Source organism: Enterococcus sp. DIV0901a (genome assembly GCF_051711525.1).
GTDB lineage: Bacteria > Bacillota > Bacilli > Lactobacillales > Enterococcaceae > Enterococcus_B > Enterococcus_B faecium.
The window spans coordinates 1950514-2065856 of record NZ_JBIOMW010000001.1; the positions used below are offsets into that span (position 1 = coordinate 1950514).

General features: G+C 37.7%; 101 protein-coding genes, 4 tRNA genes, 3 rRNA genes, 5 pseudogenes and 2 other annotated features. Of the genes and pseudogenes, 24 read left to right on the top strand and 89 right to left on the bottom strand.

Translation table 11 applies throughout. The features are described from left to right. Positions 1-43: 43 nt before the first annotated feature. The 3 genes from rpmA to rplU are packed head-to-tail and all read right to left on the bottom strand — an operon-like array spanning position 44 to position 1029. Positions 44-337: a 50S ribosomal protein L27 gene (gene rpmA / locus IGL70_RS09395; RefSeq protein WP_002289452.1), complete on the bottom strand. Its 294-nt coding sequence runs from the start codon at positions 335-337 to the stop codon at positions 44-46. A 12-nt stretch (positions 338-349) separates the two neighbouring features. Then, positions 350-694 (bottom strand): ribosomal-processing cysteine protease Prp, encoded by a 345-nt coding sequence (locus tag IGL70_RS09400; RefSeq protein ID WP_002289451.1) that lies wholly within the window; start codon positions 692-694, stop codon positions 350-352. 26 nt (positions 695-720) lie between these two features. Continuing rightward, complete coding sequence (rplU, locus tag IGL70_RS09405) at positions 721-1029, bottom strand: 50S ribosomal protein L21 (RefSeq protein ID WP_002289450.1); 309 nt, start codon at positions 1027-1029, stop codon at positions 721-723. A gap of 19 nt (positions 1030-1048) precedes the next feature. Beyond that, positions 1049-1125: a sequence feature (ribosomal protein L21 leader region), on the bottom strand. A gap of 185 nt (positions 1126-1310) precedes the next feature. Between rplU and IGL70_RS09410 the strand changes: the two genes are divergently transcribed. Further along, the gene (locus tag IGL70_RS09410) at positions 1311-1952 is read left to right on the top strand and encodes a uracil-DNA glycosylase (protein WP_002289449.1); all 642 of its coding nucleotides are present in this window, start codon (positions 1311-1313) and stop codon (positions 1950-1952) included. Between the two features lie 61 nt (positions 1953-2013). On the opposite strand, the gene IGL70_RS09415 is transcribed toward IGL70_RS09410, so the two are convergent. The 5 genes from IGL70_RS09415 to IGL70_RS09435 all read right to left on the bottom strand — a co-directional run bounded on the left by IGL70_RS09415 (position 2014) and on the right by IGL70_RS09435 (position 5997). Beyond that, a complete protein-coding gene (locus tag IGL70_RS09415) occupies positions 2014-3645 on the bottom strand; it encodes a SulP family inorganic anion transporter (RefSeq protein WP_104873651.1) in 1632 nt (543 codons plus the stop codon). A 122-nt stretch (positions 3646-3767) separates the two neighbouring features. Continuing rightward, positions 3768-4127, bottom strand: a complete 360-nt coding sequence (locus IGL70_RS09420) for a DUF1304 domain-containing protein (protein ID WP_002323271.1) — start codon at positions 4125-4127, stop codon at positions 3768-3770. 158 nt (positions 4128-4285) lie between these two features. Continuing rightward, positions 4286-4359, bottom strand: a tRNA-Arg gene (locus IGL70_RS09425). Positions 4360-4667: 308 nt separating this feature from the next. After that, on the bottom strand, positions 4668-5351 hold the full coding sequence (locus tag IGL70_RS09430) for an O-methyltransferase (protein WP_002288107.1): 684 nt from the start codon (positions 5349-5351) through the stop codon (positions 4668-4670). 127 nt (positions 5352-5478) lie between these two features. After that, positions 5479-5997 carry a signal peptidase I gene (locus tag IGL70_RS09435; protein ID WP_002299609.1) on the bottom strand — a complete coding sequence of 173 codons (519 nt, stop codon included), beginning with the start codon at positions 5995-5997 and terminating at the stop codon, positions 5479-5481. Between the two features lie 211 nt (positions 5998-6208). Here IGL70_RS09435 and IGL70_RS09440 point away from each other — a divergent pair, with 211 nt between their 5' ends. Next, positions 6209-8053: a hypothetical protein gene (locus IGL70_RS09440; RefSeq protein WP_104873652.1), complete on the top strand. Its 1845-nt coding sequence runs from the start codon at positions 6209-6211 to the stop codon at positions 8051-8053. A 44-nt stretch (positions 8054-8097) separates the two neighbouring features. Here IGL70_RS09440 and IGL70_RS09445 read toward each other — a convergent pair whose 3' ends face one another. From IGL70_RS09445 to IGL70_RS09495, 11 genes are all read right to left on the bottom strand, one after another. Beyond that, complete coding sequence (locus IGL70_RS09445) at positions 8098-9102, bottom strand: lipoate--protein ligase (protein ID WP_104873653.1); 1005 nt, start codon at positions 9100-9102, stop codon at positions 8098-8100. A 10-nt stretch (positions 9103-9112) separates the two neighbouring features. Next, a complete protein-coding gene (locus IGL70_RS09450; RefSeq protein ID WP_104873654.1) occupies positions 9113-9850 on the bottom strand; it encodes an MBL fold metallo-hydrolase in 738 nt (245 codons plus the stop codon). A 69-nt stretch (positions 9851-9919) separates the two neighbouring features. After that, positions 9920-10723 carry a DUF975 family protein gene (locus IGL70_RS09455; RefSeq protein WP_002288098.1) on the bottom strand — a complete coding sequence of 268 codons (804 nt, stop codon included), beginning with the start codon at positions 10721-10723 and terminating at the stop codon, positions 9920-9922. Continuing rightward, positions 10723-11805, bottom strand: a complete 1083-nt coding sequence (locus IGL70_RS09460; RefSeq protein ID WP_002288096.1) for a M42 family metallopeptidase — start codon at positions 11803-11805, stop codon at positions 10723-10725. Before IGL70_RS09460 ends, IGL70_RS09455 begins: the two co-directional genes overlap by 1 nt. 140 nt (positions 11806-11945) lie before the next feature. After that, on the bottom strand, positions 11946-13214 hold the full coding sequence (gene dltD / locus IGL70_RS09465; RefSeq protein WP_002288094.1) for a D-alanyl-lipoteichoic acid biosynthesis protein DltD: 1269 nt from the start codon (positions 13212-13214) through the stop codon (positions 11946-11948). A gap of 2 nt (positions 13215-13216) precedes the next feature. Further along, the gene (dltC, locus tag IGL70_RS09470; RefSeq protein WP_002288092.1) at positions 13217-13450 is read right to left on the bottom strand and encodes a D-alanine--poly(phosphoribitol) ligase subunit DltC; all 234 of its coding nucleotides are present in this window, start codon (positions 13448-13450) and stop codon (positions 13217-13219) included. A 44-nt stretch (positions 13451-13494) separates the two neighbouring features. Continuing rightward, on the bottom strand, positions 13495-14700 hold the full coding sequence (dltB, locus tag IGL70_RS09475) for a D-alanyl-lipoteichoic acid biosynthesis protein DltB (RefSeq protein ID WP_104873655.1): 1206 nt from the start codon (positions 14698-14700) through the stop codon (positions 13495-13497). Beyond that, positions 14697-16211 carry a D-alanine--poly(phosphoribitol) ligase subunit DltA gene (gene dltA, locus IGL70_RS09480; RefSeq protein ID WP_002294033.1) on the bottom strand — a complete coding sequence of 505 codons (1515 nt, stop codon included), beginning with the start codon at positions 16209-16211 and terminating at the stop codon, positions 14697-14699. The genes dltB and dltA overlap by 4 nt, the downstream gene beginning before the upstream one ends. 10 nt (positions 16212-16221) lie before the next feature. Further along, complete coding sequence (locus IGL70_RS09485; RefSeq protein ID WP_002288113.1) at positions 16222-16371, bottom strand: teichoic acid D-Ala incorporation-associated protein DltX; 150 nt, start codon at positions 16369-16371, stop codon at positions 16222-16224. 280 nt (positions 16372-16651) lie between these two features. Beyond that, on the bottom strand, positions 16652-18694 hold the full coding sequence (locus IGL70_RS09490) for an ABC transporter permease (RefSeq protein ID WP_104873656.1): 2043 nt from the start codon (positions 18692-18694) through the stop codon (positions 16652-16654). Then, a complete protein-coding gene (locus IGL70_RS09495) occupies positions 18684-19451 on the bottom strand; it encodes an ABC transporter ATP-binding protein (protein WP_002304285.1) in 768 nt (255 codons plus the stop codon). Before IGL70_RS09495 ends, IGL70_RS09490 begins: the two co-directional genes overlap by 11 nt. Before the next feature lie 325 nt (positions 19452-19776). On the opposite strand from IGL70_RS09495, the gene nrdD reads away from it, so the two are divergent. Together nrdD and nrdG are read left to right on the top strand one after the other, a co-directional pair. Beyond that, on the top strand, positions 19777-21966 hold the full coding sequence (nrdD, locus tag IGL70_RS09500) for an anaerobic ribonucleoside-triphosphate reductase (RefSeq protein ID WP_002288083.1): 2190 nt from the start codon (positions 19777-19779) through the stop codon (positions 21964-21966). 314 nt (positions 21967-22280) lie between these two features. Then, entirely contained in the window at positions 22281-22883 is a 603-nt protein-coding gene (gene nrdG, locus IGL70_RS09505) for an anaerobic ribonucleoside-triphosphate reductase activating protein (RefSeq protein ID WP_002288081.1), read from the top strand. Between the two features lie 53 nt (positions 22884-22936). Here nrdG and dinB read toward each other — a convergent pair whose 3' ends face one another. From dinB to dnaX, 10 genes are all read right to left on the bottom strand, one after another. After that, a complete protein-coding gene (gene dinB, locus IGL70_RS09510) occupies positions 22937-24058 on the bottom strand; it encodes a DNA polymerase IV (RefSeq protein WP_002294035.1) in 1122 nt (373 codons plus the stop codon). 108 nt (positions 24059-24166) lie between these two features. Beyond that, positions 24167-25039, bottom strand: a complete 873-nt coding sequence (gene rsmI, locus IGL70_RS09515) for a 16S rRNA (cytidine(1402)-2'-O)-methyltransferase (protein WP_002318291.1) — start codon at positions 25037-25039, stop codon at positions 24167-24169. Positions 25040-25107: 68 nt separating this feature from the next. Then, entirely contained in the window at positions 25108-25455 is a 348-nt protein-coding gene (locus IGL70_RS09520) for a DNA replication initiation control protein YabA (protein WP_002288076.1), read from the bottom strand. Beyond that, positions 25448-26272, bottom strand: a complete 825-nt coding sequence (locus IGL70_RS09525) for a PSP1 domain-containing protein (RefSeq protein ID WP_002298875.1) — start codon at positions 26270-26272, stop codon at positions 25448-25450. Before IGL70_RS09525 ends, IGL70_RS09520 begins: the two co-directional genes overlap by 8 nt. A 35-nt stretch (positions 26273-26307) precedes the next feature. Next, on the bottom strand, positions 26308-27246 hold the full coding sequence (gene holB, locus IGL70_RS09530) for a DNA polymerase III subunit delta' (RefSeq protein ID WP_002288071.1): 939 nt from the start codon (positions 27244-27246) through the stop codon (positions 26308-26310). A 13-nt stretch (positions 27247-27259) separates the two neighbouring features. Next, entirely contained in the window at positions 27260-27589 is a 330-nt protein-coding gene (locus IGL70_RS09535; RefSeq protein ID WP_002292340.1) for a cyclic-di-AMP receptor, read from the bottom strand. 14 nt (positions 27590-27603) lie between these two features. After that, on the bottom strand, positions 27604-28248 hold the full coding sequence (gene tmk, locus IGL70_RS09540; RefSeq protein ID WP_002294039.1) for a dTMP kinase: 645 nt from the start codon (positions 28246-28248) through the stop codon (positions 27604-27606). A 63-nt stretch (positions 28249-28311) separates the two neighbouring features. Next, complete coding sequence (recR, locus tag IGL70_RS09545; protein WP_002296223.1) at positions 28312-28908, bottom strand: recombination mediator RecR; 597 nt, start codon at positions 28906-28908, stop codon at positions 28312-28314. 24 nt (positions 28909-28932) lie between these two features. Further along, on the bottom strand, positions 28933-29247 hold the full coding sequence (locus tag IGL70_RS09550; protein ID WP_002292337.1) for a YbaB/EbfC family nucleoid-associated protein: 315 nt from the start codon (positions 29245-29247) through the stop codon (positions 28933-28935). Between the two features lie 19 nt (positions 29248-29266). Further along, the gene (gene dnaX, locus IGL70_RS09555) at positions 29267-31012 is read right to left on the bottom strand and encodes a DNA polymerase III subunit gamma/tau (RefSeq protein ID WP_104873657.1); all 1746 of its coding nucleotides are present in this window, start codon (positions 31010-31012) and stop codon (positions 29267-29269) included. A gap of 214 nt (positions 31013-31226) precedes the next feature. Here dnaX and IGL70_RS09560 point away from each other — a divergent pair, with 214 nt between their 5' ends. From IGL70_RS09560 to IGL70_RS09575, 4 genes are all read left to right on the top strand, one after another. Further along, positions 31227-32474 carry an SPFH domain-containing protein gene (locus tag IGL70_RS09560; RefSeq protein WP_002294044.1) on the top strand — a complete coding sequence of 416 codons (1248 nt, stop codon included), beginning with the start codon at positions 31227-31229 and terminating at the stop codon, positions 32472-32474. A 24-nt stretch (positions 32475-32498) separates the two neighbouring features. Next, positions 32499-33683, top strand: a complete 1185-nt coding sequence (locus IGL70_RS09565) for a hypothetical protein (protein WP_002298878.1) — start codon at positions 32499-32501, stop codon at positions 33681-33683. Next, a complete protein-coding gene (locus tag IGL70_RS09570; protein ID WP_104856138.1) occupies positions 33680-34477 on the top strand; it encodes a TPM domain-containing protein in 798 nt (265 codons plus the stop codon). The genes IGL70_RS09565 and IGL70_RS09570 overlap by 4 nt, the downstream gene beginning before the upstream one ends. A 199-nt stretch (positions 34478-34676) precedes the next feature. Next, positions 34677-35993, top strand: a complete 1317-nt coding sequence (locus IGL70_RS09575) for an ISL3 family transposase (RefSeq protein WP_104770650.1) — start codon at positions 34677-34679, stop codon at positions 35991-35993. Positions 35994-36444: 451 nt separating this feature from the next. Here the strand turns inward: IGL70_RS09575 and IGL70_RS09580 are convergent, their stop codons facing one another. Continuing rightward, entirely contained in the window at positions 36445-37101 is a 657-nt protein-coding gene (locus tag IGL70_RS09580; RefSeq protein WP_002289231.1) for a Crp/Fnr family transcriptional regulator, read from the bottom strand. A gap of 192 nt (positions 37102-37293) precedes the next feature. Here IGL70_RS09580 and IGL70_RS09585 point away from each other — a divergent pair, with 192 nt between their 5' ends. After that, on the top strand, positions 37294-37572 hold the full coding sequence (locus IGL70_RS09585; RefSeq protein WP_002289230.1) for a hypothetical protein: 279 nt from the start codon (positions 37294-37296) through the stop codon (positions 37570-37572). A gap of 18 nt (positions 37573-37590) precedes the next feature. After that, a complete protein-coding gene (locus IGL70_RS09590; RefSeq protein WP_002294047.1) occupies positions 37591-38799 on the top strand; it encodes an MFS transporter in 1209 nt (402 codons plus the stop codon). A gap of 147 nt (positions 38800-38946) precedes the next feature. Here the strand turns inward: IGL70_RS09590 and IGL70_RS09595 are convergent, their stop codons facing one another. The 12 genes from IGL70_RS09595 to IGL70_RS09650 form a co-directional block, all read right to left on the bottom strand. Next, positions 38947-39312 carry a DUF2512 family protein gene (locus IGL70_RS09595; RefSeq protein ID WP_002289228.1) on the bottom strand — a complete coding sequence of 122 codons (366 nt, stop codon included), beginning with the start codon at positions 39310-39312 and terminating at the stop codon, positions 38947-38949. A gap of 146 nt (positions 39313-39458) precedes the next feature. Continuing rightward, on the bottom strand, positions 39459-40232 hold the full coding sequence (locus IGL70_RS09600) for a DeoR/GlpR family DNA-binding transcription regulator (protein WP_104873899.1): 774 nt from the start codon (positions 40230-40232) through the stop codon (positions 39459-39461). Between the two features lie 173 nt (positions 40233-40405). Beyond that, positions 40406-41266: a ketose-bisphosphate aldolase gene (locus IGL70_RS09605; RefSeq protein WP_002289226.1), complete on the bottom strand. Its 861-nt coding sequence runs from the start codon at positions 41264-41266 to the stop codon at positions 40406-40408. After that, positions 41266-42684, bottom strand: coding sequence for a PTS fructose transporter subunit IIC (locus IGL70_RS09610; protein WP_016628023.1), 1419 nt, complete (start codon positions 42682-42684; stop codon positions 41266-41268). The genes IGL70_RS09605 and IGL70_RS09610 overlap by 1 nt, the downstream gene beginning before the upstream one ends. 56 nt (positions 42685-42740) lie before the next feature. Beyond that, entirely contained in the window at positions 42741-43190 is a 450-nt protein-coding gene (locus tag IGL70_RS09615; protein WP_002296225.1) for a PTS sugar transporter subunit IIA, read from the bottom strand. A 447-nt stretch (positions 43191-43637) separates the two neighbouring features. Then, complete coding sequence (locus IGL70_RS09620; RefSeq protein WP_002290330.1) at positions 43638-43901, bottom strand: type B 50S ribosomal protein L31; 264 nt, start codon at positions 43899-43901, stop codon at positions 43638-43640. Between the two features lie 98 nt (positions 43902-43999). Then, positions 44000-45295 carry a transcription termination factor Rho gene (gene rho, locus IGL70_RS09625; RefSeq protein ID WP_002290332.1) on the bottom strand — a complete coding sequence of 432 codons (1296 nt, stop codon included), beginning with the start codon at positions 45293-45295 and terminating at the stop codon, positions 44000-44002. Continuing rightward, entirely contained in the window at positions 45292-46563 is a 1272-nt protein-coding gene (locus tag IGL70_RS09630) for a UDP-N-acetylglucosamine 1-carboxyvinyltransferase (RefSeq protein ID WP_002299679.1), read from the bottom strand. Before IGL70_RS09630 ends, rho begins: the two co-directional genes overlap by 4 nt. Before the next feature lie 152 nt (positions 46564-46715). Next, entirely contained in the window at positions 46716-47378 is a 663-nt protein-coding gene (ddcY, locus tag IGL70_RS09635; RefSeq protein ID WP_002301484.1) for a D-alanyl-D-alanine carboxypeptidase DdcY, read from the bottom strand. A 103-nt stretch (positions 47379-47481) separates the two neighbouring features. Next, positions 47482-48597, bottom strand: coding sequence for a sensor histidine kinase (locus IGL70_RS09640; RefSeq protein WP_002299677.1), 1116 nt, complete (start codon positions 48595-48597; stop codon positions 47482-47484). After that, a complete protein-coding gene (gene vanR / locus IGL70_RS09645; protein WP_002325445.1) occupies positions 48590-49291 on the bottom strand; it encodes a VanR-ABDEGLN family response regulator transcription factor in 702 nt (233 codons plus the stop codon). Before vanR ends, IGL70_RS09640 begins: the two co-directional genes overlap by 8 nt. 468 nt (positions 49292-49759) lie before the next feature. Beyond that, entirely contained in the window at positions 49760-50629 is an 870-nt protein-coding gene (locus IGL70_RS09650) for a class II fructose-bisphosphate aldolase (RefSeq protein WP_002294057.1), read from the bottom strand. Positions 50630-50731: 102 nt separating this feature from the next. Between IGL70_RS09650 and IGL70_RS09655 the strand changes: the two genes are divergently transcribed. Next, positions 50732-50944, top strand: a complete 213-nt coding sequence (locus IGL70_RS09655) for a hypothetical protein (protein WP_002294058.1) — start codon at positions 50732-50734, stop codon at positions 50942-50944. Here the strand turns inward: IGL70_RS09655 and IGL70_RS09660 are convergent. The 8 genes from IGL70_RS09660 to IGL70_RS09695 all read right to left on the bottom strand — a co-directional run bounded on the left by IGL70_RS09660 (position 50921) and on the right by IGL70_RS09695 (position 59220). Continuing rightward, positions 50921-52531: a CTP synthase gene (locus IGL70_RS09660; RefSeq protein WP_002286999.1), complete on the bottom strand. Its 1611-nt coding sequence runs from the start codon at positions 52529-52531 to the stop codon at positions 50921-50923. The genes IGL70_RS09655 and IGL70_RS09660 overlap by 24 nt on opposite strands. A gap of 221 nt (positions 52532-52752) precedes the next feature. Beyond that, the gene (locus tag IGL70_RS09665) at positions 52753-52998 is read right to left on the bottom strand and encodes a hypothetical protein (RefSeq protein ID WP_002326505.1); all 246 of its coding nucleotides are present in this window, start codon (positions 52996-52998) and stop codon (positions 52753-52755) included. Positions 52999-53723: 725 nt separating this feature from the next. Further along, positions 53724-55064: a type I glutamate--ammonia ligase gene (gene glnA, locus IGL70_RS09670; protein ID WP_002287001.1), complete on the bottom strand. Its 1341-nt coding sequence runs from the start codon at positions 55062-55064 to the stop codon at positions 53724-53726. 27 nt (positions 55065-55091) lie between these two features. Beyond that, a complete protein-coding gene (locus tag IGL70_RS09675; RefSeq protein WP_002299672.1) occupies positions 55092-55484 on the bottom strand; it encodes a MerR family transcriptional regulator in 393 nt (130 codons plus the stop codon). 228 nt (positions 55485-55712) lie between these two features. Next, positions 55713-56942 (bottom strand): GTPase HflX, encoded by a 1230-nt coding sequence (gene hflX / locus IGL70_RS09680; RefSeq protein ID WP_002289406.1) that lies wholly within the window; start codon positions 56940-56942, stop codon positions 55713-55715. Position 56943: 1 nt separating this feature from the next. Next, positions 56944-57861 (bottom strand): tRNA (adenosine(37)-N6)-dimethylallyltransferase MiaA, encoded by a 918-nt coding sequence (gene miaA, locus IGL70_RS09685; protein WP_002289405.1) that lies wholly within the window; start codon positions 57859-57861, stop codon positions 56944-56946. Between the two features lie 3 nt (positions 57862-57864). After that, positions 57865-58602 (bottom strand): glycerophosphodiester phosphodiesterase, encoded by a 738-nt coding sequence (locus IGL70_RS09690; RefSeq protein WP_002289404.1) that lies wholly within the window; start codon positions 58600-58602, stop codon positions 57865-57867. 90 nt (positions 58603-58692) lie between these two features. Continuing rightward, the gene (locus tag IGL70_RS09695; protein ID WP_002289403.1) at positions 58693-59220 is read right to left on the bottom strand and encodes a hypothetical protein; all 528 of its coding nucleotides are present in this window, start codon (positions 59218-59220) and stop codon (positions 58693-58695) included. A 179-nt stretch (positions 59221-59399) separates the two neighbouring features. Between IGL70_RS09695 and clpP the strand changes: the two genes are divergently transcribed. Then, complete coding sequence (gene clpP, locus IGL70_RS09700; protein ID WP_002289402.1) at positions 59400-59993, top strand: ATP-dependent Clp endopeptidase proteolytic subunit ClpP; 594 nt, start codon at positions 59400-59402, stop codon at positions 59991-59993. Between the two features lie 103 nt (positions 59994-60096). Here clpP and IGL70_RS09705 read toward each other — a convergent pair whose 3' ends face one another. The 4 genes from IGL70_RS09705 to efrA form a co-directional block, all read right to left on the bottom strand. Further along, complete coding sequence (locus IGL70_RS09705; RefSeq protein WP_002289401.1) at positions 60097-60582, bottom strand: gamma carbonic anhydrase family protein; 486 nt, start codon at positions 60580-60582, stop codon at positions 60097-60099. A 152-nt stretch (positions 60583-60734) separates the two neighbouring features. Further along, positions 60735-60932: a hypothetical protein gene (locus IGL70_RS09710; RefSeq protein ID WP_002296291.1), complete on the bottom strand. Its 198-nt coding sequence runs from the start codon at positions 60930-60932 to the stop codon at positions 60735-60737. A gap of 94 nt (positions 60933-61026) precedes the next feature. Then, positions 61027-62787, bottom strand: coding sequence for a multidrug efflux ABC transporter subunit EfrB (gene efrB, locus IGL70_RS09715; protein WP_104874020.1), 1761 nt, complete (start codon positions 62785-62787; stop codon positions 61027-61029). Further along, a complete protein-coding gene (gene efrA, locus IGL70_RS09720) occupies positions 62784-64514 on the bottom strand; it encodes a multidrug efflux ABC transporter subunit EfrA (protein WP_002299664.1) in 1731 nt (576 codons plus the stop codon). Before efrA ends, efrB begins: the two co-directional genes overlap by 4 nt. Before the next feature lie 392 nt (positions 64515-64906). Between efrA and IGL70_RS09725 the strand changes: the two genes are divergently transcribed. Both IGL70_RS09725 and rnjA read left to right on the top strand, forming a co-directional pair. Further along, positions 64907-65119: a DNA-directed RNA polymerase subunit epsilon gene (locus IGL70_RS09725; protein WP_002287947.1), complete on the top strand. Its 213-nt coding sequence runs from the start codon at positions 64907-64909 to the stop codon at positions 65117-65119. Between the two features lies 1 nt (position 65120). Continuing rightward, positions 65121-66800 carry a ribonuclease J1 gene (gene rnjA, locus IGL70_RS09730; RefSeq protein WP_002287948.1) on the top strand — a complete coding sequence of 560 codons (1680 nt, stop codon included), beginning with the start codon at positions 65121-65123 and terminating at the stop codon, positions 66798-66800. A gap of 253 nt (positions 66801-67053) precedes the next feature. Here rnjA and IGL70_RS09735 read toward each other — a convergent pair whose 3' ends face one another. The 12 genes from IGL70_RS09735 to IGL70_RS09790 form a co-directional block, all read right to left on the bottom strand. After that, entirely contained in the window at positions 67054-67254 is a 201-nt protein-coding gene (locus tag IGL70_RS09735; protein ID WP_002294067.1) for a cold-shock protein, read from the bottom strand. Between the two features lie 149 nt (positions 67255-67403). Continuing rightward, positions 67404-68096 carry a RadC family protein gene (radC, locus tag IGL70_RS09740; RefSeq protein ID WP_002294069.1) on the bottom strand — a complete coding sequence of 231 codons (693 nt, stop codon included), beginning with the start codon at positions 68094-68096 and terminating at the stop codon, positions 67404-67406. A 54-nt stretch (positions 68097-68150) separates the two neighbouring features. Next, on the bottom strand, positions 68151-68804 hold the full coding sequence (locus IGL70_RS09745; RefSeq protein ID WP_002287951.1) for an HAD family hydrolase: 654 nt from the start codon (positions 68802-68804) through the stop codon (positions 68151-68153). Further along, positions 68794-70107: a bifunctional folylpolyglutamate synthase/dihydrofolate synthase gene (locus tag IGL70_RS09750; protein WP_104874027.1), complete on the bottom strand. Its 1314-nt coding sequence runs from the start codon at positions 70105-70107 to the stop codon at positions 68794-68796. The genes IGL70_RS09745 and IGL70_RS09750 overlap by 11 nt, the downstream gene beginning before the upstream one ends. Positions 70108-70416: 309 nt before the next feature. Next, entirely contained in the window at positions 70417-73062 is a 2646-nt protein-coding gene (locus IGL70_RS09755; RefSeq protein ID WP_104874026.1) for a valine--tRNA ligase, read from the bottom strand. A 47-nt stretch (positions 73063-73109) separates the two neighbouring features. Next, positions 73110-73326, bottom strand: a binding site (T-box leader). Positions 73327-73454: 128 nt separating this feature from the next. After that, complete coding sequence (locus IGL70_RS09760; RefSeq protein ID WP_002287954.1) at positions 73455-74102, bottom strand: redox-sensing transcriptional repressor Rex; 648 nt, start codon at positions 74100-74102, stop codon at positions 73455-73457. A 572-nt stretch (positions 74103-74674) separates the two neighbouring features. Beyond that, positions 74675-75886, bottom strand: a complete 1212-nt coding sequence (thiI, locus tag IGL70_RS09765; RefSeq protein ID WP_002287955.1) for a tRNA uracil 4-sulfurtransferase ThiI — start codon at positions 75884-75886, stop codon at positions 74675-74677. A 15-nt stretch (positions 75887-75901) separates the two neighbouring features. Next, positions 75902-77044, bottom strand: a complete 1143-nt coding sequence (locus IGL70_RS09770; protein ID WP_002294077.1) for a cysteine desulfurase family protein — start codon at positions 77042-77044, stop codon at positions 75902-75904. 164 nt (positions 77045-77208) lie between these two features. After that, entirely contained in the window at positions 77209-78930 is a 1722-nt protein-coding gene (locus IGL70_RS09775) for a septation ring formation regulator EzrA (protein WP_002287957.1), read from the bottom strand. Between the two features lie 198 nt (positions 78931-79128). Continuing rightward, the gene (locus IGL70_RS09780; protein ID WP_002287958.1) at positions 79129-79689 is read right to left on the bottom strand and encodes a haloacid dehalogenase; all 561 of its coding nucleotides are present in this window, start codon (positions 79687-79689) and stop codon (positions 79129-79131) included. A gap of 25 nt (positions 79690-79714) precedes the next feature. After that, positions 79715-80554, bottom strand: a complete 840-nt coding sequence (locus IGL70_RS09785; protein ID WP_002294078.1) for a Cof-type HAD-IIB family hydrolase — start codon at positions 80552-80554, stop codon at positions 79715-79717. Between the two features lie 33 nt (positions 80555-80587). Further along, positions 80588-81421 carry a DUF72 domain-containing protein gene (locus IGL70_RS09790; RefSeq protein WP_104874055.1) on the bottom strand — a complete coding sequence of 278 codons (834 nt, stop codon included), beginning with the start codon at positions 81419-81421 and terminating at the stop codon, positions 80588-80590. Positions 81422-81652: 231 nt separating this feature from the next. Between IGL70_RS09790 and IGL70_RS09795 the strand changes: the two genes are divergently transcribed. After that, complete coding sequence (locus IGL70_RS09795) at positions 81653-82621, top strand: asparaginase (protein WP_104874054.1); 969 nt, start codon at positions 81653-81655, stop codon at positions 82619-82621. Between the two features lie 154 nt (positions 82622-82775). Here IGL70_RS09795 and IGL70_RS09800 read toward each other — a convergent pair whose 3' ends face one another. Together IGL70_RS09800 and IGL70_RS09805 are read right to left on the bottom strand one after the other, a co-directional pair. Further along, on the bottom strand, positions 82776-83513 hold the full coding sequence (locus IGL70_RS09800) for an acyl-ACP thioesterase domain-containing protein (protein WP_104874058.1): 738 nt from the start codon (positions 83511-83513) through the stop codon (positions 82776-82778). Between the two features lie 15 nt (positions 83514-83528). Further along, positions 83529-84362 carry a fructosamine kinase family protein gene (locus IGL70_RS09805; RefSeq protein ID WP_104874059.1) on the bottom strand — a complete coding sequence of 278 codons (834 nt, stop codon included), beginning with the start codon at positions 84360-84362 and terminating at the stop codon, positions 83529-83531. Positions 84363-84509: 147 nt separating this feature from the next. On the opposite strand from IGL70_RS09805, the gene IGL70_RS09810 reads away from it, so the two are divergent. Beyond that, positions 84510-85469 carry an IS30 family transposase gene (locus tag IGL70_RS09810; RefSeq protein WP_113809460.1) on the top strand — a complete coding sequence of 320 codons (960 nt, stop codon included), beginning with the start codon at positions 84510-84512 and terminating at the stop codon, positions 85467-85469. A 159-nt stretch (positions 85470-85628) separates the two neighbouring features. On the opposite strand, the gene IGL70_RS09815 is transcribed toward IGL70_RS09810, so the two are convergent. Continuing rightward, positions 85629-86957, bottom strand: a complete 1329-nt coding sequence (locus IGL70_RS09815) for a C1 family peptidase (RefSeq protein ID WP_002294080.1) — start codon at positions 86955-86957, stop codon at positions 85629-85631. A 294-nt stretch (positions 86958-87251) separates the two neighbouring features. Here IGL70_RS09815 and IGL70_RS09820 point away from each other — a divergent pair, with 294 nt between their 5' ends. Beyond that, a complete protein-coding gene (locus IGL70_RS09820; RefSeq protein WP_002296289.1) occupies positions 87252-87416 on the top strand; it encodes a hypothetical protein in 165 nt (54 codons plus the stop codon). Positions 87417-87553: 137 nt separating this feature from the next. Here the strand turns inward: IGL70_RS09820 and IGL70_RS09825 are convergent. Further along, positions 87554-87627, bottom strand: a tRNA-Asn gene (locus tag IGL70_RS09825). A 213-nt stretch (positions 87628-87840) separates the two neighbouring features. On the opposite strand from IGL70_RS09825, the gene IGL70_RS09830 reads away from it, so the two are divergent. Both IGL70_RS09830 and IGL70_RS09835 read left to right on the top strand, forming a co-directional pair. After that, positions 87841-87913: transfer RNA gene (locus IGL70_RS09830), tRNA-Thr, on the top strand. Between the two features lie 133 nt (positions 87914-88046). Continuing rightward, positions 88047-88676, top strand: coding sequence for an alpha/beta fold hydrolase (locus IGL70_RS09835; RefSeq protein ID WP_002287965.1), 630 nt, complete (start codon positions 88047-88049; stop codon positions 88674-88676). Positions 88677-88789: 113 nt separating this feature from the next. Here IGL70_RS09835 and IGL70_RS09840 read toward each other — a convergent pair whose 3' ends face one another. The 5 genes and pseudogenes from IGL70_RS09840 to IGL70_RS09860 form a co-directional block, all read right to left on the bottom strand. After that, positions 88790-89164 carry an iron-sulfur cluster biosynthesis family protein gene (locus IGL70_RS09840; RefSeq protein ID WP_002287966.1) on the bottom strand — a complete coding sequence of 125 codons (375 nt, stop codon included), beginning with the start codon at positions 89162-89164 and terminating at the stop codon, positions 88790-88792. A 312-nt stretch (positions 89165-89476) separates the two neighbouring features. Next, positions 89477-90904, bottom strand: a complete 1428-nt coding sequence (locus tag IGL70_RS09845; protein WP_002294086.1) for a family 1 glycosylhydrolase — start codon at positions 90902-90904, stop codon at positions 89477-89479. Between the two features lie 11 nt (positions 90905-90915). After that, complete coding sequence (locus IGL70_RS09850; RefSeq protein ID WP_002294087.1) at positions 90916-92772, bottom strand: PTS beta-glucoside transporter subunit IIBCA; 1857 nt, start codon at positions 92770-92772, stop codon at positions 90916-90918. Then, positions 92765-93610: a PRD domain-containing protein gene (locus tag IGL70_RS09855; protein ID WP_002294088.1), complete on the bottom strand. Its 846-nt coding sequence runs from the start codon at positions 93608-93610 to the stop codon at positions 92765-92767. Before IGL70_RS09855 ends, IGL70_RS09850 begins: the two co-directional genes overlap by 8 nt. Before the next feature lie 290 nt (positions 93611-93900). Next, positions 93901-94639 (bottom strand): annotated as a pseudogene (locus IGL70_RS09860) (type VI secretion protein ImpB); the annotation flags it as partial. 285 nt (positions 94640-94924) lie between these two features. Between IGL70_RS09860 and IGL70_RS09865 the strand changes: the two are divergent. From IGL70_RS09865 to IGL70_RS09880, 4 genes are all read left to right on the top strand, one after another. Beyond that, on the top strand, positions 94925-95101 hold the full coding sequence (locus tag IGL70_RS09865; RefSeq protein WP_002298841.1) for a bacteriocin: 177 nt from the start codon (positions 94925-94927) through the stop codon (positions 95099-95101). An 18-nt stretch (positions 95102-95119) separates the two neighbouring features. Next, positions 95120-95287, top strand: a complete 168-nt coding sequence (locus tag IGL70_RS09870) for a class IIb bacteriocin, lactobin A/cerein 7B family (RefSeq protein ID WP_002295575.1) — start codon at positions 95120-95122, stop codon at positions 95285-95287. A 114-nt stretch (positions 95288-95401) separates the two neighbouring features. Next, the gene (locus IGL70_RS09875; protein WP_002331254.1) at positions 95402-95623 is read left to right on the top strand and encodes a hypothetical protein; all 222 of its coding nucleotides are present in this window, start codon (positions 95402-95404) and stop codon (positions 95621-95623) included. Positions 95624-96207: 584 nt separating this feature from the next. Beyond that, positions 96208-96423 (top strand): bacteriocin, encoded by a 216-nt coding sequence (locus tag IGL70_RS09880; protein ID WP_002295295.1) that lies wholly within the window; start codon positions 96208-96210, stop codon positions 96421-96423. A gap of 3401 nt (positions 96424-99824) precedes the next feature. On the opposite strand, the gene IGL70_RS09885 is transcribed toward IGL70_RS09880, so the two are convergent. From IGL70_RS09885 to IGL70_RS09930, 10 genes and pseudogenes are all read right to left on the bottom strand, one after another. Further along, on the bottom strand, positions 99825-100064 hold the full coding sequence (locus IGL70_RS09885; protein WP_010728517.1) for a hypothetical protein: 240 nt from the start codon (positions 100062-100064) through the stop codon (positions 99825-99827). Continuing rightward, positions 100061-100540, bottom strand: a pseudogene (locus IGL70_RS09890) (SIS domain-containing protein); the annotation flags it as partial. The pseudogene IGL70_RS09890 and the gene IGL70_RS09885, both read right to left, overlap by 4 nt. A gap of 52 nt (positions 100541-100592) precedes the next feature. Then, positions 100593-101765 carry an IS256-like element IS1542 family transposase gene (locus IGL70_RS09895; RefSeq protein ID WP_104807992.1) on the bottom strand — a complete coding sequence of 391 codons (1173 nt, stop codon included), beginning with the start codon at positions 101763-101765 and terminating at the stop codon, positions 100593-100595. Between the two features lie 101 nt (positions 101766-101866). Then, positions 101867-102190 (bottom strand): annotated as a pseudogene (locus IGL70_RS09900) (MurR/RpiR family transcriptional regulator); the annotation flags it as partial. A gap of 17 nt (positions 102191-102207) precedes the next feature. Further along, complete coding sequence (gene aguA / locus IGL70_RS09905) at positions 102208-103293, bottom strand: agmatine deiminase (RefSeq protein WP_002323437.1); 1086 nt, start codon at positions 103291-103293, stop codon at positions 102208-102210. Between the two features lie 159 nt (positions 103294-103452). After that, positions 103453-104442, bottom strand: coding sequence for a carbamate kinase (arcC, locus tag IGL70_RS09910; protein WP_002295307.1), 990 nt, complete (start codon positions 104440-104442; stop codon positions 103453-103455). Further along, the gene (gene aguA, locus IGL70_RS09915; RefSeq protein ID WP_104874024.1) at positions 104439-105545 is read right to left on the bottom strand and encodes an agmatine deiminase; all 1107 of its coding nucleotides are present in this window, start codon (positions 105543-105545) and stop codon (positions 104439-104441) included. The genes arcC and aguA (IGL70_RS09915) overlap by 4 nt, the downstream gene beginning before the upstream one ends. Beyond that, complete coding sequence (locus IGL70_RS09920) at positions 105532-106920, bottom strand: APC family permease (RefSeq protein WP_002301313.1); 1389 nt, start codon at positions 106918-106920, stop codon at positions 105532-105534. The genes aguA (IGL70_RS09915) and IGL70_RS09920 overlap by 14 nt, the downstream gene beginning before the upstream one ends. A 111-nt stretch (positions 106921-107031) precedes the next feature. Next, positions 107032-108066 carry a putrescine carbamoyltransferase gene (ptcA, locus tag IGL70_RS09925; protein WP_002295311.1) on the bottom strand — a complete coding sequence of 345 codons (1035 nt, stop codon included), beginning with the start codon at positions 108064-108066 and terminating at the stop codon, positions 107032-107034. 767 nt (positions 108067-108833) lie between these two features. Further along, positions 108834-109064: pseudogene (locus IGL70_RS09930) on the bottom strand (ABC transporter permease); the annotation flags it as partial. Between the two features lie 300 nt (positions 109065-109364). On the opposite strand from IGL70_RS09930, the pseudogene IGL70_RS09935 reads away from it, so the two are divergent. Further along, positions 109365-109466: pseudogene (locus tag IGL70_RS09935) on the top strand (hypothetical protein); the annotation flags it as partial. 129 nt (positions 109467-109595) lie between these two features. Here IGL70_RS09935 and IGL70_RS09940 read toward each other — a convergent pair. From IGL70_RS09940 to IGL70_RS09955, 4 genes are all read right to left on the bottom strand, one after another. Then, positions 109596-109669, bottom strand: a tRNA-Asn gene (locus IGL70_RS09940). A 9-nt stretch (positions 109670-109678) separates the two neighbouring features. Beyond that, positions 109679-109794 (bottom strand): 5S ribosomal RNA (gene rrf, locus IGL70_RS09945). A 94-nt stretch (positions 109795-109888) separates the two neighbouring features. After that, positions 109889-112803, bottom strand: a 23S ribosomal RNA gene (locus IGL70_RS09950). Positions 112804-113147: 344 nt separating this feature from the next. Continuing rightward, a 16S ribosomal RNA gene (locus tag IGL70_RS09955) occupies positions 113148-114708 on the bottom strand. Together the 16S, 23S and 5S rRNA genes with 1 tRNA gene alongside form the textbook arrangement of a ribosomal RNA operon. Positions 114709-115343 lie beyond the last annotated feature (635 nt).

A 115343-nucleotide genomic window follows, 5' to 3' on the forward strand; every position in this document is an offset into this window, starting at 1 on the left:
GTGACAAAAGTCTTGTCACAACCTCTTTAATCATAAGATTCAATTAAGCTTCTTGAGCTACTGGATAAACAGACACTTGTTTTTTGTTACGGCCTTTACGTTCGAAACGTACTACGCCATCAACTTTTGCAAATAAAGTGTCGTCTCCACCGATACCCACGTTTACACCTGGATAGATTTTTGTACCGCGTTGACGGTAAAGAATTGATCCACCTGTAACTGTTTGTCCATCAGCACGTTTAGCACCTAGACGTTTTGATTCTGAGTCACGGCCGTTAGATGTAGAACCGCCACCTTTTTTGTGGGCAAATAATTGTAGATTCATAGATAACAACATGGTCTGCACCTCCTATTTATCATTAATTGTTTTAATTTGGATATATTCTGAGTTTTCAGCTTCTATCGATTGTAATCCTAATAAAAGATTTTCTAATAGAATCTCAGCAATATTGTTTTGTTCTTGTGTCATTCCTGAAGTGACTTCGGTATAAAGATAACCGCCTTCTTCTTCATTCATTTCAACAATCGGCTCAAAACCGGCTAATGAGGCAATCCCGTTGACAGTGCTGATCGCTAACGCAGAAACACCCGCACAAACGATATCACTTCCATAAGGACCAGCATCAGCATGCCCGGTCAAAGTGAATGAAACGATCTGACCTGCGTCATTTCGCTTAAATGTTCCTTTGATCATATATAGGCCTTCTTTCTCAAACGCTATTAAGCGTTGATCGCGTCGATAACCACTTTTGTATATGGTTGACGATGACCTTGTTTACGGTGTGAATGTTTTTTAGGTTTGTATTTGAAAGTAACGACTTTCTTTTGTTTGCCGTGTTTTTCAACAGTACCTTCAACAGTTGCACCTGCAACAGTTGGAGCGCCTACTTTTGTAGATTCGCCGCCTACTAAGATAACTTCGTCAAAAACAACTTTTTCTCCTGCTTCAACGTCAAGTTTTTCAACATAGATTGCTTGTCCCACTTCAACTTTTACTTGTTTACCACCAGTTTTAATAATTGCGTACATGCTATAAAGCACCTCCTTCTGATATACTTAGACTCGCCATCCGAAGTGACAGCATATGCTGTGCTTATTACTTGTTCTGAGCGGTTGTAGCTGTGGAGTCCACAATTACAACAGTACTAGCTTACCAGAACAGCAACCGTTAGTCAACTAAATTTAAAATCAAAAAGTAAAACAAAAATTCAAGCAATACTTCTGCTTTTCTATCCTCACAGTTCTACCAAATAAAATAGTCGCATTGTGTTTCTTTTATTCTTATAATAAAAGAAAAAGGAGGAGCATAAATGGAATACCCAAAAGAACTGATACAAGAAGCTTCTTTAAGAATGAACGGCCGTCCTGTAGAAGGATTTATCGCTGGGCAAGGACCTCTTCATCCTAAACTGATGCTCGTGGGAGAAGCCCCAGGGAAAACAGAGATTGATACGCATGTTCCTTTTAGCGGTCAAGCTGGAAAAGAATTGATGCAGGCACTTTCTTCAACTGGCTTAACACGAGAAGAGGTGTATATCACCAGTGCTGTAAGGAGCCGCCCGTATCGCGTGACTCATCGGATCAATAAACGGACACAACAGTCAGAAACTGTTTATCCAAATCGGACACCTACTCGTTCCGAAGTATTTGCGCATGCACCAATATTGGATTACGAACTGATGAAGGTCCAGCCAAAATTAATTGCGACACTTGGAAACATTGGTCTTCAACGTTTACTTGGCAAAGAATATACGGTTACCAAAAATCATGGTCAACTCTATACAGGGCCTGTCTTACAATTAACAGAACAAAAGGATGCCTACGAATGGTCAGAAAAAAACTATCGAATTCTTCCACTTTTTCATCCAGCAGCTATTTTCTACAATCGCTCCCTTGTACCTGTTATCCATCAAGACTGGCAAGTACTAGCTTCACTTTTACAGCAATATTAAAAAGAACAGACAAGACCATAAAATCTTCAGTTTACAGTCTTGTCTGTTCTTTTTCATTGTTTTAATGGCTAATTGCAGTATATTTCGCATGTAAAGCTGTCAACGCATGAGCAACTGTTTGATGTTGATGCGTGAATGTATGTTCCCACAAGTGAGAAAGTTGTTTTTCTACTTCTGGCTGCAAGGAAGTATAGATAATCGTTTGTCCTCTTTGCTCTGCTTTTTCTTGAAATTCATCAAAAACTGCACGTGCCGTCAAATCAATACTTGGTACGCCTCGCATGGAGAAAATGACACCATCGTGATGATTTAGTTCTTCCAATTTATTTTTGAGTTTTTCTGAAGACATAAAAAACAGTGGACCACTAATATACACTACTGTCCAGTTATTCAGCTTTTCCGTTTCTGGCAGCCCCATTCTTTGCCAATCGATCGTTTCTAATGAAATCGTGATAGCAGCGCTTTTGACAACAAAAAATACACAGCCGCCGATCACCCCGATCACGATAGCAATACTTAAATCAAAGATAACTGTACAAATCATCGTAAGGATAAACAATAGAACTGCTGACCAATATTTATTAGTAAATAGCTCCTTGATCGTTTCCCATTCATTCATACGCCAAGCCGTCACAATCAAAACACCTGCAAGTGCTGGCATTGGAATCTGTGACATCACTGGCGCAAAAACAAGCATGGAGAGCAGTAAGACAACTGCATGTATCATACCAGCTAATCTAGTTTGTGCACCAGATTTGATGGCCACGCTTGTACGGGCGATGGCCGCAGTAGCAGGAATCCCGCCAAAGAAAGGAAGCAACAGATTTCCAATTCCTTGCGCCATTAATTCTTGATTGCTATCTAAGGGCTTATTTGCCATTCGGCCAGCCGAAGCACCACATAGCAAGCTTTCAATCATTCCTAATAAAGCAATGCTAATAGCTGGAACTGCCACTTGTTGCAAGGCAGAAAAGCTAAAATCTCCCATATTCAAACGATTACTACTGATCAATGTTTGTGGAATCTTACCCACAGTTGCTACTGGTAAATGGAACAATAGCATAACTGCTGTTGCCAAAATGATAGCCAGCAGCGAACTAGGCATTCGTTTCGCCCATTTTTTTGGATAGATAAACATCCCTAAAATGACTAGCCCTCCCATGATCAAAGAGGCTGTGTTTATCGGAAATCCTATCGTTTGATAACTACTTAGTTTTTCAATAACGTTTGTACCTTCCGAGTGAACACCAAATAAATTATCGATCTGACCTAATGCAATAATGATAGCAATACCTGAAGTAAACCCCGTAATTACGGGTGCTGGGATAAAAGAAGTCATTGTTCCTAATCGGAAAAGTCCTGCTGCAAGTAAAAATAGACCCGCTAAAAAAGTAGCAAGCAATACACCTTGCATTCCCTTTGTTGCCGCAATAGACATCAAGATAGCTGCCATCGCACCTGTCGGACCTGATATTTGATAAAAACCGCCTGATAAACCGCCAATAACGATACCGGCAATGATAGCCGTAATCAAACCTGCGGCCGCATCAGCTCCGCTTGATACCCCAAAAGCCAAGGCTAAAGGCAATGCTACAGCAGCTACTGTGATCCCAGCCAAAAGATCTTTCTGAAATCTTGAAAGATCATAACCTGAAAATTCTTTTTTTAGTGAGGAAACATAATTTTTGAACACCTATCTAACTCCTTTTTCATGAAATTTTCTAAAATACCATTCATTAGAATATCATATTTCATGAGATAAAGTAATATTTTTCACAAAGTTTCCTGTTAGATAAATTCTTATTTTTTCTATATTTATAAGAAAATAGAAAGCAATGCCAACAGAGCTAGCCCACCTTGTTTGAGTAAAATCCAACGATCGCTAGTCAAACTGCCATATAATGCAACAAAAAAAATAGATATTAATAGCATACTTGTGATTTCTTTAGATGCGGAAGAAAGATAAGCTCCATAAAGTAGTCCCACTCCTAATAGTCCATTGTACACTCCTTGGTTCTTAAACAATGTTTGAACAGATTTTCTGCTTAACTCTTCTTTACTCATTTTAAAAACCCTACTTGTCGTGTCAGAATCAGTTCTCACCGTTTCGATATACATGATATAAAAAAATTCAATTGCAACTAGAGTCACTAAAATTTTCGATAGTATCGTCATATCTTCTTCCTCTTTTCTGATGAATTTTATTTTTTTGCTCCTTATAATTGTACTCGATAAGGATGTTTTTTTATTTTATTTGCCTTTGAAAACAAACAATATTGGCACAAAAAACAAAGAAAAACCGTTAGAAACCTCAGTTTCTAACGGTTTTTTAGCGTCACAGGAGGGATTCGAACCCCCGACCGTCCGCTTAGAAGGCGGATGCTCTATCCAGCTGAGCTACTATGACAAGAATCAGCGGAACATCAATAATTATAGATAATTAAATTGCTTCTGTCAATACGAAATAGTTATTTAATTAGCAAATAATGAATTATTTTGGCCCAACTACTAAATCAATCTTTTAAAACGAGACATTCTCCTTCAGCTGTTCTAAGGTTATCAATGGAAAACAGGAGCTACATTGACTTCATGCTACTCCTGTTTATTTAGATTTCCTGTATCCTTTAATTGACTTACAAATATAGAAACTTTTACATCAAGTTCGAATTGAGCCCTCGATTCAATCGATTATCTACAGGCTGCCATAATCATGTATCACAACTCGATTGTTTCTGATTCCTTTGTCATTAAGATCACACCATCACCTAATGGCAAGATTGTCGATGTCAAATCGGGATGATCCATCACAACACGAAGAAATTCATTTAATTTACGATGGATAGCTCGTTTGCCACGGGGAATCTCTTCATCTGGGAGCAAGATCGTTCCTCCTTGGAAGATGTCATCTACCATCAAAACGCCACCTTTTCTTAACAAACGTAAGCATTCAGGTAAAAATTCAATATATTTTGATTTTGCACTATCCATAAAAATAAAGTCATACGGACCAGACAACTCCGGCAAGATATCTGCTGCTTGACCTTCAAGCAAAGTCACTTTATCTGTCAGTCCTAGACGTTCATAGTTTTTTTTAGCTTTCTCGATCATGACATCGAAACGATCAATTGTCGTAACATGAGCGTTTTCTCCGATTGTCGTGGCCATGACACTTGATGAAAAACCGATAGCTGCTCCGATCTCCAAGATTCGTTCAGGCTGAAGCTGTCCAAGTAAAAATTTCAAAAATACAACTGTTTCATGGGGAATAACTGGTACTTCTGCTACATGAGCTTCTTCTTCCAGTTTGCCTAGCTCACCCGGTAATTTTTTTTGCTGGGTACGCATAAAATCCAATAGTTCTTCTTTGACTACAGGACGATGCATCATTTCATTGCGCATACTACTCCTCCTCTTCACACATTATACGAACAACTGACTAAATCTACAAGCTGCATGAGTGTTTTCTCGTGTTTCATGTTCAGAAGAGTCGTTGGATCTCTGGAATACATTTATGTTTTTAACATTCTTACAAAAATTTCTGTGTTCGTCTCCGCTTCTTTTTCAACTCTACAAAGGTATTCCATGCTGTGATTCCTGTTAGGCAAAAAGCAATCGTAAAGAATAACCCCTGAATCCATGCAAATGCCGTTTTTGAAAGGACTAGTCCAATATATGGAATCTGAAAGATGGGACTACCGATAATATTTCTCTTTTTTACTACTCCAGGCTCAATATAAGTCTTTGTATCAGCTTTTGTATAAAAATCTTCGTGGTTGTTTTCAACGGCTATTACGCGACGCGTCGAGATTTTTTTTCCTGAATTTTCATAATATGTAATAATATCTCCGACTAAAATCTCATTTGTATTTTTCGGTCGTACATATATCAGATTTCCTTGTGCATAATATGGACTCATTTCTTTGTCCTCAATAATATAAGGAGTCAAACCAAAAATTCGGGGAACCAAGACGACGAGAAGAATAAGAATTAAAAATATAATCAACGTTATAGAACTTATAAAAGTTATTTTTTTGTAATCAGGCATCGTTTTCAACTTCTTTCTTTATTCAATCCTTCTTAATCATATAATAACGATAAATTTTTTTCAAATTATAGCTGTAAAAATGTTTCCCTTTAATAATTACATGTTTCTAATTCTATTTCCTCATCTTTATCTCATTTTTTATTATAAATAATTGACGTTAGTTTAAAAAACGTTTACCCTAACATTACAAGTTTTAGAAAGGAATACCTTTATGGCTTTTTTTAATAACATATATAATAAAAAAGAATCTTTTTATTTACGTATAAAGTGGAGCATAATCATTATATTATCATTGTTATTTTTAACAGGAATTGCTTATTTCTTTTATTTTATTTTTTCTCCTGCGGACAGCAATCAAATGAAAGAAATAAAAGATTCGTGGGTTTTCTATACAAAAGATGATCCTGATTTTAAGTTTGACAGCAAGTACACTCGTACGATTCCTACCGTGGATAAAGACGAAACATTCATTATGGAAACGACACTTGAAAAACCGTTGGACGAAGCAAATTTACTAATCAAAGGAAACCATCAATGGATTACTGTATATCTAGGCGAAAAGATTTTATACCAACGGAAAGATTATCAGGAAGAAAGCAATCCCGGACTCTCATTGGCTGTGATAGATTTACCAGCAAATTATATCGGAAAAAAATTGACTCTTACAGTCTCATCTCCTTATCAGAACTATGCTGGACTGCCACCGAAAGTTTATCTAGGAACAACTGGACCATTGATTAGTTTTATTTATTCACAATCAGTGCCGCAAGTATTGACGATGATAATCGCTGTTTTTATCGCTATAGGGACCTTTTTCTATACGATCTACTTGATGTATAAACAAAAACGTCTTGAATACTCACTTATTCTCTTAAGTTGCTTTGCTTTGGCATTAGGATTTGAAGCTGTATCAGAAGATATTTTAAGTGGTATTCTTTTTGAACCATTCGTTCATTCTTTTTTATCTCATTTATTTATTATCTTAACGTCAGCTTTCATCATCTGCTACTATTGGAGCCGAATGTTTTACTATAAAAAATGGTACGGAATTTTTTGTACGTTCCAACTTTTGATTTTTATCGGCGTTCTGCTTTATGCAACTTTTACTCCTGCAGAACTTCCTGAATTAATGCCGATTGCTAATATTGCTAGTGTTATAAGCACTTTAGTCACTTCACTTGCATGCATTGGCGAAGCATATAAGAATAACCGTTTTTATGTAGCTTGTACACCTTGGATCGTCTTGGTAGCCATTATCCATTGCTTGATTTACATCCAAACGGCATTAGGTATCTATCAAACAACGATCAATTGGTCTACGATTTTATATATTATCATTCTAATCGTTATTATCAGCTACAATCTAATCGATCACATCTTAAATACCGACAAAGATCGGAGACAAGTAGATTTCTTAAAAATCAAAAATGATTTGTTGGAGCAACATTATGAGCAGCTTCGACAGCATATCCAAGAAGTAAATACACTTCGCCTGGAATTTGTCCAAGAGATGGAGAATCTGCAAGATTTAATGCATACGGACCAAACAAAAGCTAAAAACTATGTGGAAAAGATATTAGAAGAAGCAAAAAATTTCGAAATGCTGTGTTCTTTTTGCAACCACCAGGTGACAAATCTTATCTTAGCGCGTTACCAGAAGTTAGCTGCCAAACGGAATATTCAGATAACCTTCCAAGCAGATCTTCCCGAAGAACTTCCTATCAACGATGACGATCTGGCTCAACTTTTGATCCACGCTTTAGAGCATTCCTTTAGAGAAACTCATGCCATCGAAAATCCACTGTATCGAAAAATTTATTTGTCGATACACGAACAAGAGGAACATTTCGTCATTTGTTGCGAACATAGTGCACATTACGATACAAATCTATTTAGTCGAGGCATCACAGAAGAATTAGATGATCAGGAACGTTTTGACTTAATGATGATGAAAGACGTAGCGGATCGTTACACAGGAACACTAACGCAGGAAAAAGATACTTTCATTGATCGGATCACTGTTCAACTCTCTCGAAATTACCCGAATCCTCTATAAAAAATAGCGGAATCCATATATGTGGATTCCGCTATTTTTTATTTTCAATAAAGTAAGGTAAGCAATTCTTCTGGTTCTATCGCACCAAAATATTTCTTCACATCAATTTGGCTGACTATTTTTGATAGAGATGCTTTATCATATTTCTGTCCAACCAATTTTTTTTCCACGTCAGTGATATCTCCTAGTCCGAAGAAATCGCCAAAGATTTTTGCTTCTTTGATCATTCCTTCTGAGACATTCAAATGGACTTCAATCGAACCGATAGAAAAACGTTTTTGGCGAGAGAAATTGAAATCTGGAGACTTCCCGTAATTCCAATCCCAATTTCGATAATATTCCTCAGAGATTCGATTGATTTTTTTCCAATCTTCATCAGTCAATTCGTACGTTTTTACTTCTTCTACTGACTCTACGCCGAAAATTTTCAACAAGATTTCTTGACGAAATTCTTCTGTTGTCATTTTTTGCTTTTCTTCTGGAAGAAATGGTTTGATATTCGTTACACGAGAACGGATCGATTTGATTCCTTTTGATTCGATTTTGTCTTTTTTTACTTTTAATGCATTGACTACTTCATTGATATCAGAGTCGAACATAATTGTTCCATGAGCAAACATCCGACCGTTGGTAGCATACATCGCGTTGCCAGAAAATTTCATGCCATCAATGACTAGATCATTTCGGCCTTTCAATTCCGCCCCAGCAACACCCAATTCATGAAGTGCTTGGATGATTGGCTGTGTTACTTTCGCAAAGTCACGGAATGAATCCCCATCATCAGGCATGATAAAACTAAAGTTCAGGTTTCCAAAATCATGGTAGACAGCTCCGCCTCCACTTAAGCGACGGACAACATGAATGCCATTTTCTTCCACATAATCTCGATTGATTTCTTCAAGCGTATTTTGGTTTCTGCCGATGATGATTGAAGGTTCATTGATATAAAAGAGCAAAATAGGTTCATCTAAAGGCATTTCTTGCAGCAAATATTGTTCAATTGCTAAATTGATTCTTGGGTCGTGGTTTTCATTTGGTACAAAAATCATGTTCTTCCTCCTAAATGTTAAACACTTTGTCAACTGCAGCAAGTTCTACATCAATTCCTTTGCCTGCTGCCTTTTGCGCTTCATTTTTCAATTGTTCTAAATCACCAAACTGAGGTAGATGTGTAAGTACAAGTTTCTTTACGTTAGCTGATTTCGCAAGTTCTCCAGCTTCTTTTGAAGTGAAATGGGCATGATGTTCATTTCCTTCAAAAAGATAGGTATCTGCTAGAAACAAATCAGCATCTTTCGCAAAATCAGCGAAACTTTCCAAATAACCTGAATCACCTGTAAATACGAATACTTTCCCCGTTGCTTCTTCTACGATACGCATGGCGTAACATACTACTGGATGGATTGTTTCCATAAAAGTAATCAGAAAAGGTCCAATTTTTAATTCTTCAGCTTCAAAATAAGGATGTCCTTTTGAGACATTTTCCATCGTCAATTCTTCAAAGTGAATGGAATCTTTTGTGTGTCCATAAATTGAAAGCAATGTCTCCGGATTTCTCTTAGGATGAAGTTGCCAGTAATACTGTAATACACCAAGGTCAGCAATATGATCATGATGATAATGGCTAAGGATCACAGCATCTAGATCAAGTGGATCAAGGTGTTCTTGTAATTTGATCAGCGTAGCACTACCTGCATCGATCAACAAATTGAACCCGTCAGATTGAAGCAAATAACCTGTTGTCCCTTGATTTTTATAAGGATACGCTCCTAAGCATCCTAAAACAGTTAATTTCATCGTACATTCCCCCTCAAAGATTTATCCTACCACAAAAGTTATTTTTTTGATGAATAAACTGCTTACATGCTAAGTAAAATAGGCGTCTGGACCTCCTTTTTCAATCCGTGCTTGTTCATAAAATTCTGCAACTGACACATTCACATAAACAATGACCCACAAAAGACCGATGAACAAAGCGATTGCTCCTAGCAAATACCAGCCGATAAAAGACAGCTGCAACAAAATATACGTACCAATTCTATCTTTCAATAAAAACCAGCCATATTTCAAACATTGAATAACCGACAAATCAGGATAGTCGAACTTTGTCCATGCAGCAAATTGGAATAAACCGCCAACAATACTCATGATGAGTGCTGAAACAAAAATCATCCCTATCATCGATAAAACAAAGCTGATATCAAGAAAATCTTCTGGCATGACACCCGTAGGTACCGCATTTGAACTGAAAAGCAGCTGCATATAAGTACTCACTCCGCTGATTAAAAACATGGGCAGAAAGATTAAACTGTTGAGTAGCCAGTTGATGACTGAATTGATCAAATTGATGCCAAGTATCGAACCAAAATACTTTCTTTGGAAAACTGAAAATAAAAGGTTACTTTTTGGTCTGCCACCCCGTACAACTACTAGCGCAATGTAAAACAATGCATAGTTGAATGCGAATAAAAGTAAATTATCGACTAGAAAACTCAATAAGTGCTGCTGCATGCTTTCTTCCGGAAAAGGACTGAAACCGTCAAAAAAGTTCTGGATGACGCTCGTAAATATTATAGATAAGAAAACAAGCCAAGTATTGATTCCCCATTGATTTTCCAAAGAAACTCGTGCTTTTTTCCGATATTCAGAAATAGGTATTCTATTATTCATTATTCATAACTCCGAATTTTTTCAACTGTTTCACTATCAAGCCGTTTCACTAATTCTGTGACTAGTTTCACTGTATTCAAATAATCATCTTCATGAATCACTGATGTATGGGAATGCAGATAACGAACAGGAACGGTAATGGCTACAGACGGAACACCATCTCTTGTCAAATGCATTTGTCCTGCATCAGTTCCTCCGCCAGAAATCACTGTATATTGGAATGGAATATCCATTTCCTCTGCTACATCAATAACAAAATTCAATAATTTTTTATGCGGGATCATAGATGCATCAAAAATCAAAATCTGTGGGCCTTTTCCTAAAATCGAATCTGCTTCTTTTGGTGTCATTCCTGGAGTGTCTCCTGCTGTACCAGTATCTAAAGCAAAAGCAATATCGGGATTTACAAGATGTGTACTTGTTCGAGCACCTCGCAAGCCTACTTCTTCTTGCACATCGCTTCCTGCGAATAAAACATTTGGGTGTGCTTCTTTAGATAGATTCTCTAATACTCGCAGAGAAACAGCTGTCCCAATACGATTATCCCATGCTTTTGCCAGTAAATATTTGCTGCCATTCATTCGTTTGTATTCAATATATGGAGTGACCATATCTCCAGGACGTATGCCCCACTCTTTGGCTTCTTCTTGGCTTGATGCGCCAATATCAATGAACATATCCTTTATTTCATAAGGTTTATTTCTTACTTGAGGTGTTAAAACATGTGGTGGTTTGGAACCAATCACACCGTGGACGATTTTCCCTTCACGTGTTTTGATTTCAACTTGCTGAGCAAGCATGACTTGCCCCCACCAACCTCCAAGAGTTTGGAATTCCAAGAATCCTTTTTCGGTTATTTTTGTTACCATAAAACCAACTTCGTCCATATGTCCAGAAATAAAGACCTTGGGGCCTCCGCCAGCACCATGTTTGGCAATCACACTGCCTAAACCGTCATAAAAAATATCATCAGCGAATGGTTTGGCATATTCTCTGAATACTTCTCTTACCTCTTCTTCATTTCCAGGTACTCCTTTTGCAGAAGTTAAATCAATAAGTAGCTGTTCTTCTTTTGTATCCAAATGTTTTCCCCCATTTCTATATTCATATTGTGATTATACCATTGCTTATGATTTTTGTTCAGGCAAACTTGGTATTTTTATCTTTTATTCAGAATATTCAAAAATAAAGAAAACAAGCGAGCAACACTCGCCTGTTTTCTTTATTTTAATTGTAGTTTATCTGGTATTTGATGTTGCCAAGATTTGCTAAAAAAAGCATCGTCAAGATGATACTTACTAGCAGTAATATGATTTTCTTCTAAAAACGGTCTGATCTGTTGATCTGCAGCCAACCAGCCTTTCCAGCCTAGATGGATCGTGTCTTCCATAAAATAGTTGGTACCCGCTTGATTGACAAAATCAGCTATTCGATTGAATCCTTGGCTATTTAATTGAAATTTGATCTTTTTGGCAAATCCTTGTAACATTTCTTGAGATAGTCCGGTATAATCGCTCCATTTCTCGTTAACCGGTGGGATGATGAACAATACTTCGTTATGGTTTTTTGCTAATTGATCCAAGACCAGCTGAAAATCAGAAAATTCTGGCGAAAAACGATAATCCCAATTTTTTTGTGACTGTTTGAGCTCTGGCTCGTGGGCTCGGATACGATGCGTATAAAAATCGTTTTTCAACCCGAATGGATTATTCGTCGTTTCTCGTTCTCCAATTTGATTTGCTAAAATGGATAATTCTGTTTCTTGGTATTGTTTTGGTAATCGTTTTGACTCATGATCGATTTTTTGCTGTCGATCTTTCAACCCAATATTGCTGAATACTTCATCCTCTCTCTTCAGCATGTTCCATTGGCTGCGCAGCTGATTCAAAGATTCAGGTAAAGGTAGCTTCCCTTTTTTGATCGTTTGCAGAATCGCCGTCAACGTATCATTCTCTTTTACTTTTGAGAAAGTTAATAATCTTCTAGCTAAATAGCGATCAGCAGGCGTTACTTTCTTCATTGAAAACAACCAGTCGTATGTTTGAAGTTCAGAATAATACGTATTAAAGTAATCAGTTTTTACACCATTTTTAACGAACCACTGAGGAGAAATAATAAAGACGACTTTCTTGTTTTTCATAGCATCTCCTGCAGAACGCATCATCATATATTGGCTTAACGATTGTGTCCCGGGTGCTCCCAGCAAAAATGGACGATAGTTTCGCTGGTATTTTTCTGCCAGAACAGACGGATGAAATGGACTGATTCTGCTTAATTCACTTGAGCCAAAAAAAGGAATATATTGTTTTTCAGATAATGCATAATTTTTTATCGCATCTCCTTTCAACACGTTTACTGACATGGAAGAAGAGGCACGTCTAATCGTTTCTGGATTAGAGATATCTACTTGATAGGAGGAGGTAAAAAACACAAACAGTAAGCCAACAGCTAAAACAACCGGGCCGAAAATAGCAAAAAGTTTCTTTTTCATACTCAACCCTTCAATGCAGTTGCTTGTTGAATGATTTTATTCGGTGTGCTCCAATCCTCTCGCTCGAATTCAGATACAGGGACTTGGATATCCAGCTCTCCGTCTAGCTCGACTAATAATTGAACAGATGCTAAAGAATCAAGCAACCCTTCATCAAATAGATCAATATCACGATTTTTTCTTACTTCATCTGTTCCTGTTATTTCTTCTAAGATTGATAAAATTTGTTCTTCCATTTTCCTTTTCTCCTTTGTTATATAAATTAATATGTCACTATTCGTTAGCTAAAAAAAAGTTTATCTAAAAATCCTGAAAAAATCAGGAAGCTAAAACATACCGCTTGAAATGTCAAAAATACGGCTACGCCATGCGTAAATTTGTTAGAAGGCAACTGCTCTTTATGCTTCTTCTTAAATCGGATCCATGCATCTGTCAGACAGATCAGACAAGCATGATACAGTCCATATACGATGTAGTACCACGTCAATCCATGCCATACACCCATTAGAAGAAACAAAGCAAAATAACCGATATTTGACATTACGATCTTGCTTTTAAAAATTTTTTTCTTCATCATGAAGAACATCAATCGCATATATACATAATCACGGAACCAAAAGGACAGCGTCATATGCCAACGATTCCAGAATTCTTTGATATTCCATGATAAAAAAGGTTTATTGAAATTGATTGGTGTCTGATACCCCATCATGTAGCTTGTACCGACTGCAAATAAGCTATAGCCAGCAAAATCAAAAAACAAATACATACTGTACACGTACATATAACCTACTAATGCCCATGAAATACCACCATGCTGTAAGGCAATGCGTCCCACTACAGGAAGCAGTACTTGACCAAAATAATAACCGATAATGAATTTATATAAAAAACCGACAAAAATATTTTGGACGCCTTTTCCCAAAAGATCAACATATTTATCACGAACAGGCGGATGGAGCTGATCTTTTTCAAATCTCCTATAGCGATCGATTGGTCCAGAAGAGATTGTTGGAAAGAACAGCAGAAACTGGATATAACGAAATGGCTTATATGTTTTGATCATGCCATCTCTTATTTCCATGATCATTTGTACAGATTTAAAGGTTAAATAAGAGATTCCTAAAAAACCAAGTAACGATGCTTTTCCATGTTCAAAAAAAGGAGTCACTTTCGTTAAAAACAGTGGAATTATCGCTAAAATAACGGCGGCAAAAAACCATCCTGTCTGATTTTTCCTTTGCCGATAAACAAAATAGCCCCATACAAGTATCGTCTGCCACAAAACATACCCAATCAGCGCCGCTCCCTGTTGCCAATAATTACCTCCAAAGCTGACAAATAAAAAGAAAAGTGTCACTGCTGATTGATAAACTGGTAATCTTTTTTCCCATATCAATAAAGATAGAACGATCGGTACAAGCGCAATGGCTAAAAGAAAAAAATAAAACGGCTCTGCATAAGGGATCATATGAGGTAACATCATTCAGGATTCACCTCAGCTGTTAATTTTTTTCGATCGATTTTTCCATTAACTGTCTGAGGCAGCAGATCGACATAATGGAACTTCTGAGGAATCATATAATCCATCACAACTTCTAGTAATTGTTCTTTGATAGATTTAGTCAACTGAAAATCCGGCTGTTTCGTTTTGTTTTCTAATACGACAAAAGCAACCAGCTGCTGTACTTTTGTTCCTTGGTATTTTGGTACGACGACAGCTTGTTTGATTCGGTTGTCTTGGAGCAGATAATGTTCGATATCCCCGAGTTCAATCCGGTATCCATGTAATTTGACCTGCTGATCCATACGTCCTTCATAAAATAAAAGCCCATCTTCATCTAGTCTACCTGCATCCCCTGTATGGTAACTTGCTAAGTCATTTTGACAAAAGAACGCAGCAGCTGTCTTTTCGGGATTGTTCAGGTAACCTTTTGATACGCTTGGTCCTGCAATAATGATTTCACCCGTTTCTCCTTTTGAAACAGGTTTACCTTCTTGGACAATAGAAACTTTCGTGTCTTTTTTTACGTAGCCAATCGGTAGTCGGTCATAACTATCTAGTACATGCTGGTCAATCTGAATACTTGAAATAGCTACAGTTGCTTCTGTTGGACCGTAAGTATTATATATCCGTGCATTTGGGAATCGATCAAGTAGACTTTCTGCAGTTTTTTTCGTCAATTCTTCTCCGCAAAATAAAAACATGTCCAATTCCGGCACATTTTCTCCATTGAATGTAGGTTCCATCAAGCAAATATCCATAAATGATGGAGTAGAAACCCACACATTCAACTTCAAGGCTGGCAATGTCGCGAATAATTGACGAAAGTCTTGAACAACTGCTTTATTTAACGGCTTCAGCATTCCGCCAGAAACTAATGCAGGATAAATAGAAAATACCGATAAATCAAAAGAAAATGGCGCTTGGGCTAAGAAATGCATACCAGGCTTGATCCCAAAGTCTTCCATCGTCCATTGAACAAAGCTGACTAGATTATCATGACTGATTTGTACGCCTTTTGGTTCTCCAGTAGTACCAGAAGTAAAAATAATATAAAAATTTTCTGTACCTTTTACGCTATTTCTGGGATAAAATCCTACTGGTATCTTCTTGATTTCTTGAAATTCTTTTTTTGTTATGACAGGAACCGAAGGAATATCTTCTATCCAGTCCCCGATACTGATGACCATAGATGGTTTAGCCACCCGAAAGATCGATAGGATACGCTCCTTGGGTGTATGCTCTTCAATCGGCAAATAGGCATGGCCAGATTTGACAACCCCTAGAAATGAGACAATCATTTCAAACTCCAAATTGCCAAAAACGACAATTGGTCCATCGCCTTCTACCTTTTTTTCTAAATAATAAGCAAGTGCGTCTGATGCTTGTTTCAATTCACCAAAAGTATGCGTCTCATCCGCCTGATAAGCAACTCGATCAGGTTCATTTATTCCCCAATCATCGATTGCTTCAATAATCGTTTTGATTTCCATACTCTTCCTCCTAAAATTCGTTATAGATAAAAGTTCCTCCTTGAATATTTTTATAGTGATACAGATAAATCAGGAACAGCAGTACTGCACTATAAAAAATTGTTCGAATGATGAATTTTCCCCAATAATTCAATTTTGGATTAGAACGCCATTTGTTCATTGGATTCCCTCCTCATATAACCTCACACAAAGTGTAACTAATTTTGACAAAAAGAAACATGTGTCTAGCTTACAGAAACCGTTTTTTTACTAACAGTTTTGTCACATAGCTTTTATAAAAATAGCACATCAAATCACTGCTTTTTTCTTTATAATTTCTCGTACTTTTAAAAAATATAAAAAATAAAGAGGTTGTGACAAAAATCGTGTCACAACCTCTTATTCCAAATAAATGGTATTCAAAATTTAGTTCTATTTATTATCTTGTCTTATTCCGTATATCATTCATCGATAATCCGACAATATAACTGACTCGTAATGACATAAAGCAAAAGATAGATAAGGATCAATAAGCCACTCACAAGATAAGCCAACCAGTAATCGGCAGTTTTTATATACTGAGTGAAGACATTGATTGCAAATACTGCGTGAGTGATCCCTAATATCATGGGTGGAAAGAAGGTAAGTGCGTTTTGCTCGAAGATCATCCGTCTGATCCTTCTTTGTGGAATCCCCAGCTTAGTCAATAGGTGATAATTTTCTTTTTCTTCCTCTGCTTCTGCTAATTGCCGGACTGTCAAAATACTACCAGTAGCAATAATCACGATCATCCCGACAAATAGTGTGACAAAAATATTGATACCGATTCGCCGATTAACTGCACGCAATTTCGAATAGCTGGAAGAGAAATTCAAACGAGAGCTTTCTTGGCTAAATTGTGCTTCCTTCATTTGGTCATCCGGAAGTTTCTTTGTGCTAATTTCTCCTTGTAGACTTCCATTTACGATATCATAAGAATAATAAACAGCATTGAGCCACTTTATCGACAGGTCATTGCTCAGTCGTTCATCTATTTTTTCATTATTTCCACCTGATACATCTACATTGACTACTTGATAATCCACACCTTTTGCTTTTTCAAAAACGGTATCATCTACAATCAGTACAGGACTTAGATATACCATTGTTTCGTCACCTAATACACTTGGAAGCATTTGTTGAATCTTCAATTCTTGATTATCTGGCAGTCCAATACTAGATCCATATAATGAAATATTCCGAAAAAGAGTTTGCATTTGATCAAGCAAAACAGTATGACCAGGTGATTTCAAAGAAATGTTCGGCAAATCTGGATTAACTTTTCTGAAGGCTTGATATTGTGTTTCCGTGATCAGATTAGCAGTTTGAAACATAGGTTCTTCGAGATTTTGACTATAGATACTCCCAATGACTTTATAATGCAAGGTGATTTCTTTAGTTATCTTCTGCCCTTCCTCTGCTAGAATCGGCTTGATTTTTTTCTCTGTCTCAACATCAAACTGATAGTCCATCGGGGAGGAAACTTTCTCCTGGTAGGATAAAATAGTAGAGATACTAGCCGTGCCGCCAATTGTCATTAAAGAAATTCCGAGAATGACTGTAATCAGAGAATTTGTACGCCAACTTTTGAGCAAATGAACTTGCGTGTTACCCATTATCAAAAAATTGATACCATAGTAATAAATCTTCCATTTACTCAATATGATCAAAAATAACCGAAATGTATAACAGAAAAACAAATAAGTACCGACCACACAAACGAAAAAAATTAAAAAAGGAAAAAAGAAAACTAATGTATCAAGATAATGATAACTGATCATCCATGAAGTGATTTCCCTAAAATGACTAGCTCCAAAATATCCGCTCGTTAAAAGTAGTAACCCGATGACTGCGAGTAATCGGTGCCTTGTCCTGAAGCGCATTGTTGAACTATCTGCTTGTTCTTTTTCTCCAAAACTTCGAATCATTGGATAGCGCCATATTTTCCATATTGAATATACAGATACTGCTAAAAGGATGATGAAAAAAGCAAATAAAGTATCTACTACTGATGGAATGGAGATAAAAAATGGACTAGTAAGATCCATATCCATCATTCGAACCAAAATCATTGAAAAGAGTTTGGAAAAAATAATACCGAGTAATATCCCAGAAATACAGGCGAACAATCCAATTATCATGATTTCTAACACATATATACCTGATATCTGCAGTTTATTCATACCAAAAAGCTGATAGATGCCTATTTCCTTTTGCCTTCTATTCAAGAAAAATCGGTTGGCACTGAATACGAAAAAAAGCAAAACAACAGTAATGATAAATCCGCCAAAACTCAATCCACCATCTATCGAAGTATCTTGACTTGCTCTTCTGACTAAAGATTGATCGTAGGTCATTGCGCTGAAGGAATAATAGATCATTACGGATAAAGTCAAACTGAAAAAATAAACAAGATAGCCTCGTGACTGCCGAAAAAAACTTTTAACGGCTAGTTTATACAGCATTCATTTTTCCTCCTCCGCCAATCGTCGCCTGCATGTCTATTACTTTCTCAAAGAACTCTCTTCTTGTCCCTCTTCTGACAACTTCAGAAAAAATCACACCATCTTTAATAAATAAAATTCTATCGCAGTAGCTTGCTGTATATGGATCATGGGTGACTAACAGTATCGTTGCTTTTTCTTTTTGATTCATGGTCTTCAAGTAGTTCAACAATTCTGTAGCCGACTTCGAGTCCAAAGAGCCAGTTGGTTCATCTGCAAAAATCACTTGTGGCTGAACAACAAGTGCTCTAGCAGCTGCAATTCGTTGTCTCTGTCCGACAGAAAGTTCATCGGGATACCGTTTGAGCAGTTCTTCTATATTCAACAATTGAGCTACATGTCTTACTCTCTTTTCCATTTCCTCTTTAGTCATCCGTTCAACTGCTAGGGGCAATAGGATATTGTCTTTTGCATTTAGGGTATCGATCAAATTGAACTCTTGAAAAATGAATCCTAGTTTTTTTCGACGAAAGTCACTGAGCTCACTATTTTTCATTTTTGTGATTTCTTTTCCTTGGATCGAGACACTGCCCATCGTAGGCAAATTGATCGTGGACAAGATATTCATCAGCGTTGTCTTTCCTGCACCACTTGGGCCCATAATCCCAACAAACTCGCCTTCTTCTACTGTAAATGAGATATTATCTAAGGCTTTGACGGGAGAAAGTTTGCTGCCGTAGCTTTTACTTAGATGTTTCACTTCGATCATCTTTTCCAATTCTTCTCCTCCTCTTTCATTTTTCATTTCTATTTATTTGCATAGTAGCATATCTACGAATAATTTGCTCTTATGTTTTTGTCACTTTTACTTGGACTGAATAAAAAATTTTATTCAATTATTTTATTCAGCAAAATTAAATATGCAAAAAACAAATCCACCAGCTACAAGTTTTCACCTTTTTTCACAATAAAATATACACTACATATAGTATAGAAATCCAATTATACAGCACATTGAATACTATATATAGCCGATATTTAGTTGCTCCTTCCCAGATTTTGTTTTATGATAGACAAGAACAATTTAGCAGGAGTTGAAGATAATGAAAGTAAATTATGAAGAAAAAACTGTCGTTACTCAGCAGCCAGAGACATCCCAGATGAAAGTCATCAAACGCGATGGCCGCCATGTTGATTTCGATGAACAAAAGATCAATGAAGCACTGATCAAAGCAGAAAAGAAAATTCACGGCTCATTATCACCACTTACTTATGAAAAAATTCAAATGATTGCAGACTTGGTTGTCCAAGAAATCAAAAGCCGGTTTGCTGAAAATGTCAAAATCTATGAGATTCAAAACATCGTGGAACATATATTACTAGAAAAAAACGAATATGAATTAGCAGAAGAGTACATCAATTATCGTACCAAACGAGATTTTGCTCGCAGTAAAGCAACAGATATCAACTTTTCGATTGAAAAGCTAATCAACAAGGACCAAACTGTCGTGAACGAAAACGCAAATAAAGACAGTAATGTTTTCAATACACAGCGAGATCTGACAGCCGGGATCGTTGGAAAATCAATCGGACTGAAAATGTTGCCACCACATATAGCAAATGCGCATCAAAAAGGCGATATCCATTACCATGATTTGGATTATCATCCTTATACACCGATGACGAATTGCTGCTTGATTGATTTCAAAGGCATGCTGAACAATGGGTTCAAAATCGGCAATGCCGAAGTCGAATCGCCAAAATCTATCCAGACCGCCACAGCACAAATCTCACAGATTATTGCCAATGTAGCGTCAAGTCAATATGGTGGCTGTTCTGCCGACCGAACAGATGAATTGCTTGCTCCTTTTGCAGAATTGAACTATAAAAAACATCTAAAAGATGCGGAAGAATGGATCGATTCGCCAGAACGCCAAAAAGAATATGCAAAAGCAAAGACCAAAAAAGATATCTTCGATGCTATGCAAAGTTTGGAATATGAAATCAATACCTTATTTACTTCAAATGGACAAACTCCTTTCACTTCATTAGGATTTGGACTAGGAGAAAACTGGTTTGAAAGAGAAATTCAAAAAGCAATTTTACAGATTCGAATCAATGGATTAGGGAGTGAAAAGCGGACAGCTATCTTCCCTAAACTGATCTTCACTTTGAAAAAAGGTGTGAACTTAAACCCTGAAGATCCTAATTACGACATCAAACAACTAGCATTGGAATGTGCAACGAAAAGAATGTATCCTGATATTCTGAATTACGATAAAATCGTTGAATTAACTGGAAGTTTCAAAGTACCTATGGGCTGTCGTTCATTCTTGCAAGGGTGGAAAGACGAAAATGGTCAAGAAGTAAATGTCGGACGAATGAATTTAGGTGTTGTTACATTGAATTTGCCAAGAATCGCGATCGAATCAAAAGGAGATCAGAATAAATTCTGGCAGTTACTGTCTGACCGCTTAGAAATCATGAAAGATGCTCTTCTCTATCGTGTAGAACGTTGTAAAGAAGCCATTCCTGCAAATGCACCAATTTTATATATGTATGGTGCTTTCGGGAAACGTCTTTCACGTACCGATTCTGTCAATGAATTATTCAAAAACCGTCGAGCTACTGTATCGTTAGGCTACATTGGATTATATGAAGTTGCTTCAGCTTTCTTCGGTGGCGAATGGGAAACAAACCCAGAAGCAAAAGCTTTCACACTTGATATCGTCAAAGAATTAAAAGCTAATGCAGATGCATGGGGGGATGAATATGGTTATCATTTCAGTGTCTATTCAACTCCAAGTGAAAGTCTAACTGACCGTTTCTGCCGTTTGGATACAGAAAAATTCGGCATCATCGAAAATATCACAGATAAAGAATATTATACAAACAGTTTCCACTATGATGTGCGTAAAAACCCAACGCCATTTGAAAAATTGGAATTTGAGAAGGATTATCCAAAATATTGTTCAGGTGGATTCATCCACTACTGTGAATACCCTATGCTCCAACAAAATCCGAAAGCTTTAGAAGCTGTATGGGATTTTGCATATGACAAAATCGGGTATCTTGGTACGAATACGCCAATCGATCATTGCTATCAATGTGGTTTCGAAGGTGATTTCAAACCGACAGAACGAGGATTCGAATGTCCAGAATGTGGAAATCATGATCCAAAAACATGTGATGTAGTCAAACGTACTTGTGGCTATTTAGGAAATCCGCAAGCTCGTCCGATGGTACATGGCCGCCATAAAGAAATTTCCTCACGTGTGAAACACATGAAATGAGGTTGTGAAAAAGCTGTCCTGCATCAAGTAATAAGAACAGCTAAACAAAAATAGCTCCTCATATTTTTCGTTTAGTTGGGCTTATTACTGCAGATGCAAGCTTTTGAACACCGTTTATTCAGAATAAGAGGCTATGACAAGTCTTTTTTCACCACCCTCTTTCGATGGCTTTGTATCTTTGAACGCCCTCTATCAAAATAAGAACAAGCTTTCTTGAACAATGGATTTAGGTCAGTTTGTTCTTATTTATGTGGTCGAGTAGATTTTATCTTCAATAGCTATATCTTTGAACCTTAAATGAAAGAAGTTTTTTTATGAGAAATCCAAAACCAAAAGAATGGTTAGCAAAAGACTACAGCCAAAACTATATTGCTGACTACAAACCGTTTAATTTTGTCGATGGTGAAGGTGTCCGCAACAGTCTTTACGTTAGTGGCTGCTTATTTGCCTGCGAAGGCTGCTTCAACAAAGCTGCACAAAATTTCCGATATGGCAAACCATTCACACCTGAATTAGAAGAACAAATCATCGCTGACTTGCGCAACGATTACGTGCAAGGTTTAACTTTACTTGGTGGCGAACCTTTTTTGAATACAGATGTTTGTCTGCAAGTCGTACGACGTATCCGAAAAGAGTTCGGTACGACAAAAGATATCTGGTCATGGACAGGCTATACCTTTGATGAATTGCTACAAGATTCAGAAGATAAATTAGAACTCCTTTCGCAAATCGATATCCTTGTTGACGGACGCTTTGAATTAAGCAAACGTGACCTAAAACTACAATTTCGCGGAAGTAGCAACCAGCGGATCATTGACGTCCAAAAATCTTTAGAATCCAATCAAGTTGTGATTTGGGAAAAATGTACGGATGCAACAGAAACCTATGAACAAATCAAAAAGCAAGACTTAATATAAAAACAGCTTTGGGAGAGAAAACGGATTTCCGGTTTCAACTCTCAAAGCTGTTTTTATATTTCTTGATTTTCCCATAATGGAAGGACGATGTTTTCATAAGTCATCGGGTCCAGATTCGTCAAAGTAATCCCTAACAATCGGATCCCTTTTTCTACTCCCAAGATTTCCTCCCATATAAGGCTTGCTTGATAAAAGAGTGCTTCTTTTTTATAGATATATTCTGGCAATGTCACTCTTTTGGTCACAGTAGAATAGTCCGTGTACCTGACCTTCAAAACTACTGTTTTCCCATGTTTTTGGACTCTTCTCAGTGCTTCTTCTACTTTTTCAGCTAGTTGGCGCAACTGAGTCAGCACTGCTTCTTCCGTTTGCAACGGCTGCCCATAAGTATGCTCTTTTCCCACAGATTTTCGCTCTCTTGTAACGTTTACTGGAGAATCATGGATTCCTCTGACTTTACGATAAAGAGAATAGCCCATTTTTCCAAAATTTCGAATCAACATCATTTCTGTGCATTCATATAGGTCTTTTCCTGTATAAATCCCTAGCTCATGCATTCTAGGTACAGTTTTCTTCCCTACCCCATGAAATTTTTCAATTGGCAAAGCTTTTAAAAATGGCACAGCGTCTTGAGGGGCAACTACCGTGATTCCTCTAGGTTTTTGATAGTCTGATGCTAATTTGGCCAAAAACTTATTGTAACTTACTCCCGCAGAACATGTTAGCTGGACACTCTCCCAAATATCTGCTTGGATCATTCGGGCGATTTTGATGGCTGACTTGCAATTGATTTTATTTTCGGTCACATCAAGATACGCTTCATCGATACTAACTGGTTCCACAATATCTGTATAACGATAGAATACTTCCCGTACTTGTTTGGAAATATCGCTGTATTTATGATGGTCGCCAGGCTTAAAGATGGCTTGCGGACAAAGCTCATACGCTTTTTGTGCACTCATTGCTGAATGAATTCCGAATTTTCTTGCTTCATAATTTGCTGTAGTCACTACTCCACGCCCGCCAGTGTCACTGGGGTGTCTGGCAATTACTAATGGATGTCCGCGAAACTCAGGATGATCTCGTTCTTCAACCGAAGCGAAAAAAGCATCCATATCAATATGAATGATTTTTCTTGATGTATCATTATGTAAAGGAAATTGCAGCTCCATCATCCTCACCTCTTATTTATTATACAAGAACATTCGTTCGCGTTCAAGAGATTTGAAAAGTTAGTAGCTGATTTCCCCATTAGTCTTTCATTATAGACAACTTATACTATCTCAGTCTAATTCATGGTACTGACGGTAGACTTCTTGTTTTTTCAGCCCATTTTTCAGCGCTACTGCTTTGATAGCAGCATTTGGTTTTTCGCCTGAAGCGATCTTTGCTTCTACTTGTTCCTTTAACGTTCCCAACTCTTCATCAACTTCCGTCACTGGCGTTTCAAACAAATTCCCTTCTACAAGCAGACAACATTCACCCTTTACTGGATGTTCTTCGATATAAGCGAGTAGCTCTTCCGTACTTCCTCTAAGGTATTCTTCATGGACTTTTGTCAATTCTCGACACAAAACGACTTGGCGATTTCCAAAAATTTCTAAGAAATTTGTCAATGTAGCAGTGATCCGATAAGGTGACTCATAAAAAATCAGCGTAGCTGTCTGTTCTTTTAGCTTTTTCAATGTTTCTTTCTGTTCTTTTTTCTTACGTGGAAGGAAGCCATAAAATAAAAATGGTTGAGGCACTAGCCCTGAAGCAATCAAAGCCGTCATCCCAGCTGTAGGTCCTGGGATAGAGATCACAGAAATCCCTTCTTTTATGCAGGCTAAAACTAGCTCATGTCCAGGATCGCTGATGGAAGGCATTCCTGCGTCACTGACTTGAGCAATCGTTTTTCCTTCTTTTAACAAAGCAATCAATTGAGGGACACGTTCTTTATAATTATGTTCATGTAAACTTTTTTGGGGTGTATGGATTTCAAAATGATTCAATAACTTTTGTGTATTACGCGTATCCTCACTTGCGATAAGATCGGATTCTTGCAGCATACGAACACTTCTGTAGCTCATATCTTCTAAATTTCCAATTGGCGTCGGTACAAGATATAAATCCCCATATACCGGATTTCCCTTGAAACTTTTTTGATTATACATCTGTCACAATCTCCTTAATAAAAAGACTGGAGCAGTATTTCTCCGCTCCAGTCTCCTCTTGTTATTGGTCATCGACCGCTTTCGCGATAGATCACTTCTAGACAAAACGCACAAGGCTCGTCATTGTCCCTTCTTGATCCATATAAATCGTAGCAGACATGGAATCCTTCTTCATAAATTTTTTCAAGATTCATACGAGACTTAGAAAGTTCCTGCTTCACATTTTCAGCTGGAGCTTGTGCAACTTGGTTCAATTCCCGCAGGTGTTCCCGCAGACGTTGATTTTCCATCTCCAAAGTTGTATTTTTTTCTACGATCTCATGCAAAGCATGCTTCATTTCAACAAGTTCTGTTAATGTATTTCTCAACTCTGATTCTAATTGATTCAATCCGTCGTATAATGATCTCTTATCCATTCATCTCACCTACTTGGATAAATTCTTTCAATTCATCCCATTCATATTCGACAGGATTTTCCCGTCCAGTCAGCCGAATACTAACGATACGGCTAAGCAGATTCAACCCTACGACTTTCCCTTTACCATCAGGTGTAGCAATTACTTTTCCAAAGTCAGGGAGTTCTTTTTTCGCTGTCTCGTATTCTTCGCTCTCATATTGCAGACAGCACATCAAGCGTCCGCATAAACCGGAAATTTTTGTTGGATTCAAAGATAAACTTTGATCTTTTGCCATTTTGATTGATACAGGCACGAAATCGCCTAAAAAAGAAGAACAGCATAATGGACGCCCACATGGACCAATTCCGCCTATTATCTTTGCTTCATCGCGGACACCAATTTGTCGAAGCTCAATACGAGTACGAAATACAGCGGCCAGATCTTTTACCAATTCTCTAAAGTCAATTCGCCCGTCCGCCGTGAAAGAAAAAATCAATTTATTTCGATCAAATGTGTATTCAGCTTTGACCATTTTCATTTCCAACTCACGCAACTGCACTTTTTCTTTTGCGATTTTCAATGCATCATGAGCATCTTTTTTGTTTTTTTTGTCTTTTTCTAATTCAGCTTGTGACGCTTTATGCAAGATCGGACGGATAGCTTCAGGAAGGTCATTGGGATCAATCTCTTTTTTAGGAAGGACAACAGTAGCAATATGTAAGGATTGCTGAGATTCGACTAATACCTTGTCATTATAAACATATTCAGAGTCTCCTGGTGCAAAATAATAGATATGACCTGCATCTCTATATCGGACACCTACTACTTCTACCATTTCCATCCTCCTTGATCATCATCCTTTGCGGCAAGCTAAAAAATCGTATGCAAAACGAACTGTTCCGCAACAGCCTGAAAACTGACATTGCTGCGTAGTTTCTGCTCTGCGATCAATATCCGTTCAATTATCTGGTTTATCTGTTTCACTTTGCCATATTCGCCGTTTGCTACTGCTTGACGCTGTGCTTCCTGATAATAAAACATCAAGACAGATAATCCTGTAAACTGTTGTGTTTTTTCTTTAAATGATTTTACCAATTTTTTTTGGACATAGATAAAGGCTTGAGTATCTTGCTTTTGCAAGTAAACGAACCATTGATAAATCAAGTCCTTAGCATCATTAAACCATTCATCTTGAGAGATTTCAACTGCTTTTCCTAAACTGTTTGTTAAGAAAGCCAAAAGTTTTGCTTTTTCCAATGGAATCTGCTCTTCTTGCAATCGATGGATCAGTGCTTCTTTCGAAAGTTCTTGAAAATGCAGAACTTGACAACGAGATTGAATAGTAGGGAGAATTCTTCCTACTGCATCTGTTTCTAACACCGCTAAAAAATCTCCAGGGGGCTCTTCCAAGAATTTCAACAAACTGTTTGCCGCACTGCTATTCATTTTTTCAGCTTCTTTGATCAAAAAAACTTTTTTTCTTGATTCGTAACCGCTGCGACTGAATTCCGTCTGCAAACGTCTGATCTGATCGACTTTGATGGTTTGTCCTTCCGGTTCAATAACCAAAACATCTGGATGTTCTTTCTTTTCGATCCGCTGACAATTGTTGCATTTTCCACAAGGCAGATTGTCTTTCATTTGGGTACAGAACAGGTGCTGTGCAAGCCATATACCTACTTCATGTTTTCCTGTTCCTTTCTCCCCTTCAAAAAGATAAGCATGAGCGATACGCCCATGCTCAAAACTCCGTTGAAGCTGCTGATACACGATCGGTTGCATTTGAGCCAAGTTTATTTCTTGATTCATAGCTCAGCTCCTCCTAAAATTGATGGAATCCTTCAACAGGTAAGACGAAGACTGTGGCACCGCCTACTTCTACTTCTACTGGATAAGGGACGCCCCCATCCATCGAAATATCCAGTGTAACAGGTGTAGATACAAATTGCTTTCTTGATTCACACGTTTTTTTGATGATTTCCAATGCTTCTTCTACACGGTCATCTTCAATACCCACGATAAACGTGCTGTTTCCAGCCTTAAGGAAGCCGCCTGTCGATGATAGTTTTGTGGCACGGATATTTGCATCAATCAATTCATTTGATAAACGGTTGCTGTCTTTGTCTTGGATAATCGCTAAAATAATTTTCATAAACGTTCACCTTCCTAGTTTTCAAAAAATTGCGGATACTGTTCAATAATTGTATGATAACTTGTTTGCAGCACTTCTTCAAAGCTTTTTCTTGCATCAACTTTGTGGATTCTTTCCGGATTCTCTTCTGCCAGCTTTAAGTAAGCATGACGTACACGCTGGTGGAATTCCAAACCTTCCGAATCTAAACGGTCGATTTGATTTTGTCTGTTTTTCTTGATTCTTCTTAATCCGGTGTCTGAATCTACGTCAAGATAAAGGGTAAAATCCGGCGTAGTACCTTCTGTAGCAAACTCATTCAACCGAGCAATCTCGGTAACGCCGATGCGTCGGCCTGCACCTTGATAAGCAAGAGAACTGTCGACAAATCTATCGCATAAAACGATTTTCCCTTTTGCCAGAGCAGGCAGAACCTTTTCGACTAGATGTTGTCTTCTTGCCGCTGCATAAAGCAGTGCTTCCGTACGTTCATCCATCCGATCATTTTTTGGATCAAGGATCACTGCTCGGATCTCTTCAGCAATCGGAATGCCTCCTGGTTCTCTTGTTTGAATGATTTCTGTTTTTGCTACTTCTTTCAAAAGAGGGTAAAGTTCATTCAAGATGCTGGTTTTTCCTGCACCATCAGGCCCCTCGATTGTAATAAATAGTCCGTTCACATTGTTGCCCCCATCTCTTGTGCTGCTTTTATATTGTATCTGAAAAAACACTTAATTAGAAATTTATAACTCACGTCTTCCTTCGACAGCTTTCAATAAAGTAACTTCATCTGCATACTCGATATCAGAGCCTACAGACAGACCATGTGCTAGACGAGTCACTTTGATACCTGCGGGTTTGATCAGACGTGAGAGATACATAGCTGTTGCTTCTCCCTCTGTTGTTGCATTTGTTGCGATAATCACTTCTTTTACATCTGCATCATGCAGCCGCTGCAACAGAGAAGAAATATTGATGTCTTCTGGACCTGTCCCTTCCATCGGTGATAACACACCATGGAGAACATGATAAAGTCCGTGATATTCTCGCATTTTTTCCATTGCCATTACATCTTTCGGCTCTTCGACCACTAGGATAACGCTTCGATCACGTGAAGGATTTCTACATATTTCGCAGGGATCTTCTTCTGTGATATTTCCGCAGATACTACAAAAATGCAAATCGCGTTTTACACTTAACAAAGATTTAGCAAATTCATTTACTACTTCATCTTTCATATCGATCGTATAAAAGGCGAGTCTTGTCGCTGTTTTCTGACCGATTCCTGGAAGTTTCATGTAGCTGTCGATCAGTTTCGCAATTGGTTCTGGATATTGCATATTCATTACTCCTTCAGTTTAAAACTAAAATCCTGGCAAACCTTTTGCGTATTTCCCTAATTTTTTCTCAGTTTCCACATCAATTTGTGCGATCGCATCATTGACTGCCATTACGACAAGATCCTGAAGCATCTCGATATCATCAGGATCAACGACTTCTTCATTGATTTGGATATCTTTCATGCGACGATCGCCTGTAAAAACCGCTTTGACCAATTCATTGGTGGCTTTACCTGTAAACTCTGTTTTATTTAGCAGCTCTTGTGCTTCTGCCATTTCTTTTTGCATTTTTTGTACTTGTTTCATCATGCCTTGCATATTGCCCATTCCACGCATCATAATTATCTACTCCTTTTTATTAATCATCTACCACTGTAACAGCTTCGGAGCCAAACAGTTCCTCTGCTTTTACTACAAGTGTTTCTTCTGGTACTTCTTGTTCTTGAGGAAGCAACTCGATTTCTCCTTCTGAGTCTTCAGAAGCAAAAGAGTTTTCTGTTCCCTCTTCTTGTGCCTGCGTCAAATAATTTCTTCGAAGTTCTGGCCAGCTTTCTCTCGTAATATAAACAGGATCAGGCGCATAATCTTTGATCATTCGGCTTAAGTTGTTGTGTACCGAAAGCTGCAATTCTTCGTCATTTGCTGCTCTTTGACAAACAATCTCATAATCAAACGCAATCACTAGTCCTGTAGGTCCAGCTGCAACTGGTTCGCTTGCTTTAAGCATTGCTCGCTGAGTGACAGATAGACTCATCAGCAAGTCTTCCCATACTTCTTTTACTTGGTTCAGATGCTGTCTTGTCGCTTCCCGCAGAACTTTATATACTCGTTCCGTCGGTACACGATAGATACTTGTCTGTTTTTTATGATTTGTTTGCTGTACCGGCTGTACTTTTGTATTCTCAATTCCTGTATTACTACGTAGTTCCTTGATTTCGTTTCTTAGTTCCTTAATCTCTTGTTGTAGCTGTTTTACTATCTGATCATCTGCAAATGCTACATCTGCTGAAGGAACAGAAGCAGACGGTAGCTGAGCAAGTTTGACTGTAGCGACTTCCAAATAAATAGCGGCACTATTGGTAAAACGAATTTCATTTTGAGTATCGCTCAAAATCTTTATCATTGAAAACAGCTGATCCGCTGAAACAGTTTGTGCCAATTCTGTAAATGTACTTCTGATCGTACTCGATTGTTCCTCAACTAGGTTAGGTGCTTGCTGATACATCAGCAAGTCACGGCAGTATTGTAACATATCCTCTAGAAAGCGACGTGATTCTTTGCCGGCTGCGAGAATTTGGTTCAATGTTTCCAATGCTTCTGGTACTTCTTTTTTCACGCAAGCGCTCAAGTAACTGTCCATCATTTCGTCAGTTAAGCTACCTGTCACTTGCATGGCATCATCTAAAGTAATTGTTCCTTCACTAAACGAGATTGCCTGATCAAGAATACTCAATGCATCCCGCATCCCGCCTTCTGCAGAACGGGCAATCACATTCAATGCAGCTGGTTCATAGCTGATAGTCGATTCTTTCAAGATAAATTCAAGATGTTCGACAATATCTGCCGTATTGATCCGTTTAAAATCAAATCGCTGAGTCCGTGAAATGATCGTAGCTGGTATTTTGTGAGGTTCGGTCGTTGCTAAGATGAATATGACACTTTCTTTTGGCTCTTCCAATGTTTTCAACAAGGCATTGAAAGCTCCTGTTGAAAGCATATGTACCTCATCAATAATGTACACTTTGTACGCTGCCTTTGTAGGCGCATAATTTGCCCGATCACGGATAAATCGGATTTCTTCGACTCCGTTGTTGCTGGCAGCATCGATTTCGATCACATCTTCTTGCGTACCAGCAGTAATTGATCGACACATTTCGCATTCGTTGCATGGCTCGCCGTCTTTACTGTTCGGACAGTTGATTGCTTTTGCGAAAATCTTTGCTGCACTCGTCTTTCCGGTTCCTCTGGGTCCTGTAAACAAGTAGGCATGTGAGGTTTTGTGGGAAACAATAGCATTTTTTAGTGTCTGTGTCACAGCTTTTTGTCCAACGATGTCTTCGAAACGCTGCGAACGCCAGACTCGATAAAGTGCTTGATATGCCATAAGGATCCCCCTTTTTTAAAAAATTCACTATCTCTTATTATACGTGATATTGGGTAAAAAAACTACTATCCTTCTCGGCTTTTTCAGGTATTTAATCAATACGCAAGTTTCCATTTCAATTCCGTCTCTAGTCCGAGAAGTTTCACTTCTTCCTATGGTATAATAAATAAACAATAATTGTTTGGCATTAGCTGAATCAGAGGAGGAATTTTTTATGGGTCTTATCAAAGCAGCAACAAGTATGGTCGGCGGCGGTCTGGCAGATCAATGGCTAGAAGTCATCGAACCAGACAATATGAGTGATACAACGGTTATGACGAAAGGTGTCAAAGTTCGCAAGGATGACAAACGTGGCTCAAATCGTAAAGGAACAGAAGATGTTTTGACAGACGGAACAGTCGTCCATGTCTACCCAAACATGATGATGCTTTTGGTCGATGGTGGAAAAATCATCGATTATACCGCTGAGGAAGGTTATTACACCATTAAAAATGACGCAGCTCCTTCCATGTTCAACGGAACACTGAAAGAAGCAATTGCTGAAACTTTTGACCGATTTAAATTTGGCGGCGTCACACCGCAGAAACAACAAGTTTTTTATATCAATCTCCAAGAAATAAAGGGAATCAAATTCGGTACAAGCGCGCCGTTGAACTACTTTGACAATTTCTATAACGCAGAATTATTCTTACGGGCACATGGCACTTATTCTATTCATGTCGTTGACCCGATTTTATTTTATACAAACGCAATCCCTAAAAACAAAACACAAGTGGAAATCAATGATATCAATGAGCAGTATTTAGCTGAATTCCTAACAGCGCTGCAATCAGCAATCAATCAGATGTCTGCAGATGGTCAACGGATTTCTTATGTACCATCTAAGAGTTTGGAATTAAGCAAATACATGGATACTGCATTGGATGATTCTTGGCGTGAATTACGTGGGATGGAGATTGTTTCTGTGGCTGTAGCCAGCATTTCTTACACCGATGATTCTGTGAAACTGATCAATATGCGTAACGAAGGGGCGATGCTAGGTGATCCTAGCGTACGTGAAGGATACGTGCAAGGTTCCATTGCACGTGGTATGGAAGCAGCCGGAAAAAATGAAGCAGGAGCAATGACCGGCTTTATGGGTGTAGGTATGGGAATGAATGCAAATGGTTCTTATCTTTCTCAAGCAGCTCAAAATAACCAAGAACAAATCAAACAACAAGCAGAAAAACAAAATCAACAAACTGCACAAGGAAATGCGGATACTTGGACATGTCCAGTTTGCGGGACAGAAAATTCCGGAAAATTCTGTTCCAACTGCGGAGCTGCCAAACCTGTAGAAAACGTTCAGCCTAAGCTACAAATGCGATGCAGTGAATGCAATGAGATCGTGGATCTTTCCAACGGCATCCCTAAATTCTGTCCAAACTGTGGTAAACCGTTTAAAGGAATCCCCGTTGATTAATTTATTTAGAAAGGTGTGCAGCTGATGGATGTTCTTACACATAAATGTCCTAATTGCGGCGGTCCGTTGACTTTTGATCCCAAAGACCAAAAATTTCATTGCGAATACTGCCTGAATATCTATACAGAAGAAGAAGTCAGCCAATATGAGCAAAAGCAAAAAGAAGCGCGTATGGCTGGCGAAGAAAGCAAAGAAGAACCTTCACCTACCGAAGATTTTACTTTTACAGCCCAAGAACAGCTTGCCGATATGAATGAAGCCGAGCGCAAAGCGGTTGACGAGGCAGGCGGTTTTTCAGATACAGCAGACGAATCTGCAGATAATACCGCAGCGATGGATCTTTTTCTTTGTCCCAACTGTGGTGCAGAGATCGTGACTGATGCGACAACTGCTGCGACTTATTGTTACTACTGCCATAATCCCGTCGTACTATCGGGACGTTTAAGCGGAGAATTCTTGCCAAATAAAGTACTTCCTTTTGCTGTCGAGAAAGAAGAAGCAATCAACAGATTTCTCGCTTGGACCAAGAAAAAATGGTTTGTTCCCAAAGCTTTTTTCAATAAGGATCAAATCGATAAGTTGACAGGTGTGTATTTCCCTTATTGGGCTACAGATGCTGAAGTAGATGGTGCCATGCAGGCGAATGGTACAGTTATCCGCATATGGCGGATAGGTGACATCGAATACACAGAAACGAAGCAATTTGCTGTTTCAAGAGCAGGCAAGCTTTCTTTTAAAGAACTAGTAAAAAATGCCTTATCAAAAAATACGCAACAAAAGATGGTCGAAGGCGTGCAACCTTTCCCGTTAGATAAAGCAATTGATTTTAAAAGCCAGTATTTAGCCGGGTTCCAAGCAGAAAAAAGAGATATCGAATATGAGGCAATCAAATCACAGATTCAATCTGAATTAAAAGACTATTCAGAGAAGCTGTTAAAAGATACCGCAAATGGATATACAACATTGACCGGTGTGCGAACTTCTGCTTCAATCACAAACGAAGTAAATAATTACGTATTACTGCCGGTATGGCTGGTTACTTATCGAAGCAATGACTCAAGTAAAAAAGTCTACTACTATGCAATGAATGGACAAACAGGAAAGGTCAGCGGTGTCCTGCCGATCAGCCAGAAAAAATTGGGACTGACCGCTCTTGGGATTTTCGCTGGGCTAGCGATCCTCTTTCTGATCGGAGGTTACTTGATATGATGAAAAAATTTTTTTTATTCTTTCTTTTGCTAGTAAGTGTTGGCTGGCCGGTGGCTACTCATGCAGATACAGCTACGGTAAATGATGAGGCTGGGTTATTTACAACAGATCAAATCCAATCTTTGGAACAACAGGCAGAAAAGCTGAATGAAAAAATCAAAGGACGAGTCTTGATCGTAACGACTACATCTAATTCAGAAGAACCAAGAGACTTTGCTGATAATTACTTAAGAGACGCAGTCGGAAATGATCAAAATGGCTCAGTATTGCTATTAGATATGGGACAGCGTGAAATCTACATTTCGACTTCTGGTAATATGATCGATTATTTGACTGACAGCAGAATCGATTCGATCTTAGATGATGTTTATGATCAGATGACAAATGCTGCCTATTACAATGCTGCAAAAGCTTACCTGTCTAAATCAGCAACATATGTGGAAGACGGAGTTCCAGGAGGACATTATCGTGTAGACGAAGAAACTGGCAAAATTACACGCTATAAGGTTTTGACGACAGTAGAAATCATCATTGCTGTTGTTTTGGCTCTTATCCTTAGTCTTGTCTTTTATTTTGTGACTGTTTCGCGTTATCAATTGAAATCAGGCATCTACAAATATCCATTCCGAGAAAAATCCAGTATCAAATTAACTGAAAAAACCGATCGTCTGACAAATTCTTATGTCACGACAAGAAGAATCCCCAAAAGCCCACCTCCTGGAAGCGGCGGTGGCGGAAGTACTACCCATTCTAGCGGTGGCGGGACTTTTGGCGGTGGCGGCAGAAGTTTCTAAAAATTGCTAAATGAATGTTCGCAAAAAAAGGGCTGTGACAAAAATCGTGTCACAGCCCCTTTTGTTGCGAATAAAGGTTCTATGATATTTGGTGTTGTTACTCAAATCGAGTAAGGACACCAAATATTTTTTTATAACAAAAAGACATTTGATTCCTCTATAATTAAGTCGCTGAACCACTTATAGAAGGAGAATCCAAATGTCTTTACCTAAGAATATCAAAATAAAAGATGAAAATACAGACCAAATGATCAAAGAATTGTTAAATATCAAAGATTCAAACATCGCTTTTCCCAAAGATGCGCTGACCAAAGAACGGGTCCATGGCCGAATGGCCAATGTCTTTACGGGAATATTGACTTATAAACCGCACCACTGCGAACTGTGCGGCTTTGAAACAGTGATTTATCATTCGTATAAAGAGAGCTTGATCCAGCTGATTCCTTATCAAGAAGTTCCTTCTTATCTTCGTTTATTCAAGCAGCGCTTTTATTGTAAACATTGTCGACACACATTTACAGCCAAAACTGATTATGTCGCTGAAAACTGCTATCTTTCGCAACCATTGAAATTTGCGATCGCTATTGATTTAAAGAAGAAGATCTCCATGAAAGATATTGCGGCTCGATACTTTGTATCGACCAAAACGGTCGAACGCGTACTAGACTCTTTCTTTGAAGAACCACAGTTAAAACCTGCTTACTTACCGAAACATTTGATGATTGATGAATTCAAAGGAACCAAAGATTGTGAAGGCGCGATGTGCTTTATTCTCAGTGATGCCGACACTGGAATGATTTTTGATATTTTAGATGATCGGAGAAACTTTAAATTAACCGCCTATTTCCAACGCTTCACCCTAAAAGCAAGGCAAAATGTGACTCATATCGTAATGGATATGAATGCTTCTTATCACGTAGTGACACGAGCTCTTTTTCCGAATGCCTGTGTATCGATCGACCGGTTCCACATAGTCCAACAATTGACTCGTGCCTTCAATAAGCAACGAATCCAAACCATGAACCAGTTAAAGAAAAACAATCCTAAAGCAATGAAAGATTATCGTAAATTAAAAAAATACTGGCGAACGATCTTGAAGAAAGAAACAAAAATCAACTATACTTCTCTTCGACAATTTCCGCTTTTCCAACGGAAATACGTGACCGAATCAGAGGTCCTAGACTATCTGCTCTCAATCGATAAGCACTTACGTGAAAGTTATGAAGTCTATCAGGAATTGTTGGCTGCTTTGGAAACAAAAGATTTTACTGCCTTCTTCGAGTTGATCGACACATTACCAGTATCATTGGATAAAGGATTTAAAAAAGCGATTCTTTCGTTAAACAAATATAAAAAAGGCATCATCAATGCTTTGAAATATCCCTATTCTAACGGCAAATTGGAAGGGAAAAACAATTTAATCAAGGTCATTAAACGCATCGCGTTTGGCTTTCGGACGTTTCGACATCTGCGTATGCGAGTCTTGATCCAACAAAATCTCTGTGAGATTATTTAATAACAAAAAAAAGAGGAAACGCCGAAACGTTTCCTCAAGGTGATTTAATTAAAACAACACCATTTGACAATGAGCCCGAATAAACGGCGTTCAAAAGCTTACATCTACGGTGATAAGTCCAGCCAAGTTAAAAACATAAGAAACTGTTTTTACTTGGCTCTTCTTATTACTTGATGCAGAACAGCTTTTTCACAACCTCTTCCTTAAACGGTGTTCTCCTACCAACTCCTCGGTCACAAGTCACAATATTCATCAAACATGAAAAGCTGTTTTTTGAAATTGTTCCTTGTGACTCAGAGTTAAACGGCAGGCTCACAACCTCTTGGTAAACGGTGTTCAATCAGCTGACCCTCAGTATTAGCTCAAAAAACGGCAAAATATGAGGAACTATTTTTCCGTTTGTTTCTCTAATACTCAGGTCAAAACGCTGATTTCACAACCTCTTTGTTCATCAAAAGATAATATTGTCTTCTAACAAGTCCATATTCAAAATAACGATATGATGGTCTTTAACGGTGATAATACCATCTTTTTTCAGTTGTTTTAAAATTCTGTTCACACTGCTAGCAGTTGAGATGCCACAAAATTTGGCGATTTCTTCATTCGTGATCGAAAAATCGATCAGCATCCCTTCTTCTGTCCGCACACCGAATAAATCATATAATTCGTAAAGTTGCGTACAAACAGCTCCCAGCTTTCCGTTTAATAGCATTTGCTGCATTTTTTTCATCGAATAAAGCAGACGATAGCGGTAATACTCTTTTACATAGTGTTGTAGCTTTGGGTCTTGGTTGATATTTTGCCAAAAGCGCACACGATTGATTCGATAAAACTCTGCATATTCTGATTCAACTCGAATATTATACGGCGAATCGATGAATTGTGAATATTCGTCTTTTAAAAGAGAGACGATTTCAAGATCTTTGATATAGCGAAGGTTAAATTCTCTCCCATCATTTGAAATAACACTTGCTTTTACCGTTCCCTCTTTCAAGATATACGTATGGGAATCTTCCATCCCTTCGAATGTCAAATATTTATGATATCCTTTGCGTATAATCGGAAAATCATTTTTATCCAAATATTCCTTTAAGACTCTACTATCCAATGATGCTCCCCCATCCAAACTTTCATCTAAAAAGATCATACAGTACTTTAAAACTTTTTAAAGTCCAAAGGTATTTTACTAATGATATTAACATTTGTTAAGTACCTTTTTCCATCACTTATGCGATTTTTTTCCTTTTTTTTATTCGTTATACTGCAGAAGTAAAATTTTTTAAGAATAGAGGGAAAAAACATGAATTACTGGATGAACACAATCATTAATCGATTAGAAACAGCATATCAAACAAGATTTGATATGAAAGCTTCTTTAGTCTTTTTAAATGATGCGTATCAAAACTCGATCGAATTGATCAAAGCAGTGGATGAGAATCCAACAAACGAATGCGAAGAATTTTTAAATCTGTTTATGTCTACAAGAGATTTATTTATTCGCCAACTTGTTGATCGCTATCCATCCAATTATCACGATGTAGAAGTTCAAATACAAAAATTAAAAGCATATTCAGCTTAAGGGGAATGTATAACATACATGGAAAAGAAATTATTTAATAAATATTTTATTGGAATCACATTGATCAATTTTATTGTCTACCTGATTTATTATCTGTTGATGGTCATCATGGCAGTCATTGCGCAAGACACCTTACACGCCAGCTTGAGCCAAGCAGGTTTTGCTTCTGGGATCTATATCATCGGAACATTGCTGGCACGCTTATTCATGGGGAAACAGTTAGAACTATTTGGTCGGAAGTTTACCTTAAGAGGCGGCGCGATCTTCTATCTCCTTTCAACATTAGCATATCTTTATACGCCAACTATCGGGGCATTGTATTTAGTTCGATTCTTGAATGGATTCGGCTACGGTACAGTTTCTACAGCTACAAATGCTATCGTTACTGCATATATCCCTGCATCTAAAAAAGGGGAAGGCATCAATTATTATGGATTAAGTACTAGTTTAGCTGCCGCTGTTGGGCCATTTTTAGGAATGATTTTGCTGAATATGACTGATTTTCGTTTCATTATCTGGTTTTCAATTGTACTGGTCTTCTTTGTTACGATTGCCTGCCTTGTCTTTCCTGTAAAAAATATTCCATTATCTGAAGAACAAAAAATATCTCTTCGCTCATGGAATATCAATAGTTTTATTGAAAAGAAAGCACTTTTCATTACAGGAATTGCCTTTTTGATGGGTCTTTCTTATTCAAGTGTTTTATCATTTTTATCTTCTTATACAAAAGTAATCCACTTAGTTGCTGCTGGGTCATTTTTCTTCGTCGTATATGCTTTGGTCATCACATTTACACGTCCATTGACTGGAAGGATTTTCGATGTCAAAGGAGAACAATACGTGATGTATCCTAGCTATTTATTCTTAACAGCAGGATTATTTTTACTGAGTGTAACGACGAATAGTGTGACATTGCTTATCTCTGGAGCATTAGTCGGCCTAGGTTATGGTACGTTTATGTCAAATGGACAGGCTGTTTGTTTAAAAATCGTCCGCGAACATCGAATCAGTATTGCTTTATCTACCTACTTTATTGGTTTAGACCTAGGCTTAGGCGTTGGTCCTTATTTGATGGGGATGCTAAAATCTCTTACTTCATTTAGAGGATTGTATGTGATTGCCGGAGTCATTCCATTGATATGTACAGCACTCTATCTTGTTAATGGCCGAAAACATAGTCATGAAGCAGAGGGCGAATTGATTGAATCATTGAAAAATGAAATTTGATCTTGATGAATAGATAAAAAAAACCGTTCAGATCTGAAAATGATCTGAGCGGTTTTTTGAGTAAAAATAGTTTATGATTATTCTTAATTAAACATCTATTTATTTTTAAAGCTTTCATTTATCGATAAGAATAGTTTAACTGTTGATTTATTCCATTTTCCGTTCATCTGGTACGATGCCTTGACTTAGCAACCACTTGTGGAAGAACCATTCTGCCACACCGATCAATAGAGCAGGAATCAATACTTTCATCCAAATATCGACTGTATCATTCATAAAATATAGATAGAGCCACAAGATAACTGCAGCTGAACCAGCATCTGCGATCGTCGCTGCGATGTTCCCTACTTTACGTAAGATCAACAGATCCCCTAGCACATAGATCATGACTACAATAATTACCCCAACAATCGTTGAATCCATAAAGCTAACACCGTATAAACCTGTCAGCACGACCCACAGAATCGCCCAGATCATGATTGCCTTCACTACCAACGCCTTCACATGTTTCATTTTCTGCACTCCTTTCTCCTGGATAAAAAAGTAAGATTATCTAACAAGATAACCTTTTCATTATTATACCATCGGCTAAGAGAAGCGAGCAAAGATAAGGTCCTATCTAAAAATGAGGAAGCCACTTAGAACATTCACGTAATAATTTATCCATACAGACATTCGATATGGTGTTCCTTTACTTTCGCATACTGTTCTTTTGTCAGTTCTTTACTTGTCACCAGATAATCGATTTCATGAAAAGCAATGGCTTGATGCATGAATTTATGTGCAATTTTTTGCTGTGTAACTAAAACGGCAAGCCGGTCTGATTGTTTTCTAAAAGCTTTTTTGACCATTGCCTCTCCTTCATGAGTTTCTGTTACTCCTTGGCTGAAATCTAGCCCGCGACAACTCATTATCGCTAAATCCGCATAATATGACAATGCATCGTTATAGGCTTTTGAACCGTTGATTGTTGCTCGTTTCGGAACAATTGCCCCTCCCAATACAGATACTTTTGCCGTTGTATATTCACTCAACATAGCAGCTGTGACGATGCCATTCGTAATGATCTGCAAACCATCAAATCTTGCTAGGTTTCTGACTAAGTGTAAAGAGGTTGTACTGGAATCCAAGAATAAGACCATATCATCTCGAATCAAAGAAGAAGCTGTATCTGCAATCTTACGTTTTTCTGTTTCTTCTTCTAATTTGGTGATCTTCATCAGGTAAGGCACGTCAATTTTTCGATTGTCAACAAGCATGGCGCCACCGCGAACTCTACGGATCAATCCACTTTTTTCCAGAAAAACAAGGTCACGTTTAATCGTGGCTTCGCTATAATTTACTAACTCGATCAAATCGGTGACTCTTGCAAATTGGTTGTTTTTTAGATAATTCACAATCTCCTGCTGTCTATTCTCCACTTCATTCAACATAAAATCACCCCATTTACTTTATATAGTAACAGGAAAAAAGAGGTTGTGACAGAAGTGATTGGCTTCGAGAAATAAGAAGAAATTTTTCGAAAAAACTACTTCTGAACATCGTGTGTGGTTAAGAGGGTATGACAAGACTATTGTCATACCCTCTTGACCACACATTTTTATTTTTAGTATAAACTAGCCTTGCCTACTGTGTTCAAAATTTCCATTTTATGTTTGACTACTTCTTGTACCTTTTTATTAGCTGCTGGATAAATTGCATTCGGCTCGTACATCGATGGATTTTCACTCAATATTTCTCTCAAAGCATTGAAAAAGACGCTTTTAAGATCTGAGCTCAAATTCACTTTGGCAACTCCGTATTTTACTGCTTCGCTGACTTCTGCGTCCGGATTACCTGAACCGCCATGTAAAACAAATGGAAGATCGATTTGTTGGTTCAATTCTTTCAGTAAGTCGATATTTAATTTTGGAGTTCTGTTTTTCGGATACAAGCCATGCGCTGTTCCAATTGCTACAGCAAGTGTATCGATTCCTGTTTCTTTCACAAAAATCTTCGCTTGATCAGGATCTGTATAAATGATTGTTTCAGCACCTCCTTCAGCAGAACCATTATTCCCAATCGTTCCAAGCTCAGCCTCCACTGAGACATTTACCGCATGAGCTAACGCAACCACTTTTTTCGTAATCTGTACATTGTCGTCGAATGATTTCAAAGACGCATCGATCATCACGGAAGAATAGCCGTTTCGAATCGCCCGTAAGACATCTTCTATCGTACCGCCATGATCCAAGTGGATAACGATCGGCAGTTTACTTGTATAAGCATAGGCTCTTACTGCCGCAACAAACTCATCACTTAAATAGGCGATTTCATCAGGATGAATTTCTAAGATTACTGGTGCTTCTAATCTCTCTGCTTCTTCGATGATTGCTTTCATCATATCATAGCTGCAAATATTGAAGGCTGGTACTGCAAATTGATTCTCTTTAGCCACTTTCAATAACTCTTTCATTGTATATAACATTACGCTTCCACCTCATTTGTTAGATTTTCATTTTTCGTCCACTTGTCTTGTTTTTTCTCTTTCACTGTTTTTTTCAATAGTCCAAGCATAAAAGCTGTAGTGACTGTACCTGATGCAATTGCCAAGACATACATAGGTAAATTGTTCATAACATTTGGAATTAGCATCACCCAAATCCCTCCATGAGGTGCCATTGAAGTTACTCCTGCTGCCATGGAAATCCCTGCAGCAACTGCTGAACCTGTCATCAAACTAGGTATCACGCGAATCGGGTCAGATACCGCAAACGGTATAGCACCTTCTGTAATATACGAAGCGCCTAAAATCCAGCATGATTGACCTGAAGTCCGTTCTTCTTTGGTAAATTTATGTTTGAATAATAAAGTGGCTAAAGCAATACCTAGGGGAGGTGTCATTCCTGCAGCCATACAAGCAGCAATCGGTGCATTTACTCCAGCTGACATCAAACCGATCGAGAAAGTCGAAATCGATTTATTGATCGGCCCACCCATATCAGCTGCCATCATGATCCCGATAAGTAATCCGAACAATAGCCCGGATGTATTTCCCAAGCTATTCAGCCAATTTGTCAAAGCATCCAACACCCATGTGATCGGTTGTTCAATCACAAATACCATCAAAAGCCCAATAATTAAGATCGATAAAAGGGGGACGACAATCAGCTGATAAATAGCAGAAAATTCTTTTTTTACGCTAATTTTATTTGCCAGAAAATCACAGATATACCCTGCTAGCACGCCACCAATCATTCCGCCAAGAAAACCTGAACCACCTGTAGAGGCCAGTAATCCGGCAACAATTCCTGGGGCAAAACCTGCTTTTCCAGCAATCGATGTAGCAATCCCCGCGCCTAACGCAGGAACCATCATGGCAAACGCTGTATCTCCTCCGATCCTTGAAAATGCAGCTGCTAACACATTATAGTCTGCTGAGTTGGGATCAGCCGCTGTAATCCCAAAGGCAAAACTCAGTGCGATGATGATTCCGCCTGCGATCACAAATGGAAGCATGTAATTCACACCATTCATGAAATGATTATAGATTGTCGGCTTTTTCTCATTTGCAGCTGGTTCTTTTTCATTAGACACAACGAATACGCCAATATCTCTCAATGCTTCGTCTATTACTACTTGCGGTTCTTTGATTGCTCGGCTTGTAGAGACACGCTTTACTTTTTTCCCGGCAAATCGGTCCAATTCGATTTCTTTATCTACTGCAAGAATGATTGCATCTGCCTCTTTGATTTCTTGTTCAGATAACTGATTTTCTGTTTTTACACCTTGTGTTTCGAATTTTGCTTGATGGTTTAGATTTCTTGCTGTTACTTCTAATTTTTCTGCCGACATATAAGTATGAGCAATTCCAGTCGGGCAAGCAGTTACACCAACGATTTTCATGATTATTTTCCTCCTTTTTCTTCACTATCGATACTCGGACAAAGACTCTACTATTTTCATTCTTGACTAATCTGTCTGATGATATCTGCTGGCGTAGTGGCTTCTTTTATTCCCTTTCTAAAATCTGCATTCATCAATCGTCTGGAGAGTGTGCTGAGAATCTCTAGATGCATATCTGCTGATTTTTCAGGAACTACGATGGCAAAAATATATTCAATTGGCATTTCATCTATTCCGCTATAGTCCGTTAATTTGGCTGTATGAAAAAAACACAGTGCTGGTTTTGTCACATATTTGCTTTTTGCATGGGGAATCCCAAATCCATCTTCTATTCCTGTGGAGATCTCCTCCTCTCGTTTGAATAGTGCCTTAACGACTTTTTGAACATTTCTTACCTTATTTGTTTTTTTCAACACATCCCCTATTCGCTCAAATAATGATCCTTTTGAATCTATCGATGGATCGAAAACAATCAGTTCTTCTGCGATCAATTGATCAAACCTCATAAAAAACCTCTCCCCCACAAAAAAAATGTTAACGTTTTCTTGGAACTGAGGTCAGTATAGCATCGCTAGCTGTACCGTTCAATATTATGAATGAACAGAGGAAAAAGACCCATCATCCGCGTGTATAAGTCATTAAAATGAACGATCTAGCTCACAAACAATCGCAAGTCTATAACAAAACAAAAAGCCTTCCTTGAAAGGAAAGCTTAGCTTCTAATTTTAGGTAAATGGTTTTTTACTTCGAAATAACCTTCTTTCATTTCGTTAATAAAAGGTGTCTTTATCATGTTGATAGTCAAAGCTATATACTATTTTTTTCATTGTTTTGTGCATTATGATCCTACGACTTTTTCAGCATCAAACGAAGTTTTAAATTGGCAAAAAACATAAAAAAACAGACTATCCCTATCAGATAGTCTGCTAAACGTTGAGTTATCAGCGTTTTTATTATTCCGCAGCGTTTGCGTCTTTGAGACCGTATTTTTTGTTGAAACGGTCCACACGTCCGTCTGCTTGTGTGAATTTTTGACGTCCAGTGTAGAATGGATGTGAGTCAGAAGTTACTTCGACACGGATGACTGGGTATGTATTACCGTCTTCCCATTCAACTGTTTCTTGTGAAGTTTTTGTTGAACCTGACAAGAATTTGAAACCAGTTGTTGAATCCATGAATACTACTGGGTGGTAATCTGGATGGATGTTTTCTTTCATGATTTTTTCGCTCCTTTGCCCTGCTCCATTTGCTGAACCAGAGTTGATTTGTCGATTTACAACATTAACATCTTAACATGTTTCAGTCAAGGTTGCAATTATCTTTTCAGATTTCTGGTCGGATTTTTTTTACCAAAGGAGACATCTTGAAATTCTTTGAAAAATTGCTGATTGTTTTTTGTTTTACGCAAAAAGCGGATCAGTTGTTCCGTATATTCTAATGAATCTCCAGTCATATTTTTTCGAAGTTTCCAGATTTCTTCTAATTCTTCACTTGGCATCAATAATTCTTCTTTTCGGGTACCTGATTTTTTGATATCGATGGCTGGGAAGATCCGACGTTCAGATAATTCACGTGAAAGTTGTAATTCTAGATTTCCAGTTCCTTTGAATTCTTCATAGATCACGTCATCCATACGGCTTCCTGTATCGACTAAAGCGGTCGCTAAAATCGTCAAACTGCCACCTTCTTCGATGTTTCTTGCTGCCCCGAAAAATTTCTTAGGTTTATACAATGCGGCTGGGTCAATCCCGCCACTCAATGTACGTCCGCTTGGTGGAACAACTAAGTTATAAGCTCGAGCAAGTCTAGTAATGCTATCCATCAAGATAACGACATCTCGTTTATCTTCGACTAAACGCATAGCACGCTCCAATACTAATTCAGAAACTCGAGTATGGTTTTGCGGCTGCAGATCAAATGTTGAAGATACCACGTCGCCTTTCACGCTTCGTTCTAAGTCAGTTACTTCTTCCGGTCGTTCATCAATCAGTAGAACGATTAATTCTACTTCCGGATAGTTTTCGGTGATACCATTCGCGATTTCTTTTAATACAGAAGTTTTCCCTGCTTTTGGCGGTGCGACGATCAATCCACGCTGACCAAAACCGATTGGAGAAAAGATATCGATCATTCGGGTAGATAGTCTTTGCGGTGTTGTTTCTAGTTGAAGCTGTCTTTGCGGATAAAGAGGTGTTAAGGCTGGAAAATGCGGACGTTCTTTTGCTTCTTCCGGATCTTTTCCATTAACGCTTTCCACGTGCATCAAACCATAATAACGTTCCGATTCTTTAGGTGGACGGGCTTTTCCTGCCACTTTGTCCCCATTTCTCAAACTGAATCGTCTGATTTGTGAGGCAGAAATATAGATATCTTCTGCACTTGGTCCATAATTGATTGGCCGTAAAAAACCGTAACCATCTTGACCAACGATATCCAATATTCCTTCCATATAATAAAATCCTTGTTTCTCTGCTTGTGCACGAATCACAGCTAGAGATAATTCCTTTTTGTTCATCTTACTGTAATAAGGAATTTTAAATTCTTTGGCATAACTATAAACTTCTTTTAACGTTTTGTTCTCTAGTTCTGCCATTGTCAAATAATCGCTCATTCAGCTCCCACTTCCTCTATCATTTCAATTGATGCCCCTAAGGCTGTTAGTTTCTCGATAATATGATCATAACCGCGTAAGATATAATCTACATTGTAAATCGTCGTTGTCCCTTCTGCCAATAGTCCAGCAATCACTAAACAAGCACCTGCCCGAAGATCAGAAGCCACGACTTCTGTGCCGTGAAGTTTATTTGGACCATTCACGATGATCATATTTCCTTCCACGGTAATATCAGCGCCCATTCGTGCTAGTTCCGGCACATGATTCACACGTTTCGCATAGATCGTATCGATGATTTCTGAAGTGCCTGTAGTCATCAATAGTAACGCAGTAAGTGGCTGCTGCAGATCTGTGGCAAATCCTGGATAAGGATAGGTCATGATGTTTGCGGGTTTTAATTCTTTCGAGGGGTAAACTTCGATTTCATCTTCGCTGATTTTCATATGGACACCAATTTCCTGCAATTTTGCTATAAAGCTTTCCAAATGTTCAAAGATCACATTTTTCACTTTGATACCATTTCCTACTGCAGCTGCTAATGCTAGATAGGTTCCTGCTTCGATGCGGTCAGGAATCATGAAATGCCGACAGCCATGTAATGTTTCGACTCCTTCGATACGGATCACATCTGTACCCGCTCCTCGAACTTTTGCCCCCATATTATTCAGTAAAGTTGCCACATCTATGATTTCCGGTTCTCGTGCAGCGTTTTCAATTACTGTCTGTCCTTTTGCTTTTACAGCAGCTAACATCACATTGATCGTTGCTCCGACTGAAACCACGTCCATGAAAATCCGATTGCCACGCAATCCTTTATTTTCTGTCCGTAAATACATGGCACCATGTTCATTTGTCACTTCAGCACCTAGAGCTTCAAATCCTTTGACGTGTAGATCAATCGGTCTAGGGCCTAAATAACAGCCACCTGGCAGGCCTACTACCGCTTCGCCAAATTTACCAAGCAGTGTTCCCATAAAATAATAAGAAGCACGCAAACTATTGATTTTTCCGTGCGGCATCGGAATCGATACGATTTCTCGAGGATCGATTTCTAGTATGTTGTTGGAAAAATGGACAGTTGCGCCCATGATCTCTAAAATTTCAATTAATGAATGAACATCTTGTATGTCCGGCACACCTTCCAAGATCACTGGGGAATCAGCTAAGATTGCAGCTGGAATCAATGCGACTGCACTATTTTTTGCACCGCTGATCGTTACTTCACCAGCTAAAGGTCGGTTTCCTTTGATTACGATTTTTTTCATCTGTTTCCACCTTGTTTATTAATCTTTTTTCATGGATATGCTTGTATTTTATCATAGATAAAAAAAAGAAACGAGCATGGTCTGCCGTTTAAGTAAAAAAAAAGATCCTCGACTGAAGCAGATGGATCCGAGATCTTTTCAAAGCGAGGTACTTATTCTGTTTTCCCTAAATATTCTTCCAATGTTATCCCTGCCTCGGTTATTTTTTTTGCTGCTTTTTTACCAACGTATCGATAATGCCATGGTTCGTAACCAACACCCGTAATATGCACTTTGTTTGATGGATAGCGTAAGATAAAACCATATTGATACGCGTTATCTGCTAACCATTCATACACTTCTTTGTCTGTAGAAATACTTGACTCAGCGTTGATATCTACTGCTAATCCTAATTCATGTTCACTTGTGCCTGGTGCAGCTACCCATTTTGCTGCTTCTTCTTTTGCTTTTTGATTGGAATAGCCTTTTTCTTGAAAGGCGGCAATTTTATCTTCCATGATTTTTTCTTGATCTTCTGTCGTTCGAAAACTTGAAACGATTTTCGGATAGATTCCTTCTGCTCTTGCTGCATCAAGCATCAGCTGTAAGTCAGGATATATACGCTTGTCTACTGCTTGATCGTTGGATAGCTTTTGTAACTCCACTGTGTATCCTTGAGGTATTTTATGTTTTGCATTGACTAGTAGTAGATTCCATGAATCCCGTTCTTCTCCACATACTTGGATTTTTTGTGGTGTCTTTCTAAAAAATAGACCTATACTTGCTAATAAGACGATTAATAGGATTACAGCTACTGTCTTATACGATCTTTTCATTATTCTTGTCCTCCAACTAAAAAATCTTTGCTTTTCTTAGTAAGTTTACCAAGTAAAACAAAGACAATTGTCTGTTATTTAACAAGAATCTCTTACGATTTTCCTACGAAAGCGGCAAATCAATTGTGAAGCTTGTCTCTTCATCTTTACTTTGTGCAGTCAATTGGCCAGCATGAAGTTCAATGATTTGTTTGGCAATTGCTAATCCCAGTCCAGCTCCTCCTCGATTTGTTTGTCGTGCGGTGTCTAATCGGAAAAATTGTTCAAAAATCCTAGATAGTTTTTCAGGTGGAATAGTTGGACCTTGATTAGAGAAAATAATCTTAACCCGTTTCTTGTCTTGATCTGTTTTTGCCGAGAGTTTGATCACTGCTCCTTCATAGCTGTAGTTGATTGCGTTTTGTAAGAGATTATCAAAAACGCGCTGCATTTTATCGACATCAAAACGAATCGAAAGATCAGCTTCTAACTCACTTTCTAGAGTCAGCTGCTTGGAAGACAAAAGAGGCAAAAATTCATAACTTAGCTGTTCTAACATCATCTTCAGATGGACTTTTGTCGGCATCAATTCGATATTTGATAAATTGAACCGAGCAATTTCAAAGAACTCGTTGATCAGTTCTTCTAGTCTTTCTGCCTTATCTAAGGAAATTGATAGATAATGTTTTCTTAGTTCAGAAGAAATTTCCTGTTCATCTCGTAACAGTGTAAGATAGCCTATCACTGAAGTCAAAGGCGTCTTCAAGTCATGAGCTAAATAAACGATTAAGTCGTTTTTTCGTTGCTCCGCTTCTTTGGCTTGATGCTGACTCAAAACTACTTCCTGACGAATTTGATTCAATTCCCATTCAAACTCCTGTAGATCTTCAGAAAGTTTGAGAGGTTCTATTTGATTTTGATAAAGTTTCCTTGAAGCTTCAAGTACTTCATCCAACTGTGCCATACTTCTTGACCATGTTCTAAGTAAAATAACCAATCCTCCAGCTAGTAACGCAATCAAAACGACAAAAATATAATTTCTTTCTAGGTTTTTCGCAAATTGATAGAATCTATCCGACCATTCCCACGTATAGAGCCCGAATAAAAAGCGACTAACAAAAAAAAACATCATAAAAGCACTGATTGTTGCTACAGTAAAAATACTTAATTGTGTAGCTAATCGTTTCAGCAAGCGTTTTTTTAAACGTGAAGAATTTTTGGCATCACCTGTTTTATTCAACTTTATAGCCCACTCCCCAAACAGTTTTTATAAATTTTGGTTTGCGTGTTGGTTCTTTGAGTTTTTCACGCAAGCGTCCGATATGTGCCATGACTGTATTATTGTTGTCGAGAAATTTTTCTCCCCAAACGGCTTCAAACAGCTGTTCTGCTGGAACGACCTCGCCCTTTCGTTCGGCCAAATACCATAGGATAGCAAACTCCAAGGGTGTTAGAGAGATTGTTTCCCCATAAAGTGTACACGTATGTAGCGTTTGGTTAATGATTAGTCCGTGTATATCAATTTCTTTTATCGATTCTTCTGTCGAATAATCAACTTGAATGTTATATTTCTGAAAACGTCTTAACTGTGTTTTGATTCGCGCAACGACTTCTAAAGGATTGAAAGGCTTTGTGATATAATCATCTGCACCTAAAGTCAGACCAGTTATTTTATCTATGTCTTCTATTTTTGCTGTCAGCATAATCACAGGAAAAAAATGATTTTCTCTGATTTTTTGGACGATTTTAAATCCATCAATGTCTGGAAGCATCACATCTAATACAGCTAAATCAAATGATTCTCTTTCTATGCAGTCCAACGCTTCTTGTCCAAGATAAAATTTCTGTACTTCATATCCGTCATTTTTCAGGTAGACTTCGATCAAATCAGCAATTTCCTGTTCATCGTCTACCAATAATATTTTATCTGGCATCGTATTGTTTCACCACCACTAACAAATTTTCTAAATTATATCATATCCATGTCGACTATTATTAAAAACATTGTGCTATTTAATGTACTTGTCTTCGTATTTTCGTTATGTAATTGTCAATATTCTTTCATTATGTATCTATCTACTCATACGAATTCAGTTATCAATATTTATTTTAACTCATAAACTATAAGTAATCTTCATTTTTCCCTCAAAATTTTCTGATGATTTTCCTACAGATGTTTTTTAACAAAGATTCCTTTTATAAAAGGTTTCTATAACCTTGGAATAATAACTCTCTTATTGATAATTATAACTTTGCCTTTCTAAGGCGAATACCATCTACTAAAAAAAAACCAAATAAATATGTTATTTAAAAACATAAAAAGAACGGGACAAAAATGTCCCGTTCTTTTTCTCACAACCGAATAAACAGTATTTGAGGGCTATTGATGCAACTAAAACGAATTACGCTTTGTTAGCTGAACCGAACCAGTCGATATGAGATTTAGCATCTTCAACGATTGCTGCTTTACCTGGAGCTAATAATTTACGAGGGTCGAATCCTTTACCTTCTTTATCTTTACCAGCTTCGATATATTTACGAGTAGCTGCAGCAAATGATAATTGGAATTCAGTGTTAACATTTACTTTTGAGATACCCATTGAGATAGCTTTTTCGATTTGATCTTGAGGAATACCTGATCCGCCATGTAATACTAAAGGCATGTCTGGACCTACAGCATCAGCAATTGCTTGTAAGTGGTCAAAAGCTAATCCTTTCCAGTTTTCTGGATATTGACCATGGATGTTACCGATACCGCAAGCTAAGTAGTCGATACCTGTAGCAACCATTTGTTTGCATTCTTCAATATCAGCTAATTCGCCGTTACCGATGATTCCGTCTTCTTCTCCGCCGATTGAACCAACTTCACATTCAACTGAGATACCTTTTGCATGTGCTTTTTCAACAACGTCTTTAGCTAATTTCAAGTTTTCTTCAAATGGTAGATGTGAACCATCGAACATTACTGAAGTATAGCCTAATTCGATACATTCCAAAGCAGCTTCGTAGTCACCATGGTCTAAGTGGATAGCAACTGGAACAGTGATGTTCATTGCTTCAACTAAATCAGTGATTAAATCTTTACAGATTTTGTAACCACCCATGTATTTAGCTGCACCCATTGATGTTTGGATAAGTACTGGTGCTTGTTTTGCTTCAGCCGCTTCAAGGATTGCTTGAGTCCATTCCAAGTTGTTTGTGTTGAATCCGCCGACAGCGTAACCGCCTTTACGAGCAGCTTTTAAAAATTCAGCTCCTGATACTACTGGCATAATAAAATTCCTCCTAAGTTTTGTAAAACTAAATTTGTTAAGACAATTCTTAACCAACGACCCTATTTTACCAAACATTTCGGTAGTTTTCTACTAAAATCAATGAAAATGAAAATTTTCAAGAAGTTTTTTGCAAAAAATAAAATATCCAATAGCGCTTTAATCGAAAAAAGTCTTTTGCTTTCTATCTTTTTTCCTACAAATAATAACAAATCAGAAAAAGAGAAAAGTGACAAGAAAATTGCTTATCCCCTTCTCTTGCTACTTTTCTCTTTCTATCAAGTTCAAAAATTATTTTGTTTCGTGATCTGCTAATGATGCTCCGACAAATGCTTTGATTAATTTTTGCGGGCGATTTGGACGAGAAATCAATTCTGGGTGGAATTGGCATCCCACAAAGAATTTTTTCTCTGGCAGCTCTACGATTTCTACTAAACGGTTATCTGGTGAGACACCTGAAAAGACTAGCCCTTGTTCTTCAAACAATTGACGATATTTGTTGTTGAACTCATAGCGGTGACGGTGACGTTCTTGCACAACATCGGCTCCATCATATGCTTCAGCCGTCTTCGTTCCTTTTTTGATTTTACATGGGTATAATCCAAGGCGTAAAGTTCCACCCAAATTCTCGATGTTTTCCTGATCAGCCATTAAATCAATAATATTGTTTGCTGTATCTGGATTCGTTTCAGCTGATGACGCATCTTCTAATCCAACGACGTTACGTGCAAATTCGACACAAGCCATCTGCATACCAAGACAAATACCTAAAAACGGAACGTCATTTTCGCGAGCATAACGAATCGCTTCGATTTTCCCTTCTACTCCGCGATCACCAAATCCACCAGGAACCAAGATTCCATCTGCGTCTTTCAAACGTTCTTCTACATTTTCTCTCGTTAATTCTTGTGCTTTGATCCAATCGATCTCGATGTCTGAATTATAGGCGAAACCAGAATGTTTCAATGCTTCAACTACTGAGATATATGCATCTGGTAACTCGACATATTTACCGACAAGCGCAATCCGTACTTTTTTCTTCAAGTTCAAGACACGTTCTTCTAATTCTTTCCATTCTGTCATGTCTGCTTCTGGTGTATCTAGTTTTAAATGGTCGCAAACAATTTGATCCATTCCTTGTGCTTGTAAAACTAATGGGATGGAGTAAAGTGTATCTACATCTGGCGACTCGATAACTGCTTCTGGTTCGACATCACAAAATTGTGCCAATTTATTTTTCACGCTTTGAGAAACAGGTTGCTCTGTACGTACCACCAAAATATTCGGTTGGATACCTAAACCACGTAGCTCTTTTACACTGTGCTGCGTTGGTTTAGTTTTCATTTCTCCAGCAGCTTTCAAGTAAGGAATCAATGTTGTATGGATATACATAACATTATCTGTACCGACATCTGCTTTCATTTGACGAAGTGCTTCAAGGAATGGCAAAGATTCTATATCCCCTACTGTTCCCCCTACTTCTGTAATGATCACATCTGAATCAGTCATTTTAGCTGCTCGCATGATTTTTTCTTTGATCTCATTTGTAATATGAGGAATAACTTGAACAGTTGCTCCCAAGTATTCGCCCTTACGTTCTTTACGCAAAACTTCAGAATAGATTTTTCCTGTCGTCACGTTGGAGTATTTGTTCAAATTGATGTCAATAAAACGTTCGTAGTGGCCCAGATCCAAATCTGTTTCAGCACCATCATCTGTTACGAATACTTCTCCGTGCTGATATGGGCTCATCGTCCCCGGATCCACGTTGATGTATGGATCAAATTTTTGGATAGTTACTTTTAAGCCGCGGTTTTTCAATAAGCGTCCTAAAGAAGCTGCAACAATCCCTTTTCCGATTGATGAAACGACACCGCCGGTCACAAAAATATATTTTGTCATAAGTTCAAAAACTCCTTTTTAATTTATGTGCAGGAAAAGTCTCAGAAAATAAACAAAGCTCCCTATTCTTCAATAAGAATAGGGAGCCGAAATTTCTGTAAACTTCTGACCCTCTAAAAGGGTGCCCAAGGTGTATAATACAAGCTGACTAAGGGAAAGTCAAGTACTCAAATGAATACTATCCGCTTACAATTTTTTCTTTTTCGATATCCTTTGAGAAATTATTTCTTAAGTCCTTTATGAGTGCAAAAAAAATTTAACCCACATAATAAGCTTGATATAAACATAGCTAACGTTAAACCTAAGCAAATCAGAAAATCGTTACTGAAAAATTTTAAGTGAAATAATAGATAAAAAAATAAAACAAACATTATGATAGATAATATCCCACCTAACAAAGAACTACTTTTTCCTACTTGCAGCAACAGTTTATATAGCTTATCGTAGAAACAATCTTTTTCTTTCACCCTTATTTACCTCCTTTACGTAAAAAACGTAGTCCACAGTTCTCGGATTTTTGGCATATCTTTTCTATTAAATAATATCAAAAACAAAACAGTTCCACTAATTTTTTCAAAGATGACCTTTTTTTCAACAAAAGTGCCTTGTAGGGATTCATTGAAGGTAACGAATCACATAAGTAAAAAATAAGGAGATGCGACAAAAGTCGTGCCTCCTTATTTCTAAATAAACGGTGTTCTCCTGCCAACTCCTCGGTCACAAGTCACAATATCCATCAAACATGAGAAGCTGTTTTTGAAATTGCTCCTTGTGACTCAGAGTTAAACGGCAGGCTTACGACCTCTGGATAAACGGTATTCAAAAGCCAGTTTCTCGGTATTAAGCCAAATTTATGCAAAAATGTAGAAAGCCATTTTCACAAAATTTTTCTTAATACTCGAAACTAAACGTCTTTTTCAAAACCTCTTGGTAAACGGTGTTCAAAAGCTTGCATCTGCGGTAATAAGTTCAGCCAATTCAAAAACAAGAAAAGCTGTTTTTGCTTGGCTATTCTTATTACTTGTTGCAGGGCAGCTTTTTCACAACCTCTCCACTAAACGGTGTTCAATCAGCTGACCCTCGGTATTAGCTCAAAAAACGGCAAAATATGAGGAACTATTTTGCCGTTTGTTTCTCTAATACTCAGGTCAAAACGCTGATTTCACAGCCTCTAATTCACGTTATTCCTGTTTTAATAAAGTTCTAGATATTGTTCTCTTTCCCACTCGGAAACAGTTTGTCTGAATGCCGCCCATTCGAGACGTTTTGCTTCAACAAAATTTGAGAAGATATGTTGTCCTAATGCGTCAATCATTACATTATCCTTACGCAATTCTTTGATAGCATTATGGATAGTTGAAGGTAAGTCCTGGATATGTGCAGCTTCTCTTTCTTCCTCATCCATTACATAAATGTTACGGTCAACAGCTGCTGGCGGTGTGATCTGATTACGGATACCGTCTAGTCCTGCTTGCAACAATACTGCCATTGCCAAGTATGGGTTTGCAGATGGATCAACTGACCGCAATTCCAAACGTGTGGATAAACCGCGAGATTCTGGTACACGTACTAATGGCGAACGATTACGACCGCTCCATGCGACATAAACAGGCGCTTCATAACCTGGAACGAGACGTTTATAAGAATTGACTGTTGGATTGCAAACGGCTGTGTAGGCACGAGCATGTTTCAGCAAACCACCTAAGAAATGATAAGCTGTTTCACTTAGTTCCAATTCACCGTCTTTATCATAGAAAACATTTCCTTCATCATTGAACAAAGACATATTGCAATGCATACCAGAACCATTGATCCCAAATAACGGTTTCGGCATGAAAGTCGCGTGAAGTCCATGCTTGCGTGCAATCGTTTTGACAACGAGCTTGAAGGTTTGGATATTATCACAAGCATCTACCACATCTGCATATTTAAAGTCAATTTCATGCTGTCCTGGCGCTACTTCATGATGTGAAGCTTCCACTTCAAAGCCTAGACTTTCTAATTCCAACACGATGTCACGGCGGCAATTTTCACCTAAATCTGTTGGTGCAAAATCAAAATAACCACCTTTATCATTCAAGGTCGTTGTGATCCCACCGTCTTCGTCTAATTTAAATAAGAAGAATTCTGGTTCAGGTCCTAAATTGAAAGAGGTAAAACCAAGGTCGCGCATATCTTTCAATGCTCGTTTCAAATTCCCGCGAGGATCGCCGGCAAATGGTGTCCCATCCGGATTATAGATATCACAAATTAAACGAGCAACTTTTCCATGAGCACTTTCCCACGGGAAGATCATCCAAGTGGAGAGATCTGGATACAAATACATATCGCTTTCTTCAATTCGAACAAATCCTTCAATCGAAGAACCGTCAAACATCATTTTATTTTCTAATACTTTGTCGATCTGGCTCACTGGAACTTCTACATTTTTGATCGTACCTAAGATGTCTGTGAACATCAATCGTAAAAATCGTACGTTTTCTTCCTCAATGATTCGTTTGATTTCTTCACCTGTTATCTGTTTCTTTACCATGGTATCCCTCTTCCTTTTTTAATTTATTCAGTCAAAGAATTGTCTTTGCAATCCTTGCGACTGATAATGACCTGTTTTGCTTAACCCACCTTGCGCCAAAATCTCATCACGAAAAATTTGTCGAACGTCATGATCTGTCAACGGCTTCTTGTTTTTTGCTTCTTGTTTTTTCGCCTGTGCCATTTCGTATACACGTTTGATCCCAGCCATATTCAATCCATCTGAAAGATAGTCTTTAATCTCAAGCAGCATATCAATATCATTCAGCGAATACATACGTCGGTTTCCTTCGCTTCGTTCCGGATGAACTAAATCTTGTTCTTCATAATAGCGAATTTGCCGAGCAGACAAATCAGTCAGCTTCATAACTGTACCAATTGGAAATACGGACATAGATCGGCGCAATTCCTTTTCTCCCATCAGACGTCCCCTTTCGTTTTATAAGTTGGCTAAAGTGTACCAATTAAAAAAAATATTGTCAACTGCATATGTTAGGTTTTCTAACATGAGATCTCTATTTTTTATAAAATAACAAAAAAATAAGAAAACAAAAAAGGTATCTAGTTGATTTTCGTACCAGATACCTTTTATTTTTTATTATACTGTACTATCCTTTATTAGTGTTTTTATTGTTAAAAAAACAAAATTTTATTGGTTTTTTCTTAACCATTTTGAATTGGTTTTTGCAAACCCTTTAACTTCATATTCGTTTGTTTCTTCCATGTACGCTTCGTCCAAAACCATTGTTTGTCTTCTCAACTCGCTTAATTTCTGTCCTTCGTTGCTTGGCACAGAAAGTGTATAAGGGGTCATTAGTTCCATCAGCTGACGTTTGATTGCTTCGATCAACGCCATCTTACCTTCTTTCGTCTGAGTAGAAATCAATACATTTGGGAATAGCGTAGGCGTGAACATCGCTGGGTCGATCTGGTCTGCCTTATTGTAAACAGTCAGTATCGGCATTTCTTTCATATTCAGTTCATCCATCAATTTTAGGACAGTCTGTTCCTGTAAAATACGATCTGGAGAACTAGCATCGACTACATGTAGCAAAAGATCCATATTTTGACTTTCTTCTAATGTAGAATGGAAAGCATCGATCAGTTGCGTAGGCAGGTCTTGGATGAACCCGACGGTATCCGTTACAGTAATCTCAAATCCTTCAGCAAAACGCCATCTCTTAGTCAATGGATCTAACGTTGCAAACAATTGATCTTTCGAATAAGTATCCGCTTGTGTCAATAGATTCAAGATAGTTGACTTCCCGGCATTCGTGTAGCCAATAAGTCCAATCTGAAAAATCTCGCTATTTTTTCTTTTTTGGCGATTGCGCTCTCGATGAGCTTCTACTTCTTTCAATTCTTTCTTAACAGCAAAAATTTTATTCCGTATATGTCGGCGGTCTGTTTCTAACTTTGTTTCACCTGGCCCTCTTGTTCCGATCCCACCGCCAAGACGAGATAATGTTTTCCCTTGCCCTACTAAACGAGGCAGCAGGTATTCTAACTGAGCAAGTTCAACCTGCAGCTTCCCTTCTTTCGAACGAGCACGCATCGCAAAAATATCTAAGATCAGCTGCACGCGATCAATTACCGGAAGACCAACAGCATCGGTAATCAGTTGGCTCTGTCTCGGAGTTAGCTCATGATTAAAGATGATCAAATCTGCTTCATGCGCATCCGCTTGTTGAACTAATTCTTGTAATTTCCCTTTACCGATAATCGTTTGCCGATCCACTTGTGGTCTCTTTTGTGTAATTGTGAATACGACTTCTCCTGATGCGGTATTCGTCAGCTGAACTAGCTCTTCCATTGACTCTGAAAAGTAACGCTGGTTTGCTTCGGTTTCTACCCCTACGATGATCACTTTTTCTTCCATTTTATTCCGCCTCCAGCCATTTTTTGATTGTTTGCTCAATCTGACTTTTTTGATTTGGCTCACTTATAAGATCAAACCACTGTGCATCCAAACGGTTACGAAACCACGTCAACTGACGTTTCGCGTATCTTCTCGAATGTAGTTTGACTTGTTCTGTTGCTTCTTCCAATGTTTCTTTCCCTTCAAAATAAGGGAAAAATTCTTTATATCCAATACCTTGACTGGCCTGGACTTCTCCAAGCTCATACACCTTACGCGCTTCTGCTACTAAACCTTCTGCTAGCATCAAATCGACTCTTTGATTGATTCGTTCATAAAGAATACTACGCTTCGTATCTAATCCAATCATGAGGTAATCATACAATTGCTTTGGCTCTTCTTTAGGTGCCGTGATACTATGTCCTGTCGTCTCTAAAACTTCCAGAGCTCTTATCACTTTGCGTTGATTGTTCCAGTGGATTTTCTCAGCAGCTGCCGGGTCTTTTTCTTTCAACTGATTCCATAATGCTTGGGAACCAATTGTTTCAGCTAACGTTTCATACTTTTTTCTAATCTCAGGATTCGCTTCTTCTGTCGCTCCTAACTGATAATCATATAGAAGGGATTGGATATAGAGACCCGTACCACCAGCTATGATAGGTAGGTGCCCTCGGTTCGCAATCTCGGTAATCAATTGTCGACCTGAATGCTGAAAATCAGCGGCTGAGTAACGTTGAGTAGGTTCGATCACATCAATCAAATGATGCGGAACATTATTCATCTCTTCTTCTTTGATTTTTGCTGTACCGATATCCAGATTTTTATAGATTTGCAATGAATCACCACTGATGATCTCTCCTCCAAATAGTTGTGCGAGTTCCACACTTAGCGCTGTTTTACCGACTGCTGTCGGACCGACGATCACTAATACTTTTTCCATATTTTACCTACTTTTCGTTGATTGTTTCCACCGAAGAGCTTTCTCCGGAAAATCAGTTATTATTCCATCTATTTTGAGTTCTTGACATTTGGCCATTTCTTCTTCATCGTTAATCGTCCATGCACGAATTGCTTTTGGAAAATCAGCTGCCTGGACTGGATGTTCGAACAACCAAGTATTTTTTGGATGTACTCCTTCTATATAAGGGGTTTCTGCTGCTAGTTGGATCTTTTTATCAGAAGTACTCATCAATAAGTCCAGCTGTATCTCCGGTTCCAGTAATGCGATTTTTTCCAAAGAATCCAAATGAAAGCTGCAATATGCATGTTGAAAAGGCCAATCTCTACTTTTTAATGTTTCGGCTAATTTTTCTTCGATACCGGGATATTCATACTGATCAGTTTTAATTTCAATCATTAGCATCCCTCGGTAATTTTTTTGGAGGAGCAGTCCTAACACTTCTCTCAATTCAGGAACTTTAGCTGCTGGAAATTCTTTGCTGAATTTGCCCCCTGCATTCAATTTTTTGAGTTCTTCCAATGTTTTTTCTCGAATCAGCCCTTTACCGTTAGTCGTCCGGTCCACTTCTTCGTCGTGCATAACGATCAAATAACCATCTTTGCTTAGATGGACATCTAGTTCGATACCATCTGCACCTACTCGTACAGCTTCTGCAAATGCAGGAAGCGTATTTTCTGGGTGGGTGCCGCTGCTTCCGCGATGGGCATAGATTTGTAACATCTTTCTTCACTCCGTTCAGTTCTATTGTATCATTAAGAAAAAAAGAAAGCATTACCACGCTCTCATGTGCAACGGCAATGCTTCAAAATATCAGCTCCAAACATCATCTTTCGAGAAGAAACCAATCGGCTGGCGCGTCATAGTCTTCAACTGAGCTTTTTTTTCATTGATCATTTCAGTCAGACTATCCGTAAAATTCTCTAAAATCACGCGTCCGCCTTTATAAGCATATCCACCAATCTTCATTGTTTCATCTGGAGATAAAATCACTTTTCGATGGGAGATATTCTTAAATAGCTCGTCTAAAATATAATTTGGCAGATAAAAACTATTTTGCGCTGAAAATGATTGGAGATACGCAAAATCGTCAATCGTGATATAACAATCATCAAATGCATCAAAGCTGACATATTCTTCCATCAGCGTTGTCCGTTTTTGCAAGATCTCGTTGATCTTTTTATTTAATTGATTCAGCGTCTCGATTTCTTTGACTTTCAATTCCAATTCACGTCTACGCTGTTCTTTATTTTCCAAGTGACGCATTTGCAGTATCATGCCGATATAGACAACTACAGCACCTGTCAGCACTCCGATAAGGCCAGTAATACCAACTATCAATCTGTTGTTCCTCCTTGTTTTGTTTCTCTGCTTATCATACCATAAAGCGGGTTTATGCGACTAATTTGCCTAAGTTTTTTATTTGACCTTTTTTGACCAAAAATGTATACTACATTTTAGGTATTAGAAACTAAATTATGGTACACTATTTCTAAACGAAATCAAGGAGGAACTCTATTATGAATTTAATTCCTACAGTCATTGAACAATCTTCACGAGGTGAAAGAGCTTACGATATCTACTCACGTTTATTGAAAGACCGTATCATCATGTTAAGCGGCCAAGTAACAGATGATCTTGCTAATTCGATCATCGCCCAATTGCTTTTCTTAGACGCTCAAGATTCTGAAAAAGATATCTATCTTTATATCAATTCTCCTGGTGGTTCAGTTACAGCAGGTATGGCTATTTACGACACAATGAACTTTGTCAAAGCAGATGTCCAAACAATTGTTATGGGTATGGCTGCTTCAATGGGAAGCTTCTTGCTGACAGCTGGTACAAAAGGTAAACGATTTGCTTTACCAAATGCTGAGATCATGATCCATCAACCTCTTGGCGGCGCTCAAGGGCAAGCAACTGAAATCGAAATTGCGGCACGCCATATTTTGCAAACACGCGAACGCTTAAACAAAATTTTAGCTGAACGCACTGGACAACCGCTTGAAGTGATTGAAAAAGATACAGATCGTGACAACTATATGACAGCTGAACAAGCAAAAGCATATGGATTGATCGATGAAGTCATGGAAAACAGTTCTTCATTAAATTAATCTGTTTCAAAGGAAGCTTTTTTAAGCTCTCTTATCTAAACCAAATAAAAAAGGATGGTCAACTCAAACTGACCATCCTTTTTTATTTTATGGATGCTACTGCCTATCTTTGCTCCTTGAATTTTCCTTGCGCATGCATCCGACCTATCTCGACATAATGCTGGATGTTTTCTTTGTTTTTTTGTATTTCTTCTTTTGTCAAAGGACGGATCACTTTAGCTGGGCGACCAAAAGCCAAGACATTAGGAGGAATAACTTTTCCTTCTGTTACTAATGATCCAGCACCAATCAAACTATTCTCACCAATAACCGCATGATTCAATATCGTGGTCCCCATCCCGATCAGCGCCCCTTTTTCGATTGTACAGCCATGTAGCATGCACTGATGTCCTACCGTCACATTCTCCGCAATATCTACAGGTGCATCATGATCGACATGGATGATTGTACCATCTTGGATATTCGTTCTTTGTCCTATTTTTATCCAATTACTGTCCCCGCGTAAAACAGCTTGATACCAGATCGTCACATCTTCTGACAATGTCACATCACCAATCACTGTGGCATTTGATGCTATAAACCGTTCCATATTTATTTTTCTCCTTTCATTTTTTGTAGAAACTAATCCTATTGAATAAAGGTATCATAGCATATATTTATTTCATAAGAAAAAAAACAGGTAAAACCTGCTCAGGCCAGATGTCTATTTACAGTATCTGGTAACTGACGTTTTACCTGTTTTTATTGTACATCTATATTTTCTTCTATTACTTTTTTTAAAATTAATTCGTACACTTCTATTTGTGCTGCCAAGCGTTCGATTTGAAACTCATTTTCAAAAAAATCAGCTGAATCAAAAGGCTTCGTCTGACAGACGTGCGTTAAACGATCAACTTCTCTTTTGGCTTCAGTAATTTTTTCATTTAAAAACTGTTCCATCTCCGTGTCCTCACTTTTCTTGATAACTTTACTTTACCATTATCAAGAATAGAGAACAAAAAATAAGTTTTAAACTGTTTTATTCTTATATGACTTATTCTGCTTCCTCAGCAAATTGGCTGTTATACAGTTTTTCATAAAATCCACCTTGTGCCAATAAACTCTCATGCGTTCCTTTTTCAATGATCTGACCTTGATCCATCACTAGAATCAGATCTGCATCACGGATTGTCGATAAACGGTGAGCGATGACGAAACTTGTCCGTCCCTCCATCACGCGATCCATTGCTTTTTGAATCAACGCTTCTAAACGGGTGTCTACTGAACTTGTTGCTTCATCTAAAATCAAGATTTTAGGATCGGAGACCACTGCTCGGGCAATCGTCAGCAACTGTTTTTGTCCTAAAGACACATTGTCTCCCTCAGAATTGATGGCCATATCATATCCATCTGGCATCGTTCGGATAAAATGATCTACGTTTGCTGTTTTCGCAGCATCAACTACTTCATAATCTGTCGCATCAAGCTTTCCGAAGCGGATATTATCTGCAATCGTTCCTTGATAAAGCCATGCATCTTGCAAGACCATACCAAATAGCGAACGCACATCACTGCGACTCATTGATTTGGTGTCGATTCCATCAATCCTTATTGCTCCTTTGTCTACGTCATAAAAACGCATCAATAGATTGATCAATGTCGTCTTGCCGGCACCGGTCGGACCGACCACAGCTACGGTTTGACCAGCTTTCACTTCAAAATTCAAATCTTGGATTAATGGTTTCTTCGGATCATATGCAAAATCGACATGATCGAATGTCACATCTCCTAAAATCGTTTCTGGCAGTGAAGCATCTACTTTGTTTTCTTTTTCTTCTGGCTCATCTAAAATCTCGAATACACGTTTCGTTGCCGCTGATGCACTTTGCAAAACTGAAGACAATTGTGTCACGTTCCCCATTGGCTGACTGATTTGCCAAATATATTGGATGAATGCTTGTAGTTGACCGACAACGATCGCCCCAGTAATAACATAAAAGCTTCCTAGAACAGCCATACCAATATAAGTAGCATAGGCAGTTAATTGAACTAGAGGCATCATCAAGCCAGAAATGAATGCTGCACGAAACCCAAAGTATTTCAAGCTGTGATTAACTTTTTTGAATCCTTCCAATGTTTCTTTTTCGCGTCCATATACTTTCAATACACTAAAACCTGTCATATTTTCTTGGACGTAGCCGTTTAGCTCACCAAGAGAATTCTGCATGCTTTGAAAATATTTCTGCGAAGCATTGATCACTCGTTTTGAGATCCAGATCGATGTTGGAATCATGATCATAGAGATCAGCGCCATCATCGGCTGGATATAAAACATCATTGCTGCAGCCAACGTAATTCCCAATATCGCATTTACGATACCAATAAAAGCTTGTTGTAAAGCACCGCTGACTGCATCTACATCATTCGTCACACGAGACAAAATATTTCCTTGCTGGTTTTTATCGAAATATGAAACCGGAAGACGATTGATTTTTTCTTCTATGTCTCTTCTCAAATCATGCATGGCACTTTGAACGACATTTGTCATCAAAACACCAGAAAGTAATTGCGAAATACAATACCCTATTCCAACAACTGTGATCCAAATGAGACATTTGAATATATAAGAAAAATTGATTGATTCGCCATTGGCAATATTATGGCTGATTTCTGTAGTAGGAAGTCCTGTAACATATGGCAAAGCCACGTTGAAAGCCACTGTCAGAACTGTAAATAGGATCACTAAAAGAAAAGTCCCACGATACGGTCTGATATATCGAGCTAAACGTTTTAAGGAAGAAAAGGTTTTTTTCATGCTAATTCCTCCTTTGATAATTGAGAAGCGGCAATATCATAATAAATCGGGCATTTTTCCAACAACTCCCGATGCGTCCCCATACCGACGACTTCTCCTTCATTTAATACGATGATCTTATCTGCATGCATGATCGTTCCCACACGTTGTGCTACGATCAATACAGTAGATTCTGTCGTTTCTTTTTTCAGGCGAGCACGTAACTTCGCATCCGTTTGATAATCTAATGCAGAAAAGCTGTCATCAAAAATATAGATTTCCGGACGGCGTATGATGGCTCTGGCTATTGCCAATCGTTGTTTTTGCCCACCTGAAAAATTGGAACCACCTTCTGATAAATGTTCATTAAATCCATCTGGTTTTCGAGAAATGAATTCTGAAGCTTGAGCAATCTCAGCTGCACGTTCCATTTCTTCTTGCGTAGCATCTTCTTTCCCGTATCGCAAATTATCTGCAATCGTTCCAGTAAATAGCAACGCTTTTTGCGGAATAAACCCAATCTTATCTCGCAACTTGCTTAGCCGATAATCTCTCACGTCTACTCCATCGATCAAGATCTTTCCTTCACTCACATCATAAAAGCGAGGAATCAATTGGATCAACGTAGATTTTCCGCTACCGGTACTTCCAATAAAAGCAACGGTTTCTCCTGGAGAGGCTGTAAAACTGACATTTCGAATCACTGGTTCTTGCGAATGGCCTGGATAAGCAAATGTTACATTTTGAAATTCGATATACCCTTTAGTTTTTGTATCAGATATACCCTTTGGATCTTCTACAATCGAAGGTTTGGCATCTAGGGCTTCTTGGATACGTCCAGCTGAAACAGCTGCTCTTGGATACATCATGAACACACTGGCAAATAACATGAATGAGAACAAGGCATGGAATATATACTCGATAAACGCAATCAAATCTCCTACACGAAGCTCGCCTGCATCGATTTGCACTGCCCCGCTCCAGATGATCAATACCATTACGATATTAAATAAGAAATAAAAACCCGGTTGTGCAACAGCCATCAAACGGAATAAGCTTTTTGAACTAGAAGCATAATTCTCATTGACTACAGCAAAACGTTTTTCTTCAAACTTTTCATTGACGAATGCACGAATCACACGCAATCCTGAAAGATTTTCCCGCAAGATACTGTTGATTTTATCTAAGTTTTTTTGTTGCTTTTTAGATAACGGTTCAGACACCTTAGCAATCGCTACGACTGCCAATAATAGTAAAGGTAATGCACCTACTACATACAAACTGAGTGTCACACTTGTACGCATGACCATGTACAAACTGACAATGAACATCATTGGTGCCATAAAACCGATACGTAAAATATTTTGCAGGAACAACATGATCTGATAAGCATCGTTTGTTGTACGAGTGATCAATGAAGATACGCCTAGATTTTCGTATTCCTGATGCGAATAACTTTGGATCTTTTCGAACAAATCATCTCGAATATCTGCTACGATATTAGTCGTAATCCTCGAACCAAAATAACCTAACAAGATATTCAAAATAATACCGATTACAGTAATAACGATCATAAATATCCCTTGTTGCTTCACATAATCAAAATCATCATTGCGGATTCCTACATCGATCATACGTGCTAAAATCGTAGGAAGTCCTAATTCAATCAAAATAAAACCAAATACGCATATGAAATTGAAAAACAAGAATTTCTTATAACGCATGGTATAATGCCACATTAGTTTCACTTTCTCATCTCCTTTTAATCTTTTGTTACATTTTCATTACTAAAAATGATAGCACAACGAGCCTATTAATAGAACACTTCTCTCATAAAAAAGTCATTATGATTATAGCGGGATGATAAACATTGATTTTTTCTTTCAATCTAGTTGATTTCTATACTTATTTGCTGTTTTATGCTAGAATAACAATTAATTGTTGTATATTTTTTATACAGAAGGTACGGTTGAAAAAATATCCGAACAGATAAGCAAAAACGAGGCTTGTCTCTTTGACTCGAATCCAGTATTCTAGTCAAAGCATATGAAAAACCAGGTGGCTTGTCCCCTCGTTTTGTGTTGTCTAAAAAAATCAACTAGCTAAATCACTGCTTTACGCAGATAAAGGAGACAAAACAATGATCTATAAAGTTTATTATCAAGAAACAAAAGTACGCAACCCTAAACGGGAAGAAACAAAATCTCTTTACATTGAGGCAAAAAGCGATGTAGACGCTCGCCAACGTGTGGAAGAAAATACCCCATACAATATTGAATTCGTTCAACTTCTAGAAGGAAGTCATCTAGAGTACGAAAAAGAAAATGCTGATTTCTCATTAGTGGAGTTTTAATATGAAACTTTCCATCAAAAATAACGAGACAGGCGTCTTTGCTATTGGTGGATTAGGTGAAATCGGGAAAAATACGTATGGGGTACAATTCCAAGATGAAATCATTTTGATTGATGCCGGGATCAAATTCCCGGAAGACGATTTACTTGGAATTGACTATGTCATTCCCGACTACAGCTACATCATACAAAACTTACACAAAGTAAAAGCCTTGGTGATTACTCACGGGCACGAAGACCACATCGGCGGAATACCCTACTTGCTGAAACAAGCAAATATTCCTATCTATGCTGGTCCTCTCGCATTAGCGTTGATCACAAACAAATTAGATGAGCATGGCTTGCTTCGAGATGCAGAGCTCCATGAGATCAATGAAGATACGATCATCCGTTTTAGAAAGACTTCTGTCAGCTTTTTCAGAACGACCCATAGTATCCCAGATGCATTAGGGATCGTGGTGAAAACACCTTCTGGAAATATCGTAGCGACCGGAGACTTCAAATTCGATTTCACTCCTGTTGGCGAACCAGCAAACTTGCATAAAATGGCTCGTATCGGGGAAGAAGGAGTCTTGTGCCTTTTATCTGATAGTACAAATGCTGAGATTCCAACATTCACTAAATCAGAAAAAACGATTGGGCATTCTATTTTGAAGATCTTTTCAAAAATCGAAGGACGTATCATTTTTGCCAGCTTTGCTTCTAACATCTTCCGTTTGCAGCAAGCAGCAGATGCCGCTGTGGCAACTGGTCGTAAAATCGCTGTTTTCGGACGAAGCATGGAAAATGCCATCGTCAACGGTCAACGTTTAGGATATATCAAAGTTCCAGACGGCACATTTGTAGATGCACACGAAATCAATCGCTTGCCTGCCAATGAAACGATGATCCTATGTACAGGTTCTCAAGGAGAAGCGATGGCCGCGTTGAGCCGCATCGCGAATGGTACTCACCGTCAAATCCAAATCCAGCCAGACGATACAGTGATCTTTTCAAGTTCACCTATTCCTGGTAATACAACAAGTGTCAATCATTTGATCAATTTGCTGTCTGAAGCTGGTGCAGAAGTGATTCACGGAAAAATCAATAACATCCATACTTCCGGTCACGGTGGACAAGAAGAACAAAAATTAATGCTTCGTTTGATGAAGCCAAAATATTTTATTCCTGTCCACGGAGAATTCCGCATGTTGAAAGTACATGCTTCTCTAGCACAAGATGTAGGTGTTCCTGCAGAAAACTGCTTCATCATGGAAAATGGCGATGTTTTAGCGTTAACTAGCGATTCTGCGCGTCCTGCTGGGCATTTTGTGGCTGGAGATGTGTATATCGATGGTAGCGGGATCGGTGATATTGGTAATGTCGTTTTACGTGACCGTCACCTGCTTTCAGAAGAAGGTCTTGTATTAGCTGTCGCGACAGTGGATATCAAGAAAAAAGAAATCTTGGCTGGTCCAGATATTCTCTCTCGTGGATTTGTCTACATGCGAGAATCAGGAGAAATGATCAATGAAGCTCAGCGAATCTTATTCCACGCTTTAAGAGAATGTTTGAATGGACCTGACTGTTCAGAATATAAATTGAAAGAAGCGATGACTGGCGCGCTTCAGCCTTTCTTATTCGAACGTACAGAAAGACATCCAATGATTTTGCCAATGGTAATGACGCCAGATGAAGAATAAATAAGAGGTTATGAAATCAGCACCTTGTCCTGAATATGAGAGAAAACAAATGAAAAACATGAGAAGCCATTTTTGTTTGTTCTTATTCCTTGATACAAGGTGGCTCTTTCATAGCCTCTTAAATTTATTTACTTTTTCATACAAAAAAATACCTGCCACAAGAGAAATTGTCTCTTGTGGCAGGTATTTTTGTTACTCGCTTTGTTCTCTCGTAAAAATTGATGTCTACCATCAATTTGATTTACAGATAAAATTAAGCTTTTACAACGTTTGCAGCTTGTGGGCCGCGGTCTGATTCTTCAACGTCGAAAGTCACTGCTTGACCTTCTTCTAATGTTTTGAATCCGTCACCTTGGATAGCTGAGAAGTGAACGAATACGTCGCTTCCATCTTCACGTGAGATAAATCCAAATCCTTTTTCAGCGTTGAACCATTTTACTGTTCCGTTTTCCATAATAATATCCTCCTCGTGCCAAAAGCACTAATTTAAATTGTAACATTGCTCGTGTACGATAGAGGTGCAACAGATGTTTCAACTTCTATTCCCAAACAAAATTACAATATAATTGTACACTTGCTTCATTTTTTTTGCAAGAAAGCAACTTACTTCTCTTCCATCATTCCTTCTTCTCTCAAACTAAAATATCGTTTGCGTCCGATGATCAAGTGGTCCAGTACAGTGATCCCCATCATTTCTCCACACTTTTGTATCCTTTTGGTAAAATTCATATCCTGCTGCGATGGAATAACATTACCAGAAGGATGATTATGCGCTAAAACGATCCTTGCTGCACAATAACGTACAGCATAATGGAAAATTTCTCTAGGATGAGCGACTGACTGATTCAGCGAACCGATGAACACTGTTTTTTTTAAGATCACTTGATTCTTCGTGTCCAAATAAATACAAACCAAATGTTCTTGTTTGTGATCTTTCATTTCCAGAATCAATTGCTGGGCCAATTCGTAGCTGGTACGAACCGGTGGAGCCGCTCTTTCATGATCCGTCTGAATTCGTCGACCTAATTCGATCAAGGCTTTGATTTCGATTGCTTTCACGCGTCCTATCCCTCGAATCTCTTCTAACTCATGCAAAGTAGCCTGTCGTAAAGAGGCCAGTCCTCCAAACGTTTTTAACAGATTTCCAGCAATCGACATCACACTATAAGGGTGTTGACCGGTACGCAGTAAGATTGCCAAAAGCTCCTGATCCGATAAAGCTTCAGCGCCATAAATTTCCATACGTTCCCTTGGTAAAGAGCTAGTAGGTACTTCTTTGATCAATCGTTTTCCCAAAAAAACATCTCCTTTCTATCTTATCTAAAATAAGATACGAAAAGAGATGGATTTTTATTTTAACAATGCAGGGATTTCATGTAAAGAAGAAACAACCCCAGCTGTTTTTTTGATCAATTCTTGGGATGGTGGAAGCAGATCTGGTACCATGACTACCGGGATCTCAGCCGCAGAAGCTGCTAAAATACCATTTTGTGAATCTTCTAAAATCAATGTTTCTTTCTTCGCTGTACCTAGCTTCTGATTAGCTAACAAGAAAATTTCTGGGTCTGGTTTTGCTCGTTGAACATTTTCTGCAGAAACAATCGTCTCAAATCGTTCAAACAGATTGTTCTTCTTCAATAAAAGTTCAATGACTGCTCGTTGGTTACTGGAAGCGACAACTTTGGGAATCTGATGTTCTTCTAAAAAAGAGAGGAGTTCCAACACACCGGGCTTCATTTGTACCGCTCCTTGCGAAAAACGTTCAAGCGTTTCCTGGTATGAATCATCTATGAATCTTTGTACACTTGTTTTGCCAAATTCCGAGAAAATCATATGATAATTCGCCCATACTTCTTCATCTGAAACACCTAAGAATTTTAAATACAGGTCTTTATCATAAGGAAAACCCATCTTGTCTGCTACTACTTGTGTGGCTTCGTAATACACTAACTCTGTGTCGAACAGCAAACCATCCATGTCAAAAATCACTGCATTATACTTCATGATCTCCTCCTAATTGTATTAATAAATGGCGAACTTCTGAAATGAAATAAAGTGAACCGGTCACAACTAATACGTCTTCATTTGTCATCTTTTCCAATATATCTGCTAATCCGAATTGCCACAATGAAACGATTGATACTCTCTCACTTGCTAAATCTGATACTTCACTTAATTCGATGGCTTTTGGATGTTCAAAGGTCGTCAAATAAATATGGACATTTGGTACTTGCTGCAATCGTTCTAGCATTTCTCTAACATTTTTAGTTCGTAAGGCGGAAAACAAAATGTTGATTTGATATTCTTTGAATTCTTTTTTCAAATTCTCAACAAGCCGGTTCATTGCATGCGTATTATGGGCACCATCTAAAACAACTAATGGCTCGTTACTCAAACGCTCCATTCTTCCTGGCCATCGAGATTTCTTCAATCCCTTCAAAACATCTTTTTCTCGGAAAGGCAGCTTTTCCAATTGACAGTAAACAAAATACAATTCGATGGCTACTCCTGCATTTTCAGCTTGATGTTGCCCTAAAAGCGGAGTGGTTAATTGAGGGATCTTTCCTATTTCATTAAAAAATTCAAATACTTCTCCCCACATCTCATCAGGATGCAGATAGTTTATTTTATAATTTTCCCCGTATACATAAAGCGGTGCATTTTTTGCTTTAGCTGTTTGTTGGATGACAGTAAAAGCTTCTGGGGCAATATTTCCTGTTACTACTGGAACGCCTTGTTTGATGATTCCAGCTTTTTGTGCAGCGATTTCTTCAATTGTATCTCCAAGTATTTCGGTATGATCAAGTCCAATCGTTGTTATTCCCGTCAGCATTGGTACAGCTACATTGGTAGAATCCAATAAGCCGCCTAAGCCAACTTCGATAATCGCTACGTCCACTTTCTTCATCAAAAAATAATCAAATGCCATTGCTGTTAATGTCTCGAATTCAGTAATACCAGCTACTGCTTCAAATTGATCAAGTTGTTTGATCAGTGGCTGATATTTTTTTACAAGCTGGATCAAATCATTGTCTGGGATGCTTTTGCCATTGATTGCGATCCGTTCATTGAACGTTTCGATATAAGGTGAAGTAAATGTACCTACTGTCAGCCCAGCCTCTTCTAATAGGCTTCTCAAATAAGCTACAGTAGAACCTTTTCCGTTTGTTCCAGCGATATGGATCGTTTTTACTTTTCTCTCTGGATGCCCTACCACTTCTAATAAAGCTTCGACTCGATCAAGGCCAGGACGTGAACCAAATGGTAATCGACTATGGATCCATTCTATTGCTTCTTCAATCGTCATCAACAATTCCCCCATTTCTCTTTTATTATAACAAATAGAACACATAAGAAAAATAAAAGTATGACAAAGAGAAAAGAAACAGAGAGAGGAACGATTTTATCAACTACTTTATTGACTCTTGATACATGATCCATCTCCCTCCTTCTCCTACATAATAAGAGTAGACTAAAAAAGAGATGTGACAAAATTTATGTCACATCTCTTTATGAATCGAAGCTAAGAGTGAGGCTCAAACTCTTTCCTGTAACGATGTTCAATCAGCTAGCTTTTAGTAATAGCTAGCTGATTTCACACTCTCTTTTTCTATTCTTATTGAATAGTACGCAAACTTTCGATTCGTTCTTTGACAGCCGTTTGCTTCTCTAAATAATCTTTTTCTTTTGCACGCTCTGCCTCTACTACTTCTTCCGGCGCGTTAGAAACAAAACGTTCATTAGAAAGTTTTCCTTGGACACGTTTTACTTCGCTTGTCCACTTTTCCAGTTCTTTTTCTAATCGTTTGATTTCTTCTTCAATATTGATCAATCCTGCTAACGGCAAGAAGATTTCTGCACCTGTCAGAACAGCTGACATCGCTAGATCTGGCGCAGTGATCTCACTTGATATCGTCAACTCTTCGGGATTACAGAAGCGTTCGATATAGCTTGTATTTTCAACTAAAAATTGATCGATTTTAGCATCGTTTGTTTTAATTAGCAACGTAATTGGTTTAGACAATGGTGTATTCACTTCTGAACGAATATTTCGAACGGCTCGAATCAATTCTTTCAATACTTCCATCCCTTTAGAAGCTGTTTCATCATCAAACTCTGGACGTACAACAGGATATTCTGCCACTACTAGAGAATTTCCCTGATGAGGAATATGTTCCCATATTTCTTCTGTAACGAATGGCATGATTGGATGCAATAAACGTAGGATCTGATCAAGTGTATGGACTAAGATGCTACGGGTGGTTTGTTTTGAAACAGCATCATCTCCATAAAGTACTTCTTTACTCATTTCGATGTACCAGTCACAAAAATCATCCCAGATAAAGTTATACAGTTGTCGACCTGCTTCACCAAATTCAAAACGATCAAATAGCTCAGTTACTCGTTCGATCGTTTCATTCAAACGAGTAAGGATCCACCGGTCAGCCACTGATTTTTCTCCAGATAAATCGATCTCTTCTACGGTCATTCCTTCGATATTCATGATAACGAAACGTGAAGCATTCCAGATTTTGTTGATAAAGTTCCAAGAAGCATCCATTTTTTCATAGCTGAAGCGGACATCTTGTCCTGGTGCAGAACCATTCGATAAGAACCAGCGGAGAGCATCTGCTCCATACTTTTCGATTACTTCCATCGGATCGATTCCATTACCTAATGATTTACTCATCTTCCGCCCTTGTTCGTCACGGATCAATCCATGAATCAAGACATTCTCAAATGGACGTTCGCCAGTAAATTCCAAGCTTTGGAAAATCATTCTGCTTACCCAGAAGAAAATGATGTCATAACCGGTTACTAAAGTGCTAGTAGGGAAGTATCGCTTATAATCTTCGCTTTCCGTATCTGGCCAGCCCATTGTTGAGAAAGGCCACAAAGCTGAACTAAACCAAGTGTCTAAAACATCAGGATCTTGTACCCAGTTTTCACTATCCGCTGGTGCTTCCATCCCTACATACATTTCACCTGTTTCTTTGTGATACCATGCAGGAATTTGATGTCCCCACCATAATTGTCGTGAGATTACCCAATCATGGACATTTTCCATCCAACGTAAAAACGTTTGATTGAATCTTGGAGGGAAGAATTCCACTGCTTGATCTGTTTCTTGGTTATCAATGGCTTTTTTCGCTAACGGCGCCATTTTTACAAACCATTGAGTAGACAGCCGAGGTTCAACAACGACACCTGTCCGCTCGGAATGACCCACACTGTGGATCATCGTATCGATTTTAATCAATCGACCGATTTCTTTCAGATCTTGCACGATTGCTTTACGAGCAGCAAAACGATCCATTCCAGCATATTTTCCTGCTAGTTCATTCATCGTACCATCATCATCCATAACATTTACGCGTGGAAGATCATGACGATTACCTACCTCAAAGTCGTTTGGATCATGTGCTGGAGTGATTTTTACTACACCTGTCCCGAATTCCATATCTACATATTCATCTGCAATGATTGGGATTTGTTTATTGACTAAAGGTAGAATCACTTTTTTGCCGATGAGCGCTTGATAACGCTCGTCTTCTGGATGAACAGCAATCGCCGTATCTCCCAACATCGTTTCTGGACGGGTTGTCGCAATTTCTACTACGCCTGATCCATCTGCTAGTTCATAGCTCATATGATAAAAGGCGCCTTCGATATCTTTATGAATAACTTCGATATCAGATAGAGCTGTTCGTGCTTGAGGATCCCAGTTGATGATATATTCACCACGATAAATCAAACCTTTTTCGTATAAGGTAACAAAAACTTTACGTACTGCTTCAGATAATCCATCATCTAATGTAAAACGTTCCCTACTGTAATCTAAAGATAAGCCCATTTTAGCCCACTGTTCGCGGATGTGGCTCGCATACTCTTCTTTCCATTCCCACACTTGATCGATGAACTTTTCACGACCTAGATCATAACGAGAAATCCCTTGCTCTCTAAGCTTCGCTTCTACTTTTGCTTGTGTCGCGATTCCTGCATGGTCCATACCAGGCAGCCATAAAGTATCATATCCTTGCATTCTCTTTTGACGAATCAGCATATCTTGCAAGGTCGTATCCCAAGCATGCCCTAAATGAAGTTTTCCAGTAACATTTGGGGGCGGGATTACGATTGAATAAGGTTTTGCTTTTTTATCTCCGCTCGGTTTAAACAAATCTTGTTCTAACCAATGCTGATAACGTCCAGCTTCAACTTCTTGCGGATTATATTTTGTTGATAGGTTATTTTCTTCCGTCATGCTGTTTTCCTCCTTTAAACTAAAAAACGTCCTAAAATACTTTCGTATTCTAGGACGTATGATTTACGCGGTACCACCTAAATTGCAATAATCAATCATTATTGCCTCTCAAGTGAGTTAACGATCACGACTCGTCTATCTCTACTCCATTCAAGACAGAAACTCCCAAGCTACCTTCACTGGTTGTCATTGAGAACCTTTCAGCAGATAGTTCTCTCTCTAAGAATGAATGTGCCAGTTACTCCTCTTGTTCAGCGTTATGCTTCATTCTACAATGGTTTTTTTTTTTAGTCAACAAGTGGTCGTGAAAAAACCACTTCATTTAGTACTAAAAAATTTTTGAAAGAATTACGACGAGTTCTCGCAAGATCAATAAGCCTACTCAAATTTTCCTAAGAAAAAACTTCTGAGTAATTCTCATCAAAGTAAATAAGCGTCTGCAACTCGGTTGTCAAATCAATGTATTGAACATTGACATAAGCTGGGACAGTTACTCTGTCAGGCGCAAAATTAAGTATAGCGGTTACATTTCCTTTGACAATTTCATCAATAGCAGATTGTGAATATTTACTTGGTACCGTAGAGATTGCTACTGTCACATTTTTTGCTTTGGCTATCTCCGCGAAACGATCAATCGGATAGATCATTTCTCCATCAATTACTCGATTGATCAGTGCTGGATCATTATCAAAGACGCACACGATATTTAGATTTTCATTTCTTCTAAAATTGTTGTGTTTCAATGCTTTGCCAAGATTTCCATATCCTACTAATGCGATTCGTTTTTCTTCTTTAGTATTAAGGATATTATTGAATACATCGATAAGGAAAGGGACATCATAGCCATATCCGCTTCTGCCTAGCTCGCCTAATTGCGAGAAGTCTCTGCGGATCGTTGCAGAAGGAATTTGGGTGATTTCGCTGAACTCATTTGATTTGATTCTACTTATACCTGAGTCATCCAGCATCTTCAAGTAGCGTAAATATAAAGGTAATCTTTTCGCAGTTGCTTTTGGCAGTGTATCTGTTTTTTCTCGCATAACGACGCTCCTTGTTAATAATTTCACATATTTAGTGTAACATGTTTCTAACACGGGAGCAAGGTTACAAGTAGGAAGGAAAAGGGTGTGAGACAAATAAAACGGTGTTCAAAAGCTTGCATCTGCGGTAATAAGCTCAACCAAACGTAAAATATGAGGAACTATTTTTGTTTGGCTGTTCTTATTACTTGATGCAGGGCAGCTTTTTCACAACCTCTGATACACGGTGTTCCAGAAGTAACTTCTTCGAAAAATAAGCCGAAATTTCACAAAAATTTGAAAAGCAATTTTCGTAAATTCCTTCTTATTTCTTGAAGCTGCCCACTTCTGTCACAACCTCGCTATTTCATGGGAAATTCTCTTTTTTATATCATTTATCAACTGTAGCTTGATCTCTAAATAAAATTTTATTTTTCAGTTAGTAAAAAAGAACCGGCTTTTCCATAACTTCTTGATAAATGGTATTCAATCAGCTAATCTTCGACATTAGTTCAAAAACGGTAAAATACATGGAGCTATTTTTTCGTTTTGTTTCTCTAATACTCTGGTCAAAACACTATTTTCATAACCTCTTATAGCAATTCTGAAAATTCTTCAGTTTTTTCATTAGACGATTCTGCTTGTATCTCTTCCATCTTCAAGCCAGCTAGTGCTCGTTGGATCATTTCATCTATTGCTAAACGCTCTTCATATTGATGGACCTTTTCCAGTTGAGGGCGTGTTTTTGGCTGTGGAGGAGCAAAAATCGTACAGCAATCTTCAAAAGGCTGGATAGAAAGATTAAATGTATCGATCTGTTCTGCTACTTCAATGATTTCAAGTTTATCCATTGTCGCTACAGGCCGAATGATTGGCGTATTCGTTACTTCATTGATAGCCACCATACTTTGCAAAGTTTGTGAAGCCACTTGACCTAATGATTCACCATTCAAAATGACTAAACCATGACGAATACGGCGAATTTCATCGGTCAAACGCAACATCATTCGACGAGTAATTGTCATCCAATATCCTTGTGGCACTGACTTTTTGATTTCTTCTTGAATCTCGGTAAATGGCACTTCGATAAAATGGATCGTTCCCACATAAGGTGCTAGTTTGGCTGTTAGATCTTTTGCTTTTTGCAGTGCTTGTTCACTTGTATACGGCGGACTAGCAAAATGAACAGCTTCAATTTCCACTCCCCGCTTCATGGCAAAGTACCCTGCTACAGGAGAATCAATCCCCCCAGAAAGCATAAGCATTCCTTTTCCGCTTGTTCCTACGGGCAATCCTCCAGCTCCCTTGATCGTTTCATACGATAGATAAGCGCCATCACGCCGAATCTCTACACGTAATGGAATATCTGGTTGACGCATTTGAACTTGGATATGCGGGAAAATATCAAAAACAGCATTACCTAATGTTTGATTCAATTCATTACTTGTCAATTCAAATTGGTGATCGCTTCTTTTAGCGATAATTTTAAATGTTTCTTTCCCAGTATAAATTTCTTTCATGATGTCTTGAACAGCTTGTTTCAAAACTTCGACATCTTTTTCTACACGAATACTTGGAGAAAAATTTTGGATCCCAAATATTTTTGCTAGTTTTGGAATAACTAGCTGCCCGTCTGCGCCATTCAATAAAAGATGCATCCGGTCCCGATCAGCATGGATTTTGATTTCTGGAAAGTCTTTCAAAGCTTGTCTGACATTTTGTGCTAGTTGCATGATAAAGCTTTTTCGATTCTTTCCTTTTGTCGAAAGTTCCCCATAACGGACCATAATTTCACTGTATTTCACAAGAACACTCCTCTTTTAATTGATTGCAGAAAATTTCTTATAAAGCTGCTTGAAAATAATCATAAATTGCTCGACTTCTGCAAGCGAATTGTTTTCATCTAAGCTGATTCGAACAGCAGATGTAGCCAGATCATTTGGTACATGCATTGCGTGCAATGTACTGCTTGCCATATGTTTACGTGAGGAGCAGGCACTAGTAGTAGAAACAAATATTTGTTTTTCTTCTAAGGCATGGACGAGAACTTCGCCGCGAATTCCTTTTAGAGCAAAACATAAAATATGCGGTGCATAGTCAGTTCCTTCTGAAAAAATCGTCACTTTCTCATACGTCTTCAACGCATTGATTAGAGCTACTTTTAAGCGTTGTGTCTGCTCAGGTTTTTGTTCCTTTATCTCTAATGATAAACGTAAAGCTTTAGCCATAGCCACAATACCTGGAACATTTTCTGTCCCACTTCGCTGATTTCTTTCTTGCCCTCCACCTGTCAGTAATGGTGCTAAACGACGACCCTTTTTCCAATAAATGAAACCAGTTCCCCGTGGGCCATGGAATTTATGAGCTGAAAATGTTGCAAAATCAACTCTTTCTGTCAACCATTGCGAGAATGGTACTTTTCCAATCGCCTGAACAGCATCTACATGGAAATGAATTTTAGGAAAATCATCCAAAAGATCACTGATTTCCTGGATGGGCTGAATCGATCCTACTTCATTATTCACAGCCATAACAGAGACTAATACTGTCTCTTTTCTTATTAATTCTTTCAATTCGTCGACACGTACAAATCCGCGTTTATCCACTGGGGCGATACTTACTTCGATTCCTAATTCTTTTAATTGTTCTGCTGTCTCGCTGACGGCCGGATGTTCGACTCCTGAAATGATCATATGATTCCCATATTCTCTTTTTTCGATCATCGTTCCTTTTAATACCCAGTTATCTCCTTCTGTTCCGCCTGAAGTAAAATAGATTTCTTCTGGTTCTACATGGATCAAATCAGCGATCTGCTTTCTTGCTTGCTGCAACAACCGGTTAGCTTGATTGCCTAAATCATGCAAGCTTGATGGATTCCCAATAATCCGCTGACTGGTTTTTACATATGCATCTAAGCTTTGCGGAAAGATTGGGGTTGTTGCACTGTTATCAAAATATATCATAAGAAACCCCTCTTTTTTGAAATTCTTTTCTATTATAACGGTTGTCCAAGGTGCTTTCAAGAGCAGGTGAAATTTTCACTTGTTTCAATTTTCAAATATACAAAAAAAGACAAGAACAAGACAATAATCCGTCTTGCTCTTGCTGGTTTACTAACTTTTTTGCTTTATACTAAGTCTGGATGATTAAAATAAAAATCTTCGATGCGTTTGAAAGCACCAGGTTCTACTCGCTCTAATGCTGTACCGATTTCGTCTAATGCTTCTTGATAGTGATATTCTTTATTGAATAAATAGTAGCTTTTATCAATTGCTTCTCTCACTTCTTCGTGTGTATGACGATAACGATTTGCATATTGGAGCATTTGCTCCGTTAATGCTGCTGCATCTACTAAATCATGTGTCTTCTTATCTAATAATTCTAGATCTTCTTCACATAGAGCAACTAAACGATTGACCTCTTCCATGTTTACTCGAATTTTATTCAAGACAACACTTAGTTCTTCAATACGGTCAGTAGCAACAAAAAAGAATTCTAGGTAATCATTCGGCAAGCCAGGCAAACGTTGTTTTTCTACAAAACGTTTCAAACTGCGCAATTTGAATTCGAATGTATCGATCTTTTCTTGCGCTTCTTTTTCGCCTTTTCTCAATTCATGTAATGAGTCGTCGATCTCTACTTGTTGCTTTTCGATATCTTCTAAGACTTTGAAGACTGTTTTATAGAACGTGCGCACTTCTGAATAAGGAATTTCGTGTTGACGGATCTGTGGAATCATCTGTTCATTTTGACGTTCCATTTCTTCCACTTCGGTTTGGAAACCTCGTACACGACCAATTTCATTGTGGTTCAATGTATAGCTTTGAGATGTGTGATCCAGCTCAATCAATAATTGACGGTTATTCTTTGTTGTATGTTTGATATACTCTGCAATCGTTGATTGGTTAGTTTTTACATATCTCTGAGCTTCCATTTCCCGTTCTAAGATATCATATAACGAATCAATCAAATCAGCTGTTTCACGGTTTTCAAATTCGACCGTTTCAACTTCTGTTTTTTCAAGATTGGCTAATGAATTTTCAATTCTTCGACTTACTTTTGCGATATCTTCAGCAAGATCTTCTTCTGGGAATACATATTGTTCTTCCATCAATTTCTCGTAAGTATCACTGATTTCTTCAAGTTGTTCAGGGAAAGTGGTATGGAGCTCCTCATACAGCGGTGGAATTTTTTTCATCAGAGCTTCCACTTCATACGTATGTTTTTCTGCTTTATCCAAAACCTCGCGGGCTTCAACAGGGTCTCCAGAAGTGTTTAAAGTCACAAACTGCGTAAATTCTTTTTCGATCACTTTGATCTGTTTTTGCAATTCAAAAAGAGCTGGTCCGTATTCATGCTCGTCTTCTCTGACTTTTTCTTTCAGTTCTTCATAGACGTCAAGTGCCTGCTGAACAGCTAGTGAGTTGCGTTCTTCCGTTTCCCGCAATTCCTTTAGACCTTCACGGATTTCCGTCACTTGTTTCTCCATTTGGTCCATTGTAGCTTCTGCTTCAACAACTGCTTTTTTTCCTTTTAAGAACCGAAAACTTTCATTGAGGTTTTCCACTTCGAAAATTTGACTTTCTAGTTCAGCGAACGAGGAAGTAGATATGTCATTCCATTTTTGACTCCATTCACGAAAGGTATTTTGGCTTTGCCCAACCAGATGCATTTTTTTAACATCATCGACTTCTTCAATCACTGGCAAGTCAAATAATTCTTCCTTGCGTTTTTCTAAGGCATCCAATCGATCTTGGTTTTTTTTCTTCATCAAGTAACTAACCAAAAAGACGACAATGGCGACTATAATGATTGCAATGACGATTCCGATGATAACATTATTTCCCATTTATGGTTCCTCCGTTTTCAGTATGCATCTTTTATGCAACAGATGGCGTTCTGCTTGGCATAAATCCAAATAATACGTCTCTCGTGCAAAAGACATCTATTCTAGATTATAGCATACTATTTTCATGCATTCACTAACTTAAACGAAAATCTTTTGTTTTTCCATCGGATAAAGATAACAAAAATAGTGAAACTCTGATCACTCTTTTTCATTTGTGCACATACCTATATCAGCGGATTTCTTCTTAGCAATCGCTTCTTGAATCTGACGTTGGATTTCTGCCGCGATTTTAGGTTCTGGAGCATATTCCATCTGCCAGTTTTCAGGTTTCAACACTTTATTTGTTACAGGGTCATAATGAGGTTTTCCATCTGGAAATAATTTCCCCATATTTGCCTGATGGACGATTTCGAATATTCGATCAGGCACTATTCCTAGTAATGAAAAAGAACCATAAGTAAAGTAAAGGATATCTGTCAGTGCATCTACTTGTTCAACCAGCGGATCACTTCCCCACTGTGTTTTACCAAGTATTTTTTCTTCTGCTTTATCTAATGCTTCGTGCAGCAGCATAACAGCTTCATGCAGTTGTTCTTTATTAGGTGAAGTAGCTGCAACAAATTCAACAAGTTCTTCTATTTTGAACGCAGCACGTGTATGAGCTTCATTTTCTGTAAAAGCCGTGGGTATCTCTGGTCTTCTTGGATCAAAAGTTTTGTGGAATGTTTCTACTTTTTGAAAAGGTGTCTCTGCTTCCATACTGATTTTTTCCTTCTTTCATTGACTAATAAATCAGACCGAAGTGTTTCAGTCCTTCGTATATCCCATCTTCTTCATTTGATTGAGTCACAAAGTCTGCAGCATGTTTTACTTCGATCTGAGCATTCCCCATGGCCACTCCAATTCCTACACCTTTCAGCATCTCGATATCATTGTAATGATCGCCGAATGCCATGATTTCTTCCATTTCAATTCCGACAGCATTTGCGAAAGCTTGGATGCCTAGTAATTTTGAACCACCTTTTGGGATGATATCTACAGTATACGTATTTGAACGCTGAAACGTACACTCGGGAAAGCGATGTTCTAACTTTTTCTGTTCTGACTCCGGACTGAGCAATATACATTGATAAATTGGTTCTTTTAATATCTCTAACGTTTCATAACGATCCTTTTGTCGGTGAGGGCTAAAAACCTGGAGGATTTTTTTCATCAGACGTACCGGGAATTTACGCGGTAAAAAGCTGACTAGTCGCTTGATAAAAATCGATTGTCCTAATAGCATCGTCGTTGATCCATCTAACCGATTTCTCGCACCAAAAACGATTTGTCGATGGTTCTCATCTGCAAATTCAACAATATGTTCCAATACTTTTTGTTCAAAAGGGTGGTCGATAATCGTGCGATCTGCAGTAAAAACCAGTTGACCATTATACACGACATACATATCTAATTCCAATTCATCAATGATTTCTTTGATCTTTACTGGGCTGCGCCCCGTTGCTACACCGCATAAAATGCCGTTTTTCCGAGCATATTCAATTGCTTGTTTTGTTGATTCCAACGCTTTTGAACGATTGGTGACCAATGTTCCGTCAATATCAAAAAAAATAGCTTTGATCATAGACTTCGCCCCTTTCTTGAATAAAATAAGCCCTTAAAACAGATCCATTTGGGTTGGATTGAGTCCATCTGGCTTGATATTTAATATTTTTTGCAGTGCTAATGCATTTTCAGCCGCATCACCACCAGAATTATTATTAAAAATCACACCTACCTCTTTTGTCTTAGAATCAACTACTTTGACTTCATGTGCTAGTTCTTGCAGTTCTTTTTCTGAATAACGATATAACGTTCTTTTTTTACGCCACTCTTTATCATTTGCTTGCCATCCTTGCGCATTCCTACCATGGAATCGAAAAAGAGCAAAGTTCGGATTGGTGACAAATGGATCAAAAGGAATCGTTGTATTCAGCAACTGTGGCTCATCGATGATGGCTAAAGAAAAAGCGGCTCTAGTCATAAAGTTTCTTGTACGTTCAAGAAATTCATCGCTGTACCAAGAATAATCCCGCAATTCTATAGAAACAGGATAACCCTCAAACCACTTTCTAAGTTTGCGCAAGTACTGGACATTTTCTTTCGTACATTTGAATGATGAGGGGAATTGGACTAAAAAGCAAAACATCTTTCCAGCATCTACCATTGGCGACATAACATCTAAAAAATGCGCAATCATCTCTTCTTCGGTCTGATAATAAGGCTTCCAGTCTCCTTGACCGCTGATTCCTTGATAGACTTTGACTACAAAGCGAAATGATTCAGGTACTTCACTTATCCAATTCTCAACTGAGGACTTTCGGGGAATTCCATAATAGGCAGTATCTAATTCCACTAAGGGTAGAAACCCTGCATATTCATAAAGAGTGTTATTCTTTTTACCAGTTAATTTGTCATGTTCTTTAAACGATGTTAATCCGATTCTGATCATTTCCGGCCACCTTCGTGATTGATTTCCTTGGCTGCTTTCTTGTAAAAGAAACTCAACCAGATACTCCATTGTATTAGGAGGTCAAGGTTGAGTCTTTTCCATTTTAATAAGGTCAGCTTTTTTATGATAAGTTAGGCTATTCGTTATTCTTCACTGATAGCAAAACTCTTTTATATAGTATACAATAAGATTTAACGGCTATGCAAAATTATTCGTAAGGAAGTCTGTAAAATGAAAAAAATACTTGTACTACACACCGGCGGAACGATCGCCATGAAAGAAAACATGCTCACGGGCGGTGTTAGTCCTGATGTGGCAAACCCATTATTAGATGCAGAAATCACAATCCCCAAGCATGTAGAATTATTAGTTGAAGATATCTTCAATCTTCCCTCACCACACATCATGCCTTCTCACATGTTGGTATTAAAAGAACGTATCTTGTCCGCTTATGCATCAGGTATATCCGGAGTGGTGATCACACACGGTACAGATACATTAGAAGAAACTGCTTTTTTTCTTGATACAACGATTGGCAACAAATTACCAATTGTTTTGACTGGGGCAATGCGTTCAAGTAATGAACTTGGAAGTGACGGCCTTTATAATTTTGAAAGTGCGATTCGTGTCGCAAGTTGTGAAGAAGCGCTAGATAAGGGGGTTTTGGTGGTCATGAACGATGAGATCCATTCTGCACGCTACGTGACAAAGACCCATACCACAAATGTTGCTACTTTCCGAACACCTACATTGGGTCCCATCGGCTTAGTAACTAAGAATCGAATTTTATTCTTGCAGGAACTTTTAGAAACAAAGCGACTGGACATTTCCGCTGTAGATGGGACTATCCCGATCGTTAAAGCATATGCTGGGATGCAAGGGGACTTATTGGAAGCCATCGCCCATACGAAAGTAGACGGTTTGGTAATCGAAGCTTTAGGTGCGGGGAATCTCCCTCCACAAGCCTTAGCTGCTTTGGAAAAGCTTCTTGTCCAAAAAATCCCTGTAGTACTTGTTTCTCGTTGTTTCAATGGAATCGCAGAGCCTGTTTATGATTATGAAGGCGGAGGAAAAGAACTAGAAGAAATGGGGATTATTTTCTGCAACAGCATCAATAGTCAGAAAGCACGTTTAAAACTATTGATTGCCGTAAACTATGGTTTGACGGGCGAAGAATTGATTTCGTTTATCCAAAACTAAACATCAATATCTGATAGCTAAACTTAAAAAGAGAGGCTGTGACAAAAGTAGCTTCTTCGAAAACTAAGCCGAAATTTTACAAAAATTTGAGAAACAATTTTCGTAAATTTCTTCTTCTTTCTTGAAGCTGACCACTTCTGTCACAACCTCTTTTTTATTTATTTTTCCATAGAATATTGGCTTCACAATACAGCTGTTCTTGCATTCGGATTTCATGTTTTGTTTTGATACCATTTTCGGTTGGGACTTGTTCAAAATGGCTTTCAATCTCATTCCCGTACTCTACTTCTTTATCAAATCGAATAATTACTTTTTCTGGAACATGCGTAGTCAAAAAGTCATATCCTAATACGTCAATGATCCAATTAAAATACATCGCATTATTAACATGCTGATTACTATCGATATCATAAAAACGAACACGATATGGCAACATGAAGCCCGAATCAATCTTTTCAATTTTTTCCTGACGCTTGATTTTCTTGATCTTCTCACTCTCAAAAGGAGCAATGATCTCTTCATTAACACTGCTCATTTTTCGATTCACAAAATCCATCAATACGAAAACAGATTCTATTTTGACTAATTCTTTCCCATCTTCATCATGGATCCAGAAGTTCCGATAACAGAAAAACTTATTGTACTCCATGGCTTGAGTCGTTACTGAGATTACTTCACCGACTCTAGGGAGACGATTAATCTCCATGGAATAATTCGTGATGACCCAAGTAAGTCCAAAGCTATTGACGAATTCACTGCCTCTTCCCAACTGGTCGCTTTGATCTTCAGACGTTTTGATAACTACTCCTAACATCGAAGGAAATGTCATCGTTTGGTTGATGTCACACTCATAATATGAAACTTCATGCTTTTTGGTATATTTTTTTGCCAAAAACACGCCCTCCTCTTAAAAATTTTCTAGTAATTGATCTACTTGGGAACCGTAACTTTCTCCAAACATATTCAAATGTGCCAAAAGATAATATAACTGGTAAATCGGCAGTCGTTCTTTCCATCCCTTTTCTAATGGAAATATAGTTTGATAAGCATCTAAAAATTCCGGTCGGAAACCACCGAATAACTGGCTCATTGCGATATCTTGTTCCCGATTCCCATAAGAAACAGCTGGGTCGACAAAAACTGGATGCCCTTGCTGGTCAAAGAACACATTACCACTCCACAGGTCTCCGTGCAAGAGGCGTGGAGTGATCTTTTTTGGTTCAACCGATTTCAATACACGTTCTTTAAATCGCAGATACTTTTCTTGACGCTGTACATTCCATCGATTCGTTTCTTCTGCCAAAGAAATCTGGGATTCAAGCCGATCTTTAAAGAAAAAAGTCCACCAATCTTCTTCAAAAGAATTTTTCTGAACAAGTGTACCCAAATAGTTATCTTTACGAAAACCAAATTGTGGCGCTGTTTGCTGATGGAGATTAGCTAAAGCTGCAGCAAGATCTCGTTGATCCCCTTTTCCCGGCTCGATCCATTCCATTAACAAATAAGCGCCTTCACTTGTTTCACCTAGCATATACGTATCTGGTACACGTACGAATGCTGACAGTTCTTTTAATCCGTCTACTTCTGCTTCAAAAAATCCTTTTTTTACATTCGGATGGATTTTTAAAAAATAAGCACGATGTTCGGTTTTTATACGATAGGTCTGATTAACATCGCCACCAACAACTGGAATCACTTTACCATTTAATTTCAGATCAGATAAAACAGTTTGGATATCCATGACTTTCCCCCCTACTCCCAATTTTATTCTACTTCGTCATCATATTTTTAATGACGCCGATTGTAAAATTAAGCTAGACAACTAAAAAAGTCATTTGTGCTACACTCAAAATAGTTCCGTCCAAAGAATTATAAGGAGTGAGTACAAATGACCTATACCCATCTTACAACGGATGAACTTGTAATGATAGAGTCTTATTTCAAAATAAATCAATCTGTTGCGAAAACTGCGCATTGCTTGAATCGTTCAAGACAAACGATCCATAAAGTATACCTGTTCTTCAAGCAAGGAAGATCAGCCTTAGAGTACTATCAACAGTATAAGAAAAACAAATCAAACTGTGGTAGACGCCCGCTTGTTTTACCTGAGGAACAATCAGAATATATTCAAAGAAAGGTTGTTCAAGGATGGACACCCGATGTGATTGTTGGTCGTGCAGCGTTTCCTATTCGTTGTTCTGCTCGTACCATTTATCGTATGTTCAAAAAGGGGCTATTTAATCCTTCTGACTTACCGATGAAAGGCAAGCGTAAACCAAATGGACATCAAGAAAGACGTGGAAAACAAGCTTTCCGTCGCTCTATTCATGAACGTGAAAAAGATTATAGCCAATTCTCAAATGAGTTTGGTCACCTTGAAGGTGACACTATCGTAGGTTTGAAACATAAAAGTGCTGTAATTACCTTAGTTGAACGATTATCAAAAGTTATCATCACATTGAAACCGTGTGGTAGACAAGCGATTGATATTGAAAACAAATTAAATCATTGGTTTGAATCTGTACCGAAAAATCTATTCAAATCCATCACTTTTGATTGTGGAAAGGAATTTTCAAATTGGAAACAGATCAGTAATGCCAATGATATTGCCATTTATTTCGCTGATCCAGGAACGCCGTCTCAAAGAGGCCTAAACGAGAATTCTAACGGATTGTTACGTAGAGATGGTTTATTGAAATCTATGGATTTCAATTCAGTAGATGAATCTTTTATTCAATCTGTCGCATCGAAACGAAATAATATTCCTAGAAAATCACTGAATTATCGAACACCTTTGGAAGTATTTTTGAGTTACGTAAGTATTGATGATTTGTCTAACTTAATTTGACAATTAAGATGATAAAAGGATTATTTCCAATCCTTATCCTTTATTTAGAATTATAGCACAGGGACCATAAAAAACAGGGAATGGACTTTAAAGATAAAAAGAGCTGGCTTAAGCCAGCTCTTTTTATCTTTACTACATACTCTTCATTGAAATACTCGTCTATGCTAAAGCACCCATTGGATCCCACGGAGATAGAACAATTGGTTCTTCATTGAACGCATTTAATTGCTCTTTCGTCAATAAATCTTTTCTTACAACGATTTGGTACGTATATTCGTCCATCCAGGCATCACTCATAACGAAGAAGCCATTCTTTCCAACTTTTTCGCCCCAGCTATTTTCGACTTTCCATTTTGTTGATTGCCCGTCTACTAAGTCAACACCGGTCAATACCATCGCATGGGTCATCAGACTTTCTCCAAAATCTAAACGTTCAGCTTTAGTCATTGTAAAATCCGTATCAAATAGATCATCCATTGAATAAGCATCTAAGGCCATGATGCCACTAGTTCTAGTAGAAGATTGACCTACATCACAACCAAACCAAACAGATTCTCCTTCTTCAAGCTGAGCAATCGCTAATTTTTTGAAAGTTTCCATATCAACATTCAGATATTTGACTTCTTTCCCGCCAACGACATTTCCTAGCATCTCTACTGTATAAGAACGATTGAATGGTTTGTCTTTTGTTGGTGCATTGATCACGCTAACATAATCATCTAATTTTACACCGATGTATTTATCATAAAAAATTTGCGGTGTCAGTCCTCGGTCAAGATGATAGTTCTTTTCTTCATCGCGGTACTCAAAATCGAATTCTTTTGGAGGTGTTCCTAATGAGATAGCTAAGAAGTTATAAATGCTTTCTAGCATTTCTTCTTTCTTTTCTTCAATAGCGTCTAATGTTTCTCCTTGAGCAACCATTTTCCGTAACACTACTGCATCTTTACGCAGTAATTTGTTCAAGTAGTTATTCAAATCTCGAGAATTTGAACTATTCGCACTTTCCGGCATCACCGATTTAGGCACAACGCCATATTTTTGGAATAATGAAACGATCATATCCCATTGGCCGCCATCTTGTTGAGGAGTAGCGAGTAAGAAAGCTACTTTCCGGCTATCGATTGCCTCTTTTCCTGTTGCAATGATGTTTTCATAGAAATAATTTGCCTTTTCATATTTATCCCAGAAAAAAGTGTAATTTTGTGATAATTCAAACTCTTTTAAATGGAATTGATTCAGCATCTTATGACGGAATGTGTTCAGTGCAGCAAACATCCAGCAACGCCCCGATTGCATTTGATTAGCCACTTTCCCCGTAGCCAAATCTATAGAAAATACCGGTGTATTCTCCACATGTGCTGAAACATTTTCAGCAGAAGCAGTAATTCCGTTCTTCACAACTGCCCGCTGCAATGCCTGCTGTTTGATATTTGCTTGAAACTGTTTGTTAAATTTTGTTGTCATATCAGGCGTAATAGCTTTCATCCAATCATCCTTCCAAATCCAAGTTATACTTCGTATTTTACTCTTAAGAATTTAGAAATACAATCTCTTCTATGATGAAATTTTCATTTGAATGAGAATATACTTACAACTTCATGAAGAAAAATGTCATACGGTATACAATAGTTTTCAGATAAAAAGGAATATTTCTATGAGATAACGAAAATGGCCTGTATAATAAAGAAGAGGCCTAGAAGAACATCATACAATAAGATAGCTTTCAAAATACTCATTGAAAGAAGGAAATACTATAACGTAAGAAAGGAGATGAATAAAATGAAAAACCTGATTGCTGGCGGCTTTTTGTTTGTGGGTGGTGGCATACTTATGAATACAGATAACTTTGGGAATGTCATCCCTTTTCTTGGTGCAGCTTGTGCTTTGATTGGTGTAGGAATGCTGATTTATTTCGTATTTAGCGATGATGGGAAGTATGGTTGATTATGAGTAGCCAACTCTACTCTTTCGTAAAGATTACAACATACGTGACAAAAACAGAAAGCTTGATTCATCATAATAATAAAAGAAAAAGAAACCCAAGTGATTGGATTTCTTTTTCTTTGCATAAGCTTTATTTACTCCGGCAGTAGGACTCGAACCTACGACATCATGATTAACAGTCATGCGCTACTACCAACTGAGCTATGCCGGAATCAAGTACATGAATATAATATCAATTTCTTCTAAATAACGCAATACTTTTTTTGAATTTTTTTATTATATTATCAAAGAAACCGTTCGCATTTTTTGTTATTTTTATTTTTTCTAAAATCTGTTTTCCTATTAGAGAAACACATTTTTTCGAAAAAATTCTGTTGACAAATACATTAATATTCGTTATCCTATTATTTGTATTAATGATAATGCCGCTTTAGCTCAGCTGGTAGAGCGCTTCCATGGTAAGGAAGAGGTCGCCGGTTCAAGCCCGGCAAGTGGCTTCCTTAAACAGTGCAACATGTTGGTTTAACAATGTGTCTGCGCTGTTTTTTTATTTTATGACGTAAGAAATGAATGTTTATATTTTAATAGTACAAAGAAAGTCTATATGATAACTATAAAAAGGAGAGCAATATGAAAATTGTTTTTTTGCATGGTCTAGGCCAAGACGAACAATCATGGAAAGATGTAATCTCTTATCTACCCAATAGTTATTCTTGCAAAAGTCTTTCATTGTTCAATCATTTAAACAGCACAGACACTGCTACTTTAGACGACTTAACCAAATACATCGAAGTACAATTGAATCAGATAAAGGAACCTTTTATTTTATGTGGATTATCTTTAGGCGCTGTTATTGCTTTAAACTATCTTGCAACTCCTTCTCCATATTTAAAAAAGGTTGTTTTAGTCGCTCCACAATTTGAGTCTCCTAATCGCTTATTGCTTACTTTCCAGAATATTTATTTTTACTGCGTACCTTCTAAGATATTTGAAAAATTAGGTCTATCTAAAAAACAAACCCTTACCCTACTTCGTTCACTTGAAACATTAGACTGCAAAAAACAGCTTCGTACATCACGACTTCCTAAATTGATTTTATGCGGTACCAAAGATCATGCGAATAAACCAGCAGCAAAACGTTTATATAAACTTTCAACGAATGGCCGGCTACTCTTTATTAAAAACGGAAAACATGAATTGAATAGAGAAAAGCCAGAAATAATGGCACAAGCTATGCGATCTTTTATCGAAAATAGTTAATTTAAAAAAAGACGACAAAATGTGTCGTCTTTTTATTTACCATGGTAAGAATGTTGTCTTGTTTTTTCAATACAGCTTGATTGAGACTAGTTTTATGGACAATAGAGAGAAAGTTATTGTTTTATTCCAGAGAATTTTTCTGGTCGTAGATCTACTAATTGAACATGACTGTCTAAAGAACCACTTGGGCTTTCAAGAGTAAATACACCTAGACGTGGATCTAAAGAAAGGGTCATATGTTCATCCATGTACATTTTTGAATAATCTTTTATATAAACATCCCCAATATCACTATCTAATTGGAGTTTATAATCATTTTTTCTCTGTTCTTTATCAAGAAGAAGTAAACGAAAACTAGTATCTAAAGAGCAAACACCCATTTTAGAATATTCCCCAACGCCATCATCTAAATCCAATATAACTGTTGCGCCTTCATCAATATATTTTTGTAATCTTTCTTGTGCTTGTTCCGTAATTTTAAGATACATAACTAATACGCCCTCTTTCTTTTTCTTACAAAAGCATGCTAGCATATATTAATAAAATTATCTAAAGTCCTGCTCAAAACAAAAAGATGTAAGAAATATCTTATGATATTTCTTACATCTCAGAGTGTAGACTGATACTTTTGTCTACACCCTGCCCCTCTTTTTTAAAGGGTGGTTATGATTTGCTGATTTTATATATTAAAGATAGTTATTTTTTTAAGATAGAACTTTGGTCCTTTAGTAATATTACTCTAAGCTAACTACTTGTTATATGAATATAACTACTATAACTCCTTCTATGTTAAACAGGTATTACAAAATATCTCCATTGGAACCAATCACTTCTTTGTACCAATAAAAAGAGTCCTTTTTGTACCTTTCTAAGGTTCCATTTCCTTCATCGTCTTTGTCTACATAGATAAACCCATATCTTTTTTTCATTTCGCCTGTTGTAGCACTTACTAAATCTATGGGTGCCCACGTGAGATACCCAAAGCAATCTACCTGATCTTCTTCAATTGCAATCTTCATTTGTTGAATATGCTGTTTTAAGTATTCGATGCGATATTCATCATGTATGTTTTTATCATCTGTCAAAACATCTATGGCACCTAATCCATTTTCTGTAATTATGATAGGGAGTCCATATTTTCTATAAGTGTAATTCAGCAGATACCGTAAACCCGTCGGATCAATGGTCCATCCCCATTTACTAGTCACAAGATACGGGTTTTGAAGACCGCCAAATAAGGCACTCTTTTCTTCAGCTGCTCCTTCGTACTTCGCAACAGATGATGCATAATAGTTCATACCAATAAAATCAAGTGTTCCTTTAGAGAACATATATTTATCATTCTCTGTTATGGTCAACTTTATTCCTTGGTCTGCATATTCATTGATTTTATAGTCTGGAAACTTTCCTGTGCACATAGCATCTATTTGATAGAAATCTCGATCCATTTGTTTAAAAGCATTCATCACATTTGTTGGATTGCAATCTACTGGATAAACAGGTTCGATTCCAAATACGCAACCAATCTTGTTTTCTGGATCTATTTTTTTTCCTAAAACTATTGCCGAACAACTAGCCACTGTCATATTGTATCCGATCTCAGCCAATGTCTGCGATTTATTTTCGAGTTCAGAATACTTCAAACCTGCGATAATATACGTAAAAATATCTGTAGCTTCTGTTTGAGGATCAATATGATTCATTTCATTAAATGTAACCCAATAGTGGACTTTTCCTTTTAAAGATTCAAACATAGTTTGACAAAATTTCAAATAAAGTTCAATTACTTTTCGATTAGTCCATGAACCATACTTTTGGACTAAATTTTTTGGCATCTCGAAGTGATATAATGTTACAATTGGCTCAATGTCATAAGACAACAACGTATCCACCACATCTATATAATACATAATTCCTTCTTGATTCGGCTGCTCATCATCTCCATTAGGAAAGATACGAGACCAATCTATTGATATTCTTAATGCTGTAAATCCCATTTCACTAAACAGACGAATATCTGACTTGTATTGATGATATAAATCAATACCCATATGTGAGGGATACGTAGCTTCAGAAGAAATTATTGTATCGATTTGGCGTGGGACCTGATAGCTTCCTTGTCTGACATAATCCATGATAGCTGGTCCTTTTCCTCCCTCCTGCCAGGCTCCTTCACATTGATGTGCAGCAATACTTCCACCCCATAAAAAATTCTTTTTCAATTTCATTTTTTCACCTTCTATAAAATGACGTTTAGTAGATTATCTGTCTTTATTACTTGTTCTGAATTTGAAGGAATGACGTCTAAATAGCTATCGGTATTCGTGACAACTACAATAGTAGACGTATCATAACCAGCTTCTTGTATTTTATCAAAGTCTACTGTTCCAAGGAGTTGTCCTCTTTGAATTTTATCTCCTTGTTTTATATTTAAATTAAAATATTTCCCCTCTAACTCTACTGTATCGATCCCAATATGGATTAGTATTTCAATTCCATCTTGTGATTGGATACCTATTGCATGATTCGTTGGAAAAACTACCGTGATTTCCCCATCCACTGGAGAATAAAGATGTGTATCTATTGGTTTGATTGCAATCCCTTTTCCTAAAGCTCCTGTTGAAAAAGCTTGATCTTTAACTTCATTTAAAGAAATCACTTCTCCTTCTACTACATTACCCAATGAAGAAGTGCGCAGATTTTTATCTTTCCCTTTTTCAGCTATTATATGGTTGATTGTCTCCTGATCCTCTTCTTGTGCAGGGACGCCTAAGAGATAAGCAGCTACAGCTGATCCAGCAAAACTAATCACGACTGCCGCTAACATAAACCAGAAGTTCATGAAATCTCCTTCACCTATATACGCTGGGAGGCCAAATAAACCCCAAGCAACAGAATAAGCTTTAACACTAGTCAAACCAGCAAATAATCCACCAAGTCCTCCTCCAATCATTACTGCAACAAATGGTCGACGATATTTAACAAAGACACCATAGATAGCAGGTTCAGTCACACCAAGTACTGCAGAAAGTGTTACTGTCCCAAATAATTGTTTTTGTTTTAAATTCCGTGTTCTTAAGAAATACCCAAGCATTGCTCCCCCAACAGCAATATCTGAGATTGTACATGAAGATATAAATGCAGGGTCATACCCATTTGCTGCAATTAGAGAAGCTACAACCGGCATGATAAAGTTTCCTGCGCCCAACATTATAATAAATGGTTGAAGAGCAGAGTATAACATCATGACAAACCAACTACCTACATATTTCATCAGTAGATTAAAAAATCCAATGATTCCTTCTCCCATATAAAATCCTAAAGGTCCAAAAATCAATAACGTTGCTGGTAAAGTAATTAACATTACTAACAAAGGGGTTAAAAAGTATTGGAGTGTGTTAGGTATAACTCTTTTAACTACTTTAGTTACGTACCCCATAAACCAGATAGCTAGTAAAATAGGGATAAAACTATTAGAATACGTAATTTGAGGTAATCCAATACCAAATAACTCCAGTCCTTTCACATCATTGATAGAACTTGAAAGTATAGTAGCAGCAAGTGCTACTGCTAAATAAGGACTTGCTCCTAATCGTTTTGCGCAGCTCATAGCCATTAAAATAGGTAGAAAATAAAATACAGCAGACCGCAAAGCATCAAAAATATGATAGGTTGAACTGTCTGGTGATATTATTCCAGTTAAAGAAGCAATGGATAAAACAGCAGCAAGTAATCCAGCACAAATAATAGGTTCAAGTATCGGTGTCATAGATTCAGATATGACATCAAGTGCTGCTTTTATTGGATTTTTTTTTCCACTTTGCTCTTCTAAAGTAGTTTTGGGAGATAGTTCTAATTGAGTCATCAATTCTTTATATACATCGTTAACATGTGTACCTATGATGATTTGATAAGCAACGTTATTGCTAACTACATCAATCACACCGTCTAAGTTTTTAAGCTTATTTGTTTGCGCTTTCGTTTTATCGATAAGAGTAAAACGCAACCGTGTCATACAGTGAACTACTGCCTCTATATTTTCTTTTCCTCCAACAAGTTCAATAATATGTTTGTTAAAATCATGATACTTATCCATTATTGTCGCCTCTTTCCGCTACGCGATTAACATGAATCATCAAATAAGTGTATTCATCTTGAGATAAATAGGTGTTGAACTTTCCTTTTACATATATTTCTATTTTTTCTACAGCTGTATATGCTTTAGGGTATAGTTTTTTTACTTGTTCAAATAACTGAGATTCATTTTCAACGTATGCTTGTTTTTTTCTTAATCGTTCAATAAAATACTGTAAATGTGTCACTAGCCTCATGTAGTTGATGCTCTCTTCGTCAATAGATAAACTAAAATGATATTTGATGATATTCAACATGTCTCTTAGTGTCTCCATATCTTCTATCTGTTCATCAAAATTGACCTGATTTTCTTGAAGATTAACAAAGTGTAAGGCAATTGAAACAGCTTCATCTGTGGGAAAGGAATGATTAAAATATTTCTTCATCATTTTTAAAGCTTCCAAACCGATTTTGTAATAAACTGGATAAAACTTTTTAACTTCCCAAAAGAGCGGACTTCTAAGATATTGTCCTTTTTCTGAGCGTTTCAATGCAAAGGAGAGATGATCTAATAAAGCTAAATAAAGATAATCATTTGCTTTTTTACCGATTTCCTTTTCTCCATAACTAACGAGCTCGTTGATCATAGAGATCAGTCTATCATCAGAATGCGATAACAAATAGCTAAAATGTTCTAAACGGTCTTTCGAATCTAAAACATATGTTTTTTCAATTTCGGAATCATTAATGCGTTGGCCAACTTTTTTTTTGAAAGCAATCCCTGTCATATAGATAATTGCTTCATTTCCTCCCCGATCAATTAAAGCTACATTGTTATTGATAATCTTTTTAACTTTCATTAGTTTCTCCTTTCCAGAAAAAAGAACTCAGATCCAATATCAAATAAGCTTTTGATCATAAAGCTTTACTTGATATTAGTTCTGAGTTCTGCCTGATTTATCAGTAACATAACTCTAGAGATAACTGCGTCGCTATCTCAAGTTCTTTTTTCTTTTCTTACAAAATAAATATACTTTATTTCATTTTATAAGTCAACGTTTTCATTGCTTATAAATTAGTTTTTTTAATCATCTCAGTAATAATTTGCTATGTCAGTTCGATCAATACCATTTGCATGAAAGTACAGCTATAAGCCAATCACACCTAACCTACTCTTAATCGTATAATGATTCCAGTTAGCAAGGTCTTTAATACTCATGATCCCCATCTGGTTGAGTTTTTTTCATTCGAGACCCTATGCCCCAAAAGACCGTCATTTTAGGAATATTCCATACTTTCTCAGGAACATTTTGATACGTCCATTCAGCAATAAACCCTTCATTGTGCTTCGCTTCATTGTCTAAGGCGAGTTTGGCCAAAGGGGATTATCTCCGCGACACCTACCGTAGCAATCAATCCTAATTCTTCTTTAATACGTTCTTGGATCATTTGAACGAATTTTTTCCTTCTCTGACTTCTTGTTCCTTCAGTCGTAAAAATATTCAGTGATCTGGTCACTTTTAAAATGGGTTCATCGATTGGATACATCAGTAGATCTTCGTCAGCCACATATCTTTTGAAAATATTATTTACCCGCATATTTCGCTTGATATATAGGTTCATACGTGGTGGAACAACGTATGATGTTTTAGGAAATAGTTGTGATAAATCACGTGGTCTACTCACATTTGTAATATCATACCGCTTTTTTGCTTCAGGAGAAGAAGCTCTAATATCAATCCTAAACCAGTATTGTCAGCGCGACTCATAACAACAAGTTCTGTTGTTAATGGATCAAAATTTCTTTCTATACACTCGATACTCGCATAAAAAGGCTTCATGTCGATTAGAAAATAATCATTTACTGATTCTTTCGAATAATCCAGCATGAATAACACCCATTCTTTTTTACATTATACAAACGTAAGTTAGGAAATATAAAGAAAAAAACTAAATAGCACTAAACAAACAAGACAACTCATGCTTATTCCGTATAAGAAACTACATATTATGTTAACTAGTTATTAAAATAACATATTCAATAAAATTAAATTGTAATTTTATAGGTTTTAGGAATGAAAAAGCCTTATTTCAGGAAGTTTTTAACTGTTTGCTATAGATGTATGTCATGATAGTATCGTAATAAAAATAATATAAAAGGAGCGAGTTCCAATATGCAAAATGTAAAAGAAGTTTCTGTAAAAGAGATGAAACAAATTATCGGTGGTTCTAATGATAGTCTTTGGTATGGTGTAGGACAATTTATGGGTAAACAAGCAAACTGTATAACAAACCATCCTGTTAAACACATGATAATTCCTGGATATTGTTTATCGAAAAGTTTAGGGTAAGCGTAGGAGTGAATATTAATGAAAAAATATAATGAGTTATCTAAAAAAGAACTTCTACAGATTCAAGGAGGAATAGCACCTATTATAGTTGCTGGCCTTGGCTATTTAGTAAAAGATGCATGGGATCATTCAGACCAAATAATCTCAGGATTTAAAAAAGGTTGGAATGGTGGACGTAGAAAATAAAAATGTGGTAAAAGACTTATATCTCTAATTAAAATTAATAGCATAGTAACTATCAAAAGCTTGTTCTCGTTATAAGGATTATTTGTATGGTTAATGATTAAGAGGAAAAATTAAATGAATAAAAAATTATCTGTAAAGAAATGGCTTCAATTAGAAAAAGCTTCAATTATAGGGATTATTACTCTAATTGGATTAATACTCGGAGAATTATTAAATAAAATTTTAGTCAAATATATAGACAGTTTTTATTTGAGCTTTTTATTAGGAACTATGTCTATATATATATGTTGGTTCTTATATTCATTAATTTATTTTAAAAAAAATAACAGAAAGTGAATTCCGTATTGGTAGTTAGTTGTTTATTATTGATTGTTGCAAATCAACAATTTAACCGAAAAGGAAACAAGCTCAATAATACAAAAGGCGGCTGGCAAATGCCAGCCGCCTTTTGTATTATTGAGCTTGGGTTTTGAGGGGAATTCAAGGGGGAGATTGCTCCCCTTTGACAAGCGATTATTTGCAGCAAATATAGAGATTGCCAAACCTTTTTAGTAAGTAATGACAAAACTGAAGCAAGTTGCTGAAGATTTGTCATTTCGTGTGCCGACTTTCAGGAAAGTTTAGGTACATTAGCAAATATATGTATAGGATTCTAAAATTTTATCGCCAGATTTTGCAATCGATAAATGATGCACAATAAATATAAGAGTTTTATTTGCTAAATTTAAAAGGCGATCCATCATTTCATGTTCTAGTAGTTTATCAAGTCCATTTGTCGCTTCATCTAAAATGAAAACAGATGAATTTTATAGGTTTCAGGAATGTTATTACCTTATTTCAGGAAGTTTTTAACTGTTTGCTATAGATATATGTCACACTAGTATCGTAATAAAAATACTCTAAAAGGAACGTGTTTAAATATGCAAAATGTAAAAGAATTAAGTACGAAAGAGATGAAACAAATTATCGGTGGAGAAAATGATCACAGAATGCCTAATGAGTTAAATAGACCTAACAACTTATCTAAAGGTGGAGCAAAATGTGGTGCTGCAATTGCTGGGGGATTATTTGGAATCCCAAAAGGACCACTAGCATGGGCTGCTGGGTTAGCAAATGTATACTCTAAATGCAACTAAAAAAGAAGAGAAAAAACTCATTACGAGTTTTTTCTCTTCTTTTTTTGCATGAAATTAGGAATAACTAATGAAACAATAGCAATCAATAGTAAAATCTTACTTAATATAGTTTCGGAAAAAATAAATAATCCTAAATTTATAATTACTGCTAAAAAAATGCATAAATTATACTCTAAATTATTTTTTTTTAAATTCATAATATAAACATCCTCTCTTTAATTAGTGTACCATTCCGAAATATTTCATCCCCAGCTCTTTTTTTACTAATATACCAACTATATTTAATAACAAAATAACTAGTAAACTTAATATTTTTAGTGGCATAGAATATTCAAAAATAAATAAAGGCACCATACATGTAGCTATCAATATAAATACAGAACTTACGTATTTTATTATTTTACGGAACATTATAACCTATTACAACTTCGCAAACAGCCATAGCCCTTACCATAGATAAGATTTTTACCAGCACCACCACCACATGTTTGTTTTATCTCTTTCATACTTAATTTTTTTACATTTTGCATGTCTCTACATGCTCCTTTTAAAGTTTTTTTAGAACCTCACGACTATAACATGGATAATTTAATCGTGGTCAAAAACTTCCTGAAATAGGGTGTTTCATATCCTGAACACGAATTTTTAGTCAATTTTCGAAAAATGAAACTTTAAAATTTCTTTGACCAGAACTCTATTTATTCTTGTGTTGTACCTTCGAATAGGATCCCGTATATCTTTTTTATTTGAAGCTTAAGTTCTTTTCCTTTATTTTTTGGCTCTAAAGACTTAATTTTTCTTACTAATGAGTGGATCATACAATCTGATTTAGTGTCGTCCTGCTTTTGCTTATAGAACCATCCCTTCCTATAAAAAGCGATCTGTTCTCTCACCTCTGGAATTGAATAAAGAGTTGATTTTCAAATTTTTGCTTGATTAGCTACTCTTGAAAAATTTGTAGGTTGACTACCTTCTTTAAGAGTAAGGATAGCTTGATTTGTACATGCTGCCGTTTGCACTCGCCTATTCCGATGTACTTATTTTAATATTCCTGTTATTTATATTTTCCTCCAAACTATTTACTCTATCGGGTCTCCCATAAATAATATGGCTATTTCTAATTTTTTCTTCAATCTCGATATACTTTTCTAAAATCTGTTGATTTTTACAATTATCTTGTGCTCATACATCTTATAGAAAAATATAGTGTCAATTTACGAATGATTTAGCTTTTATCAAACAGCAACTTTTACAGTCTCCTGTCAATTTAGAACTTATTTACTAAGAAAAAATCGATAATACACATAAAAAAAATTGGATAAATTAGACGCCAAAGAGATACTGATCGTGACAGAATTATTATTGGAAAGTCGTGCATTGAATAAAGTATAGATAATGACTATTATCCCATCACTTATTAAATGAGTTTTCCCCGGAGAAACACAAAAAGATAAAAGAGAAAATTACCAATGAGCTTTTATACTATAATGCCTCTATATTCTATGAAAAAGATTTAATCACTCGCTTATGGCAATTCAGCCGATGGATCGATGAGCATCTGTTTTTAAATTTTACGTACAAAAAAACCGAGGACAGCTTGTCGAACGGACAGCAGTTCCGGTATCTCTTTTTTTCTCAGAATATTATTTCTATGTGCTTTGTTACAATCCATTTTCTTTCAAAAAATAGCATCATTTATAATATGGTTCTCCGTATCGCGAGCGAATGTTATTGGCTAATCTCTTGGCAAAAAAGTGTTCACCACAAAATTCCTAACTAAACAAAAAATAGCATAAATTAATGCTCTTAGTCACAGATCATACTGTAACAGTATGATCTTATTTTCTGACAAAATAAGAATACCAATCATTTATGGTACGACATTCTAAGCGTAAATGATTGATATTCTTTTGCAGAAACATTCTTAATTTGTACCTAAAGATTGCTGACTAAAAAATAGATAGAAAATTTTCTTCACTCTATTTAATACGTTGCTTGAAGTTTTATAGTTATCTATTAACATTCTCGTCCCCTATTGTCGGGGATAGGTTTCGATTAGATGAACTCGAAAACGTTGCTATATCAATTATGGAATACATTATTCTCTGTCCAGTGATGGGACAATCCATACTCTTCCAATTAGTTATTTGGTCGATTCACGGGAAAAATTTTATATGCAGTTCATTATTACTACTCATCTTCAGACTGTACCGATTCAAAACATTACCCTTTCTTCAATTTTCAGTATCTAGATTGAAAATTATATCATACTTAATATTCCTTTCAATCTAGTTTATTCACCAGGTTATATTTCCTAATGAGACTCATATAATCCTAATTCGTACTTACGCATGTTAATCAATTGTTACACTACCGACACTTGATAAAAAGGCTTTCAACCTCGTTAAGCATGGTCATAACATAGCTGATAATTACCAGATCGAAATTTCTTTATAACTCTTACAAAGCAAAAAGACCGCTCCTTCGCTACAAAATATGATATTTTTGATAAATGGACTAGGCTGATTTTTCAACATTTGGTTAATCCCCATTACTAGAGTATGAATATCCTTAACCTGAAGTCCTTTGTCTTTGTTGCTTAGTACGCTCGGGATTTCTTCTTTTTGTCAAGGATGAAAATGATTTTTCAAAGGATTTTGGATTTTCATTGTATCTATTATCCAAAATGTTTTGAATGTTTAACACTAATGTCATAACTAATAATGGCTTATTGCTAGCGTCTATCGAAGTATTTTTTATTTCCTTCAATGTCAATGTCATAGAGATAGACATTTAAAATCTGCGACATTTTCACCGGGATTTAGCCCATCTTTTTCGTCAATTTTTGGATTCTTTTTTAGTTTCTATTGGAAAGAATCTTCAACTGACATAATTCATTTTGTATTTTTATCTGTCCTCTTAACATTTTAGTGTCAATTTTAATAGTGCTTCACACGAGAAAGGTATAAACATACCAATAAATTTGGTATGACTAATGAACCTTGCACTGCATAGTATAGCCATACGCGGATATACTATATCTCTTATGTTCCTTAGAGTAAAACCTCTAAATCGGTGTGTATTGTTGTTCAAAAAATAAAAAATTCCAGATTAAATCTGTTCATTAGATATATCTAACCCGTTCAACCAAGAATCGAATTCATTTTTCAATTCTTGCAACTGCCCATAATATTTCTCGCATGATATTTGTTAAGCCACTATTCTCATTTTGCTGTTTTTTAACAAATTTAAATTGTAGATATACGTCTACCTTTACGTTATCTACAATTTAAATTTCATTTACGGTAGTAATTCCCGAATCGTGAACGTTTGTTACTTACACCGTTTTGATAATAACTTTTTGAATCAAATAAATGCTGTATATAATATTTGGCCCACACTTATAATAGCGTTTCATAACCAATTGGCAACCCCAACGTACAAATACATTTTTTGACCGCTTTCTTGCTTTCCTCCTCTGTGGTTGTCTGAAGAACATCCTTATAAAGCAAATAAACTTTCGTACAATAAGATCTTCCAGTAATTTTGATTAGTTGACGACAAGCTTCCATACTAGTACTGTTCATCATTTCTAAGATGCTGCTGCCGATGAACAAAATATTCTCTTGTCGATCATTCAACGAAAAACAAGATGGTAAGTGTCTGTTCCACTGCTTTCGATAAATTGGTACAAAATTAATTCCATTAATGCAATCATTGAGATATGTGACGTAATATCTAGATGATTCAAGCTGATTTCATCTGTAAACAAATAAAGATTAATATCACTAAAATTTTGTATTAAGTTATTATCTGCTCCAGTAATTGAAACGATTAAAGGATGATCTTGTTCCTTTATTTTTCGAATTGTTTCGATCAACTCTAAATCTTCTCCTTTGTAACTGAAGATAAAGGCTATATCATTTTTTTTAACTTGCTTTTGTGCAATAGAACGAGTTTGATGATCTTCAGGAAAAATTACAAAAAAACCGGCTGTATTATACAAATATCGTATATAACGCATAATTTCTTTACTCAATCCTTTAGCAAATAAAAAAATTTTAGGCTGTTTTTGTAGTTGTTCTACAATTAGTTTCACTTTATCTGTATCTATTACGAGTCAAGTCCATAATCCTGTGTAAAATACTATACAATGTTTTACCGGTCTCTCATTGATCAAACTTAATATATTTTCTTGTAGAACTGAGCCATTCGTCATGAAGGTCCATAAGGACAGCTCCAATTAATCGATTGGCAGACGTTCGGTTGGGAAAAATCCGAATAATCTTTTCTCTTCTGCGGACTTCCTGGTTCAGTCGTTCAAGAAGGTTGGTGCTTTTTAGCCGATTATGACTATTTCCGATAACCGTGTATTGAAAGGCATCTTCGAAGCCATTATCCAATATTTCGCAGGCTTTTGTATATTTAGGCTGGTCGATATATTCACCGACTAAGGCATTCTTAGCTGTTCGAGCGAGTTCAATATCCGTAAACTTAAAGATCGCTTTTACTGCTTCTCTAAACGGTTTTGAATTCTTTTTTGGAATGGAACTGAAGATGTTTCTTAAAAAATGGACCTGGCATCTCTGCCAACTTGCGTTGGTAAATGACTTACGAATCGCAGACACTAGGCCTTTATGGGCATCAGAAATGATGAGTTCTGTCCCCTTTAGGCCGCGTTCTTTTAAGTATTCAAAGAAGATGGACCATGTGTCATCACTTTCTTCATTTTGAATCATGAAGCCAATGATTTCACGGTCGCCACCTTCTGTTATCCCGATCGCAATATGGCAGCTTTTAGAAAGCACTCGATGGTCCTCACGGACTTTTATGTAGAGAACATCAGTCATCAGATAAGGATAATTCGTACCTGAGAGTGAACGGTTCTGCCATTCGTTGACCATCGGGTCTAACTGCTCAGTCAGGCTAGAAACAAAAGATTTCGATACAGATTTTCCACATAGCTCTTCAACAATCTTTGAAACTTTACGTGTCGAAACGCCCGAAACATACATCTCAAGCATTGAAGCGAGCAGTGCCTTTTCATTTCGCTGATAACGCTCAAACACCGTCGGTGAAAATTCACCATCACGTGTTCTAGGCACTTTTAATTCGAGTGTACCCACACGAGTCGTAAAGTCTCGCTCATAATAGCCATTTCTTTGACTCTGACGACTTTCTGAACGTTCATAGTCATCGGCTTGAATATATTCTGTTCGTTGATTTTCCATCAATTGGTTGAAAACAGTGGTTAAAATATTTTTAGAAATATCATCTTTTACCGAATGTTCAATAATACTTTGAACCTCTTCGTTGTTCAGTGTAAAATGTACTTGGGTCATGTAACGTCCTCCTGGGTATGTTTTTGTGGTTAAAAACATTGTACCGTAAAAGGGCTGTTACATGGCCTTTTATCTTTTACACAATTATATGGACTTTATCCTATTACGCGAACAGATTCAACTAAATTCTTTAAATACTCTTCGCGATAATCTTTCTGGCTAACGACAAAAGGTGAACTCTCGGGAAGAGGAGTTTTATAAAGTAACGTATATTTAATAACAGTGGTAAACTCACTAAATCCAGAAAATCCAAGCTTTCTGACAAAACGCAGAAAAGTAGTTGTTGAAACAAAACAGTCATCAGCAACTTCGCGGATACTTTTACTTTTAATGTTTTCTAGGTTATTGATGACGTAATCAAAAAGAATTTGTTCATTCTTAGTCAGCTCTGAAATATGACTATTGGCTATTTCAAAAAAATCCATTACCGATCACCCCTTTCTTATTGAGGTACTCCTTGAGCAACACAGTGAATATTTCCACCACCAAGTAAAATTTCACGAGCCATTACACCAATAATTTCATATTCTGGGTATATTTTTTTTAATAGTGCTTCTGCTTTTTTATCATTTGGGTCCTCAAAAAGTGGAAAAATAATGCCGCCATTTGCTGTATAATAGCTTACATAAGAAGCAATCAACCGATCACCGGAAAATCGAGGAAGCATGCCATTTACCGGATCAACACCAGCAGCTTCTTCCTCTGTAATGTATAAAGGTTTCGGTAATTCTATCTTGTGTATAATGAAGCTTCTTCCTTTTGCGTCTTTTTCTTTCATCAATACTTCTTCTGCTTCTCTGACGATTTCGTACATTGGATCACTTGTTTGTTCACACCAACTCAAAATAATTTCACCAGGCCGTACAACATTGATTAAATTATCGATATCACCGTTTGTTTCATCCAAAAAAAAGCCTCGAGGAAACCAAACGATTTTTTCTATGCCACAATACTCTTTTAGAATTTTTTCAATTGATTCTTTATCTAATTGAGGGTTACGTCCTTCTGATAACAAGCATTCTTCTGTTGCAAAAAGCGTTCCTTCCCCATCTGTATGTATTGAGCAACCTTCTAGAACAAACTCTTGTAATTGGTAATATTCAATTCTCTCCTGTTCACAAATTTTTTGAGCTAACAAATCATCTTGATCCCACGGAAAAAATAACCCATCTAACAAACCGCCCCAAGCATTAAATCGAAAATCGACACCACGTACTTCCCCCAAAGAATTCATAACATATAATGGTCCCGTGTCTTTTATCCATGCGTCGTTATTACTTACTTCTAGTACACGTATTTTTTCAGGTAATTGATAACGTGCATTCAAGAATTGTTGATGCGAAACGAGCATAGTTACATTTTCAAATCGTGCAATTACTTCAGCGACTTCAGCGTATGCTTTTTGTGCAGGTTTTCCCCCTAAACGCCAGTTATCTGGACGTTCTGGCCAAATCAAATAGCATTCTTTATGAAAAGACCACTCTGGCGCCAATTGAAAACCATCTTTTTTTGGTGACGATTCTAGCATAAATGTTCCTCCTTTAAATAAACCAACATTCTTAGTAACCAACTAAATTTTAGGGTATTGTCTTAAACATACTATAACATTCTAAGTATATCTATAATAGGATTAAAAAAGCGAAATAGAAACAACTAGATGTTCTATTTCGCACAGTTACTTTTTCTTTTACTCATATGTTAATATATCTACTAAGTGACTTTTTTGTTCTAAATTTTGTGAGCTATAAATAATCGTGCCAGCATTTTCTTTTAGTAATTTATCTAAATTTTCTAAAGAAGTAATTACAGCTCGCGCATTAGGTTTTTTCTTAACAAATTCTAAGGCAGCTTCCACTTTTGGCAACATACTTCCTGGTGCAAACTCACCATTATCTTTGTATTTTTCTAATGTCTCAATATCAATTTTTTTCAGTTCTTTTTGTTGCGGTGTGTTAAAATGGACAGCAACATTTGCAACACCAGTTAAGATAATCAGTTCATTTGCATCAATGATTTCAGCAAGTTTTTCAGAAGCAAAGTCTTTATCTATCACAGCTTCTTTACCTCTTAGGCCTTCACCAGTTTGAATTACCGGAATACCACCACCTCCTCCTGCAATTACAATTACATCTGAATCAACTAGCGTTTTTATAACTTTTGATTCAACTATATCTATAGGTTTAGGAGAAGCCACTACTTTACGCCATCCTCTTCCTGCATCTTCTTTGAAGATAGAATCGGTCATTCTCGTTTCTTTTTCAGCCTGTTCTTTCGTCATAAATGGCCCAATTGGTTTAGTAGGCTGTTTAAATCCTGGGTCTTCTTCAGAAACAATAACTTGAGTGAACAATCCTACTATGGATTTTTCTATACCACGTTTCTTCAATTCATTCGTTAACGCCTGTGCTAGCCAATATCCTATGCTGCCTTGAGTCATTGCAACATTGGTATCAAGTGGCATTGCTGGATTCGTTTGGGTTGCTCCAGCTTTTTGTTGTAATAATAAGTTACCTACTTGAGGCCCGTTACCATGAGTAATAAGTAGCTTATAGCCTTTTTCAACTAGAGCAGCTAATGACTGAGCTGTTTCAACTAAAGTCTTTTGTTGTCCTGTTGCCGTAGGATCATTTGTTAATATTGCATTCCCTCCTAATGCCACAACTATTTTCTTTGTCATAACACGTTTTCTCCTTTAGGGATTTGTTGCGTAATACAATGAATGTTTCCTCCACCTAATAAGATTTCTCGAGTATAAACACCCACAATTTTACGATCAGGATATAAGGATTGCAATGTTTCCTTTGCCTTTTCGTCCATTGGATCATCAAATAATGGATAAATAACTCCTCCATTTGCTGTATAGTAATTTACATAACTTGCTGCCAAACGATCTCCTTTTTGACGTGGAAGTGTACCATTTATGGTATCTACTCCATGACTTTCTTTTTCGTTAATAAGTATAGGCTTAGGCACATGCAATTTTGTTACATGAATATTTCGACCTTTTGCATCTACGGAGTTTTCCAGAATTTCTAGGCATTCTTTAGAAATTTCATATTGTGGATCCTGCTTATCATCTGTCCAAGCTAAAACAACTTCACCAGGCGCTACAAAATTAACAATATTATCTACATGGCCATTCGTTTCATCTAAATAAATTCCGCGCTTTAACCAAATTACCTTATCAATATTTAGATACTCTCCTAAAATATTTTCAATTTGTTCTTTTGATAGCTGTGGATTACGTCCTTTTGATAATAAGCACTCTTCTGTGGTAATTAATGTACCTTCTCCATCAACATGGATAGATCCCCCTTCCAAAACAAAATTATCTAAACGATAACGGTCCTTCCATTCAATTTCACAAATTTTTTGTGCAACTTGATCGTCTTGATCCCAAGGGAAATAAAGTCCATCTTCCAGCCCGCCCCAAGCGTTGAATGTCCAATCCACACCTCGAACTTTTCCTTGACTATTTGTAACAAAAGTAGGACCACAATCTCGAACCCATGAATCATTATTAGCAATTTCTACCACCCGTATATGTTCGGGAAGCATGTGGCGAGCATTATCATACTGATCAGAATTCACACCCATTGTAACAGGCTCAAAATTGGCAATCGCCCTAGCAACCTCTGCGAAAGCTCGCTGGGCTGGTTTTCCTCCATCTCGCCAATTATCAGGACGTTGTGGCCACAACATATATACTCCTTCATGCGCCGAAAATTCTCCGAGCATTCTAAAATGATCTTTTTTAGGTGAACTATCAATTGTTTTCATCAGTAAGCACTCCTTTATCTTTTTTTTCTTTTGACGAATAGTGAATCACGATTTCACCAATAACAAAGGCAAAAATTGTTCCGAGCAACACGGGTACTTTAGTATTTATCTCTGAAGAACTTGAATCTAGAGGAACTACAGAAAAAAGTAGTGTCGCGATTAGCAACAACATTGGGATAATCGTCATTAATTTTAACAACCAATTTGGTCCAGGAACTTTAAATGGACGAACAACATGAGAATCGATTTTTCTTAACTTCAAGAACGCTGGAAACATCATAATATAAGAAAGTAACAATGCTACTACATTTAGTGAGAAAAACGCCCAAAAAATATTCTCATTTGGGATAAAGGGTGCAATAATAATTAGAAGTGAAGCAATAATACCATTAGTGACAGAAGCTCCTACTGGCATATCATTTTTTTGACTTTTTTTAGCGAAAATTAGAGGCATATCATGATTTTTTGCAGCATACAAAGCGACATAATTTACTCCTAAGGACCAAGAAATCAAGTTTGCTGCCAGCGTATACATGAAGAAAATACCGATTAATACAACAAAAGGATTCAATCCCCCAACAAGCAAAATAAAGCTGTCAATTAATCCTCCAGAAGCAGATAATTGATCTGCTGGTACCGCCGCTCCCATTCCAAATGCAGCAAACAAATAGAAAAAGGCGATCAAAACACCACCATAAATAATAGCTTGTGGAATTTGTTTTTTAGGGTTATCCATTTCATTTGCTAGAGTAGTGACCACTTCAAATCCTAAAAAATTAAACAAGATAACAGATAAAAAACTAAAATTTTGAATATCTAGTTTAGGTAACAAAGCTGTTCCAGAAAAGTTATTAGCCATTCCTTTTGTTAATGCATGATAGATACCCAAAACACCAAGACATATCATGATTGCCACTTTCGCAAATGCAGCGATATTTAAGATCCACTTACTATCACTAACAGGGTAACAGCTAATTATCGTAACAATCCAGACAAATACCAACTGCAACATAATTAGTAGAGGCGTACTAAAGTTTAACTGAAAAATTTGAGTTAATACTTCTTGAAATAAAACGGCGAGACTCGCCATCCAAATAGGAAAATTAATCCAGTAAAACCAAGCGACTCTAGCACCCCACTTTCTTCCATAAGCTTTTTTAACCCAGTCATAGATCCCTCCTTCGCCGTCATATGTCGTACCAAGTTCAGCTGATATTAATCCGTAAGGTAAGAAAAATAATATCAACAATAAACCCCACCAAAAAAATTGCGAAGAGCCGATTGCAGCAGCTGGTGCTGCCGACTCTACCACTAAGATAACTACAACGGCCATCAATACTGCATCAAATAAACGGAATTTCTTTTTTTCTTTCATTATTGTGCTCCTTTCGATGAGCCTTTTATGAAAAGTACGTGTAAATTTTTTTATTCTCTATGAATTAGCAAAAAATTCACACGTCTCTTCTACTGCTTAAGCAAGTTCTTGCTAATCTCTTCGTTCTAATTGACGTTTAGGTTTCAGCATACACTGCAGTTCCCCATCAAATTTTTCTGCTAAAGCTTGATCGGCATAATCCAAATATGGATTCAAAAAATAAACTAATAAAGCACGCATAGCTGTTAATCGATTTTCTGCTTCATCTAATACGATAGATTGTTCACCATCTAGCACTTCATCTGTAACTTCTTCACCGCGTGTTGCTGGTAAGCAGTGCAAAAATTTTGCATGTGGTGAAGCTTTTTTCATCAATTCATTATTTACTTGGTAGGTTGGATAGAAAATATTCATCCGTTCTTCTTCAGATAATTCCGCTTCATATAAGCCATACCACACATCCGTATAGACAAAGTCCGCATCTTTAAGAGCCACATTAACATCTTCTGTGATCTGCACACTTCCTCCTGATTTTTTGGCATTTTCCTTCCCTATTTCTAATGCTTCTTCTTTAATTTGGAATCCCTCTGGTCCGTATTGAACAAAATCCATTCCCATTTTTGTTGCCATAAACATGGTAGATACACAAACTTGCGTTGCATCTCCAACAAAAACAATTTTACAATCAGATAATTTTTTTCCTTTCGGTAAATGTTCAGTCATCGTAATAATATCGCCTAGTTCTTGCGTAGGATGGTTGTAATCACTCATGCCATTAATAACTGGAATTGTTGCGTTCTTTGCCAACGAAACCACTGATTCATGACGTTCAACTCGAGCCATTAATATATCTACTAAACGTGATAATACTCGTGCAGTATCACCAAGACTTTCATGTCCTCCTAGTTGTATTTGACCAGGTGCTAAATATTGAGCGTGTCCTCCTAATTGTTCCATTGCGGTTTCAAATGAAACACGGGTTCGAGTGGAAGACTGTTCAAAAATCATACCTAGTGTTTTATTTTTAAGTAGTAATGGGTAATGACCATACTTAATACTTTTTTTGATTTTTAATCCTAGTTTGATTAAGTAATCGATTTCTTCTTTTGTAAAATCATTTGTATCGATAAAATCTCTTTTCTGCATAATTAACGCTCCTTCGAAATTTTTAATTGATATGTCTTTTACTCGAGTAATATATCTGACATATTTAGAATAAGCGTCTTTCGAGATTTATGAAAGCGGATTTAACACTTTAGAAATCAAAGTCATTTAAAGAAAATTTGTTACATTTTATGTAACAAGTTACACTAACAATCTTAAATTGCTTAAAGACTTAAGGATGCAATTTAACCGATACCATTGTTTTAAAAAACTTCTTCAAATGTTGCCATTTGGTAGCCAACCTTTTTAACCTCATTACTGTTAAAATAAACCAAATTTTCGTTATACTATGTTTCTTTTATAGTAAATATCATTTTTCTCACCTAATAGTTTGTCGTTTCGTGTGTGAAAGCATTCCGTAATTTTTCTAAAACAAAAAAGGATCTTTTGTAACACTTAGTTAATGTTACAAAGACCCTTTTTATTTTAGTCTAGTTCAATTGTAATATTCCGTTATTGCCTTACTATGACCGTATATGCCAATTTTTCAAATGACAATAAGATATTAGTATAACCTTTCCTTTATTCTAATTTCATTGGTTAAATTGAAGCTTCATTTTAAAAGTTGAACAAATTTCTAGTTAACAAACACGTTGCTAATTTTTAGATAAGAGGCATTGGCAAGTAGAAAATAAATTTAAGTCACACTGGCAAATGTAAAAATTTTTAATTGACAGTATTTAGGGCAAAAAATTCTTAAGCCAAATTCTGATTGGTCTTGATATTTGTTCATATTAGCAAAATGATACCTACTTATTTTTGTCTTGTAATACAATCCTTGTATATAACCATGTCGTCAGTACATAGTAGATGAAATACAATACGAAGAAGATCGTAAATGGTGCCCAAATATTTTTGTATGAATTTTGCATGAATAGACCAAACATTTGTAATCCGAACAAGACATGGACTACACCTAAGATTCCTGGTGCTAAGAATAACACACCTACTTCTCTACGGATCGATTGTTTAAGCAATCCGTATAGCGACCATTGAAAGCATTTGTGTATATTCACGAATACGAAAACTTAACTGGGACAAGGTGAAATTGTTCAACTTTTTCAATGAGGTCTGTTCTGATTTCTTTAGTAATGATAAAAAGAAAATGATCACAACATGTAATAGCAACACCTGCAAAAACTTCTACAGTTTTACCCCATTAAAAAGATAATTGTAATCTTCTACAGGATAAGTCACAGGTCCACCAGAAACTTGTTTGAAATAGATTTCAAAACTGACTTCTGTCTTGACTTCCTGCTCCTCTTTTTTCGCTTTATGAGAAAAAGCATGGAATGCGCTGCATCAGGTATCGAGGCTTAGAAAAAAATCAGGTGCATACGATGCTTGTTTTTGCCGAAATGAGTCTGAAAAAATTGGTCACTTAGCAGTGGGAGCATATGTCTTCATATTTTTTATTATACAAAAATAGACAAAAGTATCAGTCTACACTCTTAGTAAAGAGGAAACTGATACTTTTGTCTACAGTATGATATTTCTTACATCTACTTTTACTCCGGCAGTAGGACTCGAACCTACGACATCATGATTAACAGTCATGCGCTACTACCAACTGAGCTATGCCGGAATAACATCAGCGTGGCGACGTCCTACTCTCACAAGGGGCAACCCCTCACTACAATCGGCGCTAAGAAGCTTAACTTCTGTGTTCGGCATGGTTACAGGTGTATCCTTCTCGCTATCGCCACCACACTGTGGTGTTATCTTTTATTGAGTAAATTTTGTTCACTCAAAACTGGATTTGAAGTCACATAAGTTTTTTTCCGAGTACTTTTCTTTTAACCTATTGGTTAAGTCCTCGATCGATTAGTATCAGTCCGCTCCATACATCACTGTACTTCCACTCCTGACCTATCTACCTGATCATCTCTCAGGGATCTTACTTTCTTAAAGAAATGGGAAATCTCATCTTGAGGTGGGCTTCACACTTAGATGCTTTCAGCGTTTATCCCTTCCCTACATAGCTACCCAGCAATGCCCTTGGCAGAACAACTGGTACACCAGCGGTAAGTCCATCCCGGTCCTCTCGTACTAAGGACAGCTCCTCTCAAATTTCCAACGCCCGCGACGGATAGGGACCGAACTGTCTCACGACGTTCTGAACCCAGCTCGCGTGCCGCTTTAATGGGCGAACAGCCCAACCCTTGGGACCGACTACAGCCCCAGGATGCGACGAGCCGACATCGAGGTGCCAAACCTCCCCGTCGATGTGGACTCTTGGGGGAGATAAGCCTGTTATCCCCAGGGTAGCTTTTATCCGTTGAGCGATGGCCCTTCCATGCGGAACCACCGGATCACTAAGCCCGACTTTCGTCCCTGCTCGACTTGTTGGTCTCGCAGTCAAGCTCCCTTCTGCCTTTACACTCTTCGAATGATTTCCAACCATTCTGAGGGAACCTTTGGGCGCCTCCGTTACCTTTTAGGAGGCGACCGCCCCAGTCAAACTGCCCATCTGACACTGTCTCCCACCACGATTAGTGGTGCGGGTTAGAGTGGCCATAACGCAGGGGTAGTATCCCACCAGCGCCTCCATCGAAACTAGCGTTCCGATTTCTACGGCTCCTACCTATCCTGTACATGCGGTACAGACACTCAATATCAAACTACAGTAAAGCTCCATGGGGTCTTTCCGTCCTGTCGCGGGTAACCTGCATCTTCACAGGTACTAAAATTTCACCGAGTCTCTCGTTGAGACAGTGCCCAAATCGTTACGCCTTTCGTGCGGGTCGGAACTTACCCGACAAGGAATTTCGCTACCTTAGGACCGTTATAGTTACGGCCGCCGTTTACTGGGGCTTCAATTCGTACCTTCGCTTGCGCTAAGCACTCCTCTTAACCTTCCAGCACCGGGCAGGCGTCAGCCCCTATACTTCATCTTACGATTTTGCAGAGACCTGTGTTTTTGATAAACAGTCGCTTGGGCCTATTCACTGCGGCTGATCGTATGATCAGCACCCCTTCTCCCGAAGTTACGGGGTCATTTTGCCGAGTTCCTTAACGAGAGTTCTCTCGCTCACCTTAGGATTCTCTCCTCGACTACCTGTGTCGGTTTGCGGTACGGGCCGCTGTTTTCTCACTAGAAGCTTTTCTCGGCAGTGTGACATCAGGAACTTCGGTACTATTATTTCCCTCCCCATCACAGCTTGTCCTTAAGAAAAGAAGCATTTGACTCCTCTTCAGACTTACTGCTTGGACAGACATTTCCGATCGTCTGCATTCCTTAGCCTCCTGCGTCCCTCCATTGCTCAAACAAAAACAACGGGTACAGGAATATCAACCTGTTATCCATCGCCTACGCCTGTCGGCCTCGGCTTAGGTCCCGACTAACCCTGGGCGGACGAGCCTTCCCCAGGAAACCTTAGTCATTCGGTGGACAGGATTCTCACCTGTCTTTCGCTACTCATACCGGCATTCTCACTTCTAAGCGCTCCAGCAGTCCTCACGATCTGCCTTCAACGCCCTTAGAACGCTCTCCTACCAATACACCTAAAGGTGTACTCCACAGCTTCGGTAATATGTTTAGCCCCGGTACATTTTCGGCGCAGGGTCACTCGACTAGTGAGCTATTACGCACTCTTTAAATGATGGCTGCTTCTAAGCCAACATCCTAGTTGTCTGTGCAACCCCACATCCTTTTCCACTTAACATATATTTTGGGACCTTAGCTGGTGGTCTGGGCTGTTTCCCTTTCGACTATGGATCTTATCACTCACAGTCTGACTCCCGGATATGAATGAATGGCATTCGGAGTTTATCTGAATTCGGTAACCCGAGATGGGCCCCTAGTCCAAACAGTGCTCTACCTCCATCATTCTCAATTCCGAGGCTAGCCCTAAAGCTATTTCGGAGAGAACCAGCTATCTCCAAGTTCGTTTGGAATTTCTCCGCTACCCACACCTCATCCCCGCACTTTTCAACGTACGTGGGTTCGGTCCTCCAGTGCGTTTTACCGCACCTTCAACCTGGACATGGGTAGATCACATGGTTTCGGGTCTACGACTACATACTCAAACGCCCTATTCAGACTCGCTTTCGCTGCGGCTCCGTCTCTTCAACTTAACCTCGCATGCAATCGTAACTCGCCGGTTCATTCTACAAAAGGCACGCCATCACCCATTAACGGGCTTTGACTTGTTGTAGGCACACGGTTTCAGGTTCTATTTCACTCCCCTTCCGGGGTGCTTTTCACCTTTCCCTCACGGTACTGGTTCACTATCGGTCACTAGGGAGTATTTAGCCTTGGGAGATGGTCCTCCCGGATTCCGACGGAATTTCTCGTGTTCCGCCGTACTCAGGATCCTCCTAGGTGTCTTCCACATTTCGCCTACGGGGTTTTTACCCTCTTTGACTGACTTTTCCAAGTCATTCGACTATCTGAAAGAACTACCATATCGGAGTCCTACAACCCCAACAAGCAAGCTTGCTGGTTTGGGCTTTTCCCGTTTCGCTCGCCGCTACTCAGGGAATCGAATTTTCTTTCTCTTCCTGCAGGTACTTAGATGTTTCAGTTCTCTGCGTCTACCTCGAATGTGCTATGTATTCACACAATCGTAACATCCTATTAAAGATGCTGGGTTCCCCCATTCGGAAATCTCTGGATCATAGCTTACGTACAGCTCCCCAAAGCATATCGGTGTTAGTCCCGTCCTTCATCGGCTCCTAGTGCCAAGGCATCCACCGTGCGCCCTTATTCACTTAACCTTATCAACCTTGCGGTTGGGTTTTGATCCTTCTTCTAGCGATAGAAGTTAGATCAAGAAAATAAGCAATTGAACTTATTAAAAAACTCTATCCAGCTCACAAATCAGCCTGTGCGGCAAAAAGATCGATCGTCTCATAAAACCAAAGATTTTATGGCCGTCCGCCTATTTTGCTTCAGGCTAAACAATTTGTTCAGCTTTCAAATTCAACGCGGTGTTCTCGGTTTGTATTACTTACATTTACTTCAAATATCCAGTTTTCAATGAACAAAAGTGTTTGAGAGTAAACCTCTCAAAACTGAACAAAGTAAAAACAAATTGTGTAGTCTCCGTAATATTCCTTAGAAAGGAGGTGATCCAGCCGCACCTTCCGATACGGCTACCTTGTTACGACTTCACCCCAATCATCTATCCCACCTTAGGCGGCTGGCTCCAAAAAGGTTACCTCACCGACTTCGGGTGTTACAAACTCTCGTGGTGTGACGGGCGGTGTGTACAAGGCCCGGGAACGTATTCACCGCGGCGTGCTGATCCGCGATTACTAGCGATTCCGGCTTCATGCAGGCGAGTTGCAGCCTGCAATCCGAACTGAGAGAAGCTTTAAGAGATTAGCTTAGCCTCGCGACTTCGCAACTCGTTGTACTTCCCATTGTAGCACGTGTGTAGCCCAGGTCATAAGGGGCATGATGATTTGACGTCATCCCCACCTTCCTCCGGTTTGTCACCGGCAGTCTTGCTAGAGTGCCCAACTGAATGATGGCAACTAACAATAAGGGTTGCGCTCGTTGCGGGACTTAACCCAACATCTCACGACACGAGCTGACGACAACCATGCACCACCTGTCACTTTGCCCCCGAAGGGGAAGCTCTATCTCTAGAGTGGTCAAAGGATGTCAAGACCTGGTAAGGTTCTTCGCGTTGCTTCGAATTAAACCACATGCTCCACCGCTTGTGCGGGCCCCCGTCAATTCCTTTGAGTTTCAACCTTGCGGTCGTACTCCCCAGGCGGAGTGCTTAATGCGTTAGCTGCAGCACTGAAGGGCGGAAACCCTCCAACACTTAGCACTCATCGTTTACGGCGTGGACTACCAGGGTATCTAATCCTGTTTGCTCCCCACGCTTTCGAGCCTCAGCGTCAGTTACAGACCAGAGAGCCGCCTTCGCCACTGGTGTTCCTCCATATATCTACGCATTTCACCGCTACACATGGAATTCCACTCTCCTCTTCTGCACTCAAGTCTCCCAGTTTCCAATGACCCTCCCCGGTTGAGCCGGGGGCTTTCACATCAGACTTAAGAAACCGCCTGCGCTCGCTTTACGCCCAATAAATCCGGACAACGCTTGCCACCTACGTATTACCGCGGCTGCTGGCACGTAGTTAGCCGTGGCTTTCTGGTTAGATACCGTCAAGGGATGAACAGTTACTCTCATCCTTGTTCTTCTCTAACAACAGAGTTTTACGATCCGAAAACCTTCTTCACTCACGCGGCGTTGCTCGGTCAGACTTTCGTCCATTGCCGAAGATTCCCTACTGCTGCCTCCCGTAGGAGTTTGGGCCGTGTCTCAGTCCCAATGTGGCCGATCACCCTCTCAGGTCGGCTATGCATCGTGGCCTTGGTGAGCCGTTACCTCACCAACTAGCTAATGCACCGCGGGTCCATCCATCAGCGACACCCGAAAGCGCCTTTCAAATCAAAACCATGCGGTTTTGATTGTTATACGGTATTAGCACCTGTTTCCAAGTGTTATCCCCTTCTGATGGGCAGGTTACCCACGTGTTACTCACCCGTTCGCCACTCCTCTTTTTCCGGTGGAGCAAGCTCCGGTGGAAAAAGAAGCGTTCGACTTGCATGTATTAGGCACGCCGCCAGCGTTCGTCCTGAGCCAGGATCAAACTCTCATAAAAAGTTCGAACAATCTTACGATTGTTAAGCTCAATTTGTTTGCTAGCATATTGCTTGCTTGTTAAAAATGTTTGTTGTCTTGAATTGAATCAAGACGCCCTACACATTTGGTTTGTCTTACTTTGTTCAGTTTTCAAAGGTCTACTTCATCAGGAGTGTTTCCCGATTCGTTTTTGGCTGCCGTAGCAACTTTTATATCATATCAGAGAGACAAGCGATTGTCAACTCTTTTTTAAAAGTTTTTTTCGATTCCGTTTTTCGAAATCTTTCAGCAACTCATTTATCATAACTTATCGTTTGTTATTTGTCAAGAACTTTTTTGAAGTTTTTTTCGATAGAATCAAGCTTCGCAAGTGGTTCTTTTTTAACGACTCAGTTATCTTATCATGTCGTTAGTAACATGTCAATAACTATTTTTTAAATTTTTTTAGAAATGTGATATAACATCCACTTCAGAATCAACGCTGTTAAATTTATCATGTATTTCTTCCTTGGTCAACTATAAATTAAGCATTACTTTGTGAAATGATTTTTCGATCAATTATTATTATTCGTTATACAACCGTTTTCTACATAATTTTGAAAATAAAATGCACTAAAAAACTATCTTTAGCAGAACATTTCATTGTATTTTTTG

Excerpts from the sequence above, each read along its gene's own strand:
- rpmA (WP_002289452.1), bottom strand. The coding sequence starts at position 337 with ATGTTGTTATCTATGAATCTACAATTATTTGCCCACAAAAAAGGTGGC.
- IGL70_RS09400 (WP_002289451.1), bottom strand. The coding sequence starts at position 694 with ATGATCAAAGGAACATTTAAGCGAAATGACGCAGGTCAGATCGTTTCA.
- rplU (WP_002289450.1), bottom strand. The coding sequence starts at position 1,029 with ATGTACGCAATTATTAAAACTGGTGGTAAACAAGTAAAAGTTGAAGTG.
- IGL70_RS09410 (WP_002289449.1), top strand. The coding sequence starts at position 1,311 with ATGGAATACCCAAAAGAACTGATACAAGAAGCTTCTTTAAGAATGAAC.
- IGL70_RS09420 (WP_002323271.1), bottom strand. The coding sequence starts at position 4,127 with ATGACGATACTATCGAAAATTTTAGTGACTCTAGTTGCAATTGAATTT.
- IGL70_RS09430 (WP_002288107.1), bottom strand. The coding sequence starts at position 5,351 with ATGCGCAATGAAATGATGCATCGTCCTGTAGTCAAAGAAGAACTATTG.
- IGL70_RS09435 (WP_002299609.1), bottom strand. The coding sequence starts at position 5,997 with ATGCCTGATTACAAAAAAATAACTTTTATAAGTTCTATAACGTTGATT.
- IGL70_RS09440 (WP_104873652.1), top strand. The coding sequence starts at position 6,209 with ATGGCTTTTTTTAATAACATATATAATAAAAAAGAATCTTTTTATTTA.
- IGL70_RS09445 (WP_104873653.1), bottom strand. The coding sequence starts at position 9,102 with ATGATTTTTGTACCAAATGAAAACCACGACCCAAGAATCAATTTAGCA.
- IGL70_RS09450 (WP_104873654.1), bottom strand. The coding sequence starts at position 9,850 with ATGAAATTAACTGTTTTAGGATGCTTAGGAGCGTATCCTTATAAAAAT.
- IGL70_RS09455 (WP_002288098.1), bottom strand. The coding sequence starts at position 10,723 with ATGAATAATAGAATACCTATTTCTGAATATCGGAAAAAAGCACGAGTT.
- dltD (WP_002288094.1), bottom strand. The coding sequence starts at position 13,214 with ATGAAAAAGAAACTTTTTGCTATTTTCGGCCCGGTTGTTTTAGCTGTT.
- dltC (WP_002288092.1), bottom strand. The coding sequence starts at position 13,450 with ATGGAAGAACAAATTTTATCAATCTTAGAAGAAATAACAGGAACAGAT.
- dltB (WP_104873655.1), bottom strand. The coding sequence starts at position 14,700 with ATGATGTTACCTCATATGATCCCTTATGCAGAGCCGTTTTATTTTTTT.
- dltA (WP_002294033.1), bottom strand. The coding sequence starts at position 16,211 with ATGGAAATCAAAACGATTATTGAAGCAATCGATGATTGGGGAATAAAT.
- IGL70_RS09485 (WP_002288113.1), bottom strand. The coding sequence starts at position 16,371 with ATGAACAAATGGCGTTCTAATCCAAAATTGAATTATTGGGGAAAATTC.
- IGL70_RS09490 (WP_104873656.1), bottom strand. The coding sequence starts at position 18,694 with ATGCTGTATAAACTAGCCGTTAAAAGTTTTTTTCGGCAGTCACGAGGC.
- nrdD (WP_002288083.1), top strand. The coding sequence starts at position 19,777 with ATGAAAGTAAATTATGAAGAAAAAACTGTCGTTACTCAGCAGCCAGAG.
- nrdG (WP_002288081.1), top strand. The coding sequence starts at position 22,281 with ATGAGAAATCCAAAACCAAAAGAATGGTTAGCAAAAGACTACAGCCAA.
- dinB (WP_002294035.1), bottom strand. The coding sequence starts at position 24,058 with ATGATGGAGCTGCAATTTCCTTTACATAATGATACATCAAGAAAAATC.
- rsmI (WP_002318291.1), bottom strand. The coding sequence starts at position 25,039 with ATGTATAATCAAAAAAGTTTCAAGGGAAATCCGGTATATGGGGATTTA.
- IGL70_RS09520 (WP_002288076.1), bottom strand. The coding sequence starts at position 25,455 with ATGGATAAGAGATCATTATACGACGGATTGAATCAATTAGAATCAGAG.
- IGL70_RS09525 (WP_002298875.1), bottom strand. The coding sequence starts at position 26,272 with ATGGTAGAAGTAGTAGGTGTCCGATATAGAGATGCAGGTCATATCTAT.
- holB (WP_002288071.1), bottom strand. The coding sequence starts at position 27,246 with ATGAATCAAGAAATAAACTTGGCTCAAATGCAACCGATCGTGTATCAG.
- IGL70_RS09535 (WP_002292340.1), bottom strand. The coding sequence starts at position 27,589 with ATGAAAATTATTTTAGCGATTATCCAAGACAAAGACAGCAACCGTTTA.
- recR (WP_002296223.1), bottom strand. The coding sequence starts at position 28,908 with ATGCAATATCCAGAACCAATTGCGAAACTGATCGACAGCTACATGAAA.
- IGL70_RS09550 (WP_002292337.1), bottom strand. The coding sequence starts at position 29,247 with ATGATGCGTGGAATGGGCAATATGCAAGGCATGATGAAACAAGTACAA.
- dnaX (WP_104873657.1), bottom strand. The coding sequence starts at position 31,012 with ATGGCATATCAAGCACTTTATCGAGTCTGGCGTTCGCAGCGTTTCGAA.
- IGL70_RS09560 (WP_002294044.1), top strand. The coding sequence starts at position 31,227 with ATGGGTCTTATCAAAGCAGCAACAAGTATGGTCGGCGGCGGTCTGGCA.
- IGL70_RS09565 (WP_002298878.1), top strand. The coding sequence starts at position 32,499 with ATGGATGTTCTTACACATAAATGTCCTAATTGCGGCGGTCCGTTGACT.
- IGL70_RS09570 (WP_104856138.1), top strand. The coding sequence starts at position 33,680 with ATGATGAAAAAATTTTTTTTATTCTTTCTTTTGCTAGTAAGTGTTGGC.
- IGL70_RS09575 (WP_104770650.1), top strand. The coding sequence starts at position 34,677 with ATGTCTTTACCTAAGAATATCAAAATAAAAGATGAAAATACAGACCAA.
- IGL70_RS09585 (WP_002289230.1), top strand. The coding sequence starts at position 37,294 with ATGAATTACTGGATGAACACAATCATTAATCGATTAGAAACAGCATAT.
- IGL70_RS09590 (WP_002294047.1), top strand. The coding sequence starts at position 37,591 with ATGGAAAAGAAATTATTTAATAAATATTTTATTGGAATCACATTGATC.
- IGL70_RS09595 (WP_002289228.1), bottom strand. The coding sequence starts at position 39,312 with ATGAAACATGTGAAGGCGTTGGTAGTGAAGGCAATCATGATCTGGGCG.
- IGL70_RS09600 (WP_104873899.1), bottom strand. The coding sequence starts at position 40,232 with ATGTTGAATGAAGTGGAGAATAGACAGCAGGAGATTGTGAATTATCTA.
- IGL70_RS09605 (WP_002289226.1), bottom strand. The coding sequence starts at position 41,266 with ATGTTATATACAATGAAAGAGTTATTGAAAGTGGCTAAAGAGAATCAA.
- IGL70_RS09610 (WP_016628023.1), bottom strand. The coding sequence starts at position 42,684 with ATGAAAATCGTTGGTGTAACTGCTTGCCCGACTGGAATTGCTCATACT.
- IGL70_RS09615 (WP_002296225.1), bottom strand. The coding sequence starts at position 43,190 with ATGAGGTTTGATCAATTGATCGCAGAAGAACTGATTGTTTTCGATCCA.
- IGL70_RS09620 (WP_002290330.1), bottom strand. The coding sequence starts at position 43,901 with ATGAAAGAAAACATCCATCCAGATTACCACCCAGTAGTATTCATGGAT.
- rho (WP_002290332.1), bottom strand. The coding sequence starts at position 45,295 with ATGAGCGATTATTTGACAATGGCAGAACTAGAGAACAAAACGTTAAAA.
- IGL70_RS09630 (WP_002299679.1), bottom strand. The coding sequence starts at position 46,563 with ATGAAAAAAATCGTAATCAAAGGAAACCGACCTTTAGCTGGTGAAGTA.
- ddcY (WP_002301484.1), bottom strand. The coding sequence starts at position 47,378 with ATGAAAAGATCGTATAAGACAGTAGCTGTAATCCTATTAATCGTCTTA.
- vanR (WP_002325445.1), bottom strand. The coding sequence starts at position 49,291 with ATGCCAGATAAAATATTATTGGTAGACGATGAACAGGAAATTGCTGAT.
- IGL70_RS09650 (WP_002294057.1), bottom strand. The coding sequence starts at position 50,629 with ATGCCAGTAGTATCAGGAGCTGAATTTTTAAAAGCTGCTCGTAAAGGC.
- IGL70_RS09655 (WP_002294058.1), top strand. The coding sequence starts at position 50,732 with ATGAAAATGAAAATTTTCAAGAAGTTTTTTGCAAAAAATAAAATATCC.
- IGL70_RS09660 (WP_002286999.1), bottom strand. The coding sequence starts at position 52,531 with ATGACAAAATATATTTTTGTGACCGGCGGTGTCGTTTCATCAATCGGA.
- glnA (WP_002287001.1), bottom strand. The coding sequence starts at position 55,064 with ATGGTAAAGAAACAGATAACAGGTGAAGAAATCAAACGAATCATTGAG.
- IGL70_RS09675 (WP_002299672.1), bottom strand. The coding sequence starts at position 55,484 with ATGGGAGAAAAGGAATTGCGCCGATCTATGTCCGTATTTCCAATTGGT.
- hflX (WP_002289406.1), bottom strand. The coding sequence starts at position 56,942 with ATGGAAGAAAAAGTGATCATCGTAGGGGTAGAAACCGAAGCAAACCAG.
- miaA (WP_002289405.1), bottom strand. The coding sequence starts at position 57,861 with ATGGAAAAAGTATTAGTGATCGTCGGTCCGACAGCAGTCGGTAAAACA.
- IGL70_RS09690 (WP_002289404.1), bottom strand. The coding sequence starts at position 58,602 with ATGTTACAAATCTATGCCCATCGCGGAAGCAGCGGCACCCACCCAGAA.
- clpP (WP_002289402.1), top strand. The coding sequence starts at position 59,400 with ATGAATTTAATTCCTACAGTCATTGAACAATCTTCACGAGGTGAAAGA.
- IGL70_RS09705 (WP_002289401.1), bottom strand. The coding sequence starts at position 60,582 with ATGGAACGGTTTATAGCATCAAATGCCACAGTGATTGGTGATGTGACA.
- IGL70_RS09710 (WP_002296291.1), bottom strand. The coding sequence starts at position 60,932 with ATGGAACAGTTTTTAAATGAAAAAATTACTGAAGCCAAAAGAGAAGTT.
- efrB (WP_104874020.1), bottom strand. The coding sequence starts at position 62,787 with ATGAAAAAAACCTTTTCTTCCTTAAAACGTTTAGCTCGATATATCAGA.
- IGL70_RS09725 (WP_002287947.1), top strand. The coding sequence starts at position 64,907 with ATGATCTATAAAGTTTATTATCAAGAAACAAAAGTACGCAACCCTAAA.
- rnjA (WP_002287948.1), top strand. The coding sequence starts at position 65,121 with ATGAAACTTTCCATCAAAAATAACGAGACAGGCGTCTTTGCTATTGGT.
- IGL70_RS09735 (WP_002294067.1), bottom strand. The coding sequence starts at position 67,254 with ATGGAAAACGGAACAGTAAAATGGTTCAACGCTGAAAAAGGATTTGGA.
- IGL70_RS09745 (WP_002287951.1), bottom strand. The coding sequence starts at position 68,804 with ATGAAGTATAATGCAGTGATTTTTGACATGGATGGTTTGCTGTTCGAC.
- IGL70_RS09750 (WP_104874027.1), bottom strand. The coding sequence starts at position 70,107 with ATGACGATTGAAGAAGCAATAGAATGGATCCATAGTCGATTACCATTT.
- IGL70_RS09755 (WP_104874026.1), bottom strand. The coding sequence starts at position 73,062 with ATGACGGAAGAAAATAACCTATCAACAAAATATAATCCGCAAGAAGTT.
- IGL70_RS09760 (WP_002287954.1), bottom strand. The coding sequence starts at position 74,102 with ATGCGAGAAAAAACAGATACACTGCCAAAAGCAACTGCGAAAAGATTA.
- IGL70_RS09770 (WP_002294077.1), bottom strand. The coding sequence starts at position 77,044 with ATGATATATTTTGATAACAGTGCAACAACCCCAATCTTTCCGCAAAGC.
- IGL70_RS09775 (WP_002287957.1), bottom strand. The coding sequence starts at position 78,930 with ATGGGAAATAATGTTATCATCGGAATCGTCATTGCAATCATTATAGTC.
- IGL70_RS09780 (WP_002287958.1), bottom strand. The coding sequence starts at position 79,689 with ATGGAAGCAGAGACACCTTTTCAAAAAGTAGAAACATTCCACAAAACT.
- IGL70_RS09785 (WP_002294078.1), bottom strand. The coding sequence starts at position 80,554 with ATGATCAAAGCTATTTTTTTTGATATTGACGGAACATTGGTCACCAAT.
- IGL70_RS09790 (WP_104874055.1), bottom strand. The coding sequence starts at position 81,421 with ATGATCAGAATCGGATTAACATCGTTTAAAGAACATGACAAATTAACT.
- IGL70_RS09795 (WP_104874054.1), top strand. The coding sequence starts at position 81,653 with ATGAAAAAAATACTTGTACTACACACCGGCGGAACGATCGCCATGAAA.
- IGL70_RS09805 (WP_104874059.1), bottom strand. The coding sequence starts at position 84,362 with ATGGATATCCAAACTGTTTTATCTGATCTGAAATTAAATGGTAAAGTG.
- IGL70_RS09810 (WP_113809460.1), top strand. The coding sequence starts at position 84,510 with ATGACCTATACCCATCTTACAACGGATGAACTTGTAATGATAGAGTCT.
- IGL70_RS09815 (WP_002294080.1), bottom strand. The coding sequence starts at position 86,957 with ATGAAAGCTATTACGCCTGATATGACAACAAAATTTAACAAACAGTTT.
- IGL70_RS09820 (WP_002296289.1), top strand. The coding sequence starts at position 87,252 with ATGAAAAACCTGATTGCTGGCGGCTTTTTGTTTGTGGGTGGTGGCATA.
- IGL70_RS09835 (WP_002287965.1), top strand. The coding sequence starts at position 88,047 with ATGAAAATTGTTTTTTTGCATGGTCTAGGCCAAGACGAACAATCATGG.
- IGL70_RS09840 (WP_002287966.1), bottom strand. The coding sequence starts at position 89,164 with ATGTATCTTAAAATTACGGAACAAGCACAAGAAAGATTACAAAAATAT.
- IGL70_RS09845 (WP_002294086.1), bottom strand. The coding sequence starts at position 90,904 with ATGAAATTGAAAAAGAATTTTTTATGGGGTGGAAGTATTGCTGCACAT.
- IGL70_RS09850 (WP_002294087.1), bottom strand. The coding sequence starts at position 92,772 with ATGGATAAGTATCATGATTTTAACAAACATATTATTGAACTTGTTGGA.
- IGL70_RS09855 (WP_002294088.1), bottom strand. The coding sequence starts at position 93,610 with ATGAAAGTTAAAAAGATTATCAATAACAATGTAGCTTTAATTGATCGG.
- IGL70_RS09865 (WP_002298841.1), top strand. The coding sequence starts at position 94,925 with ATGCAAAATGTAAAAGAAGTTTCTGTAAAAGAGATGAAACAAATTATC.
- IGL70_RS09870 (WP_002295575.1), top strand. The coding sequence starts at position 95,120 with ATGAAAAAATATAATGAGTTATCTAAAAAAGAACTTCTACAGATTCAA.
- IGL70_RS09875 (WP_002331254.1), top strand. The coding sequence starts at position 95,402 with ATGAATAAAAAATTATCTGTAAAGAAATGGCTTCAATTAGAAAAAGCT.
- IGL70_RS09880 (WP_002295295.1), top strand. The coding sequence starts at position 96,208 with ATGCAAAATGTAAAAGAATTAAGTACGAAAGAGATGAAACAAATTATC.
- IGL70_RS09895 (WP_104807992.1), bottom strand. The coding sequence starts at position 101,765 with ATGACCCAAGTACATTTTACACTGAACAACGAAGAGGTTCAAAGTATT.
- aguA (WP_002323437.1), bottom strand. The coding sequence starts at position 103,293 with ATGCTAGAATCGTCACCAAAAAAAGATGGTTTTCAATTGGCGCCAGAG.
- arcC (WP_002295307.1), bottom strand. The coding sequence starts at position 104,442 with ATGACAAAGAAAATAGTTGTGGCATTAGGAGGGAATGCAATATTAACA.
- aguA (WP_104874024.1), bottom strand. The coding sequence starts at position 105,545 with ATGAAAACAATTGATAGTTCACCTAAAAAAGATCATTTTAGAATGCTC.
- IGL70_RS09920 (WP_002301313.1), bottom strand. The coding sequence starts at position 106,920 with ATGAAAGAAAAAAAGAAATTCCGTTTATTTGATGCAGTATTGATGGCC.
- ptcA (WP_002295311.1), bottom strand. The coding sequence starts at position 108,066 with ATGCAGAAAAGAGATTTTATCGATACAAATGATTTTACAAAAGAAGAA.